Genomic DNA, 111,252 nt, shown 5'->3' with positions numbered 1-111,252 from the left:
GCTGTCATAGGCAGCGGCAACTTCTTCGGCGGCGGTGCCGTTTTCGGGGCTGGTCACCGACAGGGTGATCCGGTCCTTGTCGAGGCCGACCTTGACCGCGCGGGTCTTTTCGCTGGCGATCGTCGATACGCGGTCGACGCCCTGGAACAGGCTTTTCGGATCGACCTTGAGCAGTTTGTCGTTCGCGGTCGGGATGACGCGGCTGTAATCGGGGAAGGTCCCGTCGATCAGCTTCGACGTCAGGATCGCGTTGCCGAGCTGGAAGCGAATCTTGCTAGCCGACAGGCTGATTTCGACATTGCCTTCGGCCTCGTCGAGCAGCTTGCGGATTTCGGCGACGCATTTGCGCGGGACGATGACGTCGGGCATCGACGACGCGCCTTCGGGACGGGTGACGGTATAGCGGGCGAGGCGGTGGCCGTCGGTCGCCGCAGCCTTCAGCACCGGACCCGATGCGTCCTCGGCGACGTGCAGGAAGATTCCGTTGAGATAATAACGCGTTTCCTCGGTCGAGATGGCGAAGCGCGTCTTGTCGATGATCTGGATCAGTTCGGCGACCGGCAGTTCGAAATTGGTCGGCAGGTCGCCCTCGGCGATCACCGGGAAGTCGTCGCGCGGCAAGGTCGGCAGATTGAAGTTCGAGCGGCCCGCCTTGACCTGCATCTTGCCCTCGGCAGCGGCGAGGCTGACCTCGGCGCCCTCGGGCAGCTTGCGGGCGATTTCAAAAAGGGTGTGAGCGGACACGGTGGTCGTGCCCGGCGTTTCGACCTTGGCCGCGATGGTTTCGACGACCTGCAGGTCGAGATCGGTCGCCATCAATTTGAGCTGGCCCGATGCATCGGCTTCGATGAGGACGTTCGAGAGAATGGGAATGGTATTGCGCCGTTCGACCACCGACTGGACGTGGCCGAGGCTCTTCAACAACACTGCGCGTTCGATCGTCGCTTTCATTCTAATCCGCCATCCCTGTGTTTCGCGGGAGAAATCCCTGAGAGGGCAGGCATCGGAGGCGATTCGCGCCCCGATTCCCGGCCCCTGAAAATGTCCACCTTCCTTAACGTACACGTCGCGCCGTGCAAGCCATGCTTGCAAAGCATCCCCATTCGCGCGAACGAGGCGCGATGCGGCGCGCCCTGCCCTTTTTCGCCCTTTTGGCAGCCCTTCCGGTCGCGGCGCTTGCCGCATCGCCGACAGCGCTTGGCATTTTCGGCAGCTGGGGCGCTTTTCGCGATCCGGCGACCCCGCGCTGCTATGCGATCGCCGCCCCCGCCGCAACGATCGGGACGCCGCAGATCAAAGCCTATGCCAGCGTCGGAACCTGGCCCAAAGCGCGCATTCGCGGGCAGTTTTACGTCCGCCTGTCGAAGGCGCGCGCGCCGGATCGCGAATTGCGCCTGACGATCGGCGACCGCCGCTTCATCCTGACCGGCAATGGCGCGCACGGCTGGGCGAGCGACGCGCGGATGGACGCCGCAATCATCGCCGCGATGCGGTCGGCCCCGAGCATGAGCGTCCGGAGCGGCACGCCGACCGGCGGCGCGATCACCGACACCTATCGCCTGCGCGGCGCGGCGACGGCGATCGACGCGGCGGCGCTGGGGTGCGCTTCGATCCGCTGAGGCCGTTTCGAAAAGTGGCGGAATTCGGCGTAACTTCATTCATGAATCGCGATGCCACGCACCACGTTTCCCGGTCCGTCATCCCGGGCTTGACCCGGGACCCGCCTGCTCTTGCGGGCTGCATGCCACCAGAAAAGGCAGGCCCCGGGTCAAGCCCGGGGTGACGAGGAGGGAAATACACGACAAGCGACGGGAAACTGCGCAATTTCACTCTGGAATCGCATATTCCTTCCGCGCCGATGCCCGCCGTGTCCGTTGCGAGAGTGAGTGGAAAAGGGCCGCCGTGCGTCATCGCCGCGAAAGCTAAAACAGCCGAATAATGTAGGAAAGCGATTTCCGCCGGCCCTGCCCCGATCACCGCCGTTGTTACTTTTCCCGCGCGAGCTTCGTCAGTTCGGCCGCGAGGAAGTCGAGGACGAGGCGGACGCGGGGGACATGGCGCAGCCGTTCGTGGGTGAGGAGCCAGAGGCCGGTGGTGTCTTCGCTTTTGGGCGGAATGCAGCGGATGAGGTCTGGTTCGCGGTCGGCGATGAAGGCGGGCAGGATGGTGAGGCCCATCCCCGAGCGGACGCCCGCGAGAAGGCCGGTTCCGCTGTCATATTGCATCACCACCGATGCCTCGAGCCCATATTGCCGCAGCCACGCTTGGTACGGCTCCCAGACCCCGCCGCCGCCGCCGATAAAGGGGTGGGCGGCGAGTTCGGCGCGGCTGTGCGGGATGCCGTGCCGGTCGGCATAGTCGCGGCTGCAATAGAGGGTCCAGGGGTTGTCGGCGATACGCCGCCCGACGAGGCCCGCACCGGCGGGCTGCTTGCTGCTGCGGATCGCAATGTCGGCCGCGCCGGACGCGAGATCGCGCGGCTCGTCCGACGTGTCGAGGTGGATATGAATGCCCGGATGCGCAGCCCGCAAATCGCGCAGGATCGGCGGCAGGATCGTCACCGCGAAAATTTCCATCGCCGTCAGGCTGACCGTGCCGCCCGCGTCACGCGACCGCGCACCCGCCGCTTCGCCGAAGCGATCGGCGGCATCGCGAACCGCGACGGCGCTCGCCAGCATCGCCTCACCCACCGGGGTCAGCGCATAGCCTGCCTGTCGCCGTTCGAAGAGGTTGAGGCCGGTGGCTTGCTCGAGCGCGGCAACGCGGCGCGCGACCGTCGTCTGGCTGACGCGCAGGCTCTGCGCTGCGGACAGCGTGCTACCTGTCTCCGCCACCGCGAGAAAGGCTTTGAGGTCGTTCCAGTCGTACATGGCGTCTTGTGCGTCATAATCGCCCCCGGCTCATTCTGCAATTTTGCAGAATGGCCCGGCAACATCGTTGCTCCTTTCGCATCGGGCGATCGCTTATCTGCTGTGTCACCGGCTTCCTCCCCTCCTCATGAGCCGGCCGATGGAGACACAAGATGAAAAAGCTTCTGATCCTCGCCGCCCTGACTGCCGCGTCCTTTGGCCAGCCAGCATTTGCCCAGCCCGCTAATCCGAGCGTGATCGTACAGCATAAAGACCTCGACCTGCGGACCGAGGCCGGTGCCCGGACGCTCGACCGCCGGATATGGCGCGCCGCCGTCGCGGTGTGCGGAACGACGTCGGAATTCGATCTGGAAGGCAAGAATGATATTCGCCATTGCCGGAGCGAAACCCGGCGCATCGGATCGGCCCAGGCCCAATTGGTGATTGCCGATGCGACCCGCGATCAGCCGATCCGCGTCAGTTCGATCCAGAAATGACCACCCGGAATGCCGGGCAGGTGACCAGAACCGCGTCCCCGACCGGGGACGCGGCCTAGCGTCCGTCGAAGGCTGTCCGCGCCGCCTCCACCTTCTCCAGATTCGCCTCCGCCCAAAGCCATACGCCGCAGAACGCCTCGCCAAGCCCCTTCCCCAATTCGGTCAGCCGATATTCGACCTTGGGCGGGATGACCGGGTGGACGGTGCGATGGACAAGGCCGTCCCGCTCCATCGCTCTCAAAGTCTGCGTCAGCATCTTTTGACTGATGCCGGGGACGAGTTGCGCGAGGCGGGTGAAGCGGCATTCGCCATGTTCCTCCAGCACCTCCAGAAGAAGCATCGTCCATTTGTCGGCGACTCGGCCGATCAGCGCGTTGACCAGCGCCTCGACGCGCGGGTCGAGCGATTCTGCGGGATGGTGCGCATTTTTTTCGGCGGTCGGCATGGCGGAAAATCCAATTCTCTCCATTAGGTAATCATGGCACTTTTTGGTGCCTTCTTTCATTTGGAGAGTATTGGGATATCCAGGCCTTGTCATCAACCTTTCAAGGACGAAGAGCATGAAGACGACAGGCAACACTATCCTCGTCAGCGGCGGCGGATCGGGTATCGGACTCGCCCTTGCGCAGCGCTGGCACGACGCCGGCAACAGAGTCATCATCACCGGGCGCAATAGCGCGAAGCTGGAGGCAGCGATCGCGGGACGCGCCAACATGCACATGATGGTGCTCGACATCACCGATGCGGCGGCGATTACCGCCTTCTCGACGGCCGTCGTCGCGGTACATCCCGACCTGAATATCGTGGTCAACAATGCCGGCATCATGAGCAATGAGGATGCGAGTACGAAGCGCAACCTCGGTGACGCCGAAGCGACTGTTATCACGAATATATTGGGCCCGATCCGGTTGATCGACGCGCTGGTCGACCATCTGGCGGTGCAGCCGGACAGCGCGATCGTCAATGTGACGTCGGGGCTGGCGTTCGTGCCCTTCCCCAAGGCGCCAACCTATTCGGCAAGCAAGGCGGCGATGCACAGCTATACGGTCGCACTGCGCGTCCAGCTGGAAGGCAAGGTCGAGGTGATCGAGCTGGCGCCGCCCGCGGTGCGAACCGAACTGACCCCCGGCCAGTCGACGCGCGACGGTTATATGCCGCTCGATGATTTCGCCGACGAGGCCATGGCGCTGTTCGCGACGAAGCCGACGCCCCCGGAAATATTGGTGCCGAACGTCCTGCCGCTGCGCCATGCCGAAGCGAACGGGAATGTCGCCGCGGTGTTGGGGATGCTCGCGGCGCTCTGACAACTAAATTGACGATATAGCATGTCGGCACTTGCCGAGATGGTGGATATGGGCTCATGATCCCCGGCAAGCCGATGTGACGGACGACAGACCCGAAATGGGCGTGTCACTTCGGTTGGTACGGATGGAGAAGGAAGCCTGTCAGATGAATATTGTCAGCCAGAATGAACTATGCCCACGGGAGAAGCACCGGACGCTGGAGTTCATCGGTCTGCGATCGCACGCAACGACCGTCGGGTTGATCCAGCTGTGCGAAGAATTGCTGAACGCCGGAATATTGGACGGTGCGGCGCTGCAGCGGATCAAGGATGCGATCCGCATGGAATTGACCGTCGGCAATGCCCGCATTTCGAATCAGCCGACCTTTGACGCGACCCTGCGGCGCCGGCTCGATGCGATTTTCCCGCATGTCGCCGATGAGGACCGCACCCAGGTCGGAACGGTCGAGGAACTGGAAGACGCGCTGGAAACCTATCACGGCGCCTGAGGGCGCCGAAAAGGCCCGACCGGCTGAACGCAGCGCGCAATTGCGCTGAAGCCGCTTCGCGACTATATGGCCGGCATCATGCAGATCCCCGGCCATATCGACCCCGTTACGACGGGCACCGTTCCCCTGCGCGGGGGCAACCGCATCGACCTTGTCGGGCTGACCCGCGACGCTATCGGCGGCGTGCTGGTCGAGGCCGGCCTCGATGCCAAGGCCGCGAAGCTGCGCGCCAAACAGATCTGGCACTGGATATATCACCGCGGGGTCACCGATTTCGAGGCGATGACCGACATTGCCAAGACGATGCGCCCCTGGCTGACCGACCGTTTCATTATCGGCCGCCCGACGGTGCGCGAAGCACAGGTGTCGAACGACGGCACGCGCAAATGGCTGCTCGCCGCCGCCGACGGCCAGGAATATGAAATGGTCTTCATCCCCGACGCCGACCGGGGAACCTTGTGCGTGTCGAGCCAGGTCGGCTGCACGCTCAATTGCCGGTTCTGCCACACGGGCACGATGCGCCTTGTCCGCAACCTCGCAGCTGGCGAAATCGTCGGACAGGTGATGCTGGCGCGCGACGAGCTCGGCGAATGGCCCAAGGGCACGATGGCGGGCTTTGGCCCCGATCCCGAGGACGGCGATGATGAAGAAGAAGGCGGCAATTATACTGCCGACGGCCGCATCCTGACCAACATCGTGATGATGGGCATGGGCGAGCCGCTGTATAATTTCGACGAGGTCAAGGGCGCGCTGAAGATCGTCATGGACGGCGACGGGCTGGCGCTGTCGCGCCGCCGCATCACCCTGTCGACCAGCGGCGTTGTGCCGATGATGGCGCGCGCGGGCGAAGAGATTGGCGTCAACCTCGCCGTTTCGCTCCATGCTGTGTCGAAGGAAGTGCGCGACGAGATCGTGCCGCTGAACCGCAAATATGGCATCGACGAGTTGCTGAAGGCGTGCGCCGATTATCCGGGTGCCGGCAATTCGCGGCGCATCACCTTCGAATATGTGATGCTGAAGGACAAGAATGACAGCGACGACGATGCGCGTGAGCTTGTCCGGCTGATCCGCGAATATGGCCTGCACGCGAAGGTCAATCTGATCCCGTTCAACCCCTGGCCCGGTGCGATGTACGAATGTTCGACGCCGGAGCGGGTCAAGGCGTTCAGCAACCTGATTTTCAAGGCCGGAATTTCGGCGCCGGTGCGGACCCCGCGCGGGCGCGACATCATGGCTGCGTGCGGTCAGCTCAAGAGCGCGGCGACCAAGCCGACCCGCGCCGAACTCGACCGCATCGCCGAGGAAAAACAGGCAGCGCTCGGCTGATCCTTTGAGTCGCAAATCCGGCGAATAGCGGGACTGCATCACCCCATAGCCATGCCCCGGCGAGCCCCTGCCCCGCCGGAAGAGCCGTCGTATGCGCCGGTTATCCGGGCGATTTCCGCTGCGCATACCTATGCTGTGTTGTAAAATTAACACAGGTAAGAAAATTGTCACAATCTGAACAATCCATTCATTGAAGCGACAGGCGCAAACGCCATTTAGGGGCCGGACCGCGACCCAAAGGGCGTGGCCAAGTCAGAGTGAAGGAATAAAAAATGAAAAAATTCGCAGTTGCAGCCGCTCTCCTGTCGGCCATTGTTGCAACCCCGGCCTTGGCTGCCGATGGAGGCGAAGCTCGCGTCGAAGTGCGCGGCGGCTACATCACCGGCGGCGGTCTTGACGATGCCACGGCTGGTGTCGCAGCAGGTTATGATTTCGACCTCGGCTCGACCGCATTCGCGGGCGCCGAAATCGCTGGCGATAAGGTCCTCGCCGATGGTTACAAGGTTCAGTTCTCGTCGGGCGCCCGCCTCGGTGCCAAGGTCGGCGCCAACGGCAAGGCCTATGTCAACGGCGGCTACACCTTCGGCCAGATCGACGATCCCTATGTCGGTGCAGGCTACCAGCACAAGCTGGGCCAGAACCTTTACGCCAAGGCTGAATATCGCCACCAGTTCATCGAGAACTTCAGCGATTTCGACACCTTTGCTGTCGGCCTCGGCATGGCTTTCTGATCCTTCGGTCAGAAACTGAAACAGGAAGGGGCGGTCCGTTGGGCCGCCCCTTTTTGTTTGCGCTCGGCGCGCGCTGACGCCAACAGCGTGGCATGACAGCCTTTGCCTATATCGCCGCCGCGCTTGCCGAAATCGCCGGTTGCTTCGCTTTCTGGGCGTGGCTGCGGCTCGACAAACCCATGTGGTGGATCGCGCCGGGAATGGCTTCGCTGGCGCTGTTTGCCTGGTTGCTGACGCTGGTCGATGCCGAACATGCCGGGCGCACCTATGCTGCCTATGGCGGCGTCTATATCGTATCGGCGCTGATCTGGCTGTGGGCGGTCGAAGGCGCCAAGCCCGACCGTTGGGACCTGATCGGCGCAGCCGTCTGCCTGGGCGGCGCGGCGATCATCCTGTTCGGCCCGCGCGGGGGCTAGTCCGTATTCGGCAAAGCCTGCTCGACCAGCGGCGCCAGCCCCTCCACGACCACTGCAACCCCTTTCGCATTGGGGTGCATATTATCGCTCAGCATCAACGCCTTGTCGGTGACGACATTGTCGAGGATGAAGGGATAGAAGCTCACGCCATATTTCCCGGCAAGATCCGGGAAAATCGGATTGAACGCCCTGGCATAATCGCTGCCGAGGTTCGGCGCCGCGACCATGCCGGTGAGCAGCACCGGAATCTCGCGTTTCTTCAGTTCGGCCAGCATCGCGTCGAGATTGGCGCGCGTCTGGTCGGGGCCGATGCCGCGCAGCATGTCGTTGCCACCGAGCCCCAGCACGACAAGCGCGGGCTTTGCCTTCGCATTATCGAGAACATAGGTCAGTCGCTGACGACCGGCGGCCGTGGTGTCGCCCGACACGCCGGCATTCTGGACGCGCGCGACGACGCCGTCATCGGTCAAAGCCGCCTGCAATTGCGGAACAAGGCCTTCCTTCGGCCCAAGATTATATCCGGCATAAAGGCTGTCGCCGAAAGCGATGACGAGCGGCGCGTCGGCGGGGATCGCGGATACAGCCTTTGCCTCGGCCTTGTCATTGGTCGAAGCCGATGGCTTTTCCGCCGATCCGCACGCGGCTAGCGGTTGGCAAAGCAACGCCGCGCAACCATATAAAGCGTAAGAGCGCCATCCGGCCGTTCTCATTTCCAAAGGGTCCTTTTCTTGCCCGACACCCGACCTTCGCCAGAACTGGCGATCGCCGCCCATAATGTGACGCTGACTTTGGGGAGCGACAAGGCCCCCGTTGAAATATTGCGCGGCGTCGACCTGGAGGTTCCGGCCGGAACCTCGATCGCGCTGCTCGGCCCGTCGGGGTCCGGAAAAAGCTCGCTGATGGCTGTGCTCGCGGGGCTCGAACGCGCCAACGGCGGCAGCATCCGCGTCGCGGGGCTCGATTTCGCCGCGATGGATGAAGATGATCTGGCGCGCGCGCGGCGCGGCCGGATCGGCATCGTCCTGCAAGCCTTTCATTTGCTTCCGACGATGACCGCACTCGAAAATGTCGCGGTGCCGCTGGAACTGGCGGGGCTGTCCGATCCGTTCGGCCGCGCCGCCGCCGAGCTGGAGGCGGTGGGCCTTGGCCATCGCCTGACCCATTATCCCTCGCAACTGTCCGGCGGCGAGCAACAGCGCGTCGCGATTGCACGCGCGATGGCGAGCGAGCCCGCGATCATCTTTGCCGACGAACCGACGGGCAATCTCGACACCGCGACGGGACATGCAATCATCGAACTGATCTTCGCGCGCCGCGCCGCACTGGGTGCGACCTTGCTGATCATCACCCATGATCCCGAGCTTGCGGAGCATTGCGACCGCGTTGTCGTGATGCACGACGGGAAAATTGAAGAGCGCGCGGCATAATGCTTCCGCTCGCCACCCTCTGGCGGATCGCCCGGCGCGACCTTGCGACGCGCATCCGGGGCCTGCGCCTGCTTGCGGTTTGCCTGTTCCTGGGCGTCGCGACGCTCGCCGCAATCGGCAGCCTGACGCGCGGCATCACGTCCGAACTCGAGGTGCGTGGGCAGACGATCCTTGGCGGCGACGTCGAATTCAGCCTGCCGCAACGCGAAGCGACCGCAGAGGAAATGGCCGGCTTCCGCCGCGTTGGCACGCCCTCCGCCACGGTGCGGCTGCGCGCGATGGCGAACGATCCCGACGGCGAGGCTTTGCTGTCCGAACTGAAGGCGGTCGACGACGCCTACCCGCTCTATGGCACGATGCGGCTGGAAAGCGGCGTGCGCAAAGGTCCGCCGCCACCCGGCGCCATCTGGATCGGCAAGGACCTCGTCTCGCGGCTCGACCTGAAAGTCGGCGAGCGCGTGAAGTTTGGCGAGACAAGCTTCCTGATCGATGGCGTCATCGCCGAAGAACCCGACCGGCTGGGCGAAGGCTTCACGCTTGGCCCCGTCGCAATCATCGGCCTGCCCGATCTGCCCGCAACGAAGCTGATCCAGCCCGGCAGCCTGTATGAGAGCAAATATCGCGTCCGCCTGCCCGGCAGCGCCAATCCCGAAGCGGTCGGCAAGGCGCTGACCGCCGAATTCCCTGACGCGGGCTGGGACATCACCGACAGCAGCAACGGTGCGCCGGGAACGCGGCGCTTCATCGAACGCATGGGCCAGTTCCTGTCGCTCGTCGGGCTCGCCGCGCTGGTGATCGCGGGGATAGGCGTCGGCAACGGCGTCGCAAGCTATCTCGCGGGCAAGCGCCCGGGACTCGCGACATTGAAAGTGCTTGGCGCCGACAGCGGCGCGGTGCTGCGCATCTATGGCCTGCAGATATTGGCGGTTGCCACGGTCTCGATCGCCGCCGGCCTGATCGTCGGCGCGCTCGCCCCAGCAGCGATCGGCGCAATTGCCGGCGATGTGCTGCCGGTGCGTCCGGGGCTCGCCATCTATCCACTGCCGCTGATCGTCAGCGCGGCTTATGGCTTGCTGATCGCGATCGCCTTTGCCCTTCCCCCGCTCGCGGCGACAAAGCATGTCCCGGCGGCGGGCCTCTATCGCGCGACCGTCGACCGCGCTGCGCGTATCGACCGGCCGACGGTCGTCGCGGTCGGCGCGGCGCTGGCGGCGATCATCGCGCTCGCGGTCGGCACGGCGCGTGAGCCCTTGTTTGCGCTGAGCTTCATCGGCGCCGCCATCGGCTTGCTCGCCATCCTTGTCGGTCTGGGTTGGCTGGTGCGCCGCACTGCGAGCCGCCTGCCCCGCCCGCGCCGCCCGTTGTTCCGGCTCGCGCTCGCCAATCTGCACCGTCCCGGCGCGGCCACGGGCGCGCTGGTGGTGGCGCTGGGGCTCGGGCTGACGCTGTTCGTTACCCTTGCCGCGATCCAGACGAGCATCACCGCCGAAATTTCGCGCACCGTGCCGCAGCGCGCGCCGAGCTTCTTCGTCCTCGACGTGCCGCGCGACGCTGTCGCGCCGTTCCGCGCGCTGGTGCGCAAGGCCGACCCGCAAGCCGACGTCAATCTGATCCCCGCGCTGCGCGGCAGCGTCACCGAATTTCGCGGGCAGCGCGTCGACGAACTCGCCGAACTGCCTGAGGGCGCGTGGGTGCTGCGCGGCGACCGCGGACTGACCTATAGCCCCGTCCTTCCGAACGGTAGCACGCTGGTCGGCGGAAACTGGTGGGCCGCCGATTATAAAGGACCGCCGCTGGTCAGCGTCGAGCAGGAGGTTGCGACCTCGCTGGGGCTGAAAATCGGCGACACGCTGTCGGTCAATGTGCTGGGGGTCGAGGTACAGGCGAAGGTCGCATCGCTGCGCACCGTCGAATGGGATAATTTCGGGCTCAACTATGTGCTGGTCTTTTCGCCCGGCACTTTCGACGCCGCGCCGCATAATATGGTCGCGACGGTGGCGGTGTCGGCCAAGGCCGAAACCGAACTGGCGCGCAGCATCCCGCGCGCCTTCCCTTCAGCCTCGCTGATTGCGGTGCGCGATGTGGTGTCGCAGATTACGGTCCTGCTCACCCAGATGAGCCAGGCAATTGCGGCGGCGGCGAGCATCGCGATCCTTGCCGGGATTGCCGTGCTGATCGGCGCGATTGCGGCGAGCCGTGAGCGGCGCGTTTATGACAGCGTCATCCTGAAACTGCTCGGCGCAACGCGCGGTCAGATTTTGGGCGCGCAGGGGCTGGAATATGCCGTGCTGGCAGCCATCCTCGCCGTGCTGGCGCTCGGGCTCGGGCTCGCCGGGGCGTGGTATGTCGTCACGCAGCTGTTCGAATTCACCTTCGCCCCTGACCCGTTCATCGTCGGCGCGACCTTGCTGGGCGGTGCGGGGCTGTCGTTCCTGATCGGGATCGCGGGAAGCTGGCCGCTGCTGTCGGCGCGTCCGGCGCAGGCTTTGCGGAGTCTCTAAAAAAAGGGAATTTAGTTCAGCGCGCGGACGACCGCCGACACCGCCGCGATACCAAGCACGACCGCGACCATCGCCTGCCACACATGCGGCGGGACGCGGCCAAAATGGCGCGCGCCCACAAGGTTGCCGAGCCACATCGGCGGGAACAGCAGCACCGCGAGCAGGAACAGACGCCAGGTTGCGATGCCGACCCAAAGCGCCGCGAGCGAACCCGCGATCGCGGTCGCAAAGAAGATCAGCAGCATCGACGCCCGCGTCACCCGTGGCTCCAGATGGCGGCGAAAATAGAAAGGCACGACCGGCGGCCCCGGCATCGCGGCGAAGCCGGTTAAAATGCCAGCTGCGATCCCGGTTCCACCCACCGCGAGGCGGCCGGGCTGATGCCCCTCCGCCTGTTTCGGCAGCAGCACCGCGACAAAGGCCCCAACCGCAACCGTCGTGATCAATATCCGCGCGAGATCGGGTGTCGTGGCATTGAGCGCGAACATTCCGATCGGCGTCGTCGCCATCGCGAGCAGCGCGATCGGGACCGCGGTCGCGCGGTCGGCGTCGGCCATGATGACCTTGATCCCCACCGGCCCGATCAGCAGTTGCAGCAATATGCCGAGCACCACCGCCTCTCCCGGCGCCATGATCAGCCCGAGCAGCGGCACGAGGATGATCGCCATGCCGAAGCCGGTCAGCCCGCGCACATAGGCGGCGCCAAAGGTCATCGCCGCCGCGCCGACAAGGGTCAGCGGGGCGATGCCGACGAGATGCGACAAGTCGGTCATGGGCGAGCGGCCTTTGCTTTGAGAGTGACCAGCCACGCATCGGGCGGCGTGTTGAAGCGGAGCGGCAAAATGCTCGTCCCGAGCCCGGCGCCGACGAAGATGCGCTGGCCACCGTCGCTCATGTCTCCGCAGGCGAAGCGGTCGCCGTAGCGCGAGACATAGGAGATCGCCCCGATGAAGGGGAAGCGGATCTGGCCGCAATGGGTATGGCCGGCAAAGACGGCAGCGACGGGGCGCGGCAGGTCGGGGATGATGTCGGGGCTGTGGGTCAGGAGCAGCGGGACGGCCGGGCCAAGCCGGTCCATTGCCGCGAGCGTCGCGGGAAGATCGTCATGCCCCGAATAATCATCGTCGACCCCGCCGATGACCAGCGGGCCCAGTTTGACGGCTTCATTCTGGAGGACACGCAGTCCGTGTTTTTCCATCTCGCCGCGCAGCGCATCGGGCTTGAACCAATGGTCGTGATTGCCCGGCGCGACGACGACGCCCAGCGGCGCGCGGAGGTCGCCGAGCGGCGCCACCACTTCGGCAGGGGTATAGATGTGCGTCGCGCTACGCTTTTCGCTGACGAGGTCGCCCGCGATCAGCACAAGGTCGGGGCGCAGCGCGTTGAGCTTTGCGACGATATGCGTCAGCCGCGCGGGCGGCATATCGGGGCCCGCGACATGAATGTCCGACAAGAGCAGCACGCGCAGCGGCGGCTGGCCCGCTGGCCAGTCCGCCACCTCGACCGTCGCCGACCGGATCACCGGATCGCGCGTCGCGTTCCAATAGCCTTTGGCGAGAAGCGCGGCGCCGACGAGCGCCAGCAGCAACAGCCAGCGTAACCAGCGTCGCCGCGGCTTCACGCTCAATCGCGCAGATCCGGCGGGGTCGCTTCGCCCTTCAGCATCGCGATCGCTTCGGCGAGCGGCATGATGCGCTGGCCATCCTGACCGAGGGTGCGGATCGCGACGGTGCCCTCTTCGGCCTCGCGCTTGCCGACGACGAGCAAGTAAGGGACTTTTTGCAGGCTGTGTTCGCGGACCTTGTAATTGATCTTCTCGTTGCGAAGGTCGCTTTCGGCGCGGATGCCTGCGGCGGTCAGCTGAGCCACAGCATCGCTGGCATAATCGTCGGCGTCGGACACGATCGTCGCGACGACCGCCTGCACCGGCGCGAGCCAGGTCGGGAAGCGGCCGGCGAAATGCTCGATCAATATGCCGATGAAGCGTTCATAGGTGCCAAGGATCGCGCGGTGGAGCATCACCGGGCGGTGGCGCGCGCCATCCTCGCCGATATAGCTCGCATCGAGGCGTTCGGGCATCACGCGGTCGGACTGGATCGTCCCGCACTGCCAGGTCCGGCCGATTGCGTCGGTCAGGTGGAATTCGAGCTTGGGGGCATAGAAAGCGCCCTCGCCGGGCAGTTCTTCCCAGCCATAATCCTCGGTCGCCATGCCGGCGCGCGCGACGGCTTCGCGAAGTTCGGCCTCGGCCATGTCCCACATTTCTTCGGTGCCGAAGCGCTTTTCGGGACGCAGCGCGAGCTTCACGGCATATTTTTCGAAGCCGAGTTCGCGATAAACGCGGTCGAGGAGCTGGCAGAAAGCGCGCACTTCCTCGACGATCTGGTCTTCGCGGCAGAAGATATGGCCGTCGTCCTGTGTGAACTGGCGCACGCGCATGATGCCGTGGAGCGCGCCATGCGGTTCGTTGCGGTGGCAGCAGCCCATTTCGGCCATGCGCAGCGGCAGATCGCGGTACGACTTGGTCCCCTGACGGAAGATCAGGACGTGCGCGGGGCAGTTCATCGGCTTGAGCGCCATCCACTCGGCGTCGTCGGAGACGATCGGGCCCTCATCCTCGATATTCGGCACCTCGTCGGGGATGACGAACATATTCTCGCGATATTTGCCCCAGTGGCCCGATTGCTCCCACTGGCGCGCATCCATCACCTGCGGGGTCTTGACCTCGTCATAGGCCGCGCCGTCGATCGCGCGGCGCATATAGGCCTCCAGCTCGCGGTAGATGCGGTAACCCTTGGGGTGCCAGAAGACCGACCCGTGCGCCTCTTCCTGCAGATGAAACAGGTCCATCTCGCGGCCGATCTTGCGGTGGTCGCGCTTGGCGGCTTCCTCCAGGCGGACGAGATGCTCATTCAGCTGCTTCTTGTTGAGCCAGCCGGTGCCATAGATGCGGCTGAGCTGGGCGTTCTTCTGGTCGCCGCGCCAATAGGCGCCCGACACGCGCGTCAGCTTAAACGCCGCGGGGTCGAGCTTGCCGGTCGAGGCGAGGTGCGGGCCGCGGCACATGTCCATCCAGCCGTCACCGCTGCGATAGACGGTGAGCTCCTCGCCCTCGGGCAGTTCGGCGGCCCATTCGGCCTTGAAGCTCTCGCCGTCGGCCGCCCATTTGGCGATCAGCTTGTCGCGTTCCCACACTTCGCGGGTCAGCGGCAGATCGGCGGCGATGATGCGGCGCATCTCTTCCTCGATCAGCGGCAATTCGTCGTCGCGGAACGGACCGCGCTCGGCGGCGGGCGCAAAGTCATAGTAGAAGCCGTCGCCCGTCGACGGGCCGAAGGTGATCTGGGTGCCCGGAAACAGGTTCTGCACCGCCTCTGCCAGCACATGCGCAAAGTCGTGGCGGAAGAGTTCGAGCGCGTCGGCCTCGTCGCGGCTGGTGACCAGCGCGAGGTTGGTGTCTTCCTCCAGCGGGCGCATGATATCGCGCAGTTCGCCGTCGATTTTCGCGGCGAGCGCCGCCTTGGCAAGGCCGGGTCCGATGTCGGCCGCAATCTGCGCCGGGGTAGTTCCGCGCGCGACTTCTCGGGCAGAGCCATCGGGAAGGGTGACACGGATCATCTGGGACATCGAAAAAGGGGCCTTTCTGGCGGGATAAACACCCGCCCCTTTGCCAGCGCGCAACAGGGGCGGCAAGTGCCCGATTCACAATATGACTTGCAATGATACATTGTATCATTATCTGGGCATCACCCCGCCCTCCCGCGAAAGAAATCCCATGTGCATCCCCACCCCCCGCCCGCGCGCCGCCGACCTTGCGGGAGTCGGCCTGTCGCTGACCTGCCTGATCCATTGCCTCGCGCTGCCGCTCGCCATCCTGCTCGCCCCTGCGCTCAGCCACTGGCTTACCCTGCCCGAGGGCGTACATGCCGCGATCCTGCTGCTCGCGCTTCCCGCAGCCTTCATCGCGATGTCCGATGGATGGCGGCGGCATCGGCGGTTGGGTCCGGCGGTTTTGGCGATGCTGGGACTGGGCCTGCTGGCATTGGGGCTCGCCGCCCATGAAGGCTGGATCGCGGCGGCGGACCGCGAGCTGGTCGACCGGCTGCTGACGTCGGCGGGGGCGATCGGCCTTGCCGCCGCACATCTTCTCAACTGGCGACTCCGTCATCGCTTGGCCGGTCGGACGGCGCACGATAGTCTGCGCTCATGACGGACCAGCCACGACATAATATCACCGCCATCCTGCCGTGTAGCGATCTGGACGCCAGCACAGCCTTTTACGAACAGCTGGGACTGGCGGTTGAGGGTGACTATGGCAGCTATCGCATCCTGGGCGATGGCGCGGGCTGGCAGCTCCACCTGACCAGTGAGTCGCCCGAAGGCTGGCTGGTGCCGGGACAAAATCCCTTTGGCCTCTATTTCTACACCGCGCGCGTCGAGGAGATCGGAGCGCGGATGCGCGACCATATTCTCGAGCGTGAAAAGGCGCCGACGCACAAGCCGTGGGGAATGTATGAGTTCGCGATGTCGGACCCGGACGAAACGCTGGTCCGCATCGGCTGGCCGAGCGGGTTGACGGGTTAAGACTCAGGGTCGCGCACCTCCGCAACTGGCGAATGCACGGCCACCTGCCGGATCGGTTCGTCCATCATGACCGGTCGGCTGCGCCCCACATCGCCACCGCCCAGCCGCTGGATGCGGATCAGACGATCGTCACCGTCGGTGCAATGGTCAGGGTAAAATTGCTCAGGCTGCAATAGCCGACTGCCACCGCCGTCCGCTTGATTGTTGAACTTCCCCATGAAAAAAGTGTGTTGGACCGAATGCAGGTGGCAAACGTATTTATGACAAGATATTCAGCCTTCACCTCGGTAGATGAATTGGCGCGGAACACGATCGGATATTCCAGCGAATAGGCAACCCCGCCGGCATCCGCGGTATCGCAGTCCGACGTCCCGGCCGTGAATGTTATGGCATCCACGGCACTGACATAGCCGCTCATCGCAACCGTGCAGTCCCTTGCCGTAACCGGAAAGGATGATGCGTTGGCACGGAAAGATCCCGTTGCCGTTACCGGACTTCCGAGAGCCGGGGACACGATCGTTGCCGCATGAGCAGGCAGTACCGCCGCATTTGACACCGAAATTGCCAAAAAGCTGCTGAAAATAATCTTCATTGGACGCCTCCACCAATCCCGCAAAAATCGCGCGAAGCCTTCACCCGCAATTCAGCATATATACCAAATGAACAGAATTAAGTAGTTATAACTATAATTTGTGAAATAGCCTTTCAAGAAAGCCCCGCCGGTATGCGGCCCGTGCGATCCAAACCGCCCAATATGCCGCTTCGCTTCCTCCTGCCTTTCGCATTGCCGTCCTGTTTGGCCTGTCAGTTGAGGCGATTTCCGTGAGCGATTGCCCCTGTTCCGGCGGCCGCCCTTGCGAGCGATATGCGTTCCGGCTAGGGCGGCGGCAGCCGGAAAGGAGCCATTCCCCCCATGCTCAAGCTGTTCAACCGCCTGTTTGTCGACCACCCCAAGAGCGTCGATGAAAATTATGTCGAGCATTTCGGCGTCGCGTCGAAATTCGGCGTCACGATGATTTGGGGCGGGCTGGGCGCGCTGGTCCACGCCGTCGTTCCGGGCTGGTGCATCACGACCGGCAGCGACACGATCAAGCGGCTCAACCGCATAATGGTCGAACAAAGGCGCGCCAAGGGCCAAGCCGTCGCACAGATGAGCACGGTCGACTGGGTCATCTGAGCGGCGTGCGCTCCCTCGGCGTGGTGCTATCTCGACGCGTGTCTCGACTTCGCTCGACACGAACGGAAATGAAGGGCGGAACTTTGTGAGCGAAACCCCCGCACCCGAATATCTGGAACGGTCCGGCCGCCCTCGCCTTGCCTTTCGCCACGTCGCGGGGTCGGGGCCGACGATTGTCTTCCTGCCCGGCTATATGTCCGACATGGAAGGCGGCAAGGCGACCGCGCTTCATGCGTGGGCCGCCGCCGAAGGCCGCGCCTGCCTGCTGCTCGACTATGCCGGTTGCGGGCAATCGGACGGCTTGTTCGCCGACCAGAATCTGCTCGACTGGCGCGGCGATATCATCGACCTGATCGACGCCCGCGTCGAAGGCCCCGTGCTGATCGTGGGATCGTCGATGGGCGGCTGGCTGATGCTGCTCACCGCGCTTGCGCTTGCCGGTCGCGACGGGCCCGGCCGAATTGCGGGGCTGGTCGGCATCGCCGCTGCGCCCGATTTCACCGACTGGGGTTTCAGCGCCGCCGAAAAGGCGATCATCCTGGCCGAGGGCGAGCTGCGCGAGGAAACGCCCTATAGCGACCAGCCCTATGTGACGACGCGCGGTTTTTTCCAGTCGGGCGAGACCAACCGCCTGCTGGACACCGTCATCCCGCTCGCCTGCCCGGTCCGCCTGCTTCACGGGCAGGAGGATGGCGACGTCCCGCCCGGCATCAGCCTGCGCCTGTCCGCCGCCCTCGCGAGCGACGATGTGCAGGTCACGCTCATCAAGGGCGGCGACCACCGGCTGTCGCGCGATGGCGATATCGCGCTGCTGATCGACACCGTCGCACGGCTTGCGACCCACTAACCAAAGGATCATCATGGCACGCAGCGATTTTCGTTTTTCCGTCCGCAAGCGCGTCCGCTATGCCGAGATCGACGCGCAGGCGGTTGTGTTCAACAGCCGCTATCTCGAATATTTCGATATCGGCATCACCGAATATTGGCGCGCCGCCGGGGTTTATGATCGCTGGCCCGAGCGCGAGAGCCCCGAATTTCACGTCGCGCGCGCCGAGGTCGACTATAAGGTGCCGATCCTGCTCGACGAAGAAATCGACATTTGCGTGCGCTGTTCGCGCGTCGGCCGCAGTTCGATGACCTTTTTGTTCGAACTGCATGGCGCCGGTAAAGACGACCTGCGGGCGACAGGGTTGGAGGTCAGCGTCCATGTCGCCGAGGCACAGGGTTCTGCGACGCCGGTGCCCGATGAATTCGTATCCTTGTTCGAAGCCTTTGAAGAAACCTCGCTGCGCGCCTAGATAGAGCCATGGCAAAATATCTTCACACGATGATCCGGGTCACCGACCCCGATGCAACGATCGCCTTCTTCAACCTGATCGGTCTGGAGAAAACCCGCCGCTTCGACAGCGAACAGGGACGCTTCACCCTGATCTTCCTGGCCTGTCCCGGGCAGGACGGCATCGCCGAGGTCGAGCTGACCTATAATTGGCCCGCCGAGGATGGCAGCGCGCCCGAAACCTATGACGGCGGCCGCAATTTCGGCCACCTCGCCTATCGCGTCGACGATATTTACGCGACGTGCCAGCGGTTGATGGACGCCGGGGTGACGATCAACCGCCCGCCGCGCGACGGCCATATGGCGTTTGTCCGCTCGCCCGACGGCATTTCGGTCGAGCTGTTGCAGGACGGCCATTTGCCGCCGCAGGAACCCTGGGCCTCGATGCCCAACACAGGGGTCTGGTAAGCGGGGAGCCCGGGCATGTTGATCGAAATCGACCTGCCCGGCCTCGCTGAAAATGCCGTGCAAGAGGGGGAGACAGATAGCTTTCGCTATGGCAAACTCACCCCTGCTCGCCGATCTGGTTGGCCCAGGTCTGTTTAATACGAAAGGACAGGGTGCAATCGTGCATTGAAGATGTACGATCAAGGCGGATCACCACCGGTTCCGTCTGAATGGTTGAGAGGCTGGCGAGAAAGGAGACGTTCGTGACTGCACTCGACATCGTCCGTATCCCCGTCCTCAGCGACAATTATGTCTGGCTGGTTCACGAACCCCGGAGCAAAGCGACGATGGTCGTCGACCCTGCCGTCGCCGAACCGGTTCTGGCCGCAGCGGCGGAGCGCGGCTGGACGATCACCGACATCTGGAACACCCATTGGCACCCCGATCACACCGGCGGCAATGCCGCGATCAAGGAGGCCGCCACCGCATGGGGCGGCTGCACGATCACCGGCCCCGCCGCCGAATTTGAACGCATCCCCACGCTCGACGTGCAGGTGAAGGGCGGCGACCGCATCCGGCTGGGCGAACATGTCGCCGAGGTGTGGGATGTCCCCGCGCACACTGCGGGCCATATCGCCTATCACTTCGCCAGCGATGACGCGATTTTCGTCGGCGATACGATGTTCGCCATGGGCTGCGGCCGCCTGTTCGAGGGCACGGCCGAGCAGATGTTCGCCAATATGCAAAAGCTGGGGGCGCTGGACGATACGACGCGCGTCTATTGCGCGCACGAATATACACTGTCCAACGCGCGCTTCGCCATCACCGTCGATCCCGAAAATGATGCGCTTGCCGCGCGACTGGCCGCCGTCGAGTCGGCGCGTGCGGCGGGCGAAGCGACGGTGCCGACGAGCATCGGCGAGGAACGCGCGACCAACCCCTTTTTGCGCGCGCCGAGCGCCGCCGAACTCGGCCGCATCCGCGCTCTGAAAGATGCGGCATGACCGACAGTTTGAACCCGTCAAGGAGACAGAAAATGGCGAAGCCGAAGCTGATCTATGCCGCGGCACTGATGGCCGCGCCGTTCATCGCCAGTTGCGCCCCAGCGGGCAGCGCCGCTCCCGGTGCCGAGGCGCTTACGCCGAAACAGGCCGAACTGCTCAACAAGAATCTGGCCGGCAAGGTTCCGGGCGCGCCCGAAAAATGCCTGCCCAATTTCCGCACCACCGACACGATCCGCGTGTCGGACGATATCCTGCTGTATCGCGCCAGCGGCAAGCTGATCTATCGTAACGACCTGAAGGGCAGTTGTCCGGGGTTGGCCCGCGACAGCGACATCATGGTCACGCGCCAGTTCGGGTCATCGACCTGCGCCGGCGATTTCTTTCATCTGGTCGACCGGTCCAGCGGCATCCGCGGTCCGACCTGCGTTCTTGGCGAATTCGTCCCCTATCGCAAACCGGAAGGGGGCGCAGGCTGACCCCACAGGGTCAGCCATGGGCGGGGTCCGGTTTGCACCGAGCTCCTCGGGTCGCAGCCCCGCCTGTTACATAAAAGCCAGCGTCGCCCCCGCATAAGACAGGGGCGACGGCTTATGCCTTGTACAGCGCGGCGATCCGGTCCGCATAAACATCTCTCAGAACATGGCGCCGGATCTTCATCGACGGTGTCATCTGTTCATTCTCGATCGTGAAGGGTTCGTCGGCGAGATCGAATTTGCGAACCTTTTCAATCACGGACAGCTGGCCGTTGACGCGGTCCACCGCCGCCCGCAGCGCGGCGCGGAATTTCTCATGCTCGCGCAGGCGCGCAAGCTCCTTCGGCAGCCCCTCGGCCTCGGCCCATTCGGCCATCCATTCGGGATCGGGAACCAAGATGCCGACGAGATGCGGGCGCTTGTCGCCATAGACCATTGCCTGAAGAATTTCGGGCTGGAGGGTCAGCATGCCCTCGACGCGCTGCGGCGAGACATTGTCGCCCTTGTCGTTGACGATCAGATCCTTCTTGCGGTCGGTGATGACGATGCGGCCCTTTTCGTCGATATGGCCGATATCGCCGGTGTGAAGCCACGGCCCCTTGTCAGGTTCGGCAGCATCCATGACGAGCACGCGCTCGGTCTCCGCCTGATTTTGCCAATAGCCTTTCATCACCAGCTCGCCGCGCACCAGTATCTCGCCATCGTCGGCGATGCGGACTTCGGTGTTCATCAGCGGCGGGCCGACAGTGTCCATCTTGATCCCCGCGCTCGGGCGGTTGCAGCTGATCACCGGTCCCGCCTCGGTCTGGCCATAGCCCTGAAGCAAAGTCAGCCCGATCGAGTGGAAGAAAACCCCGATTTCGGGATTGAGCGGGGCGCCGCCCGACACCAGCGCCTTCATCCGGCCGCCGAAGCGCTTCTGGATCTTGGGCCGGAACAATCGGTCGAGGATGAGATCGACCGGCCGGTCGAGCACGCCCATGCGGCGCTCATAATCCTTTTCGCCGACGCGCAGCGCCTGGTTCAGCATCCAATTGGCGAGCTTGCCCTGTTTCTCGACCGACTTGATCATCCGCGCGCGGATCACCTCGAACAGGCGCGGGACGACGACCATGATCGTCGGGCGCGTTTCCTCGATGTTCGCCACCAGCTTTTCGAGGCCTTCGCTGTAATAAATCTGCGCGCCGACCATGATCGGCAGGAACTGGCCGCCCGAATGTTCATAGGCATGGCTGAGCGGGAGGAAGGACAGAAACACCTCTTCGTCGCCGATACCGAAGTCGTTGACCAGCACTTCCGCCGCGCCCGCAGCATTGTGCAGGATGGCGCCATGATGCTGCATCACCCCGCGCGGCGCACCGCCGGTGCCGCTGGTGTAGATAAGGCAGGCGGTGTCATCACGCGTCATCGCTGCGCCGCGCGCGCGCGCTTCGTCGAGATGCGCCTCACCGCTGGCGACCAGCGGGTCCCAGTCGTGCACCGTGACATCGCCCTGCTGACCGACGCGCAGGCTTTCCATGGTGATGACGATATGCGCGTTCGACCGCATCACTGCAGGCATCAGCGTCCGTGCGAGCTTCGCCGTCGACACGATCACCGCGCGGGCGCCGCTATTGTCCAGAATATGCTGATGGTCGCGTTCGGTGTTCGTCGTATAGGTCGGCACGGTGATGCAGCCCGCAGCCATGATGCCCAGATCGGCGATGCACCATTCGGGGCGGTTTTCGCTGACCAGCACCACCCGGTCGCCGTCCTTCAACCCCAGCGCGCGCAAATGATGCGCGAGCGCCGAGACCTGATGCGCGACCTGCCGCCAGCTTAGCGGCTGCCAAGAACGATCAGCCTTGCGCCACAGGAACGGATCGTCGCCGCCCCGTTCGGCGCGGTCGAAAAACATCGCGACCAGACTGGGAAACTGATCGAGATGCGGGTTTTTCAGCTTCATGCCTCTTGCTCTCCCAAAGAGGTGGTCCTTCATATTCTATTCGGGTCTTAGCCTTGCGGCGGCGCATCATCCACCGAAGAGCTGCCCGGGCCGCGCGGATCGGCGGCGCCGTGCCATACATCGCCGACGCGCTGCGCGGCGTTGAGTTTTGATCCCAGATCGGTGGGGTTGAAGTCATAGCCGAAGGGTTTCATCTGCGCGGCGATCGCCTTGCCCGCGTCATTGCCCTCGATCAGCACCCCCGACTGGCCAAAGAACAGGTTCGGAAGCGCGATCGCCTCTTCGGCGCTGAGTCCCCAGTCGAGCACGCCGACCAGCGTCTTTACCACATGCATGATGATCCGCTTTCCGCCCGCCGAACCGACCGCGAGCACGACCTTGCCGTCGGGACCATAGACGATCGTTGGCGCCATCGACGACAGCGGCCTCTTGCCCGCCTGCACCCGGTTTGCGCCGGGCGCCCCGCCCTTTTCAGGGTTCAGGTCGAAATCGGTCATCTGGTTGTTAAGGAAATAGCCGTTGGCGAGGAGGTTGCTGCCAAAGATGCTTTCGACCGTCGAGGTCATCGAGGCGACGCTGCCCGCACGATCGACGACGACGAAATGGGTCGTGCCCTGTTCGGGAACCGGAGCCGAGGTTGTGCGCGGCTTTGCGCCGGGCGGATTGCCCGCGGCATAGCTGTCCGCGCGGCCATAGGGCGAGATCAGCTGGCGGCGCTCGGCCAGATAGTTTTTGTCGATCAGCCCGGCCACCGGCACATCGACGAAATCGCCGTCGCCCAGATATTTGTCGCGGTCGGCATAAGCGAGCTGCATCGCCTCCGACAGCAAATGCCAGCTCATCGGATTGGCCGGCCCCATCGTCTTCATGTCCCAGCCCTCGATCATGCCGAGGATGCCGAAAACGGTGGTCGCGCCCGACGAGGGCGGGCCCATGCCGCACACCTTGTAGACGCGATAGCTGGTGCAAACCGCCGGGCGGTCCTTTGCCTTGTAGGATGCGAGATCCTTCGCGGTCAGTATCGCTGCGTTGCGCGGGGCGCTGGCCACCGCGTCGCTGATCGCGCGCGCGTTGGTTCCCGTGTAAAAGGCATCGGGGCCGCGCGCCGCAATATCGCGCAGGATAGCGGCGTAAGCAGGATTTTTCAGGCGCGTCCCGACCGGCGCAGGCTTGCCATCGATATAATAGATCGCGCGCGCGTCCGGAAAATCCTTCCACTGGGGCTGAAAACGGTCGAGCCAGTTGTAGAGCGCGGGAGTGACTTCATACCCCTCCTCGGCCAGCTTGATCGCGGGCTGGAACAGCGCCTTCCATTCGAGCTTGCCCCATTTTTTATGCGCCATTTCCATCAAGCGCATATTGCCCGGCACGCCGACCGACAGCCCGCCCGGGATCACATCCATATAAGGACGCGGCTTGCCGTCGGGGCCGAGGAAGCGGTCGGGCTTTGCGGCCGCAGGCGCGGTTTCGCGGCCGTCGATCGTCGCGATGCTGTTGTCGCTGCCGTTATTGTAGACGAGGAAACCGCCGCCGCCGATCCCGCTCGATTGCGGTTCGACCAGCGTCAGCACCGCGACCATCGCGACCGCGGCGTCGGCGGCCGAGCCGCCCTGATGCAAAATCTGGCGCCCCGCCTCGGTCGCGCGCGGGTCGGCGGACGAGGTCACGCCTTGCGCGATAGCAAGTGACGGGACAGCGATGACAAAAAGGCTGGTGACGGCGAAGAGTCGTTTGATCATGGCCGCGACATTGGCGCGGGGGGTGGTGTAGCGCAACCCTTGTTCCCCTCCCGCTTGTGGGAGGGGACTTAGCCCCCCTTCCCCACGGCGTCGGCGACCCGCGCAAACCCGTCTCGCACCGCAAGCTTCTCCAGCCCGCGCGCAATCCGCGCGGCAAGCCCCGGCCCGGCGAAGACCATCGCCGAATAGATTTGCACCAGACTGGCGCCGGCACGAATTCGGTCCCACGCCTGTTCGGCCGAGGCAATGCCGCCCGCCGCCACCAGCGGCACGCGGCCGCCGCTGGCCGTGTGGAAGTCCTTCACCCGCTGCAACGCCAATTCGGCGAGGGGCGCGCCCGACAGCCCGCCAGCTTCGTCCGCATGGCGCGAGGCCAGCGCGGGGCGTGTGATCGTCGTATTCGACACGATCACGGCGGCGAGCCCTTTGTCGATCGCCACCGCGACAATATCGTCGATGTCGGCGGGCTCGAGATCGGGAGCGACCTTCAGGAACACGGGCTTTGCCGCGCCTGCGGGCTGCGCCGCCGCGACCCCGTCGAGCAACGCCTCGAGCGCACCCCTGTCCTGCAAGGCGCGCAGCCCCGGCGTGTTCGGCGAGCTGATATTGACGGTCAGATAATCGGCGAGCGGCGCCATCGCCGCCGTGCCCTTGGCATAATCGGCGATGCGGTCGGCGCTATCCTTGTTGGCGCCAATGTTGATGCCGAGCGGCACCGCGAGCCCGCAACCGCGCAGCCGCGCGATCCGGTCGGCGGCGGCGGCCTGCCCGCCATTGTTGAAGCCCATGCGGTTGATCACCGCGCCATCCTCAACCAGCCGGAACAATCGCGGACGCGGATTGCCTTCTTGCGGCAGCGGGGTCAGCGTGCCGACCTCGACAAAGCCGAAGCCGAAATGCGGCATCACATGCGCGACGCGGGCATCCTTGTCGAAGCCGGGGGCGAGGCCCACCGGATTGGGAAAGGCGATCCCCGCCAGTTCGGTCGCCAGCACCGGACTGGTCAGCGCGCGATGCGCGCGGGGCAGCGGCAGGAGCGCGCTAAGCGTCAGATTATGCGCCGCCTCGCCGTCGCTGGCGTGGACGATCGGGCGGACGAGCGCATAAGCGGCATCGGTGGCGGAAGCAAAGAAGGACATGCCCCGCCCTTGCGCGTGCGAAGCCGCGATGGCAAGCCCTGCCCGCATCGGAAAAACCGGGAGAAAATCGTGTCGCATCGCCGCCTTGTCACTGTCATGTCCACCAGCATGTTGATGCTCGTCGCCGCAGGCTGTTCGGTGTCCCCCGACGTCGCCACCCCCGCGACCGTCGCAGCCCCCGCCGAGCCGCCAGCAGGCGCCAATCTCGCGCAATATTTCGACAATTATGACAAGGCACAATTGTCGCTCTCGCCGCAGGGCAAGGCCTATCGCGGCATTCGCGACGGCGATTACGGCCGCTGGGACGACGTCAGCGACGAAGCCGAAGTCGCGAGCCACAAGCTGCAGCAGGCGACCGCAGGGGCGATGCGCGGCAGCTTCGACCCCGCGGCGCTATCCGCCGATGACGCGCTGTCGTTCAAACTGTTCGGCGCACAGGCCGATCGCGCCGAGCGCCTGTTTCCGTTCCGCGAGCATGGTTATATTTTCGACCAGATGAACGGCGCGCAGAGCCAGTTTCCCGCCTTCCTCATCAATATTCACCGGGTTTCGAATGTCGCCGAAGCCGAAGCCTATATCGAGCGTATCCGCGGCCTCGGCCCGCTTCTCGACGCGCTGACCGCGCAGTCGGCGGAACGCGCGGCGGCCGGCATCCAGCCGCCCAAATGGGTTTATGCCTATGTCATCTCCGACATCGAGAATCTGCGCAAGCCCGGCAATGCGGTGATCGAGGATTTCACCGCCAAGGTCGATAAACTCGACATCGCTGCCACCGAAAAGGCGCGGCTTGGCGGGACCGCGAGCGCGGCATGGGCCGGAAGCGCCGGCCCCGCCTATGACCGGCTGCACACCGAGATGAAGCGCCAGCAGGCAAGCGCACCGACTGAGGACGGCATCTGGCGCCTGCCCGACGGCAAAGCCTATTATGAGGCGCTGCTCGCCAACTACACCACGACCGACATGACCGCAGCGCAGATCCACAACCTTGGCCTGTCCGAGGTTGCGCGCATCCACGGCGAGATGAAGGCGATCATGACCAAGGTCGGCTTCAAAGGCACATTGCCGCAATTTTTTGAGCATCTGCGCACCAGTCCGCAATATTATTACCAGACGCGCGAAGCCTATCTGGCCGATGTCGACGCCAGGACCAAGGCGATGGAGGCGCGGCTTCCCGCCTTTTTCAATACGCTGCCCAAAGCGCCGCTGGTGGTGAAGGCGGTCGAGGCGTTTCGCGAAAAATCGGCCGGAAAGGCATTCTACTCCTCACCCTCACCCGACGGGTCGCGGCCGGGCACCTATTATGTAAACCTCTATGACCTCAAGGACATGCCCAAGACCGAGTTGGAGGCGCTCGCCTATCATGAGGGCGTGCCGGGACATCATCTTCAGCGCGCGGTGCAGACCGAACTCACCGGCCTGCCCCCCTTCCGCCGCTTTGGCAGTTTCACCGCCTATACCGAAGGCTGGGGCCTTTATTCGGAGGAACTCGCCAAGGATATGGGATTTTACACCGATCCCTATAGCGATTTCGGGCGGCTGGGGATGGAGTTGTGGCGCGCCGCGCGGCTGGTCGTCGATACCGGCATCCACGACAAGCGCTGGAGCCGCGAGCAGGCGATCGCCTATCTGAAAGCCAACACCCCCAACCCCGATGGCGACATCGAAAAGGGGATCGAACGCTATATCGTCTACCCCGGACAGGCGACCGCCTATCTGATCGGCAAGCTGAAGATCATGGAGCTTCGGTCCCGCGCGCAGGCAAAGCTGGGCGGACGCTACGACATTCGTGCTTTTCACGACGTCGTTCTCAAATCGGGGCCGGTGCCGCTTAACATATTGGAACAGCAGGTGGACGCCTGGATCGCAGCCCAGGGGGGGTAGGTCCGGCGAAAATTTCCCGCTTGACGCGCGCCCGCGAAAGGCAAAAGGATTTGCGCGGGTTAACAAGAGGCAGCGCCAAAAGCTGCCGGGGTCGGTCTCGTCATGTCGGATACAATAGTCTTGCCAGCGGGCGCGGACGGCGATGCGCCGTTCGATCTGCAATATTTCCCGCCCGATCCCGATCTGGCGGAGCTGGTGTCGAGCTTCTATTTTGCGCGCGTCAACATGCCGCAGTTCGACGAATATGAGCGCGCCGACCGACCGCAATTCCGTTTCGTGACCGCCGCCGACGGCGAATATGTCTTTCCCGACGGTCACCGCGCCCCGGTGTGCAAGGCCAATATCGTCGGCCCGACCAGCGGCCCGGTGCGTGCGATCAGCCATTGCCCGACCCGCATGTTCGGTTTCGGCATGCTGCCCGCAGGCTGGGCGGCGTTGATGGGCAGCGATGCCGAAAAGCTGACCGACCGGTCGATGGACGCGGCGGATCATTTCGGACCGTGGATCGACGAGGTCGCGGCGGCGCTGGAAAAGGCGACCAGCGTCGAGGAACGGCTGGTGATCGGCAATAATTTCGCGCGCGAAGTGCTGATGCGGAATGAGCCCGCGCCCTTGTGGTTCATCCGCACCGTCGACGAATGGCTGACCGCATCGGCATCGCCGCAGGTCCCCGAACTGGTTGAGGCGACCGGCATGTCGATCCGCTCGGTCGAACGGATGACCAAGCGTTATTACGGGCTGTCGCCGCGAATGCTGGCGCGCAAATATCGCGCGGTGCGCGCGGCGTCGGCGCTGGCGCGCGGCGAAGCGCTCGACACCACCCAGCTGGGGGACGCCTTTTACGACCAGTCGCACCTGATCCGCGAGATCAAGCAGTTCGCGGGCGCGACTCCGGGACAATTGTCGCGGCCGTCGCTCTATACCGAGGCGACGTCCCAGGGCCGCAAACAGCTGGCCGGCAAGGTCAGCCGGATGGTGTCCGAGACCTAAGCGCGAAATTTGCCAAGGATTATCGCGCGCCATCACGTTTTGGCGTTTCCATCCAATCGCGAATCGCAGGCCGGACATATTTGACCCCTGCGACCCAGAAGAGCTCATCCTCTGACGAGGACCGAGACCTTCATCTTGGCACTCATTTGGCTTTGGCCGGATGGGTGCCTTTTTTTTTCTTGGCGCTAGCGTAGCGCCCCTTGGTTGCACCGCGCAAAAGCTTCGCCTATATAAGTGGAGTAATTTACTCCAGTTAAGAATCGTTCGCAACTGCGACGGAAAAGAACAATGCGCCTGTCCAACTTTGCCGATTATGCCGTGGTGCTGATGAGTGCCGCAGCCCGCCAGTGCGGGTCGGTGCCGATTCACGCCGCGATGCTGGCCGAACAAACGGGCATCCCGGGGCCGACCGCACAGAAGCTGGTGAGCGGCCTCGCGCGCGCCGGGCTGCTCGTCGCGTCGCGCGGCAGCGGCGGGGGTGTGCGGCTCGCGCGGCCCGCAGCGGCAATCAGCGTCGCCGACATCATCGAAGCGGTCGAGGGGCCGATCGCGCTGACCGCCTGCGTCGCCGAAGGGCGGCACGACTGCTCGCTCGAGGGCAGTTGCAAGGTGCAGCCGCATTGGGGCGTCGTGAACGGCGCGGTGCGCGGGGCGCTGGCAGAGATTAGTCTGGCGAGCCTGAGCGTCGCCCCCGTGAAGACGGGGGCCGCTGGACCCCCTGCCCCGACGCCGCAGAATGAAACGACAACGGCCCCCGCCTACGCGGGGGCGACGAGTTAGAGATATGACCGACAACACCGAACTTCCCGTCAAGGATCAGGCCGCGCATGATGCCGCGGCGAAGGTCGCCGATTATGAGCATGGCTGGTCGGCCGACATCGAGACCGACTTTGCGCCCAAGGGGCTGACCGAGGATACGGTCCGCTTCATCTCGGCGAAGAAGAACGAGCCCGAATGGATGCTCGACTGGCGGTTGAAGGCGTTCCGCCACTGGCAGACGATGGAGACGCCCGACTGGGCAAAGCTCAACGTGCCGCCGATCGATTATCAGGACGCTTATTATTACGCGGCGCCGAAGCCGAAGCCCAAGCTGAACAGCCTCGACGAGGTCGATCCCGAAATCCTCGAGGTCTATAAGAAGCTCGGCATCCCGATCGAGGAGCAGAAGGTGCTTGCGGGGGTCGAGGGCGCGCGCAAGGTCGCGGTCGATGCGGTGTTCGACAGCGTCAGCGTCGCGACGACCTTCCGCGAGGAGCTGAAGCGTGCGGGCGTGATCTTCCTGTCGATCTCCGAAGCGATCCGCGAATATCCCGAGCTGGTGAAGAAATGGCTCGGCAAGGTCGTGCCGATGCACGACAATTATTTTGCGACCTTGAACTGCGCCGTCTTCTCCGACGGCACCTTCGTTTACGTGCCCGAGGGCGTGCGCTGTCCGATGGAGCTGTCGACCTATTTCCGCATCAATGCCGAGAATACGGGGCAGTTCGAGCGGACGTTGATTATCGCCGACAAGGGGGCTTACGTCTCCTATCTCGAAGGCTGCACAGCGCCGATGCGCGACGAGAACCAGCTGCATGCCGCAGTGGTTGAACTGGTCGCACTCGACGATGCCGAGATCAAATATTCGACGGTGCAAAACTGGTATCCCGGCAACGCCGAGGGGCTCGGCGGCATCTATAATTTCGTGACCAAGCGCGCGCTTTGCCAGGGCAAGCGCAGCAAAGTGTCGTGGACGCAGGTCGAGACCGGCTCGGCGATCACCTGGAAATATCCAAGCTGCGTGCTGAACGGCGACGATAGCGTCGGCGAATTTTATTCGGTCGCGGTCACCAACAATTACCAGCAGGCCGACACCGGCACCAAGATGATCCACAATGGCAAGCGCACGCGCTCGACCATCGTTTCGAAGGGGATCAGCGCGGGCAAGTCGAACAACACCTATCGCGGCATCGTGCGGGTGGCGCCCAATGCCGAGGGGGTGCGCAACTTCACCCAGTGCGACAGCCTGCTTTTGGGCAGCACATGCGGCGCGCACACCGTCCCCTATATCGAGGTCCGCAACCCCACCGCGACCGTCGAGCATGAAGCGACGACGAGCAAGATCAGCGACGACCAGCTCTTCTACGCAATGCAGCGCGGGCTGGGGCAGGAAGAGGCGGTGGCGCTGATCGTCAACGGCTTTGCCAAGGAAGTGCTGCAGCAACTGCCGATGGAATTTGCCGTCGAGGCACAGAAGTTGCTCGGGATCAGTCTGGAAGGATCGGTTGGATAATGCAGAGGTTCGTCAAATCCGTCTTGCTCGGAGCAGGTCTGCTGGCTTTTACCGGCGGCGCTCACGCCGCGGCGCCGGCCAAAACCCTGCCCGAAGAGTTACAGGGCAATTGGTTTGAGGACGTCAATCACGCCATTCCCGTCTGTTCGAACGAAGATTCCGGCTTGCTTCAGGTCGAAGCGAAAGACTTCACCTTTCCCCTGCAAGTCGGCACGGTCATCGACGTTACCGAAGTCGAGATGAACCGCTACCGTGTCCACTTTTGGGAAGAATCCGCATCGGATGGACCAAAGCCGCCGTCGCCCGTCGAGCGCGTCCAGTTCTGGTCGCTCAGCCATGACGCGGAACATCTCTTTATTAGTGGCAATGGCATGTCGCTCGACCTTTTCCGCTGCCGCCCCCAGCCCACCGAATGAAGGCGCGCCCGCGCGCATTGAATTGATACGGACAAGACAGATCATGCTGACGATTGAAAACCTCCACGCTACCGTCGCCGACAAGCCGATCCTGAAAGGCCTGTCGCTCACGATCAATGCGGGCGAAATCCATGCGATCATGGGGCCGAATGGCGCGGGCAAGTCGACGCTCTCCTATGTCCTCGGCGGGCGGCCCGGCTATGAGGTCACCGACGGGTCGGCGACCTTCGACGGGCAGGATCTGCTCGAGATGGACCCGCACGAGCGCGCTGCGGCGGGCCTGTTCCTCGGTTTCCAATATCCGGTCGAGATTCCGGGCGTGTCGAACGTCCAGTTCCTGCGCGAAAGCCTCAACGCCCAGCGTAAGGCGCGCGGTGAGGAACCGCTGTCGGGCGGCGATTTCCTGAAGCTGGCACGCGAGAAGGCGGGGTTGCTGAAGATGGACATGGACATGCTCAAGCGCCCCGTGAACGTCGGCTTTTCGGGCGGCGAGAAAAAGCGCAACGAGATGGTGCAGATGGGCATCCTCGACCCCAAGCTCGCAATCCTCGACGAGACGGACTCGGGCCTCGACATCGATGCGCTGCGGATTGTCGGCGACGGGATCAATTCGATCATGCGGCGTCCCGACAAGGCGGTGCTGCTGATCACGCATTATCAGCGCCTGCTCGATTATGTGCAGCCCGATTTTGTGCATGTTCTGGCGGCAGGCCGGATCGTGAAGTCGGGCGGACCCGAACTCGCGCTTGAACTCGAACGCGAAGGCTATGCGGAGATCGCCGCGTGATTTTCGCCTTCGCCCTTTTCGCTGCTGCGCAGGCGCCCGAGCCGGTGCCCACCGACGAGGAAATCGTCGTGATTGCGCAGAAGCTGGACAGCCTCTCGGTTTATGTCGGCCGCGACGCCAAGGGGCGCTATCATTGCGATCTTAGCGAAAGCAGCGGCAATGCACGGCTCGACGCGCAGCTTTGCAAGACGAGCGCGGCCTGCGTGAAAAAGGGCGCATCGAGCCAGGCCGAGGTCAAGGCGTGCATCGACAAGCGCAAATTGACATTGCTCGCCGATTTCCGCCGCGAATGGGCGGAGCGCCGGCCATGACCGCCCTCCCCACCCGGCGCGACGAGGCGTGGCGCTATAGCGACATCGATGCGGTGACTGCGGCGTGGCCGCTGCCTGCGCCCGAGAGCATCATCGTGCCTGCGGGCGGCAGTTTTTCACGCGCGATCGTGCAGGATGCCGGTACGATCCATCAGATCGAAATGAGCGTCGGCAAGGGCGCTGCTGCCTCGCTGCATGTGCTCAACATCGGCGGCGCTTATGGCCGTATCGAGCTCGCGGTGACGCTGCACGAAGGCGCCGATTTCCATCTCGGCGCAGCGCAGATCGGCGGCGGCGAACAGAATCTCGAGATCGTCACCACCGTCACCCACGCCGAACCCGGCGCGACATCGCGGCAGGTGGTGCGGTCGGTGCTCGGCGGCACCGCGACCGGCACTTATCTCGGCAAGGTCGCCGTCGCACGCGATGCGCAGCAGACCGACAGCGCGCAGGATGTGAAGGCGATGCTGCTCGACCGCAGCGCGACCGCCAATGCCAAGCCCGAACTCGAAATCTTCGCCGACGATGTGAAGTGTGCGCATGGCTGCGCGATCGGCGAACTCGATGCGATGGCGCTTTATTACCTCCAGTCGCGCGGGCTGCCCCCGAGCGAGGCGAAGAAGCTGATGCTGCAGGCCTTCGTTGCCGGCGTGTTCGATGGTGCCGAGGATGCCGAACAGTTGCAGGCACTCGCGCTGGCGAAGCTGGGAGAATTGGTGTGACCACCGCGACCGCGCTCCGCGCCTTCCCCGACGTCCGCGCCGATTTTCCCGGCCTGACGCCCGGCTGGCACTATCTCGACACCGCAGCGACGGCGCAGAAGCCGCAGGCGGTGATCGACGCGACGGTGAACGCGATGGGCCGCGATTATGCGACGGTGCACCGCGGCGTCTATGCGCGCTCGGCCGATATGACGCTGGCCTATGAGGCGGCGCGGCGTCGGATTGCGGGCTTTATCGGCGCGAAGGAAGATCAGATCGCCTTTGTGCGCGGCGCGACCGAGGCGATCAATCTGGTTGCCTATTCGCACCCGAAGAAGGGCCGTGTGCTGCTGTCGGTGCTGGAGCATCACAGCAATATCGTGCCTTGGCAACTTGCCGGATGGCAGGTCGATGTGTGCCCGCTGACCGCCGATGGCCGCATCGACCTTGATGCCGCCGAAAAGCTGCTCACCCCCGAACATAATATGGTCGCCTTTGCACATGTCTCCAACGTACTCGGCAGCCCGCTCGACGTTGCGCGAGCGGCCGAGCTGGCGCACCGTGTCGGCGCCGAACTGCTGATCGACGGCTGTCAGGCGGTGCCGCGCCTGCCCGTCGACGTCGCGGCGCTCGGCTGCGACTATTATGTCTTCTCCGGCCACAAGCTTTACGGGCCAACGGGTATCGGCGTTTTGTGGAGCGACAAGCTCGACAGCCTGCCCCCGTGGCAGGGTGGCGGGTCGATGATCGACCGGGTGACGTTTGACAAAACAACCTATGCCCCCGCCCCCACGCGCTTCGAGGCGGGCACGCCCGCGATTATCGAGGCGATCGGGCTGGCGGCAGCGGTCGATTATGTCGAAGCGGTCGGTGTCGACGCGATCCACGCACATGAGGTCGCATTGGTCGGGACTTTGCGCGAAGCGCTGTCGCGCAAGAACAGCATCACCTTGTTCGGTCCTGAAAACAGCGCCGGAATCGTCAGTTTTGCGATAGCGGGGGTTCATCCACACGACATCGGCACTATCTTGGACGAAAGCGGGGTCGCGATCCGCGCCGGGCACCATTGCGCACAGCCGCTGATGGAGCATCTGGGCGTCGCCGCGACCGCGCGCGCGAGTTTTGGCGTTTACAGCAATGACGACGATGTCGCCGCCCTGATCGAGGGGCTGTCGCGCGTCGAGAGGATTTTCGGATGAGCGAGGACCGGATGATCAAGGTGGAGGAAGTCGAAAGCGTCGAAGCGCCGCCGAAGGCACGCGTCGCGGACGTGGAAACCGCGCCCGAAAAGCTGGAGCGCAAGCGCGATTATCTGGAAGGCTTCCTTGCGGCCAAGCCTGCGGCGGTCGAGCCCGGCGCAGTCGGCGGCGACCTGTATGAGGCGGTCATCAACGCGCTCAAGGATATTTTCGATCCGGAAATCCCGGTCAACATCTATGACCTTGGCCTGATCTATAATGTCGAGATCGACGAGGGCCATGTCGTCGTCACGATGACGCTGACGACCCCGCACTGCCCCGTCGCGGAATCGATGCCCGCCGAGGTTGAACTGCGCGTCGGCGCGGTTCCCGGGGTCGGCGATGCCGAGGTCAATCTGGTCTGGGATCCGCCGTGGTCGCCGGAGAATATGAGCGACGAAGCGCGGCTTGAGCTGGGGATGCTGTGAAACAGGCCCATATCAATTTTCCGTTCGCATCGAGCGAAGTCGAGATGCCCATCGGCTGTGCATGCCTTTGGGGTGTCTCGACTTCGCTCGACACGAACGGCGGAAGGAACGGATTGTGACTGAAACGAAGACCCGCACTCGCCCCGCTGCAGTCACGCTGACGCCCAATGCCGAGGCGCGCGTCGCGAAGCTGATGGCCGCCGCGCCCGAGGGCGCGATCGGCGTTCGGCTGTCCACCCCGCGCCGCGGCTGTTCGGGGCTCGCCTATTCGGTCGATTATGTCACCGAAGAGCAGAAGTTCGACGAGAAGATCGAGACCCCCGGCGGGGTTTTCTATATCGACGGCGCGTCGGTTCTCTATCTGATCGGCAGCATCATGGACTGGGTCGAGGATGATTTCGCCGCCGGCTTCGTGTTCGAAAATCCGAATGCCAAGGGCGCCTGCGGTTGCGGCGAAAGCTTCACCGTCTGAATCAGCGACAGACCGTCCAGCCGGCGGTCCGCGCCGCCATATCGAGGTGGAAATGGTCGGCGTGGGCAGCGTTATAATCGGGTGACAGCGTCGTACTAAACAGGCCGCACGCCCCGTCGCGGACCGCGTGCAGAAACTCTTCGCGTGCGCCGCCATCGTCCCAGTCGTTGCGCACCGAAACGCGCGTGCCGTCGGCCAATATGAAGGCCGATATGTCGATCGCATTGGCGGTCGAATGTTCGCTCTGTGTCTGCTGCCCCGCAATCCGGCGGCAGTTGTAACTGCCCAGATTTTCCAGCCGCACGACCTTTTTCCCGAAATAGCGTTCGGCGAGCGGCTGTACCGCATCGCGGTTCCACAGAGCCATGGCGGCAACGACCGCGCATCCGGGGGCTGCGCCTGCAGGCGCCATGGTGGGGACGAACTTGTTGCCGGTCAGCAGCATCCGCTGGCTCGCGCGGCACGTCCCCTGCCCCACCACGGGGCGGCGTATATAGCCGGCATCCGCGCGATCGAACGCCGCGAAACAGGCGGCATCGTCGCGCGCCAGCGCAGCGAGCTTGCGATGCGTCGCCCAGCCCTGTGGATGCGCGAGTTCGAACCGTGCGGTCGGGTTATGCTCGGGATGATCGCGCAGCCACAGCATCGTATAGACGGCGGCATAGCTCAGCAGCAGCGCGGCGACGAACCACAGCAAATAGGGACGGAGAGTCTTCATAGCTCCGCCATCGCCTGCCGCAATTTGCCGCCCGATGAAAGCCCCACGCGAAGCTGCGCGGGGCTGTTCGATCAGGATTGCAGAGGATTGCCCCTATTCTATCGCCGCTATTTTCCGGCCAATGGAACAAAACTCACCGTCAGTCCGTCCTTGGGGCGCGGGATCGGCAGGATCAGCCATTTGGGATCATAGCCCTCCGCCACGACGATGCGGTGGGTGGTGATGACATGGTGGAAGAAGATTTTCGCCTGCATATAGGCGAAATGCAGGCCCAGACACATGTGCGCGCCGCCGCCGAAGGGGACCCAGGCATATTTGTGGCGCGTACGCGCAACCTCGGGTGAGAAGCGCATCGGGTCGAACGTCTCCGGCTCTGGCCAATGTTCTTCCATCATATGGGTAAAGCCGGGGCTGACCCCGACGATCGTGCCAGCAGGAATGCGATAGCCGCCAAATTCGAAATCCTTGAGCGCGCGGCGCGGGAAACTCGGCACCGGGGGGACGAGCCGCAAGGCCTCCTTGAACGCCCATTCGGTCAGTTCGAGTTCGCCCAGACTATTATGCCCGACGCCCTCGCCCGCCGGCGCGACGGCCAGCATCTCTTCGCGCAGCTTGTCCTGCCATTCGGGGTGCTTCGCGAGTTGCCAGACAAGCGTGGTCACCGAACTGGTGATTGTGTCGTGGGCCGCCATCATCAGGAAGTTCATATGGTCGACGATGGCGCCAACACTCAGATATTCGCCATTCTCGTCGCGCGCGCGGCAGATCTGGCTGAAAATATCCTCGCCTTCGCCTTCGCGCCGTTCGGGCACCATGCGGCTGAAATATTCGACCAGATAGGCGCGCCCTTTGGCGCCGCGGCCCATAGCGGTGAAGGGCAAGGGCACGCGGACGATGCCGATCGACGCCTGCACCATGTCGACGAAGGCCTTGTTCACCTTGTCTGCCTCCGGCCCGAAGGGAATGCCGAGGAAGCTGGTCGCGGCAAGGTCGAGCGTCAGCTTTTTGATCGCGGGATAGAATTTGAAGGTCTTGCCGCTCCACGATGCGACGCGATCCTTGATTCCGGCGTTCAGTGATTCGGCATAGTGGCGCATCGGTTCGGGTTTGAACGCGACCGACAGCACCTTGCGGTCGGCACGATGTTTTTCGAAATCCATGAGCATCAGCCCGCGCGGGAAGAGCAGGTTGAGCACCGGCCCCCAACCCTGTTCGGACGAGAAAATCTTGTCGCGGTCGAACATCACCAGCTCGTTCGCGTCGGGTCCGTACATCCCGACGCTGCGCCCGCCCATGCTGTGATTGCGGAATACATGACCATATTTGGCCACCATGCGGCGCGAGAAGGCCGGGTAATCGCCCAATTGTTCCAGTGTGTTGCCGATCACCGGATAGCCATCCTCGCCCGGAATATGATCGAGCGCAGATTCGGGATTGAGCGGCAGCCAGTGCCCGGTCTCGGGACCGAAACGGGCTTCGGAAAAGGCAATCTTTGCAGGAGCGTTCATCGCGGCCAATCCTCTTTATCCTATGTCGACGACCAGCGTATCGAACTACTGACAGCGATGCAAGTAACGCATTTCACAGGTCGGCCCACCATTCACCGCAAATTCAACTCGACTCGGGCAATTTTACGCAATGATAAGCGGTCCGCTCCCGGACCGGATACAGGAGGGCTATGATGCCCAGTAATTTCAAACGTCCCCTCTCGATCGCGCTCGGCGCGCTGGCGACGACCGCGCTTGGCGGCTGTTATTATGGCGACGTCAATGGTGCGAGCTATGCCTCGGCTGGCGGTCGCTGCGGCGATTCCTATTATGATTATGATCCTTATGCCTATGACGACGGCTATGGCTATGACTGCTATGATGCGTCCGATTATGGCAGCGGCTTCATCCAGATCGGCTTTGGCGGCGGCTGGTACGATGATTATTACTACCCCGGTTACGGGACGTGGATGTATGATAATTATCGCAACCGCTATCCGTTGCGCGGCCAATATCTGAACTATTGGGGCGGCCGCCGCGCCTGGTGGAAACATCATGGCCATGACGGCAACCGCCCGGGCAATGGACGTCCCGACTACAACCGCCCGGGTCGCCCCGGACACGGGGGACAGCCGGGTGTTCGCCCGGAGCGTCCCGATCGCCCCGGCGCCGGAAACCCCGGCGGTGGCCGTCCACCTGTCGTCGGCCAGCCGGGTGTTCGCCCGGACCGGCCCAACCGTCCCGGCGCCGGAAATCCCGGCGGCGGCTGGCGGCCTCCCGTGGCTGGCGAGCCCGGTGCACGGCCCGACCGGCCGCATCGCCCCGGTGGCGGTCGCCCGCCAATTACCGGAAACCCCGGCGACGGTCGCCCACCCGTCGTCGGCCAACCCGGCGCGCGGCCCGACCGGCCCTATCGCCCCGGCGGCGGTCGCCCGCCGGTCACCGGAAACCCGGGTGGAGCCCGCCCGCCCGTCACCAGCCAGCCCGGCGCACGTCCGGACCGCCCCGCCCGTCCCGACCGTCCGGCAATCTCACGCCCCGAACGCAGCGATGGCACCAGAGCGATCTCGCGAACACCGCGTTCGAATGAGAGCAGACGGCCCGGTCAGGTTCGCAGCGACTAGGAAATGACGGCTCCGGACTGAATCGCGAGCAAAAGCGATTCAGTCCGGAGCGCCCGCTGCCAGCGGCTTGTCCTTGACGCCCGCCGATACCACGGTCGCGGCGACAAGATCGCCGATGACGTTCAGCACGGTCCGGCACATATCGAGGAAGCGGTCCACACCGAGCACCAGCCCGATGCCTGCTGGCGGCACACCCACCGATCCGAGAATCAGCGCGATCACCGGCAGCGAGCCCGCCGGGACCCCTGCGGTTCCGATGCCGCCGAGGATGCACACCAGCATCACGAAAATCTGCTGAGTCAGCGTCAGCTCGATGCCGAAAAATTGCGCGAGGAAGATGACCGTCACCCCCTCGAACATCGCGGTGCCATTCTGGTTTGCGGTGGCCCCGATGGTGAGCACGAAACGCGCGACGCGGTCGGGCAGGCGCAGCTGGTCGTGCGCGACGCGGAGCGAGGTCGGCAGCGTCGCGTTCGACGACGCGGTCGCAAAGGCCATCACAAACGCCTCCTGCGTCTCACGGAAAAAGGCGATGGGCGATTTTTTCGCGAGCGTCTTGAGGATGATCGGGAAGACCACGAACATCTGCAAACCGAGCGCGAGCAGGACAACGGCGACATAGGCCGACAAGCGGATGATCAAATCCCAGCCGAATTGCGCGGCGAGGTTGAACATGAAACAGAAGATCGCGATCGGTGCGAGCTGGATGACAAGGCCGATAAGCTTCATCGCGACCTCGAACACCCCTTCGACCACCGATTTCAGTGCGGCGGTCTGCGGCGTCTGGACGAGCATCAGCCCGATGCCGAAGAACAGCGCGAAAAACATGACGGCGAGCACGTCATTCTGGCTCATCGCGTTGAAGAAATTATCGGGGACGATTGCGACGAGCGCATCCATGCCGGTCTTCGCCTCGCCCGCCCGTTCGGTAATCGCCTTTGCGCCCTCAGCCCCCTCCGCGATCAGGGTGCGCGCGAGCGCGGGATCGACGCCCCCGCCCGGCCGGAGCAGGTTGACGACGAGCAGGCTGACCGCGACGGCGATCGACGACACGACGACCGTGTAGACGAGCGTGCGCAGCCCCACCGACTTGAGCGCCCGCATCTCGCCCATTTCGGCGACCCCGACGATCAGCGCCGACACCAGCAGCGGGATGACCAGCATGAACAGCAGGCGCAGGAAAATCTGGCCGATCGGCCCGGTGAGATAGGTGGTGACGCTTTCCACCCATCGCGCGTCGGCGGCGCCATAATGCACCGCCAACCCCGCGATCAGGCCAGCGAGAAAGCCGATCAGCATCCGCCATTGCAGCCGCTTCGCGCGCGCATCCTCGCCGCCCGCTATCGGCGTTATCATGCTCGCTTCGGCCATCGCACAGCTCCCTTGCTCGCCCCCAATGGGCGGCCGGAAAGCTGCGCCTTATGCTTTGTCGACCACCGGTTTTGTTTCATCCCCCGCCATATCATCACGAAGATCGAGCCCTCGGGTTCCATGATGCGGCGTATGGGCCGGGGCGTGCGGCCAGTCGGCGTCGGCGGCTTCGGGCACCTCGAGCATGCCTTCCCATTTGGCGATGACCGAGGTTGCGACCGCGTTGCCGACGACATTGGTCGCCGAACGCCCCATGTCGAGGAACTGGTCGATACCAAGGATCAACGCCACGCCTTCGACCGGAAGCCCGAATTGGGCCAGCGTTGCGGTGATGACCACAAGGCTTGCGCGCGGGACGCCCGCAATCCCCTTTGACGTCACCATCAGTGTCAGCAGGATCAATATCTGCGTCCCGATCGACAGATCGATGCCATAGGCCTGCGCGATGAAGAGCGTCGCGAAGCTCATATACATCATCGAGCCGTCGAGATTGAAGCTGTAGCCCAGCGGCAGGACGAAGCCCGAAACGCGGCGAGGGACGCCGAAGCGGTCGAGCTGTTCGAACAGCTTGGGCAGCGCAGCTTCGGACGAGGCGGTCGAAAAGGCGAGCAGCAGCGGTTCGACGATATAGCGCGCGAGCGTCAATATACGTTTGCCGAGGAAAAGCGCGCCAACGCCGAACAGGATCATCCACAGCAAGGCGAGGCCGAGGTAGAATTCGAGGATCAGGCGCAGGAAATCGAGCAGGATGCCAAGCCCGTTGACCGTGATCACCCCCGCGAGCGCGCCGAACACCGCGAAAGGCGCGAACAGCATCACATAGTTGGTGATCTGAAGCATCAATTCGCCGAGCAGATCGACGGCACGCACCAGCGGCGCGGCCCGCTCGCCCAGCGCCGACAGGCCGACCCCCGCGAAGATCGAGAAGATCAGGATCTGGAGGATATTGTTCGTCCCCATCGCCCCGAAGATCGATTCGGGAAAGATGTGGAGGACGAAGTCGCGCAGATTGAGCGCCGATGTCTTCACTTCGCCGATCTCCGCCATCGGCGTCAGCTCGAGCCCGATTCCCGGCTGAAGCAGGTTCACGAGCAGCAGACCCAGCGTGATCGACATGAAGCTGGCCCCGATGAACCAGAAAAGCGACTTCGCGCCGATCCGGCCGAGCGCCGCGCTGTCGCCCATATTGGCGATGCCCGCGACGATCGTCGCCAGCACCAGCGGCGCGATGATCATCTTGATCAGATGAAGAAAGACGTCGGGCAAAATCTTGAAATAGCCCGCGACCAACGTCGCAGCTTCCTTGTCCGCACCGAGCTGGGCGTGACCGATGGCTCCGGCGACGATGCCGAGCAACATGCCCACAAGAATGTATAAAGTCAGGCGTTTCGCCATGAAAAATGCTCCCCTGGTTCCGGGTTTCCCGGATCATATGCCGGGGGCGTAACAGCCACTCCCATCAGGAGCAATCGCGCGTTTCCATATGACGAGGGTCAGGGCGTCCAGAAGCTGAGCGCAAGAACCCCTGCGGTCCCGGTCAGAATATTGAGCGGGACGCCGATGCGGACGAAATCCATGAAGCGATAGTCACCGGCGGCATAGACCAGCGTATTGGTCTGGTAACCGACCGGGGTTGCGAAACAGGCCGAAGCCCCCAGCATCAGCGCGATGAGCAGAGGTTGCGGTGCGACGCCCGTGGCCTCGGCAATGCCGATGACCAGCGGCCCCATCAGCGCCGCGACCGCATTGTTGCTGAGCAGTTCGGAGAGGAGCAGTGCGGAGAAATAGACGATCGCAATCACCGCCCATCCCGGCGCATCCGTCAAGACCGGTTCGAGGGCGCCGACCATCAGTTCGACCGATCCCGCCTGTTCGAGCGCCGCACCGACAGCGAGCATCGCAAAGATCAGGATCAGCACGTCGCCGTCGATGCTGCCCCATGCCTCCGACGCATCGATACAGCGCGTGAGCAGCACGATCGATATACCGATAAAGGCCGCAACGCCGATCGACATGATGCCGGTTGCCGATGCCATAACCGCGCCGGCCATAACGAGCATCGCGATCCATGCCTTGCGGCGGCGGAAGGCGGTGACCGAAGCCATCGCCACACCGATCAGCCCGGTGTTCGCGCGCAAATGTCCGATATTGGCGTCGTCAGCCTCGACCAGCAGGCGGTCGGCGGCGCGGATGCGGTTTTCGGACAATGTCGGTCCCGGCAGGTGGCGGAACCGCGAGACCCCCAGGATGCGGACGCGCAGGCGTTGCAGGAACGGAATCTCGGCCAGCGGCCGGTCGATCGAACGATGATTGGGTGAAACCGTCACCTCGACCACCGTCGACTCACCCTCGGGACTTTCACCGAGGCCAATCCCGAAACGTCCCTCGCTGCGCAGCGTCATAAGCGCGGCACCGTCCAGCCGCGCAACAATCCGGTTTCCCGCCGCGAGACGATGATTTTGGGCCTCATTTCCGGAAAGCAGCCGCCCGCCCGCGATGACGCCGACGATTTGCGCTGGCGCGATCCCGATATTTGCGGCGTCGAGGGCCATGTCGATCGCGGCATCGCCTTCGAGAAGGCCAAGTTCGGTGAGGTAAAGCTGTTCCGCGCCGTCGGCCTTTTCGGCGATGCGCGGATAGTCGGACGGCAAGAATCGCGACATGATGAGGAGGCCGACGACGCCCGCCGCAGCGACCGCCAGTCCGTAAGGCGTGATATCGAACAGCCCGAAATGTTCGATCCCCGCCTGTTCGGCGATCCCCGCGACGACGAGATTGGTCGAAGTCCCGATCAGGGTCAGACAGCCACCGAGGACCGCGATCACCGACAGCGGCATCAACAGTTTCTTGGGCGATATGCCCAGCGCTTCGGCCAGCCGGAAACAGACGGGCATCATCACGACGACAAAGGGTGTGCTGTTGATAAAGCCGGAGACGAGCAACCCGCCCCCGAACACCTCAAGCACCGCAAGGCGCGGGTGCCGTTTGGCACGATCGACAACATAATTGCCGACCTTGTCGATCACCCCGGTACGGATCAGCGCGCCCGACAGGATGAACATCGCGCCCACCGTCAACGGCGCGCTGTTCGAAAAGACGCCATAAGCGCCCTTTTCGTCGAGCAGGCCGAGCGCGAGCATCGTGCCTGCCCCCGCAACCGCGACGACCGAGGGTGAGAAGCGTTCCCAGACAAAGGCCGCGAACATGCCCGCGAGCACGAACAGGCCGATAAACGCCTTTTGCTCCGCAATGAAAGCGGCGATGAACTCCACTAGGCCATCAACCGTTTTGCGCCCTGTGCAGCAGCTTGTGGTCGGCGAGCACCAGCGCCATCATCGCCTCGACCACCGGCGCGCCGCGAATACCCACGCACGGGTCGTGACGCCCCTTGGTAACGATGTCGGTCGCCTCGCCCGCCTTGTTGATCGTCGGGACGGGGGTCAGGATCGAACTGGTCGGTTTAAAGGCGACGCGGACGACGACGGGCTGGCCGGTCGAGATGCCGCCCGCAATGCCGCCCGCATTGTTCGACAGGAAATCGGGGCGGTTGCTGCCATCGGTCGCGGGGCGCATCGGGTCGGCATTTTCTTCACCACGAAGACGCGCGGCGGTGAAGCCGGCGCCGATTTCGACGCCCTTGACTGCGTTGATGCCCATCAACGCCGCCGCGAGGTCGGCGTCGAGCTTGGCATAGATGGGCGCGCCCCAGCCGGCGGGCACACCGCTGGCGGCGCATTCGATGACAGCGCCCAACGAGCTTCCCGATTTGCGCGCGGCGTCCATCAGCCCTTCCCAGCGTTGCGCCGCCGCAGGGTCGGGACAGAAAAAGGGATTGCGGTCGATTTCTTCGAGATCGAAATTCGCAGGGTCAATCGCATCGCCGCCGATTTCGGCGACCCAGGCGTGGATCTGCACCTCCGGGATCACCAGCCGCGCAACCCCGCCCGCAGCAACGCGCGCGGCAGTTTCGCGCGCGCTCGACCTGCCGCCGCCGCGATAGTCGCGGATGCCGTACTTGGCGTCATAGGCATAGTCGGCGTGGCCGGGGCGATAGGCCTGCGCGATTTCGCCATAATCTTTCGAACGCTGGTCGAGATTCTCGATCATCAGGCTGATCGGCGTCCCCGTCGTCTTGCCTTCGAAAGTGCCCGACAGAATGCGGACCTGATCGGGTTCCTGCCGCTGCGTCGTGTGACGCGACGTACCCGGACGGCGCTTGTCGAGGAACGGCTGAAGGTCGGCTTCGCTTAGCGAAAGGCGCGGCGGGCAACCGTCGACGACGGCACCGAGAGCGGGACCATGGCTTTCCCCCCAGGTGGTGAAGCGAAGAACGCGTCCGAAGCTGTTGAAACTCATATTCCTATCCCATCCGGCCGAACGCGGGTGCATAATCCGCGCGTCCGCCTAGCGGCCAGTCGGCTTCCTTGTCCAGCATCATGGCCATGAAATGCGGTCCGGCAAAGGGCGACGCGAAGCGCGCGCCCAGTTCGGGCGAATAGCCGAAGCGCGGATAATAGGCCTCGTGCCCCAGCACGAAGCTGATCGCCGTGCCCTCCTCGCGCAATTGGTCCAGCCCCGCGCGGATCAGGGCATCGCCGACGCCCTGCCCCTGACATTCGGGCACCACCGAGACCGGGGCGAGACCGGCGGCGGCAAGCGGCGCGCCATCGGCCTCGACGTTCATACGGCTGAACAGCACATGGCCGACGACTGCGCCGTCCTGTTCGGCAACCAGCGACACCAAAGCATCGCCGTCGGCATCGATCATCCGCACGAGTTCCGCCTCACCCTGATGGCCAAATTCCGTCCCGGCGAAGGCGGCACGAATGAGGGCGTCGATCGCATCAGCATCCCCCGCGCGTGCGGGTCGGATGACCAGTGCGTCAGACAAGCGCGATGTCCGGGGCGTCTTCCTGTTTCATGCCGACGGTGTGGTATCCGGCATCGACATGGTGGGTTTCGCCGGTGACGCCCGACGCGAGATCGCTGAGCAGATAGAGCGCCGAACCGCCGACATCGTCGATGGTGACGTTGCGGCGCAGCGGTGCATTATGCTCGTTCCATTTGAGGATCAGGCGGAAATCGCCGATGCCCGATGCCGCAAGCGTCTTGATCGGCCCCGCGGAAATCGCATTCACGCGGACGCCATCCGGGCCATAGTCGTTGGCGAGATATTTGACGCTGGTCTCGAGCGCCGACTTCGCCACGCCCATGACGTTATAATGCGGGATCACCTTTTCGGCGCCATAGTAGGACAGGGTCAGCATCGACCCGCCGCCCTTGCCAGTTTCGGGGTCGACCGGGGTCATCATCGCAGCCGCGCGCGCGGCGACGGCGGTGAAGCTGTAGACGCTGATGTTCATCGTCATCAGGAAGTCGTCGAGCGTGACGTCGGCATATTTGCCGCGCAGCGCTTCCTTGTTCGTATAGCCGATCGCATGGACGATGAAGTCGATCGTCGGCCAGCGCGCAGCGAGCGTCGCAAAGGCGGCGTCGAGATTGGCCATGTCGGACACGTCGCAATCGATCAGGAAATCGCAGCCAAGCTGGTCGGCGAGCGGCTTCACCCGCTTTTCCATCACCTCGCCCTGATAGCTGATTGCCAGTTCGGCGCCCGCACCATGCAAGGCTTTGGCAATCCCCCAAGCGAGCGATTTGTCATTGGCGAGGCCCATGATCAGCCCGCGCTTGCCCTGCATCAAACCTGTCATTCTAATTCTCCGGTATTCACGTCGTCGACGCGCCCAATAGCGTCATGGCCCAAATCCTCAACCTCGACGAGCGCGGCATTGAGTTCGGCGCCGATCACCATACCCAATCCGACGAGGTAGAAAAAGAACAGCGCGACCATCACACCCGCGAGGCTGCCATAGGTTGCGTCATAGCTGAGCAGGCTGGCGAGCAAGGGCGGCAACGCCAGCGTAACCCCGATCCACCACAGGGTGGTGAACAGCGCGCCCGGCCATTTCGGACAATTTTTGAGCTTGCGATATTTCGACGGCGTCAGCGAATAGAAGAGCAGGTAAATGGCGAGAAACAGCCCCAGCCCCGACACGGCGCGCGAAATCGCGACTGTCCACACCGCCTGAAATTGTTCGGGAAGCACCCGCCCGATAAATTGTTCGATCCCGACGATCAGCACCTGCATGCTGAACGACAGCAGCATCAGCACAACCGCGCCGGTGATGATCCCGATCGACAGCAGCCGGTAGTGGAAAAAGCCGCGACTGAAATGGGTGCCATAGGCGCGGCGCAAAATGTCGCGCACCGTTTCGATGAGACTGCCCACGGTCCACAGCGCAACGAAGGCGCCGAGCCACAGGAAAATCCCGGTGCGTGCGCTCATCACCTCGCGAATCGGCCCCGCCAGCGCCTTGGCGACGGTTGGCGGCATTGTCGAAAACACCGCCTCGATCGCGGCTTCGCCGCCAACGCTGCCACCCAGAAGGCTGAGGGCGGCCGCGAGCAGGATGAAGAAGGGAAAGAGCGCGATCAGCGCCAGATAGGCCAGATTGCCCGCGTGGATGAAGCCGTCGGTGTAGGTGCCGACGATGACCCGGCGGGCGACGTGAAAAATCCGCGTTCCGGGGCCGAGCCGCTCGCGGCTGCGATCGAGAACACCCTGCGCCCGCGCGCGCAAATGGATGCGCTTGGCGCGTTCGGCACGCGCCTCGGGCGAATGCGGCGAATGGCCCTCGGCCAGAAATTCCTGCCCGACTTCCTCGGTCACTTCGCGCGCCAGCGCGTCGGCCGCCGTTTTCCCGGCCGCCTTCGCTCTGGCATCGCTCCGTTCAGCCACGCATCACACGCCAAGGTCCGCGCGCACGGGGCGCACGTCGGTCCATTCGCCAACCAGCTTTGCGAGCGCGGCATCGTCGGCGGGCAGATCGACCATCAGGCGCACGAGCTGATCGCCGCGACCGCCGCTTTTCTGGCTGAAGCCCTTGCCCTTCAGGCGCATCACCTTGCCCGAGGTCGAGCCCGCAGAGATCGACAGCATCACCGGGCCATCAACGGTCGGTACCTTGACCTTCGCGCCCTGCACCGCTTCGTTCAGCGTCACGGGAAGGTCGAGGCGGATGTTCGCGCCTTCGCGGATGAAAAAGGGATGATCCTTGACCGAAATGGTGACGATGCCGTCGCCATGACCGCCCGGTCCCGGCTGCCCCTTGCCCGCAAGGCGCATCTGGGTGCCGGTTTCGACCCCGGCAGGAAGCTTGAGGTCGATCGTGCCGCCATCGGCGAGCGTGATGCGCTGCGGCGCCTGCGTCGCGGCGTCGATGAAGGACACGGCGAGGCGATAGGCGACATTGGCGCCCTTCTGCGGTGGCGCACTGCGCCCGCCAAAACCGCCGAAGCCGCTGGCTCCGGCACCGGCGGCACCACCACCACCCCGGCCGAACAGGCCTTCGAAAATATCGCCGAAGTCGGAACTTTCGTTACCGAAACCGCTGAATCCGCCGGGACCCGAACGCTGATCGCCGCGAAAACCGCCGCTGCCGCCATAGCCGAAGGGCATCGCCGGATTGCCGTCGCCGTCGATCTCGCCGCGGTCGAACTGCGCGCGCTTCGTCTTGTCGGACAAAATATCATAGGCCCGTGTGACTTCGGAGAATTTCTCCGACGCCTTGGGGTTGTCCTTGTTTTTGTCGGGATGCAATTGTTTGGCGAGTTTGCGATATGCGGTTTTGATTTCCGCTTCGCTTGCGCCTTTCGCGACGCCAAGAATGGAATAGGGATCTGCCATATTGTTCCTGTAGCCCGAATGTGACTGGACCGGGAAGGCCCGATTGCACGCGATGTGGGAATCGCCCCGCGACGGGTCAAGTTCAGGTGGCAATGGTGGCTCGACCGCGCCCGCTGCGCACGATATGACCGCGCATATGACAACCGATCCCTTTGCCCAGTTCGACAGCTGGTTCACCGAGGCCCGCGCCAGCGAACCCAATGATGCCAATGCGATGGCGCTCGCGACGACGACGGCGGACGGCCATCCGTCGCTGCGCATGGTATTGCTCAAGGGCCATGGCCCCGACGGTTTCATTTTCTATACCAACCTCGACAGCCGCAAGGGCGGCGAACTGGCGGCGAACCCGCATGTCGCGCTGCTCTTTCACTGGAAATCGCTGCGGCGGCAGGTCCGCATCGAAGGCCCGGTAACGCCGGTCGATGACGCCACCGCCGATGCCTATTTCGCGACGCGCAGCCGCGACAGCCAGCTTGGCGCCTGGGCGAGCGACCAGTCGCGCCCGCTGGACGCGCGCGCGACGTTCGAGGCGCGCTTTGCCGAGGTCGAGGCGCGCTTCGCGGGACAGGATGTGCCGCGCCCGCCGCGCTGGTCGGGCTGGCGCGTGACGCCCGCCGCGATCGAGTTTTGGCAAGACCGCGCGCATCGCCTTCACGAACGAACGCGTTTCGTCCGCGACGGCAATGGCTGGACCAGCGGGTTGCTTTACCCATGAGCGCGCAGCGCCGCCTGCCGATCAGCCGGGTCGACGCCTTTGCCGACCGTGCCTTCACCGGCAATCCTGCCGCGGTCATGCCGCTCGAAGAGTGGCTGAGCGATGGGGTGTTACAAGCGATCGCGGCAGAGAATAATCTGGCCGAAACCGCCTTTCTGATCCCCGACGAGAGCGACGACGCCGATTATGAGCTGCGCTGGTTCACGCCGACGGTCGAGGTCGCATTGTGCGGCCATGCGACGCTGGCGAGCGGGCATGTCCTGCTGACGGCGGCTCCCTGGCGGGGCGACATGCGCTTTCGTACCCGCAAGGCGGGCATATTGCGCGTCGCGCGAAACGGCGAAGAGCCGGGCTATCGCATGGAGCTGCCCGCCTATCCGCCATCCCCGAAAGCGCTTCCTGAAATCGTCGCCGCGCTTGGCGGCGATCCGGTCGAGACGCTGTGGCACGAGGGCGGCTATGCGCTGATCGTCTACCCGGACGCGGCGAGCGTGCGGGCGCTGGCGCCCGACATGCGCGCGTTGAAGAAGCAGGGCGACATGCTCGTCATCGCAACCGCACGCGGTGATGGAGATCCCTCGGGCGCGGATATCGTCAGCCGCGCCTTCGCGCCCGGTGCCGGGATCGACGAAGATCCGGTGACCGGATCGGCGCATAGCGTGCTGACACCCTATTGGGCGGGCAAATTGGGCCGCGATGGCTTCGCCGCCTATCAGGCGAGCATACGCGGCGGGCATGTCGGTTGCCGCCTTGTCGGCGATCGGGTCGAACTCGCCGGAACCTGCGTCACGACGCTGGTGGGCGACTTCCTGCTATAAAGCCTCGGTCAGATCGGCCAGATGCCGGCGCAGGGCCGGGAACTGGTCGTCCTTCGTGACCCCCAGCCGCACGATCGTCACCCGCTGCGACGGCGAGACGATGATATATTGCCCCTGATGGCCAATGCAGGCGAACAGGTCGTTCGGACCACGGTCGGGCCAGAGCGCGGGGATCGCGCCCGCCGGGCGCCGCCGGTTGAGCCAGATATGGCCGCCATAGCCCGCGTCATTGGCCGACGGCTTGAGCATGAAATCCATCCAGCTTTCGGGAAGCAGCCGCTGACCGTCGACGACGCCATGGTTGCGCAGAAACTCGCCGAACTTCGCATAGTCGCGCGCGGTCGCATGCATGATCGACCCGCCGATCATCGTCCCCTTTGCGTCGAACTCGGGGGTCAGGCTGGTCATGCCGAGCGGTTCGACCAGCCGCCCCTGAATAAACTCGCGCATCGCATCGCGCCGCGCCTCGGGGTTTTGCGACGGGGTCAGCGTGTCGGTGATGATGTCGGACAGGATGACGCTGGTCGCCGAGCTATAGTTGAACAGCTCATCGGGCTGCGCCGCGGCAGGCTTGGCCTCGGCAAAGCCCGCCATATCCTGCGCACCGCTGCCGAACAGCATCGCGACGGTATCGCCCTGCCACACCGGATCGCCATTTTCTGCATGCTCGATCCCCGAGGACATGTGGAGCAGATGCGCGAGGGTGATCGCGCCGCGTGGATCGCCGCTGCGCTGCCACGCCGCGACCGGCGCGGGGCCGTCGAGCGACAATTGTCCCCCGGCGACGAGGAAACCCGTCAGCACGGCGGTGATGCTCTTCGCCATCGACCAGCTGATCAGTTTCGTCTCGGGCCCGAAACCCGGCGCATAGCGCTCGTAGATCGGCTCCCCGCCGCGCAGCACATAAAGCGCGCGCGTCTGCCCGACTTCATCCTCATCGGCGAACAGCGCGTCGGCCTTCGCCTTGATCGCCGGGTCGAGCGCGGGCAGCGGCGGCAGCATGTCGCCCCGCATCGCATGATCGAGCGAAGCCCCCATTTTGGGTGCGGGAGACGCCGGTGCAATGCCGCCCTGCCCCGCCGCCTGGCTCAGCGACCAGCCCGCGAGCATCACGACCGCCGCACTTGCCAGCATGAGTTTTTTCGTGATCATGGTCCGGGTGAGTAACATCAACCCACCCGAAACGCCAATGGCGGTGGCACCGGATCCGACCGCCGCCGCGCCCTTGCAGCAAGGCGACGGCCCACCCCGGCGATCGCGGGGCTGGCTGCCATGGGTGATCGTCCTCGCTCTATTGATGACGGGCTTCCTGATCTGGAAATTCCCGTCATTCAAGGCGCAGGCCGAGCTTGGCTCCGCTTATGCGGCGCGCGTCGGCTGTTCGTGCCGCTATGTGCAGGGGCGCAGCCTCGACAGCTGTCAGAGCGATTTCGAGCCCGGCATGGAATTGGTTTCGCTGGCCGAAGACCCGGAAACAAAGACCGTAATCGGCAGCGTCCCGCTGCTAGCATCGCGTAGTGCGCGCTATGCCGGCGCCAGCGGCTGCCTGCTCAAGCCCGAGGATTGATCCCCGCGGTCGCGAGCGCGATCCCGGCGGGCGCACCGAAGACCAGCAGCCACACGACGGCTTCCGCCCCCCAGCCGTAGCCCGCGTAGAACACGCCGACGAGAAGGTTGGCGATCGAAACAGCCAGCCAGAGCAGCAGGAACAGTCGCGTCGCCCGCGCGCCGTCGCTTATTGTCAGGCGTATCGCGATCAGCAGGGCAATCCCTGCCATCAACATGATGGCGGTGTGCGACATGCTTCAGGCCTCCCTTGCCGTCATGATAAGAGAATCCGCGCGGCGGCGCCATTCGCCCGGCGACATGCCGAGCTTGGCACGAAAGGCCGAGCAAAGATGGGCATGGCTCGAAAAGCCCGTCGCAAGAGCAATCTCGGTCACAGAAACGGCAAGGCTGTCGAGATAGCCACACGCCCGCCGCAAACGCTGGTGCAGCACATACTGGGCGGGCGTCCGTCCCGTGGCACGGGCAAAATGCACGATCAGGCTGTTCACCGACATCCCCGCCTCGGCAGCCATGTCCTCGACCGTCAGGTGGGTGTCGAGGCGATCCTCGATGGCGTCGCGCAGCGCGTCGATACGCCGCACCGTAGCGGGCGGAGCCGGCCGGGACGGGCCGCGTTTTTCTAGGAGTTCGGCCAGCGCCGCAACCAGCGCGGACGCCGCGTCGGCATCTCCGGCAAGCAGACCGCGCACCAGCGCAGCCATGCCTCGGTCCCGATACCCCGCCAAAACGCCCGCACTGCGGCCGACGATCAGGCGGTCCCGAGGAATATCGACCGAGATATAGCCGACCGATCCGCCATGCGCCGCGCCGCGATATTGCTGCCCGGCCGGTGCGAACCATATTTCGCCCGTCAGCGGCGATCCAAGCGACGTGCGCCGGCCATCGAGCCATGTTTCCAGCCGTTGATAGCTTCCCGCCTCGTGCAGGATCAGCGCATGGTCATCGCGTTCAATCGTCCAGCTGGCCGGACCGTCGATACGCTCCTCGACATAGGCTGCCTTGAGTCCGCCCGTCTCCATCTTCGCACTATGCGAAACTCTGGGAGAATCTGAAAGCCTCAAATCGCGCGCCTTTCTAAACCGGCTTCTCTCTCCATCATTCAGGGACCAGCAGAATGAGCATTCATAATATCGAAGGCAAAAAAATCCTGATCGCCGGCGGCGCAAAGAATCTGGGCGGCCTGATCGCACGCGATTTCGCCGTGGAAGGCGCCCGTGCCGTGACCATTCACTATAACAGCGACGCCTCGCGCGCCGAGGCTGATGACACCGTCCATGCAATCCGGGCGGCGGGTACCGAGGCGCATGCGTTCCAGGCCGATCTGACGAGCGCAGCAGCGATGGAACAGTTGTTTGCCGACGCAAAGGCGGCGATGGGCGGCATCGACGTCGCGATCAACACCGTCGGCAAGGTGCTGAAAAAGCCGATGACCGAAATCAGCGAAGCCGAATTTGACGCGATGAGCGCGGTCAATTCGAAGACCGCCTTTTTCTTCCTGAAAGAGGCTGGCAAACATGTCAGCGACAATGGCAAGATCTGTACGCTCGTCACGTCGCTGCTTGGCGCATACACGCCCTTTTATTCGAGCTATGCCGGGACGAAGGCCCCGGTCGAACATTATACCCGCGCGGCGTCGAAGGAGTTTGGCGATCGCGGCATTTCGGTAACCGCGATCGGGCCGGGTCCGATGGACACGTCCTTCTTCTACCCCGCCGAAGGCGCCGACGCCGTCTCCTATCACAAGACCGCCGCCGCGCTGTCGCCCTTTTCCAAAACGGGTCTGACCGACATTGAAGACATCGTGCCGTGGATCCGTTTTCTGGTCAGTGACGGCTGGTGGATGACCGGCCAGACGATCCTCGTGAACGGCGGCTACACGACCAAATAGGCGCTCAGTCCGCCGCCCGTCCAAGGAAGGCGTCCATCGCGGTATTGACCGCGTCGGGCGCCTCCCACGGCACGAAATGGCCGCAACCCGGCACCTCGACGATCGTCACATCGGGCACCAGCTCGTCGATCCCGTCAAGGTTGCACGGCGGCAAAGCGACGTCGTCGAGCGCCCAGACGACCAGCGTCGGGATATTGAGCTTCGGGAACGGCATTGCGGGCGGCGCCTCATAAGGTTCGTCCATCGCCGGGACGTTCACCGGCGAACCGCGATACCAGTTGATCATCGCGCGGCAGGTGTCGCGATTCTCCCAGTCTTTCAGGAAACGGGCAATTTCGTCGGGCTCAGCGATGCCACCGCTCGGCACCCGGCCCGCAAAGGCGTGAGCGAGAATGCCCGCGATACCATGTTCCTCGATGATCGCGTCGCTCGCCGGATCGCGGAAGGTGCGGATATATTGGCTCGCCGCGCGCTGGTCGGCGTTGGTGACGAGCAGGCGCTGAAAGATCGCGGGATGCGGCGCATTGGCGATGACCGCCCGCGTCGCCCGCCCCGCCCACGCCGGATGCAGGCCGCCGGGCTGTCCGCCGAGCGCGACGCCCCACGCGATCGCACCGCCCCAGTCATGCCCGACGATGGTGAATTCACCGACGCCCAGCGCATCGGCCATCGCGAAAATATCGGCGATCAGCTTGTCGGGGGTGTAATTGTCCGCATCCTGCGGCTTTGACGAACCGCGATAGCCGCGCTGGTCCGGGGCGATGCAGCGAAAGCGTTTCGAAAAATGCGGGAGCTGGTGGCGCCAGGTGCGGTGCGATTCGGGAAAGCCGTGGAGGAAAATCAGCACCGGCGCGTCGCGCGGCCCCATATCGACGACGTCGAGTTCGACCCCCGTCGACAGCTTTAACCGCACCTGTTCGAAATCGCCCGCCATCGAAACCACTCCCTTTGGTTTTGTTTCGAAACGAGATTGGCGGGGTTCGCGGCGGCTGGCAAGGGGCCAACGCTGCAATTTGCCAATGGGCAACTAATCCAGTCGTTCCAGCGTACTGCGCGTCTTTTCGGTCCGGACATTTCCGGTATTCAGCGTCGAATTGGGTTCGAGCAGCAGCACTTGGCATTCGCCGTCCAGCGCCTCGGGACAATGTTCGGTGCCGTGGGGCACGATGATGAACTCGCCCGGCTCGACAATCACGTCGCGGTCGCGAAACGCCATTTTCATCCGCCCGGCAACGACGAGGAACAATTCGTCTTCGACGTCATGATGATGCCAGTCGAATTTGCCGGCAAGCTTGACCAGCTTGACCTGAAAATCATTGATGTCGCCCGCGACGCGCGGATTCCAGTGATCGTCGATGGTGGAAAAGGCTTTGGCGAGGTTCACCTTGTCGATCATCGTCATTCTCCCTCGCACGCCAGTATATCCTGCCACAGCGTCATCAGATTGTCGGGAAACCAGGCTTCCTCCTGTGCTTCCAATTCGCCCGGAGACCACCAACGGTGCGTCAGCATGACCTGCTGTTCCAGTTCGGTGTGCCCGTCCGAGTTAATCGCGTCGTTGTCGACGCGGATCGCAAAATATCGCTCCTCGGCATCGACCTCGACATTTTCCAGCGTGATGAAGCGGACGTGCCGCACCGCCACGACCGGGCCGGGATCGGCCTCGATGCCCGTTTCCTCATATAGTTCGCGGCGCGCCGCCGCGTCGAAGCTTTCACCCGGATCGAGGGCTCCGCCCGGCGTACACCAAAAGGGCGCGCGATCCGCGGGCGTGAAGCGGAACATCAGCAAGCGCCCCGCGGGGTCGGTGACCAGCAGGCGCGCGGCAGGGCGTTTCGGCCGGTCGCTCATTCGCCCGGCGCGGTGGCCTTGATCGCCAGCGCATGGACGCGCTGGCCCGGCAGATCGCCCAGCGCCTTGTTCACGGTACGCTGACGCGCGACGCGGTTCTGGCCGGCGAAGCCCGCCCATTCGATGGTCAGGCTGAAATGCGATTCACCGCTGCCATCGTCGCCCATATGGCCATGATGGCTGGCGCTGTCGTTGTTCAGGATGAAATTTGCGTCGGGAAAGGCTGCGGTGAGCAGGGTTTCCATTTCGGTTTGCACGGGGCCTTTGATCGTCATGACTTGACCATAAGCGTTCGATCGCCAAATGATAAGGGCTCCCCATCGTCCCGAAAGCGTCTTTTTTGCCCTCTTCCGCTCGTCCGAACCGTTTTCATGGCCGCGTTTTGCGCGAAGAACCTTGCGCCGCGCCGGGGTGCCGCGAACAGGGCGAATTTCGCGCGCCGATGTCGGCGTACCGGTCGCCCGACGGCCCCCCCGCCTATCGCTGGCTGTGCCTCGACCATGTGCGCGAATTCAACGCCGGCTATGATTATTTCAGCGGCATGAGCGCCGACCAGATCATCGCGGCACAATCGCCGACCGCGGGCTGGGAGACTGAAAGCCGGACCTTTCGCGCCGCGGGCAGCGCCGACCTGCCGCCGCGCTGGGCGGATTTCAAGGACCCGATCGACGCGCTGGGTGCGCGTTTCCGTCAGCGGATGGACGAAGCGCGGCGCGAGGCGGCCGACCCGCGCTTCACCCGCGAAGAACATCGCGCGATGCAGTTGATGGAGCTTTCGGCCGACGCCGACCGCGCGATGCTGCGAAAACGATACAGCGAGCTTGTTCGGCGCTATCATCCGGATCGCAATGGCGGCGATCGCAGCTTTGAGTCGCGGCTGAACGAGGTGGTGGGGGCCTATCAACTGCTGCGCAAGTCCAGGGCATTTGCATAGAAGACGCTCGCCTGACGGAGAAGGACCATGACCGAACTCGATGCGGCGCGGATCGAAATGGTTCGCCGCCATATGGCTCTGGAAATCGCGCAGGACTGGGACGCCGTTCTCGCGACCTTCGCGCACCCCCGATATGAATTGCTCGGGCCCGGGACGATCTTCGACGGCGAAGCGGCGGTGCGATCCTATTTCACCACATCGCGCGGGCCGTTCCCCGATCAGGCCAATGAGGTGATCGCGATCGCCGCCGATGCCGCGACCGACAGGGTGCTGGTCGAATTCTGGCTGAGCGGCACGCATCTGGGGCCGCTCAATATCGGGATGCGGCGGATCGAGCCGACCGGCAAAGCCTTTCGCATCCGCATGGCGGCGAGCTTTCAGTTCGCCCCCGGCAGCGACAAGATCGTCTGCGAACGCCCCTATTACGACCAGTCGGCGGTGCTGAAGGCGCTCGACCTGCTCTGAAATCGCCGCAAAAGGCGTTGCAAGCCGCAACCCATGGCTATACCGCGCTAGCCGATGCGCCGGCGCGCCGGCGAATCTCTCCCTGATTTTTTCGTTGGGCCTTTGACATGACCGATATTCCGAACAGCCTTCCCGACCATCATGGTTCGACGCTCCTCTCGGCGCCCGATACCGAAATCGATGCGCGCGAGGTGTTCGGCGTCAATATCGACATGAAGGTGCCGGCGTTCAGCGAGGCCGACGAGCGCGTTCCCGACCTCGACCCCGCCTATGTCTTCGACGGCGACACGACGCTCGCGATCCTTGCGGGCTTCAAATATAATCGCCGCGTGATGGTGCAGGGCTATCACGGCACCGGCAAATCGACCCATATCGAACAGGTCGCGGCGCGCCTCAAATGGCCGTGCATCCGCGTCAACCTCGACGCCCATATCAGCCGTATCGATCTGGTCGGCCGCGACGCGATCGTGCTGCGCGACGGGCAGCAGGTCACCGAATTCCGCGAAGGCCTGCTCCCTTGGGCACTACAGACCCCGACCGCGCTCGTCTTCGACGAATATGACGCGGGCCGCCCCGACGTGATGTTCGTGATCCAGCGCGTGCTGGAGACTGAGGGCAAGCTGACCCTGCTCGACCAGAACCGCGTGATCCGTCCGAACCCGCATTTCCGCCTCTTCTCGACCGCGAACACCGTCGGGCTGGGCGACACGAGCGGGCTGTATCACGGCACGCAGCAGATCAACCAGGGCCAGATGGACCGCTGGAACATCGTCGTCACGCTGAACTATCTGCCCGCGGCGACCGAAAGCGCGATCATCCTCGCCAAGGTGCCGGGCACCGACGACACGACCGTCGCCAATATGGTGAAGGTCGCCGACCTGACGCGGCAGGGTTTCATCAACGGCGACATCTCGACCGTCATGAGCCCGCGCACGGTGATCAGCTGGGCGCAGAACACCGCGATCTTCAACAATATCGGCTTCGCCTTCCGCCTGACCTTCCTCAACAAATGCGATGAGGCCGAGCGGATGATCGTCGCCGAATATTATCAGCGCGTGTTCGGCGAAGACCTGCCCGAAAGCGTCGTCGGGAAGTAAGATTCATTCCAATATGGTTGCGGCGTCGATCACCACGACGTCGTGCATCATATTGAGATAGGCTTCGAAATATCCCTTGTGCGAAGCGCCGACGATGGCGAGCGTCCTCGTGCCGGGCTGCGCCGCCATTGCGGCGCGGATATTGGCGACCATGCGGAGGTTCCGCGTCTCCCACCAGCCCGCATAGCGCCGCCCGTAATTTTGCGGTGTCGCATCGGCGAGCGCCGCGCCGAAATCGCTGTCGAAAGCCATGCGCATCGCCGCCGGGTCATTATAGGCGCGGTAGAGCGCCAATATGCCCTCCCCGTCGAGCTTCTTCTCCAGCTCCGCATCGGCAGCAATCCGTTCCTTTACCAGCGGGTTGTCCCAGATCCGCTGCATCGCCGCCCCGTAACCCGGATCCTTGTCGATCGATGCGGTGGTCGCATCGGCACTGTGATCGTCGGTCGCATGGACGCGCTCCAGCCCCAGCCGCGCGGCCAGCGCCGATCCGATCAGGTAATTTTCGTTGCGCTGCGTCACCAGCTTGTCGAGCTGAGCAACCAGCGTGGCGTCAAGACTGTCGCCTGCGCGCCGTTCATTCACCGGAAGCCTCAACCACTGGACAAGCGCCGACGCGGGTTCGCCGCCCGCGAGAAAAAGCGCGGCCAGTCGGCGACGCTCGCTAGGTGCCGGCTTCGCAGGCCATGCCGCCAGCAACCGATCGGCCTCGATCGTCGCCGCAACCATGTCGAGCCCGACCACCTTCTGCGCCGCGGCCGGATCCCGGCAATAGTCGGAAGCCCCCGGGTATAGCGGTTTATAGCGGATCAGCCGTTCGCAATCGGGGCCTGACACAGCTTCGATCGTGATGATTTCCGGCTTCCACGCCGCCAGACGGGCCAGCAGCGGCTCGAGATTTTCGGGTGCCAGATTGTCTGGCAGGCCCGACAGATGCGGGGAACCGAGTATGAGCGCCTCGCCGCGCGTTCCGGCCACCCTGTCCTTCAGTTCGCTCGGGTCGAACGCCGGAGTATAGGCCGGCGGCGCGCCGGCAGCGATGGTCAGCAACAGGGCAGTAAAGGCCGTCACGAAAGTCCCTCCTTGATTTTCCGATTCCGGGTCGATGCAGTGTATTATTACATCAATACGCCTTGGCAAAGCCCTATTCACCTCCTAAAGCCTGTGCCCCTGTGACGTGTCGGGGCTTTCAAAGGTAAAGACAGCCGTGCGAACGAAAATCCTGATCGCGGCCCTTGGCTCGCTCGCGCTCTCGGGCTGCATCACCCCGGTCAAATATGGCAAAGTCCGCCACGCCGACTATGTCGCCGATCCGCGCTGCACCGCGCAGCCCGGCGCTGCGGTCGATGGCGCGGCCCTACCCTTGTTCTTCGCGACAAGCCGCCTGCCCGATTGCCGGACCGACGATATCCGCCTGCTGCGCCATCGCGGAGACCGGATGCGCTATGGCCGCTTTGCCGCGCCGGTCGAGGTCAAGGTCGGGCGCGACAAGGCCTTGCGCACGCCACTGGCGTTTCAGGAAACGGCCGACTGGTGGCGCGCGCTGCAGGCCGAAACCGACCGCAAGCAGGGCCGCGTCCTCCTCTATGTCCATGGTTATCGCGAGACGTTCGAGACGACGTCGAAGGATGCGGCGCAGATTCAGCGTATGACGGGCTTCGACGGTCCGGTGATCGAATATAGCTGGCCGTCGCAGGGCGAGATACTGGGTTACGCGGTCGACGAGACCAATATGTACCACGACGTCCGCAATTTCCGCGACTTTCTGAAAACCCTCGCCGAGCGGCCGTGGGTCAAGGAAATCATCATCGTGTCGCATTCGCTGGGGGCACGGCTGGTCGTCCCCGCCATCGCCTATGTCGACCGCGCATCGCCGACCGCCGACAGCAGCAATATTTCGAACATCATCCTCGCCTCGCCCGACATCGACCGCGAGACGTTCGAGCGCGATATTGCCGGTGACGTTCTGGCCCCTGCCCGCGTCGCGCGCGGGCGGCACATCAACGTCTATGTTTCGCTGAAGGACAAGGCACTCGCCGCTTCGCGCGCGCTGCACGGCTATCCGCGTCTCGGTTCGCCCTATTGCTTCGATCCGTTCGAGGCGGCCGATCTTCAGGCCAAGGGGCTGCCCGCGCGCTGCTATCCGGTCGCGATTTCGGGCATGACCGTGATCGACACCACCGACGTGTCGCGCACATCGACGGGTCACAGCAATTTCCTGCGCAGCGCGGTCGCGTGCCGCGATTTCGTCGATGTCGTTGCGGGCAAGCGATCGCGGCCCGAGCGCGTCGCGACGCATCTCGCACATGTATTCCGACTGCTTCCCGATCCGTCGGTGCCGAAGGATGGCGACGACGCGATCTGCAACCGGGTGGCGACGGCGGAATTGCCCTAGCCAAATCCGCACATGATCGCGAAGTCGGCGAGCCACACCGCCGGCCCCTCGCCGCTCCACAACCACAGGCCGCCGACCGCAACGAGCCCGAATAGGCCGATCGCCACCCAGTCCTGCCGCGCTATCCTCATGCCGGTTGCAGCCGCTTGACCGGGCCGTCGGCGATCGGCAGGTGGACGAGCCCGGCGAACAACCCGAGCGCGATCGAAAAGCCCCAGGCGATATTATAGCTGCCGGTCGCGTCGAAGATCAGCCCCGCCATCCACGCGCCGAAAAAGCTGCCGAGCTGATGGCTCAGAAATACGATGCCATAGAGCATCGAGAGATAGCGGATGCCGAAGATACGCCCGACGATGCCGCTGGTCAGCGGCACGGTACCGAGCCACAGGAACCCCATCGCGCCCGCGAAGGCAAGCGCGCTCGCATGGCTGAGCGGGAGGAAGAGGAACAGCGCGATCACTGCCGAACGCGCGACATAGAGCCCCGACAGGACATATTTCTGGCGCAGCATGTCGCCCGCGCGGCCGAATACATAGGAGCCAAGGATATTGAACAGGCCGACGAGCGCGAGCACCTGTGCCCCGATTTCGATCCCCAGCCCCTTGTCGTCGAGATAGGCGGGCAGATGCGTCGCGATGAAGGCAATGTGGAAACCGCAGACGAAAAAGCCCGCGTTGAGCAGCCAGAAGCCCCGGTGCACAGCGGCCTCGCGCAAGGCTTCGCGCGCGGTTTGATCGACCTCGGCGTTCAGCCCCGGCCCGTCGGTTCGTCCCGCAACCCCGATCGCAAGCAGGCCGCAAAGCGCGACCATCCCGGCCATGATCCACAAGGTTTCGTGATAGCCCAGATCGCCGAGCAGTCGCGACGCAAGCGGGACGACGAGAAACTGGCCGAGCGAGCCGCCCGCAGTGACCATGCCAAAAGCGCCGCTGCGTTTTTCGGGGCTCACCACGCGGCCGACCGCGCCGAGCACGACGACGAAAGTCGTCGCCGACTGCGCCATCCCGATCAGCAAACCGAAGCTGATGTGCAACCCCAAGGCATCGGTCGCGAGCGCGGCGCCGATCAGCCCGACCGCGTAGAGCAACGCACCGCCGAGCACGACGCGTCCCGCTCCATGCTTGTCGGCGAGCGCGCCCACGAAGGGCTGAACCAGCCCGAAGAGCAGGTTTTGCAGCGCCATCGCGAGGCCGAAGTCCGACCGGCTGATGCCGATATCGACGCTCATCTGCGGCAGAAAAAGGCCGAACGACTGACGAACCCCCATCGCGAGCGTGACAATGAATGCCGCGCAGAGGATGACGATCCAGGGCCTTTTCATGGGCGAGGTTTGGGGGGAAGCCATAGGTTTCTGGATGCAACCCTTGCCGCGCCGGGTCAAGCGAGCATCGCTATATTCCCTCCGGGCCAAAAGCTGTTTACGGCCCCTTCCATCATGGCGCCATTTTGCTCTTGCGCGGCCGCGAGCCCCCATTTTCCCCTCCCCCTCGATGGGGGAGGCAGCGAGACTTGCCAGCTTGCTGGCCTAGTCGCAGCGGTGGGGGTGCGGGCGCGGCGCGAAACGGCGGTCGAAGGACGCAATGTCACCCCCATCCACCTCTGCCTAGCCCGCTATCGCGGGCAAGGCTTCATATCCTTCCTTCATCAAGGGGGAAGGCAGGCAGAGGGTTGCGAGGATGGCCGCTTAGGGCCTTGGTCGTGAAACGAACACCGCCGGATGGCTCGACCCTGCGGGCACGCAAGCTCCGCACCGAAATGACCGATGCAGAGCGGAAAGTCTGGGCGCTGTTGCGCGCGGCTTTTCCCGATCAACGCTTTCGTCGCCAGGTTCCCATTCGTCAGTATATTGTCGACTTCGCCAGCCATCGAGCGCGGCTGGTTGTCGAAATAGACGGCGGACAGCATAACGGCGAGATCGACGCGCCACGAACTGCGATCATCGAAGCCGACGGCTATCGCGTGATCCGGTTCTGGAACAATGACGTGCTTTCGAATATCGATGGCGTCGCTACACTTTTGGCGAACGCTTTGACCGAGAGTTCACCCCCACCCAACCCTCCCCCATCAAGGGGGAGGGCTTCAGAAGACCGCACCGCATCATGACCACCCAATCTCCTCTCGACGATTTCAAGGCCGCGCTGTCGAGTGTGGCGCGTGCGGTGACGCGCGATGCAGAGGTCGAGGTCGGCTTTACCGCCGACGCGCCCGCGCAGATTGGCAAGGCGATCAAGGTTCCGACGCCGTCGCGCACCCTGCCCGCCGATCAGGTCGCCGAAGCGCGCGGTTTTGCCGATGGCTATGCGCTGCGGATGAAGCATCACAGCGAGAAATTGCACGCCGCGGCGCGCCCATCCGAGCCGATCGCCGCCGCCGCGTTCGACGCGATGGAACGCGCGCGGGTCGAGGCGCTGGGCGCGCGTCACATGGACGGGATGCGCGGCAATCTGTCGGCCAGCCTTGCCATGCGGATGCGCAGCGACCCGATCAGCCGCGCGCAGGAACGCGGAGATGTGCCGATTTCGAGCGCGCTCGAACTGATGCTGCGTGAGGCGCTGACCGGCGATGCGCCGCCGCAGGGCACCGAAACCGGCCTGTCGCTCGTTCGCGAATGGATCGCAAAAGATGCCGGCGGCGACATCACCGCCCTGTCGATACTGCTCGACGATCAGGCCGCCTTTGCCGAAACCGCGAAGATCGCGCTGCGCCACCTCGACCTGATCCAGAGCGACGAGCCGCTGGAACAGGGCAGCGAGGACGGCGGCGAAGAAGATGAGACCGAGGCCGAGGAAAGCCAGGAAGAACAGGATAGCGAGGACGGCGGTGCCGGCGAATCGCAAGTTGACGCGCGCGCCGAAATGGCGGGCGATCAGGCCGACGACGGCGACAGCGACCCCGATGCGCAGGAAATGGACGCCGACGGCGAGCCCGAAATGGGCGGCGAAGGCGACGAAGGCATGTTGCCCGTGCGTCCCAACCGCCTGCCGACCGACGTCCCCGACTTCAACTATCAGCGCTTCACCGAAAAGCATGACGAGATCATCCTCGCGACCGAGCTGTGTGATGCCGACGAGCTGACGCGGCTGCGCGCCTATCTCGACCAGCAGATGGCGCATTTGCAGGGCGCGGTGACCAAGCTCGCCAACCGCCTCCAGCGCCGCCTGATGGCCCAGCAGAACCGCGCGTGGGATTTCGATCAGGAAGAAGGGCAGCTCGACGCTGCACGGCTTGCGCGCGTCATCGTCTCGCCCGGCCAGTCGCTGTCGTACAAGATCGAGCGCGACACCGATTTCCGCGACACCGTCGTCACGCTGTTGATCGACAACTCGGGGTCGATGCGCGGGCGCCCGATCAGCATCGCCGCGATCAGCGCCGACATTCTCGCGCGCACGCTCGAACGCTGCGGCGTAAAGACCGAGATATTGGGCTTTACGACACGGACGTGGAAGGGCGGACAAAGCCGCGAGGATTGGCTCGCCGCCGGGCGCCCGGCGCATCCCGGCCGCCTCAACGATTTGCGCCACATCATCTACAAGCCCGCCGACGAGCCGTATCGCCGCGCGCGCAAATCGCTTGGCCTGATGATGCGCGAAGGGTTGCTGAAAGAGAATATCGACGGCGAGGCGCTGACATGGGCGCACAGCCGCATCATCAACCGCCCCGAGGAACGCCGCATATTGATGGTGATTTCGGACGGCGCGCCGGTCGACGACAGCACCCTGTCGGTCAACCATGGCGCCTATCTGGACCAGCATCTGCGGCAGGTAATCGACTGGATCGAGAATCGCTCGCCGGTCGAGCTGTGCGCGATCGGCATCGGCCATGATGTGACACGCTATTACAGCCGCGCGGTCACGATCATGGACGCCGAACAGCTGGGCGGCACGATGGTCGAACAGCTCGCGAGCCTGTTCGACATCGACTGATGTCGCCCCGCCACCCCGCAGGGTGACAACCCCTTTCCCCCTCGTTACAAACCCTTCCGGGGCAGCAGGGACTCGCGACCGTATGACGGGACCGCTGTGCCGTCATTTGTGTCGAGGGTCGCCGGCACCGACTAGGGGCCGCATCATGTGATGCGGAACGGAGGGGCGACACTTGTGAAAAAAGCATCCGACCTGTTTATCGATTGTCTGGAAGAAGAAGGCGTCGAATATATTTTCGGCGTCCCGGGCGAAGAAAATCTCGACTTTCTCGACAGTCTTTCGCGATCGAAAAAGATCAAGCTGATCCTGACCCGCCACGAGCAGGGCGCAGGCTTTATGGCCGCCACTTACGGGCGCCACACGGGCAAGACCGGCGTGTGCCTCGCGACATTGGGGCCCGGCGCAACCAACTTCGTCACCGCCGCCGCCTATGCGCAGCTTGGCGGCATGCCGATGATGATGATCACCGGTCAGAAACCGATCAAGAAATCCAAACAGGGCCGTTTCCAGATCCTCGACGTTGTCGCGATGATGGGGCCGATCACCAAATATACGCACCAGATGGCGTCGTCGGACAATATCCCGAGCCGCGTGCGCGAAGCCTTTCGCCTGGCCGAAGAGGAAAAGCCCGGCGCGGTGCATATCGAGCTGCCGGAGGATATCGCCGACGAGCATACCGACAGCCTGCCGCTGAAGCGCAGCCACTCGCGCCGTCCGACCGCCGACGTGAAGTCGATCCGCGAAGCGGTGAAGGCGCTCGAGGAAGCCACCTCGCCCGTCCTCGTCATCGGCGCGGGCGCGAACCGCACGATGACCAGCCGCATGCTGCAGCAATTCATCGAAAAGACCGGCATTCCCTTCCTCACCACCCAGCTTGGCAAGGGCGTGATCGATGAGCGGCATCCGAAGTTCCTCGGTTGCGCCGCGCTGTCATCGGGCGATTTCGTCCACCGCGCGGTCGAGGCGTCAGACTGCATCGTCAACCTTGGCCATGACGTGATCGAAAAGCCGCCCTTCTTCATGAAGCAGGGCGGGCCGACGGTGATCCACATCTCGACCAAGACCGCCGAGGTCGATCCGGTCTATTTCCCCGACATCGAAGTGATCGGCGATATCGCCAATGCGATCTGGCAGATGAAGGAGGATATCGTCCCCAACGGCGGATGGAAATTCGACCATCTGCTCGCCTATCGTCAGGGCGAGGTCGCGCATACCGCGCCGCTGGCCGAGGATGCGCGTTTCCCGATCTTCCCGCCGCATCTGGTGCAACAGGTTCGCGACGCGATGCCCGACGACGGGATCATCTGTCTCGACAACGGCGTCTATAAAATCTGGTTCGCGCGCGGCTACACCGCTTATCGACCCAACACCGTGCTGCTGGACAATGCGCTGGCGACGATGGGCGCCGGGTTGCCGAGCGCGATGATGTCGGCGATGCTCTATCCGAAGCGCAAGGTGATGGCGATCTGCGGCGACGGCGGTTTCATGATGAACAGTCAGGAGATGGAAACCGCGGTTCGCCTCGGCCTCAATCTGACCGTGCTGATCCTCAACGACAACAGCTATGGCATGATCCGCTGGAAACAGGCGAATATGGGCTTCAAGGATTGGGGGCTGACCTATGGCAACCCCGATTTCGTCAAATATGCCGAAGCCTATGGCGCGCACGGCCACCGCGTCGAAAGCGCCGCGCACCTGAAGGAACTTCTCGCTCACACGCGCGATACGCCCGGCGTCCATCTGATCGACTGCCCGGTCGATTATTCGGAGAATGACCAGATTTTGAACATCGATATCAAGAAGCTATCGAAAGAATTGTAAGGACATCTCCCCTCCCGCTTGCGGGAGGGGCAGCGAGACTTGCGAGCTTGCTCGTCAGTCGCAGCGGGGTGGGCAAACCGCACCGCCCCCGGCCCACCCCCGGCCCCTCCCGCAAGCGGGAGGGGGGAGTAAGCGCATGAAACTCAAGGACGTCTATCCGCTCTATCTCAACAACAAGGCGGTGCAGCCGAACACCGATCTTGCGGTCACCGACAAATTCACCGGCGAGATCGCGTTTCGCACCGCGCTCGCGACCCCCGATGTGATCGACGAGGCGATCGCGGGAGCGGTACGCGCCGCCGAGCCGATGGCGCGGCTCGCGAGCTATGAGAAGCAGGATGTCCTCAACCATTGCGTCGGCCGCTTCAAGGAGCGGTTCGACGAGCTGGCCTATGCGCTCTGCGTCGAGGCTGGCAAGCCGATCAACGACGCCGAGGGCGAGGTCGGGCGCCTGATCGACACTTTCCGCATCGCCGCCGAGGAATCGGTGCGCAACTATGGCGAGGTCCAGCCGCTCGACATCAGCCCGCGCGCCAAGGGTTATATGGGGATGTGGAAGCGCGTGCCGATCGGCCCGTGCAGCTTCATCTCCCCCTTCAACTTCCCGCTCAACCTTGCCGCGCACAAGATCGCACCGGCGATCGCAATGGGCTGTCCGTTCGTGATGAAGCCCGCGTCGATGACCCCGCTGGGTGCGATCATCATGGGCGAAGTGCTCGCCGAGTGCGACATCCTGCCCGAAGGCGCGTTCAGCATATTGCCCGCGACCCGCGACGGCGCCGACCTGTTCACCACCGACGAGCGGCTGAAACTCCTGTCCTTCACCGGTTCGCCCGGTGTGGGCTGGGATCTGAAGGCCAAGGCCGGAAAGAAAAAGGTCGTGCTCGAACTGGGCGGCAACGCAGCGGTCATCGTCGACAAGGACGCCGACCTCGACCATGCCCTCGCGCGCATCATCTTCGGCGCTTTCTATCAGTCGGGCCAGTCGTGCATCGGGGTCCAGCGGATCATCATCCACGCCGACATCTACGACCAGTTCCGCGACATGCTGGTCGCGAAGACCAAGACGTTGATCGCCGGCGACCCGAAGGAACGCGACACCTTCATCGGCCCGATGATTTCGGAAAAGGAGGCCACGCGGCTCGACAATTGGATTCAGGCGGCGGTCGCGGGCGGCGCCAAACTGCTCGTCGGCGGCAAGCGCGACGGTGCGATGCTGCAGGCGACCTTGCTGGAGAATGTCGACCGCAGCGCCGACGCCTATCGCGAAGAAGCCTTCGGGCCGCTCGCGATCCTGTCGCGCTTCACCGACTGGGACGCCGCGCTCGCCGAGATCAACGACAGCAAATTCGGGCTGCAGGCCGGGCTGTTCACGCGCGACATCCACAAGGTGCTGGAGGCGTGGGACCATCTCGACGTCGGCGGCGTCGTCGTCAACGACGTGTCGTCATACCGCGTCGACAATATGCCCTATGGCGGCGTCAAGGACAGCGGCCTGGGTCGCGAGGGCATCCGCTTCGCGATGGAGGATATGAGCGAGATCCGAAATCTGGTGATCCGGCGGGTCTAGTTCGTCGCCCCCGCGAAGGCGGGGGCCGCCATCGACCGTGCGCAATACTGCCAGCGGCCCCCGCCTTCGCGGGGGCGACGGCTTTTGCCCAGCCCCGTCACACAACCGCCGCCAAAGAGTCTTCGAACTGACGCGGGTTCGAATCGCAGGCTGTAACAAAACTCCTGTCTAGGCCGATGGCAGCTAAGGCTGCTTTCGGAGTGTGACATGGCAACGATTTCGACCCTGCCCATCCCCGCCCGCTTTCCCGACCCCTTCACCACCGACCCGCATGTTCCCGAAAGGCTGATCGGCGAACGGCGCAGTTATCGTTCGGTATGGGTCAGCGACATTCACCTTGGCACGCGCGGCTGCAACGCCGCGATGCTGATCGACTTTTTCGACCATGTCGATTGCGAGACGCTCTATCTCGTCGGCGATATCATCGACGGCTGGCGCCTCAAGAAGCGCCATTTCTGGCCGCCCGAGCATAATGACGTCGTCTGGCGGGTGCTGAAGCGCGCGAAGCGCGGCACGCGCGTCGTCTATGTCCCCGGCAACCATGACGAGATGGTCAAGCCCTTCGACGGTTTCGATTTCGGCGGGGTCGAGATCCGGCGCGAGGCAATCCACGAAACCGCCGACGGGCGCAAATTGCTGGTCGTCCATGGCGACGAGTTCGACGCAGTGATGCTGGCGCATCGCTGGCTCGCCTTCGTCGGCGACGCCGCCTACACCGCGCTGATGCGGGCGAATGTCGTCGTGAACCGCATCCGCAGCAAATTGGGCCTGCCCTATTGGTCGCTGTCGATGGTCGCCAAGCATAAGGTCAAGAACGCCGTCCAGTTCATCGGTCGTTATGAGGAAGTCGTCGCCAACGCCGCGCGTTCGCGGGGGGTCGATGGCGTCGTATGTGGCCATATCCACAGCGCCGAGATGCGCGCGATCGACGGCGTCGATTATTATAATGACGGCGATTGGGTCGAGGGCTGCACGGCGCTGGTCGAGCATCATGACGGCACGATGGAAATATTGCATTGGGCCGCTGAAGTCGCAGCGCGCGTAGTGCCCGCGCAGCTCCAGCTGCCAGCCCCGGCGCGAGCCGCTTGAGGAATTGGGCATGAGGATCCTCATTGTCAGCGACGCGTGGGAACCCCAGGTCAACGGCGTCGTCCGCACCCTGCAGGCGACGATCGCCGAACTGCGCAAGGCGGGGCATGATGTCGGTGTCATCTCGCCCGACCTGTTCCGTTCGATCCCCTGCCCCTCCTATCCCGAAATCCGTCTCGCCTTTGCCGGCTGGCGCAGGGTCGGACGGCATATTCGCGCCTTCGCCCCGCAGGCGATCCATATTTCAACCGAAGGGCCGCTGGGACTTGCGGCGCGGCGCTGGTGCCTCAAGAAACATTTTCCCTTCACCACCGCCTATCACACGCGCTTTCCTGAATATGTCGCGGCGCGGATGCCGCTGTCGCCGGCCTTTGTGTGGCGTTTCATCCGCTGGTTCCACCGCCCGGCGCAGCATATCATGGTCGCGACGCGCAGCCTTGCGCGCGAACTCGCCGAACAGGGGCTGGACCAGACGATGATTTGGGAACGCGGGGTCGATCATGACCTGTTTCGCCCCGACCGCGCGCCGCATCCGCTGTTTGCCAAACTGCCGCGCCCGATTCAGCTTTATGTCGGGCGCGTCGCGGTCGAGAAGAATATCGATGCTTTTCTGGGCAGCGACAGCCCGGGAACCAAGGTGGTCATCGGCGACGGTCCTGCACTCGCCGAGTTGAAGACCCGGCATCCGACAGCGGTATTCCCCGGCAAAATGTCGGGCGAGGCGCTCGCCGCCGCTTATGCCGGTGCCGATGTCTTCGTCTTTCCCAGTCGCACCGACACCTTCGGGCTGGTTATCATCGAGGCGCTGAGCTGCGGCACCCCGGTCGCCGCCTTTCCGGTTCCGGGGCCCGCCGACATCGTCCGCGACAGCGCGGGCGCGCTCGACGAGGATCTGGACGCGGCGATTGCGGCGGCGTTGGCGTGCGAACGCCGCGATGCCGCCGCGCTCGGTGCGCGCTACAACTGGCCGGGATGCACCGCGCAGTTTATGAAGGCGCTGACCTTCATCCCCGCCGATTCATCATCCGGGACCAGCGTCGCCGCTCCGCGCCTCGCGGCCTAGAATGTCTTGCGCCACTCCAGCTCGATATAGCGGCCCAGCGGGTCGATATAGCCCGGCTGGTAATTGAGCGGCACCCGCCCGTTGCCGTCGGTGATCTTGCGCTGCGCGTCGAAGAGATTGTCGATCGACAGGCGCAGGCGCGATCCCTTCAGGAAGGGCGCAGCCTCGATCAGCTTGGGCTTCTGGTTAAAGTCCATGAAGAAGCGCAGGTTGAAGGTCGCGAGATCGCCGAAATCGAGATCGCCATTCGCCCCGCCGACCACCCGGCTGCCGCTGTCATATTTGGCGCTGAGGCGCGCCCCCATCCCCTGATAGAAGAGGCCGCCGTCGAGTTCGACGAGGTGGCGGTTGCTGCCGCCGTCGCCCGTCGCCGCCCCGTTTAGCAGGTCGAGTTCGGGCACGCCGGGGCCGATCGATATTTTGTCGGTCAGCTTGAGCGTGTGATAGAGTGAAACCTGCCAGCGACCGCCCTGTTGTTGGCCGCCCATCATTCCACCGGGGCCGCCCGGACCACGACCGCCGCGAAATCCACCACCGGGACCGCCACCAGGGCCCCCGCGCCGCCGCTCGCCCGCCGCTGCCGCAGGACGTTCGCCATCAGCTGCGGGCGCCGCACCTTCGCTGGCACCGCCGGGCGGCGGAGCCGCGCCTTCGCCGCCGCGCGCACCGCGCCGTTCGCCATCGGGACGGCCGCGACCGCGCTCACCGGCTTCGGCTTCCTTCTGGCCAAAGCTCTTGCCGAAGTTGAATCCCCAGCGGATCTGCGAATTGGTCGCGCGGTCGAAATTGATCGGCCGCTGATCGAGTGAGAGCAAAGTGCCGTCAGGCGCCCGCGTCACACGGTCCGGGAAGGCAGCCGCGATCGCATCGGTCAGCAACGGAAAGCCGTTCGCCGTGTCGTAACTCTGGTTGCGGTTATAATCGATCGAGAAGCGCAGCCCCTCGATCATCGGAACTTCCCAGTTGAGCCCGACTTTCAGGTCACGCCGCTGTTCGGCACGCAAAAAGGGATTGCCGCCGGTGATCGTCGTGATCTGGACCGTTTCGCCCGTCGTGAGGTCATAATAGGTCACGCCCTCGGTCTGCAGCGGCGCAGCGCCGAGCTGGGTCATGCTGGGTGCGGCTTCGTCATTCTTGTAGCTGGCGATCAGCGACAGATTGTCGGTCACGCCCCAGTTGAGCGTCGTCCCCCAGCTTTTCAGGGCAGAAAAATCGCTCGGCCGCTCGGCCTGCGCGTTCAGGGTCAGCGACACGCGGCCAAAATTGCCGACCTCATATTCGGGGTCAAACAACGGGATGGTCAGCGATCCGAAGACGCTGGGCGTGTCGCGCGACAAATGGGTGACGGCGCCGTCGGCCTCGCTGTCATAGCGCAGCCCGCTATAGCCGCCGGTGATCGATGCACGGATCGGTCCTGCCCATCCCTCCATGACGCTGCCAGAAATATTGGCATTGGCGCCGAAACTTTGCTGACTGCTGTCGAAACGGTCGCGGGTGCCACCCTCGCGGTCGGTGAAGGTGCGCGTATCGGAATCGGCATAATTGCCCGTTGTCGACCAGCGCCAGTCGCCCAACATCCCGTTGACGCTCGCCGACGTCGTCAGATTCTGCGCGCGATTGTCGCGGCGGCGCGGGTCGCCGGGACCGCCAAGACCGGGGCCGAGCAGGCTCAAACTGTCGGTCTGGTCGAACCGGACGCTCAGCGATGCCTCGGTCACCTTATCGATATTGCGAACGATCGTGCCGTCGATAACATATTCGTCGGTCGCCGAGAGCAGGCTGCGGGCGATGGCCTCCTCGGCGCGGAGCGGATCGTCATAGGCAATGTCGCGTTCGCTTTCGAGCAACAGCCCCTTATGCTCCCAGCCGGCATTGACGTTGATCCGGCCATCCTGTCCGATCGCCACAAAGGCGGGTTCGAGTTCGCTTTGCATACGGCCGCCCTTTGTCGGGATGCCGGCTTCGCCTTCGACCGAAATCTGACGGAAATTCGGCTTGAGCACGAAATTGACCACGCGCTCGGTTGCCGCATAGCCATATTGCAGCGCGACTTCTTCGGGGAACACCTCGACCTTCGCAATCGCTTCGGGTGGCAGGTTTCGGATCGCACCAAAGCCCGAAATGCGGCGCCCGTTGACCAGCATCACCGGGCGTCCACCCCCGCGTCCGCGCCCCGAGCGCGTCTGCGGTTCCAGCGCGTCGAGCAATTCCTCGATCGACGAGGCGCCATAGCTGGCGATCGCGGCTTCATCGAGTTCGACCTCGGCCGAGATATTGGTGTCGAGCTGTCCCGCCAGGCGCGGCGCGGTGACGACGATTTCCTCGCCGTCGATCTCGTCATAATCCTCATCGTCGTGGGGCGCGGCCGGCGCGCCGTCCGTCGGCTGGTCGGCAGCGGCCGAGACCGCCAGCGCGGCGATGCCGGCTTCGTCGGCCGCCAGCACCGGCGTCGCCGCCATGGCGGTCGCGGCAAGCAAAACGGCCCGGATCGAGAGAGTCTTATTCATTGGGAGAGGCGCCTTCTTCTATTCTTGTTATCGCTGTTTCTTACGGTCGGCCGGCTGAACCCGTCCTGACATTCTATTTGCCCCGCGGTTCATCTAGTCGCGATTTGTCGCAACAATGTGGCAGGGCGCGCGAAGTTCGACGGGCGTCGGGCATCGACTGCTGGACAGCATGGACGCATGCCCTTATCGGCCAGCCATGCCGACTCCAGACACGTCCTTCGCCCCTGAATCCATCCTGATCGTCGATTTCGGCAGTCAGGTAACCCAGCTCATCGCCCGCCGCGTCCGCGAGGCCGGCGTCTATAGCGAGATCGTTCCGTTCAACGCCGCCGAGGCTGCGCTCGAGCGGATGCAGCCCAAGGGCGTGATCCTGTCGGGGTCGCCCGCCTCGGTCCCCGCCGAAGGCAGCCCCCGCGCACCGCAATCGATCTTTGACAGCGGCCTGCCGATCCTCGGCATCTGCTATGGCCAGCAAGTCATGAGCCAGCAGCTGGGCGGCCAGGTCGAACCCGGTGGCAAGGATGGCGAGCGCGACGGCGAATTCGGCCGCGCCTTCCTGACCGTCACCGAACCCTGCGTCCTGTTCGACGGCCTGTGGGACGTCGGCGAACGCCATCAGGTCTGGATGAGCCACGGCGACAAGGTCACCGAATTCGCCCCCGGCTTCCGCATCGTCGCGGTCAGCGATGGCGCGCCCTTTGCGCTGATCGCCGACGACGAGCGCCGCTATTACGGCACCCAGTTCCACCCCGAGGTCGTCCACACCCCCGACGGCGCCAAGCTGATCGCGAACTTCGTCCGCCATGTCTGCGGCTGTTCGGGCGACTGGACGATGGCGGAATTTCGCGCCAGCAAGATCGCCGACATCCGCGCGCAGGTCGGCGACAAGCGCGTCTTGTGCGGCCTGTCCGGCGGCGTCGACAGTGCGGTCGCTGCGGTGCTGATCCACGAAGCGATCGGCGAGCAGCTGACCTGCGTGTTCGTCGACCATGGCCTGCTGCGCCTCAACGAACGCGAGCAGGTCGAGCGCCTGTTCCGCGACCATTATAATATTCCGCTCGTCGTCGTCGACGCCGAGGAGCGCTTCATGGCGGGCCTCGCCGGGGTCACCGACCCCGAGAAGAAGCGTAAGTTCATCGGCGGCGAGTTCATCAATGTGTTCGACGAGGAAGCGCAGAAGCTCGGCGGCGCCGACTTCCTAGCGCAAGGCACGCTCTATCCCGACGTGATCGAAAGCGTGTCGTTCACCGGCGGCCCGAGCGTGACGATCAAGAGCCACCACAATGTCGGCGGTCTGCCCGCGCGCATGAAGATGGCGCTGGTCGAACCGCTGCGCGAATTGTTCAAGGACGAGGTTCGCCTGCTCGGCAAGGAACTGGGGCTTCCCGACATCTTCGTCGGCCGCCACCCCTTCCCCGGCCCCGGCCTCGCGATCCGCATCCCCGGCGAAGTGACCAAGGGCGCGTGCGACACGCTGCGCAAGGCCGACGCCATCTATCTCGAAGAGATTCGGGGCGCGGGGCTCTACGATGCGATCTGGCAGGCTTTTGCAGTGCTGCTGCCGGTCAAGACCGTCGGCGTGATGGGCGACCATCGCACCTACGACAATGTCTGCGCGCTGCGCGCCGTCACCTCGACCGACGGCATGACAGCCGACATCTATCCGTTCGACGCAAGCTTCCTGAGCCGCTGCGCCACGCGCATCATCAATGAAGTGCAAGGGATCAACCGCGTGGTATATGACTATACGTCAAAGCCGCCCGGAACCATCGAGTGGGAGTGAAATTGGCCCCTCCAGAGGAGCCGAAACCACGCTCGGTTGCGACGTAACTCACTGATAAAAAATAATTTATCTCCAAGGACATTCACCGACAATCGGTGGGTGTCCTTCGGCGTTTGCGTCCTGCGTGACGGTATCGCCTCCCCTTGTTCACCGACGAAAAGCACGATACCGTCAGGGTCATAGCAGCCCTGACGGTATTTTTTTCTCCATAACATCTGGAAAAGCATAGCTTTTTCGGGCGGGAGAGGTGCGTTTTCGGGCTGACGGTAAAAATGGATCGGAGGCCCGGCAATGTTGACCGATACGGCGCTTAAGCACCTGAAACCAAAAGACAAAGCCTACAAGGTTTCTGACCGGGACGGCATGTATGTACGGGTCAGCCCGAATGGCACGATTTCCTTCCGGCTGGATTACCGTCTGAACGGCCGGAGGGAAACTGTAACCCTCGGAAAATATGGGGCTTCTGGTCTATCCCTCGCCCGTGCGAGGGAGAAGTGCATCGACGCCAGAAGGATGTTGCAGGAGGGCCTCTCTCCATCGATCGAGAAGCAGCGTGACAAGCGCCGCCTCAAGGAAGCCAAGAGTTTCGGCGAGTTCGGTGAGAAGTGGCTGAAGGACGCTCCGATGGCCGATAGCACGAGAGCCATGCGGCGCTCGATCTGGGAGCGCGAACTGCTGCCTGTGTGGCGCAACCGCCTGCTGACGGAGATCACGCCCGGCGACCTACGGGAGCATTGCCTGCGGATCGTCGATCGCGGTGCTCCGGCGACCGCCATCCATGTCCGCGACATCCTCAAGCAAATCTATGGCTTCGCCATCCTCCACGGCGAGAAGATCGCCAATCCCGCCGATGACGTTGGCCCTGCTTCGATCGCGACCTTCCGCCCCAAGGATCGCTCCCTTTCACCCTCCGAGATTCGCGTCCTGTTTCGCGTGATCGAGAAGGTCGCGACGCTCCCTACCATTCGTCTGGGCATGAAATTCTTCCTGCTATCCATGGTGCGGAAGAGCGAATTGCAGGATGCCGTCTGGGACGAGGTCGATTTCGAGAATGCCGTCTGGTCGATCCCGAAGGAGCGGATGAAGCGGTCTAAGGCCCACAACGTCTATCTTTCGACCCAGATGCTCGACATTCTGATTGCGCTGAAGACCTGCGCTGGCAATTCTAGGTATCTTCTCCCATCCCGCTATGACGCGGATGCGCCAATGTCGCGAGCGACCTTCAATCGAGTGACCTATTCCGTGGTAGAACAAGCCAAGCTGGAGGGGCTACCGCTCGAACCTTTCACGGTCCACGACCTGCGCCGTACTGGCTCGACCTTGCTCAACGAGCTTGGGTTCAACAGCGACTGGATCGAGAAATGCTTGGCGCACGAGGATGGCCGGTCGTCTCGCGGTGTCTACAACAAGGCGGAGTATGAGCAGCAGCGGCGTCATATGATGCAACAGTGGTCGAATACCGTCGAGGCATGGATTGCCGGGCAAAAATACGCGCCGGTCATCATGCCGCCGACCGCTCCGCTCCTCGAACTCGATCCAAGCCTGTGACGGTTCGGCTAGCCCCTGACCGGCCGGGTACGGCGGTCACGGACATCAACGACCTGGGCGCGGCGGATCGGCTTGGCTTGACGGTCAGCCAGCCACGCCTCCACTTCAGCAAGGTTCCAGACGACTGTGCGCGGCGAAAGGGCGTAGCGCCTAGGAAACTCGCCGCGCTGCTCCATTTCGAAGATGGTGCTGTCGGCGAGCGGAACCATCTCCTTCAGCTGCTGGCGACGAATTGTGCGAGTGTAGGAAATAGATGAATTCGCCATGAGATTTGCCTTTCGTTGCCGAATGTCAGCGCAGGAGACCGGATGTCTTCGTCCAACGGAAGAACTTTTCTCGGGTGGAGTGTTCTGGCGTAGAAAAACAAACATGGGGCTATCAGACGCGAGATTGCCGCTGACGGAATTGCCTCTAACCACTGCAATCCTTGGCATTCCAATGTGGCGCTCACGCTACTAGACCGAGATTGAAAAACATTTATGAAACGTTTCTGTAAACGTTGTTGAAAGGAGCTGAGAATCATGCCATCAGATGCTCAAGGAGAATCCGATGGCTACCGATCAAGAAGTTGGCGCATACCTGACCAGGCTGCGCAATGACGCTGGACTGAAGCAGGCTGCGCTCGCAAAGCAGCTTTCATGGAGCGGACCGCTCCTATCTCGCATAGAGAGCGGTGATCGTCCGATCAGCGCCGAAGAGCTCTCTATCATTCTGAATGGCATAGGCACCCCGGATGCCGTATCTGCGCTTGCTGCTCTTCAGCGAGAGTGGACGATTTTGCCCGCGCCGCCCTTGGGCGACCCAGATGGCGATCTTCTCTGGGAAACCGAAGAAGTGGCACGCGAGGTTCACGAACTCGCTGAGCGCCCAGACGTGAAGCAGTTCTTCGAGCGCCGTCTCGTTCGGTATGAGGAGGAGCTCGTGGCGGCAGCCGAGAAGGTGCGTGATAAGCGGTTTCGTGTAGCGCTGCTCGGCACCATCGCAGTCGGCAAATCCACAGCCATTTGCCGTGCGGAAGGCCTTGAGATGCCTAGCACCCGTGGGATGCCTAAAGCGGTCCTTGAAACGGGGGCTGGCGGCATCACCATTTGTGAGGTCCATGTCCGTCGCGGCCCCGGCTTCGGCGTGATAGTCGAGCCATGCAGCGAGGATGAACTGCGCCGTCAAGTCGCGGAATTTGCGGGTTTCCTCCTTAACCCTTCGCAGCCGGATGGTGACGATGGCGGCGCAGACGGCGGCACGCCCGGAATATCTCGTGAAGTCGAACGTGCGATCCGCAATATGGCTGGATTTAAGCGTCGCCGCGCTGAACGAAAGCCGGACGGATCGGTCGTCCCCGCCTGGGATGAAGCTCGAGAATTGGCTGGATTGCACAAGGAGGTGAAAGACCTCGCGGTCGAGATACTGGCGCGCATGGGGTTGCATCGCCGTGACCGGCGCGACGCTTGGTATTCCGACACTTCAGGGCGCCCTGCGCTCGAATGGCTTCAAGATATGTTCGAGCAGATCAATAACGGACGCCATGCGGAATTCGGCTTGCCTCGTCGCATCGAACTGGTCGCTCCCATGCCGATCCTTGGTGAGAGCGACATCGAAGTAACCTTGGTCGATACGCAGGGCATCGATGATATTGCGGAACGCGCCGATCTTGAGCAGCATTTCGATGATTCTCACACCGTCGCCATCCTTTGCACGGTTTTCAACGAAGCGCCGGCCACCGCAGTGCGGCAGCTCTTGATCCGCGCCAAGGAAGGTGGCGTCAGAACCCTTAAGAGCCACGCTTCCATTCTCGTTTTGCCGCGTCCTGGCGATGCTCTCGCCATGAAGGACAACGGCGCTCCAGTGCATTCCGCTGAAGAAGGGTACGACCTGAAAGCCGAAGAAGTTGCCCTTAAACTGCATCCTCTCGGACTTGATGGATTGCCTATCCAATTTTTCAACGCAGCTGAAGAAGCGCCAGAGGTGCTGCGCCGTTTCCTGCTGTTGCGCATTCGGGCGGTGCAGGAAGAGCATCGTCGTGAACTGCGCGAGATCATTGGCGGCGCCCGCGCACTTCTTGCTAATTATGAGAAAGAGCAGTCACGCGAAATCATGCGGATCGCGGCGAGGCAGCTCACCACTTGGCTGGAAAATAACACCACTCTTGCCCCACCGCGAAATCGGAGGGTGCGTGACAGTCTCGCGCGCGCCATCCGCGCTGCCCATGCCCAGACCATATATGCATCGGTGATCCGAGAAGGCGATTGGGGCAATCTCGATTATTCCCATCAGCTTAGCCACGGCGCACGGCGCGTCGCTGCATCGATGGCCGAACCTCGACTGAAGGGATTCCAGGAGGTTGCAATCAACATACTCAACGACCCCGAGTTCGCAGATGCTCATGATTTGGTCCGCCAGACGGTGCGTGCGCTTGAAGCCGGTTTTGATGCGTTGATCCGTAAAACCCAGCTTGTCGGACAAAGCGTATATGCTGATGAAATGCGGGTTGATGCAGATTTCTGGCGCGAATGCTATCGGGAGTGGGGGCGTGGACGCGGGTATCGCGAGCGTGTCGCGCAACGGAATGAAAGCTGGTTTGACGAAGATGACCATGACGATAGCGATACCCGGGTGATCGATGCGATCTCCACGGAGTGGACCGCTAGCGTTGCTTCCGTCGAAGCCTTGCTGGAGCAGAGCTAGGTTCCTTTGGCCGGCAGTCGTTCAAGGCGCATTCGGCTGCCGGCTTTCAGCACCGAAATTTCAGGGTAGGAAGGCCAGCCTTTCACGGCGCATCACTCGCCGCTGACCAGCGTGGCATAATGGTGGAAAATGGATACGCTTGAGCCTACGGCACGATCTGAGCGAATGCGGCGCGTGCGTGGAAAGGACACGCGGCCCGAAATGATCGTGCGGCGACTGGCGCATCGGCTCGGCTATCGCTTCCGCCTGCATCGTCGAGACTTGCCTGGCAGTCCCGACCTCGTGTTTCCAGCTCGCAGAGCAGCTATTTTCGTACATGGCTGCTTCTGGCATCAGCATGAGTGCCCGCGTGGGGCGCGCCGACCATCCAGCAACGCGACATACTGGCATGCTAAGCTGGACCGAAATGTCGAACGGGACAAGCAGGCCCGGCAACGGCTTGAGAACGACGGTTGGCGCGTCCTGGTGCTGTGGGAATGCGAGATGCGCGACACCGATCAGCTATCGCGGCGCTTGACCAGCTTTCTTGATGCTTAGACCCGCCGGATCGCAGTCATGTCGGACACTTTTTGCACGACGCCTGCGCGCCGGATCGTCGTGCGCCGCATGAGGTCAGGGCCGTTCTGCGACAGCTCGAAATCTACATGGTTCAATTCGGCATCTCCACCTTTGAAGCAGTCATGGAAGGCGGATAACAGCTCGACGGCTTCAATCGGTTGGGCCGCGACAGTCGGCATCGTGCTGGATGGAACGGTGCTGGGCAGCAGATAGATGCAAGCAGGGGGAACCCGAAACGGTCCAATATCGGTCAGTCGTGTTTCGTCATTGTCGGCGATCTTGGGGCATCGCCGGCCGATTGTTCCGCACACCATATCCCATACGATCAGGCCATCGACGCGCTGATTGCGGGAAATCATCTCTGCGCTCAAGCGCGTATGGATTCCCGACCAAGCATTGCGGCGGGGGTCGGCTCCGAGATTTGTGCAGATGCTCCAGATCACGAACTCATCGGCATCAGCCGGCCGCTCAAAGATATTGGTGTTGTTGCCGTCCAGGCAACCTTTGAGATCGATGACGGCGGTGCGGCCGGATCGAAGCCGCACCAAATAGTCATTGCGGCTCGCGTCCCCTGTAAGATCCCATCCGGCGATGAAGCCTTCATCCTCCATATGATTGAGGACATGCTGAACAAACTCGCGCTTGGCGCGCATCGTGGCGGAGAACTGGCCTCTTACCCGCTCGACGGCGCCTCGGAACAGGCCCGAGTTGTAAAAATCGCGTTCGTCCAGGCCATGATCGCCAAGCCGGTGCGCCTCGGTTTTTAAAACCTCGGCGAACCGCTCAATTTGCGCTCGGAGATCGCTGTTCTGCTCGCATGGTATGACGCTCATGCCGCAGCCCGTTCGGCGGCCTCCGCCATGCCTAAAAGCGGCTCCAAGATATGATGGGCAAGGTGCCGAACGACCGGCACCGCGACCCCGTCGCCGGTGAGATGGTACGCTTCATTATAGTTGCGCGGCAACTTGTAGTCGTCGCCCAAGCCCATAAGGCGCGCCGTCTCGCGCGCAGAAATCAGCCGCGATCGCACCTTGGAGCCATCGACGACGACGATCACTTGGCGACTAGAACCGCCAGCAGGCGTGCGCAGACAACCGGACACGTCATCAAACCGGATTTCGGCCCGCTGAACTTTCACGCCACCCTCGACCCGGGTGCGTTTGTAAACCCCTCCGACCATGCGATGCCCCGCTCGCTTGGCGGCGTTCACTTTGGCCAGGTTGATGGGCGACATCATGCCGAGAAGTTGCTGGGTTTCGGCCGGCGTGTGCCACGATACACTCGTCGGATTATCCTCGATCATGCTCACGAACGTCGTATTGCGCCGACTGGGCGTCGGCATGTTCCACCATAACATGGCTTGCCTTAGCTCGGCAGGAAGCCGTTCGACGGCGCTTTTCAGCCCGCGAGTGTGGAATGGCTCAATTGGTCCTGGCGCGAGCAACGCTGGTTCAATCGGCACGTCCGCACGGACTCCGACCACGAATAGCCGGGGGCGAGAATGTGGGAGGAAAAGGTCCGCATTGATGACTAAGGCGCCGCAGCGATAGCCCGCGTCCGCGAAGGTCTGGCAGATCGCCTCGAAATCTTTGCCTTCATGCGACGTCAACGTGCCGCAAACGTTTTCGAGCGCGATGACTCTGGGCGCCCGTCCATCCGCGATAAGGCTGCGGATCACGTCCCAGAAAGGATAGAATGTGCCGGAGCGTTCGCCGCGCAACCCGGCGCCTCCGCCGGCCAGGGACAAATCCTGACAAGGAAACGACCCCCAAACGAGATCGGCTGCGCCAGGTAGCTTGTCAGCGGTGATTTGCTTTACGTCGCCAACCATCAGTTCGCCGCCGGTGCCCCAGTTGGCTTGGTAGGTAAGTCCCTTCTTATGATCGAAGTCGTTGGCGAACAGGCACGTCCAGCCCGCGCCCAAGCCAGCGCGAGCCATGCCGCCGCCTGCAAAGAACTCGTAAAAATCAGCCATTGGCGATCTGACCTTTCCCGGTCTGATCAATGGCGCTTGTTTCGCGCGCCAGCTTCTCCGCAATGGCTTCGGTGATCCAGGTGTTGCGTGAGACGCTGCCGAGGCGATCGGCGCGCGCAGCATCAATCAAAGCGAACGTTTCAGCCGATAGGCGGAGATTGATGCGATCAAGGTCGCGGACGGTAGATGGCTTAGGAGATGCGGTCATGGCGCCATTGTGGCGCCATGACCGCATCTTGTCCATAGCGTTCTGCGTATGTTCTAATATTTTAGCAAGGGCTATTCTTCCCCAGGATCCGAGTCGCCAGCAAGGCCCAGCAATTCCGCGTGATAGCTGGCCAGCCGCTTGAAATGTGCGTCCATCGCGCGAGCGACCTGCGGAGAATTTTTGACCGCGAGGAAGTGGCCGACGATATTCGTGTAATGGCTGGCTTGGCGGGGGAGCCGCTGCACAGGGTCAATCTTATCGGCGATCTCTTCGTCCGACATGACCTGCACCACTTGCGCCGGATCCGGCGGCACGGCCCCTTCTGGCGGCGGAGCCGGAATGGACCCGTTCATCAACTGGGATTGCGGATTGAAGTGATGGAAGAGGAGATTTTCCAGCGGCGTGATCTCTTCCCTGGTTTCGACAGGATACGCCAAAACCCAGGCAATTTCCCAAACATCAATCTGGCGGTTGGCAATGATATCGGATCGAGCGGACGTGAGGTGTCGCGCCACTCGGCTCCTAATGCCATCTTTTGACTGACCAACGTAGATGGGAACCTTATCTAGATCGCAAAGTACGTAAACACCGATGCTGCTGGTAAGGGATCGTACCGCCCTTTTTCTGAAATTGAAATCAATCGCCACGGTATTTACTCACCCTTCTCGTCTTCACCCTCTTTGGTGTCGCGTTCTGCGACCTGCGCTTGACCGCCGGTCTCGAAAAAGCGAGCTTCAGACAGGGCTTGTAGTCTCATCGCCTGCACAACCAAAGCTCGTCGTAGCCCCGTTCCCTTCAGTTCCCGCTCTGATATAACCTGAGCCAAGCGGGATATCGTAAGAGCCCGACGGGCGATCCTGGTGTCCGGATGACCCCGGATGGATATCAAGATCTCAGGAAGTATCTGCGCGCTGAAGCATTCAGGAAGAGTGTCGATATCGTCGGACGACGGCGGGTCTTTTTCATTCAAGAGGATGGGATATTGCCCATCGCCCTTAAGGCTGTTGAACACCGCTCGTTCCAGCTTGTTGAGTTCGTCTATAACAACTGGACTGTTGGCGGGCTCATCCTGAAGATCAGGGAGAGGCCATACTGAAATATGGCAGACCTCAAAGGGATCTAGAACTGACATCGCAACCGCATCAGTGCGTTGGTTTGTAAGATGTCGTCCTATTCGTCCGCTTATTTTTTCACGAGTTTGGCCAACATAGATTGGACTATTTTCGTAATCAAAGAATGCGTAGACGCCCTTCTTGAAAGCGCCAAGTTGAACGGGCACCGATGAATGTCCGCCGTTTTTCCCACGAAGCTTCTTGAACTTGGTCAGGAGAGGAGCGCCATCTGCATCGGTAGGGACTATATCATAGAAGCTCTTCAAGCCTTGGCGCAGGCTTTCTGTCTCAAAAGAGGCTCCCGGTATCTTCACCTCTTCCGCGTGGCCATCTTGTCCTTTTTTCCCTTTAGCCACTCACATTTCTCCCTCATCGAATGAACTTTAGTATCCAAAGACGGGAGGCGCCAAGTCGCTGGCAAAATTATATCGATGGGGGGCGGGAGCGCCGAGGGGGCTTGCTCAGCTTTGCAGACAGCCTCGTTTACATGCCCATCGCAGAGATTGCGCGCCCCGGTGGTGTGGACGCAGGGACCACCGGGGGATACCTGACTGTAATAGCATATTTCAGCGAGGATTTCGAAGGGCTCCGCACTTTGGCGACCTTGAGAGATCGATGTTGGAATGGAAAAACACGCACGCTGAAACCATAGGCGCCTCCCTGCGGGACCGCCGCTCTATCGCCTGACGGCGACCGAACCCCGGACGGGTTTCGGCCCGGAAGGGTGACGATCGGACTGGCGGGCTGGCGCTCGCGCGCCGGATTGGAAATCCGAGAGCGGATTTGCAACTTTCATATCAATGGAGATCGGGCCGGGGCGTTGCCGCCCGATCACGCTGGTCTGTCGTTGCACTCCATGCATGGGGTGGGCGTCACTTCCCTCTAGGCCTGCCGCGCCAGGCCGCAACGCGCGGGTCCGCGCTTACCTCCTCTTCGTTTCGGCCCTGCGGGTGCGCCCCGGCTCTGCCGGCAGGCCAACCGGCAAGCTCTTTCGCCGCCCACCCCATTTCCGGGGTGCGTGTGGTTTTGAAGGAGTAGGCAAATGAACGCTGTTACCGAAACCCATACTGCGCAAGGACTGACCGGCGTGGAAATCTTCGTGCCCTTGAACAAGCTGCGCAAGTCTCCCAGCAATGCCCGCAAGGTGCCCCATGGCGAGGCCGCTATCGAGGCGCTGGCCGCATCAATCCATCACAAGGGCATGATCCAGAACCTTGTCGTGGAACCGGAAATAAAGAACGACCAGCCGACCGGCTATTATCTGGTGACGGCAGGCGAAGGGCGCAGGCAGGCGCAGCTTCTGCGGGCCAAGCGCAAGCAGATCGGCAAAGCCGAACCCGTGCGCTGCTGGCTCGATACCAGCAATGATCCGTCCGAGGTCAGTCTGGATGAGAATATCACCCGCACCAACATGCACCCGGCAGACCAGTTCGAGCGCTTCCATGAGCTTTCGGTCAATCGCGGCTGGGGCGCGGAGGAAATCGGGGCGCGCTTCGGTGTCTCGGCGGAGGTCGTGAAGCGGCGGTTGAGGCTGGGCGCGGTCAGTCCCCGCTTGATGGACATCTACCGGCAGGACGGCCTGACGCTGGACCAGTTGGCTGCCTTCGCCATCACCGACGACCATGCCCGGCAGGAACAGGTGTTCGACAATCTCTCCTTCAACAAGGAGCCATGGATTATTCGCCGCGACCTCACCGTCGACAAGGTGCCTGCCCATGATCGCCGTGCCATCTTCATCGGCGCGGATGCCTATGTCGAGGCGGGCGGCCATATCACCCGTGACCTCTTCACCGAGGATGATGGCGGCTATTTCGAGGATGGCGTGCTGCTGGAACTGCTGGTCGCTGAAAAGCTGCGCGAACTGGCGGCAGGCATGCTGGGCGAAGGCTGGAAATGGGCCGAGGGGCTTGCCGACTTCCCGCACCATCATGGGATGCGGCGCTATTACCCGCAGGGTGTTGCCCTGCCCGATGTGGACAAGGACCGACTGGATGAGGCCACTGCGGAATATGACGGCCTGATGGAGGGTTGCGACGATTATGACGCCATGCCCGGCGATGTGGTCGCGAAGGTGAAGGCGCTGGATGCCGAGATCGACGCCATCGAGGCGAAGCAATATGCCTATGAGGCCGATGTGATTGCGCGGGGCGGCGTGTTTGTCTGCCTTGGCTCCAACGGGATTGCGCGGATCGAGCGCGGTTTCGTGCGGCCCGAGGATGAGCCGCAGGCCGAAGCGGACAGCGAGGAACGGGATGAGAGCGGCTTGCCCGCCACCGATCCCGATGACGATCAGGATGACGAGGGCAGCGAGGAGGAAGAGGAAGCCGGATGTGCCAAGCCGATTTCCGACAGCCTTGTGCGCGACCTTACTGCCCATCGCACCCTCGCATTGCGGTTGGTGCTGGGCGACAATGTCGGCGTTGCCATGCTGGCCCTGACACATGCCATGGTGTCCGACCTCTTCTATCATGGCCGGGCAAAGTCTTGCCTTGAGGTTCGGGCAACAAGCGAGGCGCTTGGCACCCATGCCGATGGGATCGCGGACACAGGCGATGCCGAAGCCTTGGCCGCGCGGCATGATGGCTGGGGCACGCAGCTTCCGACCGATGCTGATGACCTCTGGCTGTTCATCGCCGAGATGGAGGATCGCAGCCGGGACGAATTGCTGGCCCATTGCGTGTCCCTGACCGTCAATGCGGTGAAGCTGCCATGGGAGCGCTCGGTCAGCCCGGTGGCGGCAGCGGACATCATGGCAAGCGCCGTCGATCTCGATATGGCCCGGCACTGGACGCCGACCGCCCGCAGCTATTTCGGGCGCGTAACCAAGGACCACATCGCACAGGCCGTCAGCGAGGCCGTGTCGGTGGAAGCGGCAGACCGCATCCGTCCGACGAAGAAGGCGGACATGGCCGATGCAGCCGAGCAGCTTGTGGCTGGCACAGAATGGCTACCCCAGCCGCTGCGCACCGCGAAGGTTGAGAGCGAGGCGGACATGGTCGCCAATGACGACCAGCAGGACCGTTACGCTATCGCAGCCGAATAAGGATGAGGCCGGAGCCGCCCGCAGCGGTTCCGGCTTTGCCCTGCTGGCAAAAATCGCGGCCGCGCCTCACCGGCGCGGCCATGTTTGTTGAAAGATGCCTTTTTCACCCATCCTGCCAGTTCGCCAGCACCGGGCCGCTCGTCGGAAGGCAAGCCCCGAAGCGCGGCACGGTCGCTGCGCAGCAGGATGCGGGGGGCAGGTCATTGCGAGGACGAGATTGGACGGCATTGCGATGCAATCGGTGGGAGCACCAGCGACTTGAATGCAAATGCCGCTGCCGAGGCATAGGGTCTATCCTCGTCGTTGACGCCACTCATCCGGCGCGCTCATTTTGCCAGTCCACCGCCATGATGTGCCGCAGCCATCGCTATCCTTATCGACCTGGCATCATCCCTGCGACGGCCATGAGGGCAGGCAGGTCACGATCCGGTCTCCACCCTCAAACCTCTCCCGGCCACGGCCCCGTTCCATGGTGCGCGCGGTGCGCCCCCACGGCCTCTCCCGTTGCTTGTTCTGGCCGAACCTGACCGCTTTCCCGCAACGGTGCCGGGCGGCTTTCTTCCGCCGCCGGATGAACCGGCTTTGCATCGCGAGACAAGAAAGCCGCCCGGCACCGTCCTCCACTCCGTTTCAGCCCTGGCAGGTGCAGGAGCGTCCAGCCCCGTCCGGACGACAAGCATCGAGGCCGCGAAGGGCGCAGCTCTCGAAACCAGGAAAGGAACGGACAATGGCCATCATCGGCACCTTCAGGACCAGCGACACCGGCTTCGTCGGCACGCTTCGCACCCTCAGCCTCAACGTCCCGCTCGAACTTCGCCGGGTCGAAAAGGACAGCGAAAAGGCACCCGATTTCCGCATCCATCGCGCCGAGGACGGCTATGAACTGGGCGCCGCCTGGCAGAAGATCAGCCGCGAGGATCGGCCCTATGCCTCGGTGAAGCTGGACGATCCGAGCTTCCCGGCCCCGATCTACGCCAGCCTGATCGAGAGCGATACGCCGGGCGATTTCAACCTCATCTGGTCGCGCTGACCGAAAGAGGCACCCCGCCAGCGAGGCGGGGTGCCTCTTTCGCCCGCAGGAAAGGCTTGCCCAACGGCGGGCCTTCGTCTATTTGCGAATTAATCGCAATAAGCGAAGCCGAAGCGCATGAGGGGTAGTTCAGAAAGGACCACAGATGACCCGCCATTTCACGCCGCCCGTCCACCAGACCACCGCGCCAGCGACCATGCTGGTCGATGCGATCCGGTGCTGGAGCGAGGCGCGAATGGCCGGGGAGCCGGTCCAGCCCTGTCTCTCCCGCGTGCTCGACGCGCATGATTGCACCATGCTGACGCCGGTGCTCGACAGCCTCATTCATCTCTATGAGATCGGCCTCGGACGCCCTGTTCTGGCGGGCGACGGTCCCGACATTTCCGAGGACGAGCATCTGCTACTCGACCTCATCGACGGGCGTTTCTCGCGCAAGGCTTGCCTTGCCTGCGACAAGGACATCGCCACCGCGCTCGACTGCGCCATCTGCTCCACCCGGATCATGATGGCACTGACGGTTCCGGCCCATGCAGCGGCTCCTGCACCGACCTATCGCCTGCAATGAGCGGGCATCCGCTCGGCACCGTCCATCCTGTCCGAACCCGCGACGGGCGCAGTCTGCATGCCATGACACGCGGCGAAAGCCCGCCCGGCACGCCAGTCGTGATATTCGAGGGCGGGCTGGCCGCGCCGCGATCCAATTGGGGGCTGGTGGTGCCGCTGGTCGCCGGGTTCGCGCAGGTTGTGGTCTATGACCGGGCGGGACTTGGCCAGAGCAAGCCGGACAGTCGTCCCCGGACCATGGCGCGCATGGCGGACGATCTTGGCGACCTGCTCGATACGCTGGGACCGGGGCCGTTCATTCTGGTCGGGCATAGCGCAGGAGCGCTGATCGTTCGGCTCGCCGCCGCCGACCGCCCGCAGCGGATCGCCGGGCTGCTGCTGGTCGATCCTTCCGACGAAGGCTGCGACACCGTCTTCAAGCCATGGTTCCGGCTGTTCGAGAAGGTGGTCCAGCATGCCAGCAGCCTCCTGGCGCGGCTGGGCCTGCTCGAACGGCTCTATCGCGGCCAGTTTAGGCAATTGCCGCCCGCGCTCGAAGCCGAGTTCAGCGCCGAAGCCTTCACGCCCGCCGCCATGCGGACGCGCGGGGCGGAACTTGCGGGCTTCGTGACGGCGATGAACGAGTTGCGCAGCGCGCCTGCCGTGCCGGTCGATTATCCGGTGACGGTCATATCCGGCGGGCTGGCCGATGCTGGCATGTCGTCGTCCCTGCGCGCCGAGGCGAATGCCGCCCATGCCCGGAGGGCGCAGCTTTCCCGCGCAGGCCGTCATGTAATTGCCGAGCGCTCAGGGCATTTCGTGCCGCTGACCGAGCCGGATGTGATCGTCGCGGCCATCAGAGAGATGCTGGCATGATGTCCTTGCAGGTCCGAAGCGCGCGATCATCCACGCAATAATCGATCGGGCGCTGCCCGCCGAGCTTAGGATTCGGAGATCTGCACCAAAGCTGGGCTCTCACCGGATCACGCGCCCGTTTGCCGGCGAGGTCCGCCAGCTCCTCCCGATTTTTCTCTAATGCGGCTTGCTGACGCACTTTCGCTGCTTCTCGGGCTTCGGCTTCACGCCGTTCGTTGTGTAATCGCGCAAGTTCCGACGTGGCACGAGCCAAACCTTCATCGGACTGGGTTGCAAGGTCGAGCGGTGCCTTACCATCAAGCTGAGTATTCGCTGCAAGCAGCCAATTTTGCGCCAACTCGCCCAGCACTGACGACGCCTTGTCCTCGATCGTCGAAATCCGCCTGTTGAGTTCCGCCTGCGCCAATCGGGCGACACGTTCCCGCTCCTTTTGGAGCCGGCGCTCCTCCTGCGCGATCTCCTGGCGCTCATATTCCGCCAGCAACGGCAGGCCCCGAAAATCATCGGCAAGGTGCCGTCCGCTCACCATACCAGAAATGGCTTCGTGGAATGCACGGGCCTCGTCCTCATCATATGAGGTCACGAACCAATCGACCCATTCGGCCCGATCAAAGCCGGTGGTCTCGTTCTCCGGGATGTCCGACAATATCATATCAAGCCAATCGGTGACTTCTTCCCTCCGCTCTCGTTCCTGCTGCCAGCTTGCTTCCTGCTTCTTGCGAAGGTGCACGGCACTGCTCGACGGTAGCCATTCTTTGCCGCCGACCCGCTTGGAAAACATCCAATGCTGGTCCTTCAGCCATTTGAGATAGCTGTGAACAGCATGCCAGGGATCCTGAAATGCAGGGAAATCCCGTTGCATCCGGGCCGATGTCTCCTTGGAGATATGGTTGTCGAGGCCCGGCCATATGAGATCTCTGACATAGGCGAGGGCATCACTGGTTTCGAACACGCCCGCTGACGCGGTCGCCTTATCCCAGAGAAAGCGGTTCACCAGCCGAGCTTGCCAATAGGCGGGCGGCACCCGGAAACATGCTGCCCCTTTCACTGCATGGCCGATTCTTTGAGAAAAGCCGCGCTTCAACGCCAGGCCATGTTGCTCGGTCAGATTCTCGTCTGGTTCTTCGCGGACTGTCTCGACCTTGTTCCAGATTGCCGCGATCTTCTCATATTCGGCATCCAGAACCTGCTGCTTCGCCTTGGCTTCTGATGCTGCCTTAACCTCCATGCCCTGCTGAACCTTGGCCGCTCTGGCATTATGCAGCCATTCGCGGGGTGCCGTTTCCAGGATGGCATCGTCCCATGCGCCGCGATCGTCCCAATCGAGCTTCGACAGGTCAATCTCGACCGAGGAAATGCCCCGCCCTCTGAGTTTCTCCAGCTTGATGGGGTCGACACGATGACGGACATAAATCTCGATATGCAGAACCTTGCCACGGTCCGCGATAAGAAGCAGGTCCGGCCGGACATTGCCGTCTGCCTTCTCGACCTTTACCCCCGAGAATCTATATTGCTGGCGGTCCGAAATGGGTTCCGTCCGTCCGGCTGCCTTTGCCTGAACGGCAGGAATCCACAGCCATAGCTTCTCCGCCAGCAAGGTCTTGGCGAAGAAATGCAACTCCGATTCCGGGGTCGGCCGACAATTTGTGGGAGCGTGGTGGGCAAAATGCCAGCGCACCTTAGGGCCTTGCTTGGCAAGGACCGGCTGCCCGCATTCGTAGCACATGCAGCGACAGCGCAAGCCGTTGGCGACATCCTTGACGTCAGCCCGTTTGCCGTCAGGCCCAACCGCCTGCGTGGGGTGCCAACCGTCCGTCATGAAAATTCAGTCTGATGAGATGTCCGCATAGCCGAGCGAGAGTAGCGCAAGAGCTGTCGGTCGCAATGCTGAGTGCTGCATCCGGTTGAACCGGACGCAGCACGTCATTCCGGTTGTTAGCCGTTCAGCTTGTCCTTCACCGCCTTGGCGGGCGTGAAGCTGAGCTTGCGCGATGCCTTGATGGTCATCGCCTCGCCGGTGGCCGGGTTGCGGCCTTCGCGCTCCGGGCTGTCCTTGACCTTGAACTTGCCGAAGCCGTTGAGCGAGATTTCCTCGCCCTTGGTGGCCGCATCGCCGATCGCGGCAAACACGGCATCGACCAGCTTCTTGGTGTCGGCCTTGGTCAGGCCGTGGTCGCCGGCCAGCTTTTCGGCGAGATCGCTGTTGTTCATGAAAATATCCTTCTTGTTGTTGAAACCTGGGCGGCCGCTCTAACCACAACCGCAGCCGGCGTCACCGCATGACCGCTCGCGCCAGAAAGCCGCGACCAGCAGCATCACGCCGACCAGCGCAAATGGCGCGCCATTGTCGATCGTATAGACAAAGGTGCCGACGATCGGGCCGAGGATGATGCCGAGCCCCTGGGCGGCAGCGATCGATCCGGCCGCCGCGCCCTGTTCGTGCGCCTCGACCGAATTGGCAGCGAGGGCCGACACTGATGGGAAGACCCAGCCCATGCCGAAGGCGGCTGTCGCATAGCAGACCCATAGCAGCGGTGCGCTGTTCGCCAGCGTGACGGCGACAAAGCCGATGCCGCCAATGACTGCCCCCACACGGATCAGCCGCATCGGCGACCAGCCAAGCTGGCGCAGCACGACCTGCGCCAGCACCAGCGCTACGCCGACCACGGCGAGCGCGATACCCGCCGCATTGGCCGCACCCGCCGGATCGAGATGCAGCCGGTCGAGCGCGAAGAAACCCACGGTGATTTGCGCGACGGCAACGCTGAACATCGCGACGAAGGCGATCGTCATCGGCTGGCGCAGCCGCTGGTCGGTCAGGCGGAGCGGATCGGCCTTGGGCGGGGCATGGTGTTCGTGGCGAGGCAACACGCGCCACAGCACCAGCAGCGCAACCGCCGGGAGCAGCGCGGTCAGATAGAGCGGCAGGCTGAGATTGATGGGGCCGACAAGGCCGGCGAAGCCGGGGCCGATCACCATGCCGGCCGCGCTTGACGCACCGATGGCCGCCATGGCTTTGCCTCGCTCCTGCGGCGGGACATGGTCCGCGACCAGCGCCGTGCTGGTGGCCGGCACGGCAGCATAGAAGACCCCGGCAATCCCGCGTCCCAGCACGAGGCCGACGAAGGCCAATGTCGGCGCCATCGCCGTGCGCAATGCCAGGTCGATAAACAGCGACAGCAGGAAATAGACGATGGCGAAACCGCTGAGGCCGAACAGCAGGATAGTGCGGCGTCCGCGTCGGTCGCTGGCCGCACCCCAGATGCGCGCCATCACCATCCAGGCGACCCCCGCCACCGTCATCGCCGCACCCACCTGCCATGGAGACAGCCCGATGACGCGGGCAATCGGTCCGGCCAGCGCCACGAAGGCCATCATCGCCATCGAGCAGACGAAGGTCTCGAACATAAGCGGCTTCAGGCTGAAGCCAGTAGCCGCTGGCGCGTGTGGGGCGGTCTCCGCAATTCCCGTCATGATATTCCTTTTGCGAGTCGTTCGCAAATACTGGACCGGGCTAACGCACGGATCAACCCTGTGGGCGCCGATTGATCTCGGCGCGGTGCTTGGGGCGCTGCCCCTGGCGCGCTGCGAAGCCGCTTCCGCCCAGCTTCCTTCGTGCAGCCGGTTCCCCGCGAAGCGGCTTGGCTCCGCTTGCACCCCCGGTCTCGCCGACGGGCAGGGTTTCAGCGCGGCATCGCCGCTGCGCTGCAAACCCAGACCCAAGGAAGGAATGACCGATGTTCCATCACCGTCTCGCCACCCGTTTCGGCCGCAATTCGCACCAGATCATGGGCCGCGAACCGCTCGACAATGAAGCCCTGTTCCGCAACGTGCCGTCCATCTTCGCCCGTGAGGCGCATGACAGCCGTTCCGCCCGCTATGTCTATGTCCCCACCATCGACATCGTGGAGGGCCTGCGCCGCGAAGGCTGGTTCCCGTTCTTCGCCGTCCAGTCGGTCCCGCGTGATGGCAGCCGCCTTGGTCATGCCAAGCATATGCTACGCCTGCGCCGCGACGAGGGTATCGGCAAGGCCGAGGCCGCTGAGGTCATTATCGTCAACAGCCATGACGGGACCAGCGCCTACCAGATGTTCGCCGGAATGCTGCGGTTCGTCTGCACCAACAGCCTTGTCGCGGGCGAGCGGTTCGAGGAGGTCCGCGTGCCGCACAAGGGCAATATCCAGCATGACATCATCGAGGGCGTCTATACCGTTGCGGAGGACTTCCCGCGCCTGATCGATGCGAGCGCGGCCATGAAGGATTTGCAGCTATCGACCGATGAGCAGCGTGTGCTCGCCGAGGCCAGCCTTGTCGCCCGCTATGGCGAGGAGGAAAGCCCGGTGATGCCTGAACAGATCATCAATCCGCGCCGCCGCGAGGATGTCGGGGCGAGCCTGTGGACCACCTACAATGTGATTCAGGAGAATGTGATCCGTGGCGGGTTGCATGGTCGCAAGCGTAACGCTGAAGGCCGCATCCGTCGCAGCCAGACCCGGTCCATCAACGGCATCGACCAGAATGTAACGCTGAACCGCGCCCTCTGGACCTTGGCCGAAGGTATGCAGCGCATCAAGGCGGGGTGACGACCGGCATCGGGCCGTATGGCGATGCCATGCGGCCCGCTCGTTATCCTAACGCGGAAATGGGCAAAATCGGCTCGCCGGGCGATGCCCGGCTCGCGGGTATAGCCGGGAAGAATCAGGCCTCGTCGTCGGGTGCCATGAGATCGACATGGCTGACGCCCAATGCCTGCGACAATTCATAGAGCGTGATGACGGTCGGGTTCCGACGCCCACGTTCGAGACTGCTGAGATACTGCTGACTGAATCCAGACCTCGCCTCGACCTCCTCCTGCGTCAGGCCTTTCTCCCGACGCAGGCGGGCAAAGTTTCGGCCGACCAGTTTACGCATGTCCATGCGTTTGAGGATCGGGATTTACATACTTTGAGTTTATCAACTATAGTATGTAAATGCATCGCATTGCGCGGTGCTTTCGACCTTGCCGTCTTGGCGACACCTGCTTGGTGCTCGCCGACCTCTCCGCCGAGGCAGACTGGATCATAGCCGCCAAGGCAGGATCACCTCACTCAAATATGGTGCTATAGGCTGGTCGAAATCGGACATCTTGCAATGCTGGGAAGCGCATAGCCATGACGGTCGCCGCCTTTGAGGATCACGCACCGGACGGCCCGACCGTTACGGATTACGATAAGCGCCACCATCGGACCTACTGGCGTTTGCTCGATGCAGCGGAGGAAAAGGCCGACTGGCGTGAGGCCGTCGAGATCATTTTCGGCATCAACCCCGCTGCCGAACCCGAGCGAGCACGGATCGTTCACGACACGCACCTGGCGCGGGCACGATGGATGAGCAAGGCTGGATACCGGCAACTTCTCTGACGATTTTCGGCGCCACTCCGCTCAGGCACGAGCACTTCGACACGTCTCATGCCGCTATGCCTGACCTTCACGAACGGCAGTGGACAGCGCGCGAATCGGCAGCAAGCATTTAGCACGCCGCGATTGTTCATCGACCTGGGAGGGGAGAATGCCGCCGCAAAGCGACTGGCGCTGCCCTGCCGATTGGACTGAGGACAGCCTCCCCGGATATTCTGATGTTGCGATCGGCTATGCCTCGCGCAACCCGGACTATCGCAAGGATTACCGGCGCGCGCTGCGGCGCGTGGCGAAAGGTCGGGCAAGTGGGGGCGAAGCGACCGCCGCTTTGCTGCGACGCTGGGGCGCGACATTCCATGTCGATCCGGCATCGCCTTGCGATCCCGCACTTGTCGTGACCCGTCCGGGGCTTTCACCCGATGTTATCATGCTGGGTCGCCCTCCACCCGAAGCACCTTCATCCACATCACTGGATATGGCGGCCCTCGGCCCGGCGCGGGCGTCACTCGAAATCGGCCAGCACCGGCACATCATCCTTGCCGATCGTGACGGTGATGCGCGTATTTGGTTGCTGGCCTCATCTGACGGGCCTCTTTCAATCCTGCTGCCGCTCGGTCCTGAGCTGGGAGTAGCAATAGCGGCGGCGGAACGGTTGCGGCGCCTTATTCGGGGCTTGTGCGCGGGTCCGCCCGCGCTACGCCTCCCGCCATCGCGACGGTCACATCATCTGAATTTGTTACGCGCTTTGGACGGACGCGAAGAAGGCGCCAGCAGGCGTGAACTGGCAGCCATTCTGATTGACGCTGCCGTGCGCGGCTATAGCGCTGCGGCATGGGTGGAAAGCAACGAACGCAAACGGATCGGCCGATGGCTGGCCGAGGCAATCGAACTTCGCGATGGCGGCTATCTTCGTTTGCTTCGAGGTGGGTGAGCTGACAATGGACACATTTGACGCTGATCGACATCAAACAGCGTGCGCATAACGGACCTAACGCATCAAAATCCATAAGACTGGAGAAGAAACTGAAGGCTCGTCATCGTTGGATCAAATAGGTGCCGTGAAACCAACGCACCATCAGGGTGACGATGGACAGATGTTTTTTCTTCAATATCGTAAAAATTATGCGTGATCTCTGCGGGGAAGAAAATTTCGGGATTGAAAGGAATTTGCGCATAGGGGTTATAGTAAATGTGCAAACCGTCGAAATGCGTTTCCCGATGCAGATCGGAATGACGAATATGCACATCGGAACCAGCAATCTGAGATCCATAATCAAATCTGCTCTGAACCAGAAATTCCAGGCCTTTCCCGACAAAACGCCTTTCCCCTACGTTCCAGCTACGGTCTCCAACCGGCAATAGGTCTTTGTCGATTTCGCGATAATGTGTGGATCTAACGATCCGCTTTATTCCGCTCTCGACGACAGCCTTTCCAAATGTTCCAACCGTGGAAAATATGACTGCGCTGAATTCTTTGAATGAATCGTTTGTGAAAATTCCGACATCGACTTCAGCGCCAGATGTCGTTTTGAGCTTTTCCACTCTTCCGTCCTGCCCAAATTCTTCTCCTGGAAGCGCAGGCGGATCTATTCCGAACAAAACGAGATTAATCAGTTCGTTGTTCTGCATAAGAGATTGATCGCTGTCGAAAGGCGCAATCGCGACCACAAACGGAATGTCCCGAACATGGTCTAGGGACGAATATGGGAATTTCTTCCCATTACCTCCCCGATATATGGCAAGTTTGTCCTTCATCTTGCCCATAAGTTTCAACGCGCTGCGACGCTTGAATTCCTGGCTGTCGGAGACGCTCGTGAGGGTGGCTTTGCCGTTCCTGTCCGAGATGACAGCCTCGATGTTGAACTTGTCTCCATCTGGCGTCGTAATGCAGAAATCGGGAGCCGATTTTGAGTAATCCACGCTGAAATTCAAATCCTTCAACGTCTTATTTAAATACATTTCCCACATAGAAGAATTAAATGTCGACTGAAATTCCTTTATGAATTTCTGACCTTCACCTTTTCGCCCGAGCAGCCCATCGGCCCACCCCTGGATGATCGGCATGACCGGCGCATATATCGGGTCACCAAGAACTGCGCGAAAGCTTGCGTGAAGCTTCTTCTCCGGCATTAGCGGTTTGAACAGATCCATAGTTTTCCTGCGAGATAGAGCATTATCGATTCTTTGAATTTGTTCTCAAATCGCGGCGAAAATTGTCAACGGCAAGTAGCAGAGGATTTCCTGCGATATCTTACGCCATGAGGGGACATGGATTGCACCTGAAAACCATGTCCCTTCTTAAGCCCATGCCTCCCACTCCATTCTGACCTCCTGTTGGCCGATACCATCCAAACGGTGTCGGTGCTCCTCAGGAGATGCCAAAATGAGCGAGATCGTCGCCGCTATCACTCCACGCTATCTCAAGACGCCCGACGCAGCCGTGCATCTTGGCTTGTCGGCTCGGACCCTCGAAAAGCATCGTTGCTATGGAACCGGGCCGGTTTATCGCAAGCTCGGTGGTCGCATCGTCTACGCCATTGACGACCTCGACGCCTGGGCGACGATCGGCACGCGGTCGTCCACGTCCGACCCCGGCAACGGCATCGTCCATCCCGCCAAGCGCGTGCCGAACCATTGCGTGCGCCGCTGACGATCATGACCATGACCCGATCCGTGTCCGGTCAGAAGGGCGTTGAACGACGCCAGCTCGACCTGTTCCGCTCGATACCGGGCGATTTTGCGGCCCGCGACGCTCAGGACATCATGTCCTGGCCCTTCTTCAGCCTCGCCAAGACCAAGCGTATCGCCCCGATCGACTTCCGCATGGGAGCGACCTGGATTTCGGTCGAAGCTGTGCCCGAACACGGCATGGCGACCATCTGGGACGCCGACGTGCTGATCTGGGCGGCAAGCCAACTGGTCGAAGCGCGCGATGCCGGCCGCCCGACATCGCGGCTGATGATGACCACCCCGCACGAAATCCTCGCCTTCACCGGGCGCGGCGTTGGCAAGGCAAGCTATGAGCGGCTGAAGGCAGCGCTCGACCGGCTGCAATCCACCACCGTCGCCACATCGATCCGCCAGCAGCATCAGGGTCGGCGTCACCGCTTCTCGTGGATCAACGAATGGCGGGAACTGACCGACGAAAAGGGCCGCGCGCGGGGCATCGAACTGATCGTGCCGGACTGGTTCTATGCCGGCGTGCTCGATCGTGCCCTCGTCCTCACGATCGACCGGTCCTATTTCGACCTGACCGGGGGACTGGAACGCTGGCTTTACCGGATCGTGCGCAAGCATGGCGGGCGTCAGGCCAATGGCTGGAGCTTCGATGTTCCGCACCTTTACCTCAAGTCAGGCGTGCTCTCGCCGCTTCGGCGCTTTGCGTTCGAGCTGCGGGCCATCGTCCAGCGCCAGTCGCTGCCGGGATATGTCCTGACTCTGGAACAGGCGCTCGGCCGTCAGCGGCTGAACTTCGTACCGATCCCCGAAGATCCTCTCGACGCGGCCATGCGCCGCACCGGACTTCGGCTTGTGGATAAGTTGCCATGACATTCGGACTATCAGGAACAGCCCGGTTCGGACGATCGGGAACGCGCGGCACGGACGATCAGGAACGCAGATGGCTCGCAAACCCGCAGAAATCCTCGCTAAATCGGCCGCCCTCTAACCATGCTAATAGAGAAGAATATTTCATATTCTTCCTAACCGTTTTTCGCCCTGTGGACAGACCGGCCTGCGCGACGGTGCGGCGCCATGCATGAGCCGCCGCCCAATGCCGACACGACACGCTCGGCTCAGTCGCCTGGTGGCAGGACGCTCACCCATGTCGAACTGACCTGGATCGAGGGGAAGTTCGAGCATTGGATTCGCTTCGGCAGGATCGCCCATGACCAGATTCTGACGCGGCGAACGCGCGTGGTCGGCTTCCGGCCGGGCGCCATATTCGCTTTCGTCCGCTGGGTCGCCAACGACTATGGGACGATTGGATCACGTATCGACATCCTGCGCGCCGTGGACAGTGGCCAGCCGCATTCGACGCTTCCCTTCGTGCGACCGGGAGGGGAATTGCTGCTCCATCTGGAGGGGTGGCCCAGGGTTTCGCAGGTGCTCGGCGTCATTGATGCGACCGAGGCGGCCGATGTCGATCCCTGCGATGCGGCGCCCGATCACTGGCGGCATGTCCACAACCGGATTGCAGCCGGACTGCAACCGCGCGCCTACACGCCCGAGCGCCATCGCGCATGGCTACGCCGCCGGGAGATCGAGGGATGACCCGGCGCAGCTATCTTCTTGCGACCACGCTGACAGCCATGCTGTTCGCGGCATCCTCGGCGGCGATTGTCCTGCTCGATCCGCGCCCTTGGCTAATCTGGAATGCCAGCGCGAGCGCACCAATCGGGCTGTATCGTATCGAAGACGATCGCCACCCGAAGGTGGGTGAACTGGTTGCGGTGCTACCGCCCGACCACCTGGCAGCATGGCTCGCACGACGCGATTACCTGCCTCGTGGCCTGCCATTGCTCAAGCATGTGGCCGCACTGCCCGGACAGCAGGTCTGCCGCTTCGGTGATGAACTGCATGTCGATGGACGGTTCGCAGTGCGCGCGAGGAGCCATGATAGCGCAGCGCGCCCGTTGCCCGTCTGGCAGGGCTGCCGAACATTGGCGCAGGGTGAAGTGGTGCTGCTCAATCCCGCTGCGCCCGACAGCATGGACAGCCGCTATTTCGGCCCGCTTCCGACATCGACGCTGATCGGCCGCGCACAGCCGATCCTCACGCGCGCGACACCTCAGGCGCCGCTCCTATGGGGAGGATCAAACCCATGAAGCCTGTTATCCTGATGCTGGGTCTGGCACTGGTCGCGCAGCCGATCAGCGAGCGAGCACACGCCGAGCCGGCAGCAATGCCACATCAAGCGGCCCATCCGTTCGCCCGTCATATTGCAGAGGCCGCGCAACGCTTCGACATTCCCGAGGCGTGGATCAAGGCCGTGATGCGGGCAGAAAGCAGCAATGATCCCGCTGCCCTGTCGAGCGCCGGAGCCATGGGACTGATGCAGGTCATGCCGGCCACATGGCAAATGCTGACCGCGCGCTTCGGCCTCGGTCAGAATCCCTATGAACCGCGCGCCAATATCCATGCGGGCGCGGCCTATCTGCGAATGATGTGGAACCGATATGGCGATGTCAGCGCGATGCTGGCTGCCTACAATGCCGGGCCAAAGCGTGCAGACGCCTGGGTCGCCCGCAAGCAATCCCTGCCTGCTGAAACGGTCGCCTATGTCGCGAAGATCGCGACGGCCATTGGCCCCGGTCCATCATCCATGCGCACGATCGACATCATGCCGGACCCGTTCGCCTGGCGCCGCGCAACGCTGTTCGCGGCGCCACCCGCACCGGCGTCGGACGGGGACAAGGCAGAGGCATCGGATGCCAAACGTCAGGACGACGGCGCGCGTCAGGACAGTGTCTTTGTCACACTGTCCAGGACACCCCGGCGATGACCGCCACCATCATGCCGAAGTGGCCAGCGACCCCTGAAAACTGGCGGATTTCCGTAGAAAGAGCCGCACAGAAATCGAGGAAGGTGCGAGGGCAAGATAAAGGGCTGCGATGTGCTGAGCCATCGAGCCTCGGTCGGAGCCTTGTTTCCCAAGGCTTATGGGCGCGTAACCGCGAGGTGCGCCTGAGCGGTGCACAGTATGGCGAAATCGGAAATCCAGCATTTGTGCGCCTTTGCCGCACCTCGCGGGCATATTGGCCATGATCGGCGAGGATCATTTCCGCCTGCGGCCTGGCCGTATCCGCTCACGGGGCGGGCAACGGGCGCGCCCTTTCATCGCGCAGGCATTGACGGCAGCCCAACATGCCGGTGGGCATGTATCGCGGACAGGCCGGATCATCTCGCCGGGCCGCTCGACCTTCGGGCGCGGCCGGGCCTCTAGCCTCCGTGCGATCCACAGGCTTGGCGGCAATGCACGCCAGATCGTCATCAAGGCCCGCGTCGTTCGTCATGGCGGGCGGTCATCGCTCGCCGCCCATCTCAATTATCTGCAACGCGACGGCGTCACGCGCGATGGGGAACGGGGCCAGCTTTTCGGCTCCGAAGGCGACGGGCTGGACCGAACCGAGTTCGCATCGCGCTGCGAGGATGATCGTCATCATTTCCGGTTCATCGTCTCGCCCGAGGATGCCCATGACTTGGGCGACCTCAAAGGCTTCACCCGCGAGCTGATGGGGCGGATGGAAGCGGATCTCGGCACCCGGCTCGACTGGCGTGCCGTCGAGCACTGGAACACCGACAATCCGCATGTCCATGTCATCGTGCGCGGGATCGCGGAGGATGGCGGCAATCTCGTCATCGCCCGAGACTATATCCGCGAAGGAATGCGGGCGCAGGCCTGCGACATCGCCACCCGTGACCTCGGCCCACGAACCGAGCGCGAGATCATCGCCTCGCTCGAACGGGAGGTCGAAGCAGAGCGCTGGACCCGCATCGATCGCGGTCTGGCGAACACCATGCGCCGCGACGGCCATGTCGACATGGCTCCCGCATCCGGCGAAGCGCCCGATGCCCTGCATGGTCTGCGCATCGCCCGGCTCAGGAAACTGGAAGGCCTGGGCCTTTCCATTGAGGTCGGCGCCGGCCAATGGACCCTCGCCGAAGATGCCGAGGCCCGGCTACGCGAACTGGGCGAGCGCGGCGACATCATCACGCGGATGCACAAGGCGATGGCGGATCGCGGCATCGATCGCGGGGCTGGCAGCTATGCGCTCGACGCAGACGGTGGCCAGATCGTCATTGGTCGGCTCGTCGATCGCGGCCTGCATGATGAACTGGCCGGCACGGCCTATGCGATCGTCGATGGGATCGATGGCCGTACCCACCATGTCAGCTTCCCCGATCTCGAAGCGACAGGGGATGCCCGGCCCGGCGCGATCGTGGAATTGCGCCGGTTCGAGGATCGGCGCGGGCGGCAGCGCTCTGCACTGGCGGTTCGATCGGACCTCGACCTTCAGGCTCAGATAAGCGCGCCGGGCGCAACATGGCTCGATCGCCGCAACATCGCCGGCGACAGCCAGGATCTGGGCGGCGGCTTCGGCATGGAAGTGCGCGCCGCAATGGAGGCCCGCAGCGACCATCTGGTCGGGGAAGGATTGGCCCGGCGTCAGGGACAGCGCATCATCTTCGCCCGCAATCTCCTCGACACGCTGCAACGGCGCGACCTTGAAGTCGCCGCAGCACGTCTGTCAGCGGAGACTGGCCTGCCGCATGCCGGTTCCGCCACGGGTGAATATGTCGCCGGTACGGTGCGACAGCGCCTGACCCTGGCTTCCGGGCGCTTCGCGATGATCGACGATGGCCTGGGATTCCAGCTCGTGCCGTGGACGCCGTCACTGGATCGTCAACTCGGCAAGCATGTCTCGGGCGTCATGCGCGGCGATGGCGGTGTCGACTGGTCGCTGGGACGCGGCCGTAATCTCGGCTTGTAGGGAGAGAACAGCCATGTCCGCCACCCGTATCCTCTGGGGCCAGCTCATCACCATATTCCTGATCGTGCTCACCTCCATCTGGAGCGCGACGCAATGGACCGCCGCGGCTTTGGGCTGGCAGCCCGAACTGGGCGAGCCCTGGCTGCGGATCGGCGACTGGCCGATCTATCCGCCACCAGCCTTCTTCTGGTGGTGGTTCTCCTTCGACGCATACGCCCCGCAGATTTTCGAGACTGGCGCCTTCATCGCGGTATCGGGGGGCTTCCTCGCCATCATCGTGGCGATCGGCATGTCGGTATGGCGTGCGCGGGAACTGAAACACGCGGAAACCTATGGTTCCGCGCGGTGGGCGACGCCGCCAGAGGTTCGCTCAGCGGGCTTGCTGGGCGATGACGGTGTCGTCCTGGGCAAACACGGCCTCCACTATCTGCGCCATGACGGTCCCGAGCATGTGCTGTGCTTTGCACCGACACGCAGCGGCAAGGGTGTCGGGCTGGTGGTGCCGACGCTCCTGACCTGGCCGGGATCGGCCATCGTCCATGATATCAAGGGCGAGAACTGGACCCTGACTGCCGGTTTCCGGGGGAGCCATGGGCGCGTACTGCTGTTCGATCCCACCAATGCTGCGTCGGCCGCATACAACCCGCTGCTGGAAGTGCGGCGCGGCCAATGGGAAGTGCGCGACGTGCAGAATGTCGCCGACGTGCTGGTCGACCCCGAAGGCAGCCTCGAAAAGCGCAATCACTGGGAGAAAACCAGTCACGCCCTGCTGGTCGGCGCAATCCTTCACACCCTCTACGCCGGGTCCGACAAGACGCTGGCGGGGGTTGCGGCTTTCCTCTCCGATCCGCGCCAGCCGATCGAGACGACGCTTCACGCCATGATGACGACGCCGCATCTGGGCGAAGCGGGCGTTCACCCCGTCGTCGCATCGGCGGCGCGAGAACTGCTCAACAAATCGGCCAACGAGCGTTCCGGCGTGCTGTCGACCGCCATGTCGTTCCTCGGCCTCTACCGCGATCCGGTGGTGGCGCAGGTGACGCGGCGCTGCGACTGGCGGATTGCGGACCTCGTGGAGGGAACCGCGCCGGTCACGCTCTATCTGGTCGTGCCGCCTAGCGACATATCGCGGACCAAGCCGCTGATCCGCCTGATCCTCAACCAGATCGGCAGGCGGCTTACCGAGGAACTGAATCCGTCGCTCGCGCGTCACCGCATGCTGCTCATGCTCGACGAGTTTCCCGCGCTGGGCCGTCTGGACTTCTTCGAGAGCGCGCTGGCCTTCATGGCGGGCTATGGTCTCAAGGCCTTCCTGATCGCCCAGTCGCTCAACCAGATCGAGAAGGCCTATGGCCCCAACAACGCCATTCTCGACAATTGCCATGTCCGCGTGTCCTTCGCGACCAATGATGAGCGCACCGCCAAGCGTGTGTCGGATGCACTCGGGACCGCCACCGAAATGCGGGCTATGAAGAATTATGCCGGGCATCGCCTGTCGCCCTGGCTCGGCCATCTGATGGTCTCGCGATCGGAAACAGCCCGTCAATTGCTGACGCCCGGCGAGATCATGCAGCTTCCGCCCGACGATGAAATCGTCATGGTCGCTGGCGTACAGCCGATCCGGGCGAAGAAGGCCCGCTATTATGCTGACCAGCGCTTTGCCGCCCGTGTGCTGCCACCGCCTGAACTGGCAGGACCGGACACATCAGCCCGGCCTGATGACTGGAGCCAGCTTGCTCCGGTCACGGCGCCGCCGCCTGCCGTCGCGGCCGATGCCAGTGGCGAAGATGCTGCCGACAGTTCCGAAGACAATGCCGGAATACGCCGCGAACCTGAGATCGAACGTCATGTCGATGTCGCGCCAGTCATTCCGCCCGCGCCTGCGCCCGCCAATGAGTTTGATCCTGACGAACCGGATGACGAACAGGACGCAGCCCGACAGGCAGCGGTCCGCCGCCAGATGCAAGAAATTGCACGGCAGGCCTCGCTCGATCCTGATGATGGGATCGAGCTATGAGCAACAAGGCCCGGCTATCGGTCTATCTGGACCCGCCTCTCATGGATGCGCTGGCAGCCTATGCCGCCCGGCGCGGCAAATCCCTGTCGCTGGTGGCCGAGGCCGCCATCGCTTCCTTCCTGTCACCGGATGCCAGCGAACAGATGGAAGCGGCGCTGACCAGACGCATCGATCGGCTCGACCGGCGGACTGACCGGATCGAACGCGATCTTGGCATCAGCGTCGAGATGGTGGCGCAGTTCATCCGCTTCTGGCTGAACTCCACGCCGCCGCCGCCCGAATCCGAGCGGGCCATCCTTCGCCGTCAGGGCGGGGAGCGCTACGATGCCTTCATGGAGGCCTTGGGGCGCCGACTCGCGAAAGGACCGAAGGTGCGCCAGGAGATCATCGAGGATCGGGCCGCAACACCGGACTGACGCGGCCGCCTACGCCATAGCCTTTCTTTCTGCGCCATGCTGCGCTCGCCGCGATTGCCTGTTGAAACCAGCCATTTTCCGGCTCTCTTGCTGAGCCCCTGACGCCGGGCGATCGATCGCCCGGCCCATCGCAAGGGGTCTGTTCGATGGTCGATCCGGTTCAATCCCAGGCACGCAGCCGTGGCGCGCGCATGTTGCGCACGGCGCTTGGGACCGCGATCGGCGGCTGGCTGGAAGACCCGTGCGTCATCGAGGTCATGCTGAACCCCGATGGGCGGCTATGGGTCGATCGCCTCGGACAGGGCATCAGCGATACCGGCGAGATGCTCGACCCGGCAGACGGGGAACGGATCGTCCGTCTGGTTGCCCATCATGTCGGTGTCGAGGTCCATGCCCGAAACCCGCGTGTATCAGCCGAACTTCCCGAGACCGGAGAGCGGTTTGAGGGCCTGCTGCCACCCGTGGTCGCGGCACCGGCATTTGCCATTCGCAAGCCGGCCGTCGCGCTGTTCACCATCGACGATTATGCCCGTGCCGGGACCATGTCGGCAGACCATGCCGCCGCGCTGCGTCAGGCGGTTTCGGCTCGGGCCAATATCCTCGTCGCAGGCGGTACCGGCAGCGGCAAGACCACGTTGGTCAATGCATTGCTGGCCGAGGTGGCCAAGACCGGCGACCGTATCGTCCTGATCGAGGATACCCGCGAACTCCAATGCGCCGCGCCCAATCTCGTGGCCATGCGGACCAAGGACGGCGTTGCTTCGCTCTCCGATCTGGTGCGCTCCTCGCTGCGCCTGCGGCCCGACCGCATCCCCATCGGTGAAGTACGCGGCGCCGAGGCGCTCGACCTCCTGAAGGCATGGGGCACCGGCCACCCAGGCGGGATCGGCACCATTCATGCCGGGACGGCGATGGGCGCGCTGCGCCGGATGGAACAGCTCATCCAGGAAGCGGTCGTCACCGTGCCGCGTGCGCTGCTCGCCGAGACGATCGACCTTATCGCCGTGCTTGTGCGGGATGGCCATGGCCGCCGCCTTGCCGAACTGGCCCGCGTCGAGGGCCTCGACCCCGGCACCGGCGACTACCGCCTCATCAGCTTCACCCCCGACAATCAAGGAGATCCATCATGATCCGTGCCTTCGCGTCCGGCACCCGCCGCACCATGCTTGCCGCCACCGCCAGCGTCATCGCCCTGACCATGGCCGTGCCTGCCCATGCGTCGGGATCGTCCATGCCGTGGGAAGCGCCTTTGCAGAGCATTCTCGAAAGCATCGAGGGGCCGGTCGCCAAGATCGTCGCGGTCATCATCATTATCGTGACCGGCCTGACGCTGGCCTTTGGCGATACCTCCGGTGGTTTTCGCCGGCTCATCCAGATCGTCTTCGGCCTGTCGATTGCCTTCGCGGCATCCAGCTTCTTCCTGTCTTTCTTCAGCTTCGGCGGCGGGGCGCTGGTCTGATGCTGGAAGGCATCGAACCTGTCCCCGGCTATCACGCGCCAGTTCACCGCGCGTTGACCGAGCCGATCCTGCTGGGCGGCGCACCGCGTGCGCTCGCCATCGTCAATGGGACGCTGGCAGGCGCGATCGGCCTCGGCCTGCGTCTATGGCTGGCCGGCATCGTCATCTGGGCGATCGGCCATGCCCTGTCGGTCTGGGCCGCACGCCGCGATCCCCAGTTCGTGGATGTCGCCCGGCGGCACCTCAAATATCCCGTCTGGATGCAGCCATGATGTCCCTGCGCGAATATCGCGGCCACGCCGCCCACCTGTCCGATTTCCTGCCCTGGGCCGCGCTGGTCGGACATGGCGTCGTCCTCAACAAGGATGGCTCGTTCCAGCGCAGCGCACGCTTTCGCGGCCCCGACCTCGACAGCGCGACGCCGTCCGAACTGGTCGCCACCACGGCCCGCCTGAACAACGCGCTGCGCCGGCTGGGTTCGGGCTGGGCCATCTTCGTCGAGGCCCAGCGTTCACCGGCACTGGACTATCCGGCCGGCACCTTTCCCGACCCTGTCTCTGCACTGGTCGATCGGGAGCGGCGCGAGCAGTTCCATGAGGAAGGCACCCATTTCGAGAGCCGCTATTATCTCACCCTGCTGTGGATGCCCCCGGCCGAGGACGCCGCCCGCGCCGAAAGCTGGCTCTATGAGGGGCGCACCGGCAGCGGGGTCGATGCCCATGAACTGCTCAAGGGGTTCGTCGATCGCACCGATCGCGTCCTCAATCTCGTCGAGGGCTTCGTACCCGAAGTCGCCTGGCTCGATGATGGTGACACGCTGACCTATCTGCACAGCACGGTGTCGAGCCGGCGACAGCGGGTGCGTGTGCCAGAGACGTCGATGCATCTGGATGCCCTCCTGGCTGACGAGCCCTTGGCGGGCGGACTGGAACCCCGGCTGGGCGAGCATCACCTGCGGACGCTGACGGTCATCGGATTCCCGACCGTCACCTTTCCCGGCCTGCTCGACGAGCTGAACCGGCTCGCCTTCGACTATCGCTGGTCCACTCGCGCGATCATGCTCGACAAGACCGACGCAACCAAAGTGCTGTCCCGGATCAGGCGGCAATGGTTCGCCAAGCGCAAGTCCGTCGCCGCCATCCTGAAGGAGGTGATGACCAACGAGGCATCCGCGCTGCTGGACAGCGATGCCTCCAACAAGGCTGCCGATGCCGATCTCGCCCTTCAGGAGCTGGGTGCCGATCATGCTGGCCTTGCCTATGTCACGGCGACGGTGACGGTCTGGGATCGCGACCCCGCTATCGCTGCCGAAAAACTGCGACTGGCCGAGAAGGTCATTCAGGGGCGCGACTTCACCGTGATCCCCGAGGGCATGAACGCGATCGAGGCATGGCTGGGAAGCCTGCCGGGCCATGTCTACGCCAATGTTCGGCAACCGCCGGTCTCCACTCTCAATCTCGCCCACCTGATCCCGCTATCGGCGGTGTGGGCGGGGCCGGAACGGGACGAGCATTTCGGAGCGCCCCCCTTGCTCTACGGCAAGACCGAAGGCTCGACCCCGTTCCGGTTTTCCCTTCATGCAGGCGACGTCGGCCATAGCCTCGTGGTCGGCCCCACCGGCGCGGGCAAATCGGTCCTGCTCGCGCTGATGGCGATGCAGTTCCGCCGCTACGACGGGGCGCAGGTCTTCGCGTTCGACTTCGGCGGATCGATCCGCGCCGCGTCGCTGGCCATGGGCGGCGACTGGCAGGATCTGGGCGGCGGCCTGTCCGAAGATGGCGACGCGGTCCAGTTGCAGCCGCTCGCCCGAATCGACGATCCTGCCGAACGCGCCTGGGCGGCTGAATGGCTGGCGGCGATGCTTGCCAGCGAAGGCGTGGGCGTCGATCCACAGGTAAAAGAGCATATCTGGTCGGCGCTCGGTTCGCTGGCCAGCGCACCACATGGGGAGCGCACGCTGACCGGACTAGCGGTGCTGCTCCAGTCCCAGCACCTCAAGACCGCGCTCGCACCCTATTGTCTGGGTGGACCATGGGGCCGGCTGCTCGACGCCGAAGCCGAGCGGCTGGGCGATGCCGATGTGCAGGCGTTCGAGACCGAGGGGCTGGCAGGCGCAGGATCGGCGGCTGCGGTGCTGTCCTACCTGTTCCACCGTATCGGCGCACGCCTCGATGGTTCGCCGACGCTCATCATCATCGACGAAGGCTGGCTTGTCCTCGACAGTCTGGCCTTCGCCAACCAGTTGCGCGAATGGCTCAAGACCCTGCGCAAGAAGAATGCGAGCGTCATCTTTGCGACCCAGAGCCTCGCCGACATCGAGACGAGCAGCATAGCACCAGCGATCATCGAAAGCTGTCCCACCCGCATCTTCCTGCCCAATGAGCGGGCTTCGGAGCCTCAAATCGCGGCGATCTATGCCCGTTTCGGGCTCAATGGCCGCCAGATCGAGATCCTTGGCCGGGCAACGCCCAAGCGGGACTATTACTGCCAGTCTCGCGGCGGCAATCGCCTGTTCGAACTGGGGCTGGGCGAGGTCGCGCTGGCATTTACCGCCGCATCCTCGCGATCCGACCAGACGGCAATATCTGCGATCACCGATACCCATGGCCGCACCAATTTCGCCGCGCACTGGCTGCGGCATCGCGGGCTCGATTGGGCGGCCGATCTTCTTCCCCCACCAGTCGAGGAGACCAAGCCATGAACCGATCCATCGCCCGGCTCGCATTGACGATCGCCGTTCCTGCTCTCGTCGCAACCATGGCAGTCCAGCCTGCATCGGCGCTGATCGTCTATGATCCCAGCAACTATGCCCAGAATGTTCTGACGGCGGCGCGAATGCTGCAACAGATCAACAACCAGATCCAGTCGATCCAGCATCAGGCGACCAGCCTGCTCAACGAGGCGAGGAATCTCACCAGCCTGCCGCTCTCGACGCTCAATGCCCTTCAGCAACAGGTCCGCCAGACCCAGCAACTGCTGGGGCAGGCGCAGCGGATCGCCTATGACGTACAGAACGTCCAGCAGGCCTTCACCGCGCGGTACAAGGGAACGGCGCTGGCGGGCACGCATGCGCAGATGGTCGCCAACGCCAATGAGCGGTGGGAAGACAGTGTCGGCGCCTTCGAGGATTCGCTCAAGACCCAGGCCAGCGTCATCGGCAATATCGACGGCACGCGCGGTTCGATGGACAGCCTTGTATCCGCCAGCCAGTCCGCGACCGGCGCTCTTCAGGCAGCACAGGCCGGCAACCAGTTGCTGGCGCTCCAGTCCCAGCAGATCGCCGACCTTACGGCCGTCGTCTCCGCCCAGAGCCGTGCCCAGACGCTCGATGCCGCCCGGCATTCGGCCGAGGAAGCCGAGGGCCGTGAACGCTTTCGCCGGTTCATGGGCAACTGAGGCTCCATGGCGTACCTATCCTCGCGCACCGGCCGGATCGCCGTCATCGCCGCGCTGTCGGGCATCATGATGGCGGTTGCGATCATGGCAGCCTTTGCCGACCGTGCGCCTGCTCCCATCGATGCTCCGCCGTCACCAGTCATGCTGGAAGAACGACTGCAACGAGAGATGGCGCGCTGCGCGACCATCACCATGCCTGACGCGGGCTGCGAGGAAGCATGGGCAGCCAATCGTCGCCGTTTCTTCGGCCGCGACCGCACAAAGGCTGATCGGCCATGAACGACACCGGCGTCATCGACACGTTCCTGGGCGTATTCACCGGCTATATCGACAGCGGCTTTGGTCTGCTCGGCGGCGAGGTCGGCTTCCTGTCCTCTACGCTGATCGCAATCGACGTGACGATCGCCGGCCTGTTCTGGGCATGGGGTGCGGACGAGGATGTCCTGCAACGGCTCATCAAGAAGACCCTCTATATCGGCGTCTTCGCCTTCATCATCGGCAATTTCTCGACGCTCGCGACCATCCTGTTCGAGAGCTTTGCGGGCCTTGGCCTGAAGGCTGCGGGCAATTCCATGGCTCTGGCAGATTTCATGAAGCCCGGCAGCGTGGCCGCGACGGGCCTGACGGCGGCAGAACCGATGATGGACGCCATCGGCCAGTTCAACAGCCTCTGGTCGGTGTTCGCCAATCTCGCCCTCATCATTGTCCTGCTGCTGGCCTGGCTGATCGTCGTGCTCGCCTTCTTCGTCATCGCGGTCCAGGTCTTCATCACCCTGATCGAGTTCAAGCTGGTGACGCTGGCGGGCTTCGTGCTTCTGCCATTCGCCTTCTGGGGCCGCACCGCCTTCATGGCCGAGAAAGTGCTGGGCCATATCGTGTCCACCGGCATCAAGGTGCTGGTCCTGGCCGTCATTACCGGCATCGGCACGACCCTGTTCAGCCAGTTCACCGGCGCGAATCTGGGCACCGAGCCTGATTTCCAGCAAGTCATGGCCATCGCGCTTGCAGCCCTGTCGCTGCTTGGCCTCGCCATCTTCGGCCCCGGCATCGCCAATGGCATCGTCGCTGGCGGCCCGCAGCTTGGCGCTGGCGCCGCAGCCGGCACGGCCCTTGGGGCAAGCGCCGCACTGGTCGGCGGTGCCGCCGCTGCCCGGCTTGGCGGCGGCGCCATCGCCGGAGCGGTGGGTGGAACCGCCAAAGGCGCAGCATTTGCGTCGGGCGGCGCGGCCAGCGGCTATGTCCTGGGTTCGGCAGGCAAGAGCGGCGCTTCGGCGGTAGCTGGCGGCGTGGGCGGTGTCGCCCGCGCTGCCGGTGGCGCAGCCATGTCCCCGCTACGCAAGGCCGCTGCCTCGGTGAAAGCCAGCTATCAGGCAGGCAGTCGCTCCGTGCTGAGCGACGGCGCGACACCCTCCGCCAGCCAGCCATCGCCCAATGGGCCGCCAGCATGGGCGGCGGCAATGAAGCATCGCCAGGCCATGTCCCACGGCGCCAGCGTCGCTGCCCACACGGTAAAGGCCGGGGACAGCCATGGCGGCGGTGGCGGACCCGACATCTCCCAGAAGGACTGATCCATCATGTTCCGACGACCATCCATTCGCTACGGGCAAGCCCCCGAGCCCGTCACCCCTTATCAACGTGCGTCGCAGGCTTGGGACGACCGCATCGGCTCGGCCCGTGTGCAGGCCCGCAACTGGCGTCTGGCCTTTTTCGGCTGCCTTGCCCTGTCGGGCGGCCTTGCCGCCGGGCTGGTCTGGCAATCGGCGCACGGCACCATCGTCCCTTGGGTCGTACAGGTCGATCGATTCGGTGAGGCACAGGCCGTTGCGCCGGCGGATGCCGGCTATCGTCCGACCGATCCGCAGATTGCCTTTCATCTCGCCCGGTTCATGGAGCAGGTCCGTTCGATCCCGGCTGATCCGGTCATCGTGCGGCAGAACTGGCTGCACGCCTATGACTTCGCCACCGACAAGGGGGCGCTGGCGCTCAATGATTATGCGCGGGCCAACGACCCGTTCGCCAATGTCGGCAAGTTACAGGTTGCCGTCGATGTTTCGAGCGTCATCCGTGCGTCGGGTGACAGCTTCCGCGTGGCATGGACGGAGCGCCGTTATCAGGATGGGAGCCTTGTGGCGACCGAGCGCTGGTCCGCCATCCTGACCATCGTGATCCAGCAGCCGCGCACGCCCGACGCTCTGCGCAAGAATCCGCTCGGGGTGTTCGTCAACGCCCTCAACTGGTCGAAGGAGCTATCGCAATGATGCGCCCCCATATCCATCGTGCCGCCGTCGCGATGCTCATATCCGTCTCCACTATCGGCATGGCATCAGTCGGGAACGCCCGGCCGGCTTCAAAGCCGGTAGATGTGCCGATCGCCATTGCAGCCGACCGTCTGGCGCCCGAACGCCAGGTCGAGATCGTGTCCGTGCCTCAGCCGCTGCCATTGCCGGGCCAGTTGAAGCCGATGCCATCGAGCTTGCCGCTACCCGAGCCGACCGATCCCGGTCGGCGGGTCAACGCCGCCAATGCCGCAGCCCGCGTGGAGCCGAGCCAGGACGGCTATCTCAATGCCATCCAGCAATATCCCTATGCCGATGGCGCTCTCTATCAGCTCTATGCTGCGCCGGGTCAGGTAACGGACATCGCCTTGCAGGAGGGCGAGCAACTCGTGGGTGCGGGGCCGGTCGCGGCGGGCGACACCGCACGCTGGATCATCGGCGATACGATCAGCGGCACCGGGGCAAGCCAGCGGGTGCATATCCTGGTGAAGCCCACCCGACCGGGCATTTTCACCAATCTCGTCATCAATACGGATCGTCGGACCTATCATGTCGAACTGCGTGCGACGCCCTCGACCTATATGGCCTCGCTGAGTTGGACCTATCCGCAGGACCAGCTCATCGCCTTGCGCAAGGCGGCCGCGACCAATGCGGCGATCGCCCCGGTAGCGGACGCCATCGACGTTGCCGCGCTCGATTTTCGCTATCGTATCGAGGGGGACAGGGTGGCGTGGAAACCGCTCCGCGCCTTCAATGATGGCCGCCAGGCGTTCATCGAGTTTCCGGCCACGATTGCTCAGGACGAGATGCCGCCCCTGTTTCTGGTCGGCACCAAGGGCGACGCCGAGCTGGTGAATTACCGGGTGCAAGGGCGCTTCATGATCGTCGACCGGCTCTTTTCCATCGCCGAACTGCGACTGGGCGGCAAGCGAAGCGAGCAGCGGGTTCGCATCATCCGCGAGGATGGTGGGAGGACGCGGCGATGACCACGGAACCAGCCGCACACGCGCCAGAACCGACTTCGCCACAGGCGCCGTCGCCTAACCCGGAGCCGTTTCGCCTGCGCACGCCGGTCCCCACGGTCATGCGTCTGTCCCGCAAGACGCTGGCCATCCTGGGCGTGGTCGCCGGCCTGGGGATTGGCGGATCGCTGATCTATGCCCTGAAGCCTGCGGCGCCCCGCGAGGCGAAAGAGCTCTACAGCACGGAAGGCCGCGCAACGGCCGAGACGATCAGCGCTGGACCGAAGGATTACAGCCAGGTGCCCAAGCTGGGGCCGCCTTTGCCCGGCGATCTTGGCCGCCCCATATTGTCAGCACAGCAGCGTGGTACGGATGTGCCGGTTCCGCAGATGGGAGCCACGTTGAATCGCCCGGACGCTGCCGAGGCCGCGCGGCAGCGAGCAATGCAGGAGCGTGACGCCGCCCGGACCGCCAGTCTGTTCCTTGGTGGAGGGCAGGCAAATGCCGGCATGGCAGGCACAGTTGAGGCCATGCCAGCTCCCCCGATCGCTTCGGGCGCGGCAGTTGGGGAAGCATCCCAGGCTGCTCCGTCCGACCAGACGACCAAGCGGGCTTTCATGACGCAGGCGGCGCGTCAGCAAACCGCCAGCGTCGAGCGGCTCACATCGCCGGTCTCGCCGTATATGTTGCAGTCCGGCACTGTCATCCCGGCGGCGCTCATCACTGGCATCCGCTCGGATCTTCCCGGCCAGATCACCGCGCAGGTGACGCAGTCGGTCTATGATAGCCAGACCGGACGCATCCTGCTGATCCCGCAAGGGTCACGGCTGATCGGTGAGTATGACAGCGAAATCACCGCCGGTCAGTCGCGGGTTTTGCTGGCATGGGATCGGCTGATACTGCCCGACGGCAGATCGATCACGCTGGAGCGCCAGCCGGGGGCCGATGCCTCGGGCTTTGCCGGGTTGCAGGACAGTGTGAATCGCCATTGGGGCAATCTTTTCAAGGCGGCCGCCATCTCGACCATTCTTGGCATTGGCACAGAGCTGGTCGCAGAAGGCGATGACCCGCTGGTCCGGGCCTTGCGGCGTGGCACGCAGGATACCGTCAACCAGACCGGCCAGCAGCTCGTCCGCCAGCAACTCAACGTGCAGCCGACACTGACGATACGACCCGGCCATCCGATGCGGATCATCATCACCCGCGATCTTGTGCTTGAACCTGTGGGAGCGTCCCGATGACAAAACTGAAACTCGGCCCGATCGCCGATGAAAGGCCGGTCAGGATCAGCGTGGAATTGCCCGCTGCGGTCCATCGCGACCTCGTCGCCTATGCCAAGGTGCTGGCGTCGGAGAGCGAGCAGGCGGTGTCGCCCGACAAGCTGGTAGCTCCCATGCTGGCCCGGTTCATGGCAACAGACCGGGCTTTCGCGCGCCAGCGCCGTTCGGATCGATAGCAGTCCCGGCGCTCAGTGCCCCATGAACCGCTTGAACCGCGCTTTCCCATCGA

The 111,252-nt window shown here is 63.4% G+C and carries 116 protein-coding genes (1 of these 116 only partly in view); 73 read left to right on the top strand and 43 right to left on the bottom strand.

Features of this window, described 5'->3' with window-relative positions; translation table 11 throughout:
- On the bottom strand, window positions 1-951 hold the 5' portion of the coding sequence (dnaN, locus tag ACSYDV_RS10610) for a DNA polymerase III subunit beta (RefSeq protein ID WP_438323779.1). It extends 165 nt beyond the left edge of the window; only the first 951 of its 1,116 coding nucleotides appear in the window; its start codon is at window positions 949-951; its stop codon lies off the left edge, out of view.
- 170 nt (window positions 952-1,121) lie between these two features.
- On the opposite strand from dnaN, the gene ACSYDV_RS10605 reads away from it, so the two are divergent.
- Complete coding sequence (locus ACSYDV_RS10605) at window positions 1,122-1,619, top strand: hypothetical protein (protein WP_438323778.1); 498 nt, start codon at window positions 1,122-1,124, stop codon at window positions 1,617-1,619.
- 366 nt (window positions 1,620-1,985) lie between these two features.
- Here ACSYDV_RS10605 and ACSYDV_RS10600 read toward each other — a convergent pair whose 3' ends face one another.
- A complete protein-coding gene (locus ACSYDV_RS10600; protein WP_438323777.1) occupies window positions 1,986-2,870 on the bottom strand; it encodes a LysR family transcriptional regulator in 885 nt (294 codons plus the stop codon).
- Between the two features lie 152 nt (window positions 2,871-3,022).
- Here ACSYDV_RS10600 and ACSYDV_RS10595 point away from each other — a divergent pair, with 152 nt between their 5' ends.
- Entirely contained in the window at window positions 3,023-3,346 is a 324-nt protein-coding gene (locus ACSYDV_RS10595; RefSeq protein ID WP_438323776.1) for a UrcA family protein, read from the top strand.
- Window positions 3,347-3,401: 55 nt separating this feature from the next.
- Here ACSYDV_RS10595 and ACSYDV_RS10590 read toward each other — a convergent pair whose 3' ends face one another.
- Complete coding sequence (locus tag ACSYDV_RS10590) at window positions 3,402-3,791, bottom strand: winged helix-turn-helix transcriptional regulator (RefSeq protein WP_438323775.1); 390 nt, start codon at window positions 3,789-3,791, stop codon at window positions 3,402-3,404.
- Between the two features lie 115 nt (window positions 3,792-3,906).
- On the opposite strand from ACSYDV_RS10590, the gene ACSYDV_RS10585 reads away from it, so the two are divergent.
- From ACSYDV_RS10585 to ACSYDV_RS10565, 5 genes are all read left to right on the top strand, one after another.
- Window positions 3,907-4,650, top strand: a complete 744-nt coding sequence (locus ACSYDV_RS10585; RefSeq protein ID WP_438323774.1) for an SDR family oxidoreductase — start codon at window positions 3,907-3,909, stop codon at window positions 4,648-4,650.
- Between the two features lie 145 nt (window positions 4,651-4,795).
- A complete protein-coding gene (locus ACSYDV_RS10580) occupies window positions 4,796-5,137 on the top strand; it encodes a hypothetical protein (protein WP_438323773.1) in 342 nt (113 codons plus the stop codon).
- Window positions 5,138-5,215: 78 nt separating this feature from the next.
- The gene (gene rlmN, locus ACSYDV_RS10575) at window positions 5,216-6,463 is read left to right on the top strand and encodes a 23S rRNA (adenine(2503)-C(2))-methyltransferase RlmN (protein WP_497198772.1); all 1,248 of its coding nucleotides are present in this window, start codon (window positions 5,216-5,218) and stop codon (window positions 6,461-6,463) included.
- 272 nt (window positions 6,464-6,735) lie between these two features.
- Window positions 6,736-7,194: an outer membrane protein gene (locus tag ACSYDV_RS10570; protein WP_438323771.1), complete on the top strand. Its 459-nt coding sequence runs from the start codon at window positions 6,736-6,738 to the stop codon at window positions 7,192-7,194.
- A 92-nt stretch (window positions 7,195-7,286) separates the two neighbouring features.
- On the top strand, window positions 7,287-7,610 hold the full coding sequence (locus ACSYDV_RS10565) for a YnfA family protein (protein WP_438323770.1): 324 nt from the start codon (window positions 7,287-7,289) through the stop codon (window positions 7,608-7,610).
- Here the strand turns inward: ACSYDV_RS10565 and ACSYDV_RS10560 are convergent.
- Complete coding sequence (locus tag ACSYDV_RS10560) at window positions 7,607-8,320, bottom strand: arylesterase (protein WP_438323769.1); 714 nt, start codon at window positions 8,318-8,320, stop codon at window positions 7,607-7,609. The genes ACSYDV_RS10565 and ACSYDV_RS10560 overlap by 4 nt on opposite strands.
- Before the next feature lie 18 nt (window positions 8,321-8,338).
- Between ACSYDV_RS10560 and ACSYDV_RS10555 the strand changes: the two genes are divergently transcribed.
- Complete coding sequence (locus tag ACSYDV_RS10555) at window positions 8,339-9,037, top strand: ABC transporter ATP-binding protein (protein ID WP_438323768.1); 699 nt, start codon at window positions 8,339-8,341, stop codon at window positions 9,035-9,037.
- Window positions 9,037-11,538, top strand: a complete 2,502-nt coding sequence (locus ACSYDV_RS10550) for an ABC transporter permease (protein WP_438323767.1) — start codon at window positions 9,037-9,039, stop codon at window positions 11,536-11,538. The genes ACSYDV_RS10555 and ACSYDV_RS10550 overlap by 1 nt, the downstream gene beginning before the upstream one ends.
- 11 nt (window positions 11,539-11,549) lie before the next feature.
- Here the strand turns inward: ACSYDV_RS10550 and ACSYDV_RS10545 are convergent, their stop codons facing one another.
- From ACSYDV_RS10545 to thrS, 3 genes are read right to left on the bottom strand one after another with little or no spacing between them, the layout of a single operon-like run.
- Window positions 11,550-12,311, bottom strand: coding sequence for a TSUP family transporter (locus ACSYDV_RS10545; protein ID WP_438323766.1), 762 nt, complete (start codon window positions 12,309-12,311; stop codon window positions 11,550-11,552).
- On the bottom strand, window positions 12,308-13,159 hold the full coding sequence (locus ACSYDV_RS10540; protein WP_438324283.1) for a metallophosphoesterase: 852 nt from the start codon (window positions 13,157-13,159) through the stop codon (window positions 12,308-12,310). Before ACSYDV_RS10540 ends, ACSYDV_RS10545 begins: the two co-directional genes overlap by 4 nt.
- 2 nt (window positions 13,160-13,161) lie before the next feature.
- Window positions 13,162-15,165 (bottom strand): threonine--tRNA ligase, encoded by a 2,004-nt coding sequence (gene thrS, locus ACSYDV_RS10535; RefSeq protein WP_438323765.1) that lies wholly within the window; start codon window positions 15,163-15,165, stop codon window positions 13,162-13,164.
- A gap of 148 nt (window positions 15,166-15,313) precedes the next feature.
- Between thrS and ACSYDV_RS10530 the strand changes: the two genes are divergently transcribed.
- A complete protein-coding gene (locus tag ACSYDV_RS10530; RefSeq protein ID WP_438323764.1) occupies window positions 15,314-15,748 on the top strand; it encodes a MerC domain-containing protein in 435 nt (144 codons plus the stop codon).
- On the top strand, window positions 15,745-16,122 hold the full coding sequence (locus ACSYDV_RS10525) for a VOC family protein (protein ID WP_438323763.1): 378 nt from the start codon (window positions 15,745-15,747) through the stop codon (window positions 16,120-16,122). Before ACSYDV_RS10530 ends, ACSYDV_RS10525 begins: the two co-directional genes overlap by 4 nt.
- 118 nt (window positions 16,123-16,240) lie before the next feature.
- Here the strand turns inward: ACSYDV_RS10525 and ACSYDV_RS10520 are convergent, their stop codons facing one another.
- Entirely contained in the window at window positions 16,241-16,714 is a 474-nt protein-coding gene (locus ACSYDV_RS10520; protein ID WP_438323762.1) for a hypothetical protein, read from the bottom strand.
- A 321-nt stretch (window positions 16,715-17,035) separates the two neighbouring features.
- Between ACSYDV_RS10520 and ACSYDV_RS10515 the strand changes: the two genes are divergently transcribed.
- The 6 genes from ACSYDV_RS10515 to ACSYDV_RS10490 all read left to right on the top strand — a co-directional run bounded on the left by ACSYDV_RS10515 (window position 17,036) and on the right by ACSYDV_RS10490 (window position 20,502).
- The gene (locus tag ACSYDV_RS10515; protein WP_438323761.1) at window positions 17,036-17,299 is read left to right on the top strand and encodes a DUF6356 family protein; all 264 of its coding nucleotides are present in this window, start codon (window positions 17,036-17,038) and stop codon (window positions 17,297-17,299) included.
- An 85-nt stretch (window positions 17,300-17,384) separates the two neighbouring features.
- Window positions 17,385-18,146, top strand: a complete 762-nt coding sequence (locus tag ACSYDV_RS10510; RefSeq protein ID WP_438323760.1) for an alpha/beta fold hydrolase — start codon at window positions 17,385-17,387, stop codon at window positions 18,144-18,146.
- 13 nt (window positions 18,147-18,159) lie between these two features.
- Entirely contained in the window at window positions 18,160-18,597 is a 438-nt protein-coding gene (locus tag ACSYDV_RS10505; protein ID WP_438323759.1) for an acyl-CoA thioesterase, read from the top strand.
- An 8-nt stretch (window positions 18,598-18,605) separates the two neighbouring features.
- The gene (locus ACSYDV_RS10500) at window positions 18,606-19,043 is read left to right on the top strand and encodes a VOC family protein (protein WP_438323758.1); all 438 of its coding nucleotides are present in this window, start codon (window positions 18,606-18,608) and stop codon (window positions 19,041-19,043) included.
- Between the two features lie 242 nt (window positions 19,044-19,285).
- Window positions 19,286-20,026 carry a hydroxyacylglutathione hydrolase gene (gene gloB / locus ACSYDV_RS10495; protein ID WP_438323757.1) on the top strand — a complete coding sequence of 247 codons (741 nt, stop codon included), beginning with the start codon at window positions 19,286-19,288 and terminating at the stop codon, window positions 20,024-20,026.
- Window positions 20,027-20,058: 32 nt separating this feature from the next.
- Entirely contained in the window at window positions 20,059-20,502 is a 444-nt protein-coding gene (locus ACSYDV_RS10490) for a hypothetical protein (RefSeq protein ID WP_438323756.1), read from the top strand.
- A 112-nt stretch (window positions 20,503-20,614) separates the two neighbouring features.
- Here ACSYDV_RS10490 and ACSYDV_RS10485 read toward each other — a convergent pair whose 3' ends face one another.
- The 3 genes from ACSYDV_RS10485 to ACSYDV_RS10475 form a co-directional block, all read right to left on the bottom strand.
- Window positions 20,615-22,444, bottom strand: a complete 1,830-nt coding sequence (locus ACSYDV_RS10485; RefSeq protein ID WP_438323755.1) for an AMP-dependent synthetase/ligase — start codon at window positions 22,442-22,444, stop codon at window positions 20,615-20,617.
- A gap of 47 nt (window positions 22,445-22,491) precedes the next feature.
- Window positions 22,492-24,183: a gamma-glutamyltransferase gene (gene ggt, locus ACSYDV_RS10480; RefSeq protein ID WP_438324282.1), complete on the bottom strand. Its 1,692-nt coding sequence runs from the start codon at window positions 24,181-24,183 to the stop codon at window positions 22,492-22,494.
- A 68-nt stretch (window positions 24,184-24,251) separates the two neighbouring features.
- Window positions 24,252-25,322, bottom strand: coding sequence for a quinone-dependent dihydroorotate dehydrogenase (locus ACSYDV_RS10475; RefSeq protein WP_438323754.1), 1,071 nt, complete (start codon window positions 25,320-25,322; stop codon window positions 24,252-24,254).
- Between the two features lie 114 nt (window positions 25,323-25,436).
- On the opposite strand from ACSYDV_RS10475, the gene ACSYDV_RS10470 reads away from it, so the two are divergent.
- The 11 genes from ACSYDV_RS10470 (at window position 25,437) to ACSYDV_RS10420 (ending at window position 34,818) form a co-directional block, all read left to right on the top strand.
- Window positions 25,437-27,203: a DUF885 domain-containing protein gene (locus tag ACSYDV_RS10470; RefSeq protein WP_438324281.1), complete on the top strand. Its 1,767-nt coding sequence runs from the start codon at window positions 25,437-25,439 to the stop codon at window positions 27,201-27,203.
- A gap of 102 nt (window positions 27,204-27,305) precedes the next feature.
- Window positions 27,306-28,193: an AraC family transcriptional regulator gene (locus tag ACSYDV_RS10465; protein ID WP_438323753.1), complete on the top strand. Its 888-nt coding sequence runs from the start codon at window positions 27,306-27,308 to the stop codon at window positions 28,191-28,193.
- 288 nt (window positions 28,194-28,481) lie between these two features.
- A complete protein-coding gene (locus ACSYDV_RS10460; protein ID WP_438323752.1) occupies window positions 28,482-28,973 on the top strand; it encodes an RrF2 family transcriptional regulator in 492 nt (163 codons plus the stop codon).
- Between the two features lie 4 nt (window positions 28,974-28,977).
- Window positions 28,978-30,465: a Fe-S cluster assembly protein SufB gene (gene sufB, locus ACSYDV_RS10455; RefSeq protein ID WP_438323751.1), complete on the top strand. Its 1,488-nt coding sequence runs from the start codon at window positions 28,978-28,980 to the stop codon at window positions 30,463-30,465.
- On the top strand, window positions 30,465-30,881 hold the full coding sequence (locus tag ACSYDV_RS10450; protein ID WP_438323750.1) for a hypothetical protein: 417 nt from the start codon (window positions 30,465-30,467) through the stop codon (window positions 30,879-30,881). The genes sufB and ACSYDV_RS10450 overlap by 1 nt, the downstream gene beginning before the upstream one ends.
- Before the next feature lie 43 nt (window positions 30,882-30,924).
- Window positions 30,925-31,668, top strand: a complete 744-nt coding sequence (gene sufC / locus ACSYDV_RS10445; protein WP_438323749.1) for a Fe-S cluster assembly ATPase SufC — start codon at window positions 30,925-30,927, stop codon at window positions 31,666-31,668.
- The gene (locus ACSYDV_RS10440) at window positions 31,665-31,979 is read left to right on the top strand and encodes a hypothetical protein (RefSeq protein ID WP_438323748.1); all 315 of its coding nucleotides are present in this window, start codon (window positions 31,665-31,667) and stop codon (window positions 31,977-31,979) included. Before sufC ends, ACSYDV_RS10440 begins: the two co-directional genes overlap by 4 nt.
- On the top strand, window positions 31,976-32,701 hold the full coding sequence (locus ACSYDV_RS10435) for a SufD family Fe-S cluster assembly protein (protein ID WP_438323747.1): 726 nt from the start codon (window positions 31,976-31,978) through the stop codon (window positions 32,699-32,701). Before ACSYDV_RS10440 ends, ACSYDV_RS10435 begins: the two co-directional genes overlap by 4 nt.
- The gene (locus ACSYDV_RS10430; protein WP_438323746.1) at window positions 32,698-33,879 is read left to right on the top strand and encodes an aminotransferase class V-fold PLP-dependent enzyme; all 1,182 of its coding nucleotides are present in this window, start codon (window positions 32,698-32,700) and stop codon (window positions 33,877-33,879) included. Before ACSYDV_RS10435 ends, ACSYDV_RS10430 begins: the two co-directional genes overlap by 4 nt.
- On the top strand, window positions 33,876-34,346 hold the full coding sequence (locus ACSYDV_RS10425; RefSeq protein ID WP_438323745.1) for an SUF system Fe-S cluster assembly protein: 471 nt from the start codon (window positions 33,876-33,878) through the stop codon (window positions 34,344-34,346). Before ACSYDV_RS10430 ends, ACSYDV_RS10425 begins: the two co-directional genes overlap by 4 nt.
- 61 nt (window positions 34,347-34,407) lie before the next feature.
- On the top strand, window positions 34,408-34,818 hold the full coding sequence (locus ACSYDV_RS10420) for a HesB/IscA family protein (RefSeq protein ID WP_438323744.1): 411 nt from the start codon (window positions 34,408-34,410) through the stop codon (window positions 34,816-34,818).
- A 1-nt stretch (window position 34,819) separates the two neighbouring features.
- On the opposite strand, the gene ACSYDV_RS10415 is transcribed toward ACSYDV_RS10420, so the two are convergent.
- Entirely contained in the window at window positions 34,820-35,536 is a 717-nt protein-coding gene (locus tag ACSYDV_RS10415) for an extensin-like domain-containing protein (protein WP_438323743.1), read from the bottom strand.
- 107 nt (window positions 35,537-35,643) lie between these two features.
- Window positions 35,644-37,044 (bottom strand): cytochrome P450, encoded by a 1,401-nt coding sequence (locus ACSYDV_RS10410; RefSeq protein WP_438323742.1) that lies wholly within the window; start codon window positions 37,042-37,044, stop codon window positions 35,644-35,646.
- A 173-nt stretch (window positions 37,045-37,217) separates the two neighbouring features.
- On the opposite strand from ACSYDV_RS10410, the gene ACSYDV_RS10405 reads away from it, so the two are divergent.
- A complete protein-coding gene (locus tag ACSYDV_RS10405) occupies window positions 37,218-38,147 on the top strand; it encodes a hypothetical protein (RefSeq protein WP_438323741.1) in 930 nt (309 codons plus the stop codon).
- A 39-nt stretch (window positions 38,148-38,186) separates the two neighbouring features.
- Here the strand turns inward: ACSYDV_RS10405 and ACSYDV_RS10400 are convergent, their stop codons facing one another.
- The 8 genes from ACSYDV_RS10400 to ACSYDV_RS10365 form a co-directional block, all read right to left on the bottom strand.
- A complete protein-coding gene (locus tag ACSYDV_RS10400; protein WP_438323740.1) occupies window positions 38,187-39,518 on the bottom strand; it encodes a dicarboxylate/amino acid:cation symporter in 1,332 nt (443 codons plus the stop codon).
- 48 nt (window positions 39,519-39,566) lie between these two features.
- Window positions 39,567-40,913 carry a dicarboxylate/amino acid:cation symporter gene (locus ACSYDV_RS10395; RefSeq protein WP_438323739.1) on the bottom strand — a complete coding sequence of 449 codons (1,347 nt, stop codon included), beginning with the start codon at window positions 40,911-40,913 and terminating at the stop codon, window positions 39,567-39,569.
- A gap of 98 nt (window positions 40,914-41,011) precedes the next feature.
- The gene (locus tag ACSYDV_RS10390) at window positions 41,012-42,790 is read right to left on the bottom strand and encodes an SLC13 family permease (protein ID WP_438323738.1); all 1,779 of its coding nucleotides are present in this window, start codon (window positions 42,788-42,790) and stop codon (window positions 41,012-41,014) included.
- A 7-nt stretch (window positions 42,791-42,797) separates the two neighbouring features.
- Entirely contained in the window at window positions 42,798-43,874 is a 1,077-nt protein-coding gene (gene aroC / locus ACSYDV_RS10385) for a chorismate synthase (RefSeq protein WP_438323737.1), read from the bottom strand.
- 4 nt (window positions 43,875-43,878) lie between these two features.
- Window positions 43,879-44,409: a GNAT family N-acetyltransferase gene (locus tag ACSYDV_RS10380; protein ID WP_438323736.1), complete on the bottom strand. Its 531-nt coding sequence runs from the start codon at window positions 44,407-44,409 to the stop codon at window positions 43,879-43,881.
- Entirely contained in the window at window positions 44,402-45,229 is an 828-nt protein-coding gene (gene fabI, locus ACSYDV_RS10375; protein ID WP_438323735.1) for an enoyl-ACP reductase FabI, read from the bottom strand. The genes ACSYDV_RS10380 and fabI overlap by 8 nt, the downstream gene beginning before the upstream one ends.
- Window positions 45,226-46,317 (bottom strand): YihY/virulence factor BrkB family protein, encoded by a 1,092-nt coding sequence (locus ACSYDV_RS10370; protein WP_438323734.1) that lies wholly within the window; start codon window positions 46,315-46,317, stop codon window positions 45,226-45,228. Before ACSYDV_RS10370 ends, fabI begins: the two co-directional genes overlap by 4 nt.
- A 3-nt stretch (window positions 46,318-46,320) precedes the next feature.
- Window positions 46,321-47,265, bottom strand: coding sequence for a DnaJ C-terminal domain-containing protein (locus ACSYDV_RS10365; RefSeq protein WP_438323733.1), 945 nt, complete (start codon window positions 47,263-47,265; stop codon window positions 46,321-46,323).
- Between the two features lie 136 nt (window positions 47,266-47,401).
- Between ACSYDV_RS10365 and pdxH the strand changes: the two genes are divergently transcribed.
- Together pdxH and ACSYDV_RS10355 are read left to right on the top strand one after the other, a co-directional pair.
- A complete protein-coding gene (gene pdxH, locus ACSYDV_RS10360; RefSeq protein WP_438323732.1) occupies window positions 47,402-47,980 on the top strand; it encodes a pyridoxamine 5'-phosphate oxidase in 579 nt (192 codons plus the stop codon).
- Window positions 47,977-48,798: a PhzF family phenazine biosynthesis protein gene (locus ACSYDV_RS10355; RefSeq protein WP_438323731.1), complete on the top strand. Its 822-nt coding sequence runs from the start codon at window positions 47,977-47,979 to the stop codon at window positions 48,796-48,798. The genes pdxH and ACSYDV_RS10355 overlap by 4 nt, the downstream gene beginning before the upstream one ends.
- Here ACSYDV_RS10355 and ACSYDV_RS10350 read toward each other — a convergent pair.
- Complete coding sequence (locus ACSYDV_RS10350) at window positions 48,793-49,968, bottom strand: serine hydrolase domain-containing protein (protein WP_438323730.1); 1,176 nt, start codon at window positions 49,966-49,968, stop codon at window positions 48,793-48,795. The two genes, ACSYDV_RS10355 and ACSYDV_RS10350, sit on opposite strands and share 6 nt — an antisense overlap.
- Window positions 49,969-49,987: 19 nt before the next feature.
- On the opposite strand from ACSYDV_RS10350, the gene ACSYDV_RS10345 reads away from it, so the two are divergent.
- Entirely contained in the window at window positions 49,988-50,365 is a 378-nt protein-coding gene (locus ACSYDV_RS10345) for a hypothetical protein (RefSeq protein WP_438323729.1), read from the top strand.
- Here ACSYDV_RS10345 and ACSYDV_RS10340 read toward each other — a convergent pair.
- Together ACSYDV_RS10340 and ACSYDV_RS10335 are read right to left on the bottom strand one after the other, a co-directional pair.
- Window positions 50,349-50,600 carry a hypothetical protein gene (locus ACSYDV_RS10340; protein WP_438323728.1) on the bottom strand — a complete coding sequence of 84 codons (252 nt, stop codon included), beginning with the start codon at window positions 50,598-50,600 and terminating at the stop codon, window positions 50,349-50,351. The genes ACSYDV_RS10345 and ACSYDV_RS10340 overlap by 17 nt on opposite strands.
- Before the next feature lie 3 nt (window positions 50,601-50,603).
- Complete coding sequence (locus tag ACSYDV_RS10335) at window positions 50,604-51,386, bottom strand: AraC family transcriptional regulator (RefSeq protein ID WP_438323727.1); 783 nt, start codon at window positions 51,384-51,386, stop codon at window positions 50,604-50,606.
- 95 nt (window positions 51,387-51,481) lie between these two features.
- On the opposite strand from ACSYDV_RS10335, the gene ACSYDV_RS10330 reads away from it, so the two are divergent.
- Window positions 51,482-52,255, top strand: coding sequence for an SDR family oxidoreductase (locus ACSYDV_RS10330; protein WP_438323726.1), 774 nt, complete (start codon window positions 51,482-51,484; stop codon window positions 52,253-52,255).
- Between the two features lie 4 nt (window positions 52,256-52,259).
- On the opposite strand, the gene ACSYDV_RS10325 is transcribed toward ACSYDV_RS10330, so the two are convergent.
- The 4 genes from ACSYDV_RS10325 to ACSYDV_RS10310 all read right to left on the bottom strand — a co-directional run bounded on the left by ACSYDV_RS10325 (window position 52,260) and on the right by ACSYDV_RS10310 (window position 54,381).
- Window positions 52,260-53,189: an alpha/beta fold hydrolase gene (locus ACSYDV_RS10325; RefSeq protein WP_438323725.1), complete on the bottom strand. Its 930-nt coding sequence runs from the start codon at window positions 53,187-53,189 to the stop codon at window positions 52,260-52,262.
- 93 nt (window positions 53,190-53,282) lie between these two features.
- Window positions 53,283-53,651, bottom strand: coding sequence for a cupin domain-containing protein (locus ACSYDV_RS10320; protein ID WP_438323724.1), 369 nt, complete (start codon window positions 53,649-53,651; stop codon window positions 53,283-53,285).
- 2 nt (window positions 53,652-53,653) lie between these two features.
- Window positions 53,654-54,106 carry an NUDIX hydrolase gene (locus ACSYDV_RS10315; protein WP_438323723.1) on the bottom strand — a complete coding sequence of 151 codons (453 nt, stop codon included), beginning with the start codon at window positions 54,104-54,106 and terminating at the stop codon, window positions 53,654-53,656.
- Complete coding sequence (locus ACSYDV_RS10310) at window positions 54,103-54,381, bottom strand: BolA family protein (protein WP_438323722.1); 279 nt, start codon at window positions 54,379-54,381, stop codon at window positions 54,103-54,105. The genes ACSYDV_RS10315 and ACSYDV_RS10310 overlap by 4 nt, the downstream gene beginning before the upstream one ends.
- 107 nt (window positions 54,382-54,488) lie before the next feature.
- Here ACSYDV_RS10310 and ACSYDV_RS10305 point away from each other — a divergent pair, with 107 nt between their 5' ends.
- From ACSYDV_RS10305 to cobS, 3 genes are all read left to right on the top strand, one after another.
- Window positions 54,489-55,040 carry a J domain-containing protein gene (locus ACSYDV_RS10305; protein WP_438323721.1) on the top strand — a complete coding sequence of 184 codons (552 nt, stop codon included), beginning with the start codon at window positions 54,489-54,491 and terminating at the stop codon, window positions 55,038-55,040.
- Between the two features lie 27 nt (window positions 55,041-55,067).
- Window positions 55,068-55,505, top strand: coding sequence for a nuclear transport factor 2 family protein (locus ACSYDV_RS10300; protein WP_438323720.1), 438 nt, complete (start codon window positions 55,068-55,070; stop codon window positions 55,503-55,505).
- 107 nt (window positions 55,506-55,612) lie between these two features.
- On the top strand, window positions 55,613-56,602 hold the full coding sequence (gene cobS / locus ACSYDV_RS10295) for a cobaltochelatase subunit CobS (protein ID WP_438323719.1): 990 nt from the start codon (window positions 55,613-55,615) through the stop codon (window positions 56,600-56,602).
- A 3-nt stretch (window positions 56,603-56,605) separates the two neighbouring features.
- Here the strand turns inward: cobS and ACSYDV_RS10290 are convergent, their stop codons facing one another.
- Window positions 56,606-57,673, bottom strand: a complete 1,068-nt coding sequence (locus ACSYDV_RS10290) for a DUF5694 domain-containing protein (protein WP_438323718.1) — start codon at window positions 57,671-57,673, stop codon at window positions 56,606-56,608.
- A gap of 136 nt (window positions 57,674-57,809) precedes the next feature.
- Here ACSYDV_RS10290 and ACSYDV_RS10285 point away from each other — a divergent pair, with 136 nt between their 5' ends.
- The gene (locus ACSYDV_RS10285) at window positions 57,810-58,997 is read left to right on the top strand and encodes an alpha/beta hydrolase (RefSeq protein ID WP_438323717.1); all 1,188 of its coding nucleotides are present in this window, start codon (window positions 57,810-57,812) and stop codon (window positions 58,995-58,997) included.
- Here the strand turns inward: ACSYDV_RS10285 and ACSYDV_RS10280 are convergent.
- Both ACSYDV_RS10280 and ACSYDV_RS10275 read right to left on the bottom strand, forming a co-directional pair.
- The gene (locus tag ACSYDV_RS10280) at window positions 58,994-59,128 is read right to left on the bottom strand and encodes a hypothetical protein (RefSeq protein ID WP_438323716.1); all 135 of its coding nucleotides are present in this window, start codon (window positions 59,126-59,128) and stop codon (window positions 58,994-58,996) included. The two genes, ACSYDV_RS10285 and ACSYDV_RS10280, sit on opposite strands and share 4 nt — an antisense overlap.
- Window positions 59,125-60,318: an MFS transporter gene (locus tag ACSYDV_RS10275; protein ID WP_438323715.1), complete on the bottom strand. Its 1,194-nt coding sequence runs from the start codon at window positions 60,316-60,318 to the stop codon at window positions 59,125-59,127. The genes ACSYDV_RS10280 and ACSYDV_RS10275 overlap by 4 nt, the downstream gene beginning before the upstream one ends.
- Before the next feature lie 377 nt (window positions 60,319-60,695).
- On the opposite strand from ACSYDV_RS10275, the gene ACSYDV_RS10270 reads away from it, so the two are divergent.
- From ACSYDV_RS10270 to ACSYDV_RS10245, 6 genes are all read left to right on the top strand, one after another.
- On the top strand, window positions 60,696-61,100 hold the full coding sequence (locus tag ACSYDV_RS10270) for an endonuclease domain-containing protein (RefSeq protein WP_438323714.1): 405 nt from the start codon (window positions 60,696-60,698) through the stop codon (window positions 61,098-61,100).
- Window positions 61,097-62,920: a cobaltochelatase subunit CobT gene (gene cobT / locus ACSYDV_RS10265; protein ID WP_438323713.1), complete on the top strand. Its 1,824-nt coding sequence runs from the start codon at window positions 61,097-61,099 to the stop codon at window positions 62,918-62,920. The genes ACSYDV_RS10270 and cobT overlap by 4 nt, the downstream gene beginning before the upstream one ends.
- Before the next feature lie 150 nt (window positions 62,921-63,070).
- A complete protein-coding gene (locus ACSYDV_RS10260; RefSeq protein ID WP_438324280.1) occupies window positions 63,071-64,741 on the top strand; it encodes an acetolactate synthase large subunit in 1,671 nt (556 codons plus the stop codon).
- A 136-nt stretch (window positions 64,742-64,877) separates the two neighbouring features.
- Window positions 64,878-66,311: an aldehyde dehydrogenase family protein gene (locus tag ACSYDV_RS10255; protein ID WP_438323712.1), complete on the top strand. Its 1,434-nt coding sequence runs from the start codon at window positions 64,878-64,880 to the stop codon at window positions 66,309-66,311.
- A gap of 207 nt (window positions 66,312-66,518) precedes the next feature.
- The gene (locus ACSYDV_RS10250; protein WP_438323711.1) at window positions 66,519-67,400 is read left to right on the top strand and encodes a UDP-2,3-diacylglucosamine diphosphatase; all 882 of its coding nucleotides are present in this window, start codon (window positions 66,519-66,521) and stop codon (window positions 67,398-67,400) included.
- Between the two features lie 10 nt (window positions 67,401-67,410).
- Window positions 67,411-68,463, top strand: a complete 1,053-nt coding sequence (locus ACSYDV_RS10245) for a glycosyltransferase family 4 protein (protein ID WP_438323710.1) — start codon at window positions 67,411-67,413, stop codon at window positions 68,461-68,463.
- On the opposite strand, the gene ACSYDV_RS10240 is transcribed toward ACSYDV_RS10245, so the two are convergent.
- On the bottom strand, window positions 68,460-70,970 hold the full coding sequence (locus ACSYDV_RS10240; RefSeq protein ID WP_438323709.1) for a TonB-dependent receptor plug domain-containing protein: 2,511 nt from the start codon (window positions 70,968-70,970) through the stop codon (window positions 68,460-68,462). The two genes, ACSYDV_RS10245 and ACSYDV_RS10240, sit on opposite strands and share 4 nt — an antisense overlap.
- 196 nt (window positions 70,971-71,166) lie before the next feature.
- Between ACSYDV_RS10240 and guaA the strand changes: the two genes are divergently transcribed.
- Together guaA and ACSYDV_RS10230 are read left to right on the top strand one after the other, a co-directional pair.
- A complete protein-coding gene (gene guaA, locus ACSYDV_RS10235; protein ID WP_438323708.1) occupies window positions 71,167-72,753 on the top strand; it encodes a glutamine-hydrolyzing GMP synthase in 1,587 nt (528 codons plus the stop codon).
- A 291-nt stretch (window positions 72,754-73,044) separates the two neighbouring features.
- Window positions 73,045-74,301 (top strand): tyrosine-type recombinase/integrase, encoded by a 1,257-nt coding sequence (locus tag ACSYDV_RS10230; RefSeq protein WP_438323707.1) that lies wholly within the window; start codon window positions 73,045-73,047, stop codon window positions 74,299-74,301.
- Window positions 74,302-74,309: 8 nt separating this feature from the next.
- Here ACSYDV_RS10230 and ACSYDV_RS10225 read toward each other — a convergent pair whose 3' ends face one another.
- Window positions 74,310-74,567 carry a helix-turn-helix transcriptional regulator gene (locus ACSYDV_RS10225; RefSeq protein WP_438323706.1) on the bottom strand — a complete coding sequence of 86 codons (258 nt, stop codon included), beginning with the start codon at window positions 74,565-74,567 and terminating at the stop codon, window positions 74,310-74,312.
- A 283-nt stretch (window positions 74,568-74,850) separates the two neighbouring features.
- On the opposite strand from ACSYDV_RS10225, the gene ACSYDV_RS10220 reads away from it, so the two are divergent.
- On the top strand, window positions 74,851-76,983 hold the full coding sequence (locus ACSYDV_RS10220) for a helix-turn-helix domain-containing protein (protein WP_438323705.1): 2,133 nt from the start codon (window positions 74,851-74,853) through the stop codon (window positions 76,981-76,983).
- 129 nt (window positions 76,984-77,112) lie between these two features.
- A complete protein-coding gene (locus tag ACSYDV_RS10215) occupies window positions 77,113-77,520 on the top strand; it encodes a very short patch repair endonuclease (protein ID WP_438323704.1) in 408 nt (135 codons plus the stop codon).
- On the opposite strand, the gene ACSYDV_RS10210 is transcribed toward ACSYDV_RS10215, so the two are convergent.
- From ACSYDV_RS10210 to ACSYDV_RS10190, 5 genes are read right to left on the bottom strand one after another with little or no spacing between them, the layout of a single operon-like run.
- Window positions 77,517-78,374 carry a hypothetical protein gene (locus tag ACSYDV_RS10210; RefSeq protein WP_438323703.1) on the bottom strand — a complete coding sequence of 286 codons (858 nt, stop codon included), beginning with the start codon at window positions 78,372-78,374 and terminating at the stop codon, window positions 77,517-77,519. The genes ACSYDV_RS10215 and ACSYDV_RS10210 overlap by 4 nt on opposite strands.
- The gene (locus ACSYDV_RS10205; RefSeq protein ID WP_438323702.1) at window positions 78,371-79,516 is read right to left on the bottom strand and encodes a DNA cytosine methyltransferase; all 1,146 of its coding nucleotides are present in this window, start codon (window positions 79,514-79,516) and stop codon (window positions 78,371-78,373) included. The genes ACSYDV_RS10210 and ACSYDV_RS10205 overlap by 4 nt, the downstream gene beginning before the upstream one ends.
- Complete coding sequence (locus tag ACSYDV_RS10200; RefSeq protein WP_438323701.1) at window positions 79,509-79,760, bottom strand: hypothetical protein; 252 nt, start codon at window positions 79,758-79,760, stop codon at window positions 79,509-79,511. The genes ACSYDV_RS10205 and ACSYDV_RS10200 overlap by 8 nt, the downstream gene beginning before the upstream one ends.
- 35 nt (window positions 79,761-79,795) lie before the next feature.
- Entirely contained in the window at window positions 79,796-80,371 is a 576-nt protein-coding gene (locus ACSYDV_RS10195; RefSeq protein ID WP_438323700.1) for a GIY-YIG nuclease family protein, read from the bottom strand.
- A 5-nt stretch (window positions 80,372-80,376) separates the two neighbouring features.
- Window positions 80,377-81,192, bottom strand: a complete 816-nt coding sequence (locus ACSYDV_RS10190) for a GIY-YIG nuclease family protein (RefSeq protein ID WP_438323699.1) — start codon at window positions 81,190-81,192, stop codon at window positions 80,377-80,379.
- A gap of 686 nt (window positions 81,193-81,878) precedes the next feature.
- On the opposite strand from ACSYDV_RS10190, the gene ACSYDV_RS10185 reads away from it, so the two are divergent.
- The 4 genes from ACSYDV_RS10185 (at window position 81,879) to ACSYDV_RS10170 (ending at window position 86,328) form a co-directional block, all read left to right on the top strand.
- Complete coding sequence (locus tag ACSYDV_RS10185) at window positions 81,879-83,879, top strand: ParB/RepB/Spo0J family partition protein (protein ID WP_438323698.1); 2,001 nt, start codon at window positions 81,879-81,881, stop codon at window positions 83,877-83,879.
- 727 nt (window positions 83,880-84,606) lie between these two features.
- The gene (locus tag ACSYDV_RS10180) at window positions 84,607-84,909 is read left to right on the top strand and encodes a DUF736 domain-containing protein (RefSeq protein WP_438323697.1); all 303 of its coding nucleotides are present in this window, start codon (window positions 84,607-84,609) and stop codon (window positions 84,907-84,909) included.
- A gap of 145 nt (window positions 84,910-85,054) precedes the next feature.
- Entirely contained in the window at window positions 85,055-85,474 is a 420-nt protein-coding gene (locus ACSYDV_RS10175; protein WP_438323696.1) for a hypothetical protein, read from the top strand.
- 62 nt (window positions 85,475-85,536) lie between these two features.
- Window positions 85,537-86,328, top strand: coding sequence for an alpha/beta fold hydrolase (locus ACSYDV_RS10170; RefSeq protein WP_438323695.1), 792 nt, complete (start codon window positions 85,537-85,539; stop codon window positions 86,326-86,328).
- On the opposite strand, the gene ACSYDV_RS10165 is transcribed toward ACSYDV_RS10170, so the two are convergent.
- The 3 genes from ACSYDV_RS10165 to ACSYDV_RS10155 all read right to left on the bottom strand — a co-directional run bounded on the left by ACSYDV_RS10165 (window position 86,309) and on the right by ACSYDV_RS10155 (window position 89,802).
- Window positions 86,309-88,147 carry a competence protein CoiA family protein gene (locus ACSYDV_RS10165; RefSeq protein ID WP_438323694.1) on the bottom strand — a complete coding sequence of 613 codons (1,839 nt, stop codon included), beginning with the start codon at window positions 88,145-88,147 and terminating at the stop codon, window positions 86,309-86,311. The two genes, ACSYDV_RS10170 and ACSYDV_RS10165, sit on opposite strands and share 20 nt — an antisense overlap.
- A 116-nt stretch (window positions 88,148-88,263) precedes the next feature.
- Window positions 88,264-88,539, bottom strand: a complete 276-nt coding sequence (locus ACSYDV_RS10160; protein WP_438323693.1) for an HU family DNA-binding protein — start codon at window positions 88,537-88,539, stop codon at window positions 88,264-88,266.
- A gap of 39 nt (window positions 88,540-88,578) precedes the next feature.
- Window positions 88,579-89,802, bottom strand: coding sequence for an MFS transporter (locus ACSYDV_RS10155; protein WP_438323692.1), 1,224 nt, complete (start codon window positions 89,800-89,802; stop codon window positions 88,579-88,581).
- A 263-nt stretch (window positions 89,803-90,065) separates the two neighbouring features.
- Here ACSYDV_RS10155 and ACSYDV_RS10150 point away from each other — a divergent pair, with 263 nt between their 5' ends.
- Window positions 90,066-90,911 (top strand): DUF932 domain-containing protein, encoded by an 846-nt coding sequence (locus tag ACSYDV_RS10150; RefSeq protein WP_438323691.1) that lies wholly within the window; start codon window positions 90,066-90,068, stop codon window positions 90,909-90,911.
- 115 nt (window positions 90,912-91,026) lie between these two features.
- Here ACSYDV_RS10150 and ACSYDV_RS10145 read toward each other — a convergent pair whose 3' ends face one another.
- Entirely contained in the window at window positions 91,027-91,245 is a 219-nt protein-coding gene (locus ACSYDV_RS10145) for a helix-turn-helix domain-containing protein (protein ID WP_438323690.1), read from the bottom strand.
- A gap of 233 nt (window positions 91,246-91,478) precedes the next feature.
- Between ACSYDV_RS10145 and ACSYDV_RS10140 the strand changes: the two genes are divergently transcribed.
- Together ACSYDV_RS10140 and ACSYDV_RS10135 are read left to right on the top strand one after the other, a co-directional pair.
- On the top strand, window positions 91,479-91,727 hold the full coding sequence (locus tag ACSYDV_RS10140; RefSeq protein WP_438323689.1) for a DUF2285 domain-containing protein: 249 nt from the start codon (window positions 91,479-91,481) through the stop codon (window positions 91,725-91,727).
- Between the two features lie 148 nt (window positions 91,728-91,875).
- Window positions 91,876-92,655 (top strand): DUF2285 domain-containing protein, encoded by a 780-nt coding sequence (locus ACSYDV_RS10135; RefSeq protein ID WP_438323688.1) that lies wholly within the window; start codon window positions 91,876-91,878, stop codon window positions 92,653-92,655.
- A 65-nt stretch (window positions 92,656-92,720) separates the two neighbouring features.
- Here the strand turns inward: ACSYDV_RS10135 and ACSYDV_RS10130 are convergent, their stop codons facing one another.
- Window positions 92,721-93,875: a hypothetical protein gene (locus ACSYDV_RS10130; RefSeq protein WP_438323687.1), complete on the bottom strand. Its 1,155-nt coding sequence runs from the start codon at window positions 93,873-93,875 to the stop codon at window positions 92,721-92,723.
- A 232-nt stretch (window positions 93,876-94,107) separates the two neighbouring features.
- Here ACSYDV_RS10130 and ACSYDV_RS10125 point away from each other — a divergent pair, with 232 nt between their 5' ends.
- The 19 genes from ACSYDV_RS10125 to ACSYDV_RS10035 all read left to right on the top strand — a co-directional run bounded on the left by ACSYDV_RS10125 (window position 94,108) and on the right by ACSYDV_RS10035 (window position 111,199).
- Entirely contained in the window at window positions 94,108-94,374 is a 267-nt protein-coding gene (locus ACSYDV_RS10125) for a helix-turn-helix transcriptional regulator (protein ID WP_438323686.1), read from the top strand.
- A 5-nt stretch (window positions 94,375-94,379) separates the two neighbouring features.
- The gene (locus ACSYDV_RS10120) at window positions 94,380-95,273 is read left to right on the top strand and encodes a replication initiator protein A (RefSeq protein ID WP_438323685.1); all 894 of its coding nucleotides are present in this window, start codon (window positions 94,380-94,382) and stop codon (window positions 95,271-95,273) included.
- A 204-nt stretch (window positions 95,274-95,477) separates the two neighbouring features.
- A complete protein-coding gene (locus ACSYDV_RS10115) occupies window positions 95,478-95,996 on the top strand; it encodes a DUF2840 domain-containing protein (RefSeq protein WP_438323684.1) in 519 nt (172 codons plus the stop codon).
- Entirely contained in the window at window positions 95,993-96,550 is a 558-nt protein-coding gene (locus ACSYDV_RS10110; protein ID WP_438323683.1) for a S26 family signal peptidase, read from the top strand. The genes ACSYDV_RS10115 and ACSYDV_RS10110 overlap by 4 nt, the downstream gene beginning before the upstream one ends.
- Window positions 96,547-97,227, top strand: a complete 681-nt coding sequence (locus ACSYDV_RS10105) for a lytic transglycosylase domain-containing protein (protein ID WP_438323682.1) — start codon at window positions 96,547-96,549, stop codon at window positions 97,225-97,227. The genes ACSYDV_RS10110 and ACSYDV_RS10105 overlap by 4 nt, the downstream gene beginning before the upstream one ends.
- 259 nt (window positions 97,228-97,486) lie before the next feature.
- Entirely contained in the window at window positions 97,487-99,217 is a 1,731-nt protein-coding gene (locus tag ACSYDV_RS10100) for a relaxase/mobilization nuclease domain-containing protein (RefSeq protein ID WP_438323681.1), read from the top strand.
- Window positions 99,218-99,230: 13 nt separating this feature from the next.
- Window positions 99,231-101,234 (top strand): conjugal transfer protein TraG, encoded by a 2,004-nt coding sequence (locus ACSYDV_RS10095; RefSeq protein WP_438323680.1) that lies wholly within the window; start codon window positions 99,231-99,233, stop codon window positions 101,232-101,234.
- Window positions 101,231-101,650, top strand: a complete 420-nt coding sequence (locus tag ACSYDV_RS10090; RefSeq protein WP_438323679.1) for a CopG family transcriptional regulator — start codon at window positions 101,231-101,233, stop codon at window positions 101,648-101,650. Before ACSYDV_RS10095 ends, ACSYDV_RS10090 begins: the two co-directional genes overlap by 4 nt.
- Window positions 101,651-101,796: 146 nt before the next feature.
- Window positions 101,797-102,780: a P-type conjugative transfer ATPase TrbB gene (gene trbB / locus ACSYDV_RS10085; RefSeq protein WP_438323678.1), complete on the top strand. Its 984-nt coding sequence runs from the start codon at window positions 101,797-101,799 to the stop codon at window positions 102,778-102,780.
- Window positions 102,777-103,109: a TrbC/VirB2 family type IV secretion system protein gene (locus tag ACSYDV_RS10080; protein ID WP_438323677.1), complete on the top strand. Its 333-nt coding sequence runs from the start codon at window positions 102,777-102,779 to the stop codon at window positions 103,107-103,109. Before trbB ends, ACSYDV_RS10080 begins: the two co-directional genes overlap by 4 nt.
- Entirely contained in the window at window positions 103,109-103,381 is a 273-nt protein-coding gene (locus ACSYDV_RS10075) for a VirB3 family type IV secretion system protein (protein ID WP_438323676.1), read from the top strand. Before ACSYDV_RS10080 ends, ACSYDV_RS10075 begins: the two co-directional genes overlap by 1 nt.
- On the top strand, window positions 103,378-105,810 hold the full coding sequence (gene trbE / locus ACSYDV_RS10070; RefSeq protein ID WP_438323675.1) for a conjugal transfer protein TrbE: 2,433 nt from the start codon (window positions 103,378-103,380) through the stop codon (window positions 105,808-105,810). Before ACSYDV_RS10075 ends, trbE begins: the two co-directional genes overlap by 4 nt.
- Window positions 105,807-106,505, top strand: a complete 699-nt coding sequence (gene trbJ, locus ACSYDV_RS10065; RefSeq protein WP_438323674.1) for a P-type conjugative transfer protein TrbJ — start codon at window positions 105,807-105,809, stop codon at window positions 106,503-106,505. The genes trbE and trbJ overlap by 4 nt, the downstream gene beginning before the upstream one ends.
- 6 nt (window positions 106,506-106,511) lie before the next feature.
- A complete protein-coding gene (gene trbK-alt, locus ACSYDV_RS10060; protein WP_438323673.1) occupies window positions 106,512-106,784 on the top strand; it encodes a putative entry exclusion protein TrbK-alt in 273 nt (90 codons plus the stop codon).
- Window positions 106,781-108,073, top strand: coding sequence for a P-type conjugative transfer protein TrbL (trbL, locus tag ACSYDV_RS10055; protein WP_438323672.1), 1,293 nt, complete (start codon window positions 106,781-106,783; stop codon window positions 108,071-108,073). Before trbK-alt ends, trbL begins: the two co-directional genes overlap by 4 nt.
- A gap of 6 nt (window positions 108,074-108,079) precedes the next feature.
- Window positions 108,080-108,763, top strand: a complete 684-nt coding sequence (gene trbF, locus ACSYDV_RS10050; protein ID WP_438323671.1) for a conjugal transfer protein TrbF — start codon at window positions 108,080-108,082, stop codon at window positions 108,761-108,763.
- A complete protein-coding gene (trbG, locus tag ACSYDV_RS10045; RefSeq protein ID WP_438323670.1) occupies window positions 108,760-109,767 on the top strand; it encodes a P-type conjugative transfer protein TrbG in 1,008 nt (335 codons plus the stop codon). The genes trbF and trbG overlap by 4 nt, the downstream gene beginning before the upstream one ends.
- Window positions 109,764-110,984 (top strand): TraB/TrbI/VirB10 family type IV secretion system protein, encoded by a 1,221-nt coding sequence (locus ACSYDV_RS10040; RefSeq protein ID WP_438323669.1) that lies wholly within the window; start codon window positions 109,764-109,766, stop codon window positions 110,982-110,984. Before trbG ends, ACSYDV_RS10040 begins: the two co-directional genes overlap by 4 nt.
- On the top strand, window positions 110,981-111,199 hold the full coding sequence (locus tag ACSYDV_RS10035; RefSeq protein WP_438323668.1) for a DUF2274 domain-containing protein: 219 nt from the start codon (window positions 110,981-110,983) through the stop codon (window positions 111,197-111,199). Before ACSYDV_RS10040 ends, ACSYDV_RS10035 begins: the two co-directional genes overlap by 4 nt.
- Window positions 111,200-111,252: the final 53 nt, after the last annotated feature.

It is taken from the genome of Sphingopyxis selenitireducens (assembly GCF_051550705.1).
Lineage (GTDB): Bacteria > Pseudomonadota > Alphaproteobacteria > Sphingomonadales > Sphingomonadaceae > Sphingopyxis.
Note: the sequence above shows the minus strand (reverse complement) of the source record. Positions and strands in the feature narration are given on the sequence as shown.

Coding starts and splice junctions, on each gene's coding strand:
- ACSYDV_RS10605 (WP_438323778.1), top strand. CDS start 1,122: ATGCGGCGCGCCCTGCCCTTTTTCGCCCTTTTGGCAGCCCTTCCGGTC.
- ACSYDV_RS10600 (WP_438323777.1), bottom strand. CDS start 2,870: ATGTACGACTGGAACGACCTCAAAGCCTTTCTCGCGGTGGCGGAGACA.
- ACSYDV_RS10595 (WP_438323776.1), top strand. CDS start 3,023: ATGAAAAAGCTTCTGATCCTCGCCGCCCTGACTGCCGCGTCCTTTGGC.
- ACSYDV_RS10590 (WP_438323775.1), bottom strand. CDS start 3,791: ATGCCGACCGCCGAAAAAAATGCGCACCATCCCGCAGAATCGCTCGAC.
- ACSYDV_RS10585 (WP_438323774.1), top strand. CDS start 3,907: ATGAAGACGACAGGCAACACTATCCTCGTCAGCGGCGGCGGATCGGGT.
- ACSYDV_RS10580 (WP_438323773.1), top strand. CDS start 4,796: ATGAATATTGTCAGCCAGAATGAACTATGCCCACGGGAGAAGCACCGG.
- rlmN (WP_497198772.1), top strand. CDS start 5,216: ATGCAGATCCCCGGCCATATCGACCCCGTTACGACGGGCACCGTTCCC.
- ACSYDV_RS10570 (WP_438323771.1), top strand. CDS start 6,736: ATGAAAAAATTCGCAGTTGCAGCCGCTCTCCTGTCGGCCATTGTTGCA.
- ACSYDV_RS10565 (WP_438323770.1), top strand. CDS start 7,287: ATGACAGCCTTTGCCTATATCGCCGCCGCGCTTGCCGAAATCGCCGGT.
- ACSYDV_RS10560 (WP_438323769.1), bottom strand. CDS start 8,320: ATGAGAACGGCCGGATGGCGCTCTTACGCTTTATATGGTTGCGCGGCG.
- ACSYDV_RS10550 (WP_438323767.1), top strand. CDS start 9,037: ATGCTTCCGCTCGCCACCCTCTGGCGGATCGCCCGGCGCGACCTTGCG.
- ACSYDV_RS10545 (WP_438323766.1), bottom strand. CDS start 12,311: ATGACCGACTTGTCGCATCTCGTCGGCATCGCCCCGCTGACCCTTGTC.
- thrS (WP_438323765.1), bottom strand. CDS start 15,165: ATGTCCCAGATGATCCGTGTCACCCTTCCCGATGGCTCTGCCCGAGAA.
- ACSYDV_RS10530 (WP_438323764.1), top strand. CDS start 15,314: ATGTGCATCCCCACCCCCCGCCCGCGCGCCGCCGACCTTGCGGGAGTC.
- ACSYDV_RS10525 (WP_438323763.1), top strand. CDS start 15,745: ATGACGGACCAGCCACGACATAATATCACCGCCATCCTGCCGTGTAGC.
- ACSYDV_RS10520 (WP_438323762.1), bottom strand. CDS start 16,714: ATGAAGATTATTTTCAGCAGCTTTTTGGCAATTTCGGTGTCAAATGCG.
- ACSYDV_RS10515 (WP_438323761.1), top strand. CDS start 17,036: ATGCTCAAGCTGTTCAACCGCCTGTTTGTCGACCACCCCAAGAGCGTC.
- ACSYDV_RS10505 (WP_438323759.1), top strand. CDS start 18,160: ATGGCACGCAGCGATTTTCGTTTTTCCGTCCGCAAGCGCGTCCGCTAT.
- ACSYDV_RS10500 (WP_438323758.1), top strand. CDS start 18,606: ATGGCAAAATATCTTCACACGATGATCCGGGTCACCGACCCCGATGCA.
- ACSYDV_RS10490 (WP_438323756.1), top strand. CDS start 20,059: ATGGCGAAGCCGAAGCTGATCTATGCCGCGGCACTGATGGCCGCGCCG.
- ACSYDV_RS10485 (WP_438323755.1), bottom strand. CDS start 22,444: ATGAAGCTGAAAAACCCGCATCTCGATCAGTTTCCCAGTCTGGTCGCG.
- ggt (WP_438324282.1), bottom strand. CDS start 24,183: ATGATCAAACGACTCTTCGCCGTCACCAGCCTTTTTGTCATCGCTGTC.
- ACSYDV_RS10475 (WP_438323754.1), bottom strand. CDS start 25,322: ATGTCCTTCTTTGCTTCCGCCACCGATGCCGCTTATGCGCTCGTCCGC.
- ACSYDV_RS10470 (WP_438324281.1), top strand. CDS start 25,437: ATGCTCGTCGCCGCAGGCTGTTCGGTGTCCCCCGACGTCGCCACCCCC.
- ACSYDV_RS10465 (WP_438323753.1), top strand. CDS start 27,306: ATGTCGGATACAATAGTCTTGCCAGCGGGCGCGGACGGCGATGCGCCG.
- ACSYDV_RS10460 (WP_438323752.1), top strand. CDS start 28,482: ATGCGCCTGTCCAACTTTGCCGATTATGCCGTGGTGCTGATGAGTGCC.
- sufB (WP_438323751.1), top strand. CDS start 28,978: ATGACCGACAACACCGAACTTCCCGTCAAGGATCAGGCCGCGCATGAT.
- ACSYDV_RS10450 (WP_438323750.1), top strand. CDS start 30,465: ATGCAGAGGTTCGTCAAATCCGTCTTGCTCGGAGCAGGTCTGCTGGCT.
- sufC (WP_438323749.1), top strand. CDS start 30,925: ATGCTGACGATTGAAAACCTCCACGCTACCGTCGCCGACAAGCCGATC.
- ACSYDV_RS10435 (WP_438323747.1), top strand. CDS start 31,976: ATGACCGCCCTCCCCACCCGGCGCGACGAGGCGTGGCGCTATAGCGAC.
- ACSYDV_RS10425 (WP_438323745.1), top strand. CDS start 33,876: ATGAGCGAGGACCGGATGATCAAGGTGGAGGAAGTCGAAAGCGTCGAA.
- ACSYDV_RS10420 (WP_438323744.1), top strand. CDS start 34,408: ATGCCTTTGGGGTGTCTCGACTTCGCTCGACACGAACGGCGGAAGGAA.
- ACSYDV_RS10415 (WP_438323743.1), bottom strand. CDS start 35,536: ATGAAGACTCTCCGTCCCTATTTGCTGTGGTTCGTCGCCGCGCTGCTG.
- ACSYDV_RS10410 (WP_438323742.1), bottom strand. CDS start 37,044: ATGAACGCTCCTGCAAAGATTGCCTTTTCCGAAGCCCGTTTCGGTCCC.
- ACSYDV_RS10405 (WP_438323741.1), top strand. CDS start 37,218: ATGCCCAGTAATTTCAAACGTCCCCTCTCGATCGCGCTCGGCGCGCTG.
- ACSYDV_RS10400 (WP_438323740.1), bottom strand. CDS start 39,518: ATGGCCGAAGCGAGCATGATAACGCCGATAGCGGGCGGCGAGGATGCG.
- ACSYDV_RS10395 (WP_438323739.1), bottom strand. CDS start 40,913: ATGGCGAAACGCCTGACTTTATACATTCTTGTGGGCATGTTGCTCGGC.
- aroC (WP_438323737.1), bottom strand. CDS start 43,874: ATGAGTTTCAACAGCTTCGGACGCGTTCTTCGCTTCACCACCTGGGGG.
- fabI (WP_438323735.1), bottom strand. CDS start 45,229: ATGACAGGTTTGATGCAGGGCAAGCGCGGGCTGATCATGGGCCTCGCC.
- ACSYDV_RS10365 (WP_438323733.1), bottom strand. CDS start 47,265: ATGGCAGATCCCTATTCCATTCTTGGCGTCGCGAAAGGCGCAAGCGAA.
- pdxH (WP_438323732.1), top strand. CDS start 47,402: ATGACAACCGATCCCTTTGCCCAGTTCGACAGCTGGTTCACCGAGGCC.
- ACSYDV_RS10355 (WP_438323731.1), top strand. CDS start 47,977: ATGAGCGCGCAGCGCCGCCTGCCGATCAGCCGGGTCGACGCCTTTGCC.
- ACSYDV_RS10350 (WP_438323730.1), bottom strand. CDS start 49,968: ATGTTACTCACCCGGACCATGATCACGAAAAAACTCATGCTGGCAAGT.
- ACSYDV_RS10345 (WP_438323729.1), top strand. CDS start 49,988: ATGGCGGTGGCACCGGATCCGACCGCCGCCGCGCCCTTGCAGCAAGGC.
- ACSYDV_RS10340 (WP_438323728.1), bottom strand. CDS start 50,600: ATGTCGCACACCGCCATCATGTTGATGGCAGGGATTGCCCTGCTGATC.
- ACSYDV_RS10335 (WP_438323727.1), bottom strand. CDS start 51,386: ATGGAGACGGGCGGACTCAAGGCAGCCTATGTCGAGGAGCGTATCGAC.
- ACSYDV_RS10330 (WP_438323726.1), top strand. CDS start 51,482: ATGAGCATTCATAATATCGAAGGCAAAAAAATCCTGATCGCCGGCGGC.
- ACSYDV_RS10325 (WP_438323725.1), bottom strand. CDS start 53,189: ATGGCGGGCGATTTCGAACAGGTGCGGTTAAAGCTGTCGACGGGGGTC.
- ACSYDV_RS10320 (WP_438323724.1), bottom strand. CDS start 53,651: ATGATCGACAAGGTGAACCTCGCCAAAGCCTTTTCCACCATCGACGAT.
- ACSYDV_RS10315 (WP_438323723.1), bottom strand. CDS start 54,106: ATGAGCGACCGGCCGAAACGCCCTGCCGCGCGCCTGCTGGTCACCGAC.
- ACSYDV_RS10310 (WP_438323722.1), bottom strand. CDS start 54,381: ATGACGATCAAAGGCCCCGTGCAAACCGAAATGGAAACCCTGCTCACC.
- ACSYDV_RS10300 (WP_438323720.1), top strand. CDS start 55,068: ATGACCGAACTCGATGCGGCGCGGATCGAAATGGTTCGCCGCCATATG.
- cobS (WP_438323719.1), top strand. CDS start 55,613: ATGACCGATATTCCGAACAGCCTTCCCGACCATCATGGTTCGACGCTC.
- ACSYDV_RS10280 (WP_438323716.1), bottom strand. CDS start 59,128: ATGAGGATAGCGCGGCAGGACTGGGTGGCGATCGGCCTATTCGGGCTC.
- ACSYDV_RS10275 (WP_438323715.1), bottom strand. CDS start 60,318: ATGAAAAGGCCCTGGATCGTCATCCTCTGCGCGGCATTCATTGTCACG.
- cobT (WP_438323713.1), top strand. CDS start 61,097: ATGACCACCCAATCTCCTCTCGACGATTTCAAGGCCGCGCTGTCGAGT.
- ACSYDV_RS10260 (WP_438324280.1), top strand. CDS start 63,071: ATGCGGAACGGAGGGGCGACACTTGTGAAAAAAGCATCCGACCTGTTT.
- ACSYDV_RS10255 (WP_438323712.1), top strand. CDS start 64,878: ATGAAACTCAAGGACGTCTATCCGCTCTATCTCAACAACAAGGCGGTG.
- ACSYDV_RS10250 (WP_438323711.1), top strand. CDS start 66,519: ATGGCAACGATTTCGACCCTGCCCATCCCCGCCCGCTTTCCCGACCCC.
- ACSYDV_RS10245 (WP_438323710.1), top strand. CDS start 67,411: ATGAGGATCCTCATTGTCAGCGACGCGTGGGAACCCCAGGTCAACGGC.
- ACSYDV_RS10240 (WP_438323709.1), bottom strand. CDS start 70,970: ATGAATAAGACTCTCTCGATCCGGGCCGTTTTGCTTGCCGCGACCGCC.
- guaA (WP_438323708.1), top strand. CDS start 71,167: ATGCCGACTCCAGACACGTCCTTCGCCCCTGAATCCATCCTGATCGTC.
- ACSYDV_RS10230 (WP_438323707.1), top strand. CDS start 73,045: ATGTTGACCGATACGGCGCTTAAGCACCTGAAACCAAAAGACAAAGCC.
- ACSYDV_RS10225 (WP_438323706.1), bottom strand. CDS start 74,567: ATGGCGAATTCATCTATTTCCTACACTCGCACAATTCGTCGCCAGCAG.
- ACSYDV_RS10220 (WP_438323705.1), top strand. CDS start 74,851: ATGGCTACCGATCAAGAAGTTGGCGCATACCTGACCAGGCTGCGCAAT.
- ACSYDV_RS10215 (WP_438323704.1), top strand. CDS start 77,113: ATGGATACGCTTGAGCCTACGGCACGATCTGAGCGAATGCGGCGCGTG.
- ACSYDV_RS10210 (WP_438323703.1), bottom strand. CDS start 78,374: ATGAGCGTCATACCATGCGAGCAGAACAGCGATCTCCGAGCGCAAATT.
- ACSYDV_RS10205 (WP_438323702.1), bottom strand. CDS start 79,516: ATGGCTGATTTTTACGAGTTCTTTGCAGGCGGCGGCATGGCTCGCGCT.
- ACSYDV_RS10200 (WP_438323701.1), bottom strand. CDS start 79,760: ATGGACAAGATGCGGTCATGGCGCCACAATGGCGCCATGACCGCATCT.
- ACSYDV_RS10185 (WP_438323698.1), top strand. CDS start 81,879: ATGAACGCTGTTACCGAAACCCATACTGCGCAAGGACTGACCGGCGTG.
- ACSYDV_RS10180 (WP_438323697.1), top strand. CDS start 84,607: ATGGCCATCATCGGCACCTTCAGGACCAGCGACACCGGCTTCGTCGGC.
- ACSYDV_RS10175 (WP_438323696.1), top strand. CDS start 85,055: ATGACCCGCCATTTCACGCCGCCCGTCCACCAGACCACCGCGCCAGCG.
- ACSYDV_RS10170 (WP_438323695.1), top strand. CDS start 85,537: ATGACACGCGGCGAAAGCCCGCCCGGCACGCCAGTCGTGATATTCGAG.
- ACSYDV_RS10165 (WP_438323694.1), bottom strand. CDS start 88,147: ATGACGGACGGTTGGCACCCCACGCAGGCGGTTGGGCCTGACGGCAAA.
- ACSYDV_RS10160 (WP_438323693.1), bottom strand. CDS start 88,539: ATGAACAACAGCGATCTCGCCGAAAAGCTGGCCGGCGACCACGGCCTG.
- ACSYDV_RS10155 (WP_438323692.1), bottom strand. CDS start 89,802: ATGACGGGAATTGCGGAGACCGCCCCACACGCGCCAGCGGCTACTGGC.
- ACSYDV_RS10150 (WP_438323691.1), top strand. CDS start 90,066: ATGTTCCATCACCGTCTCGCCACCCGTTTCGGCCGCAATTCGCACCAG.
- ACSYDV_RS10145 (WP_438323690.1), bottom strand. CDS start 91,245: ATGGACATGCGTAAACTGGTCGGCCGAAACTTTGCCCGCCTGCGTCGG.
- ACSYDV_RS10140 (WP_438323689.1), top strand. CDS start 91,479: ATGACGGTCGCCGCCTTTGAGGATCACGCACCGGACGGCCCGACCGTT.
- ACSYDV_RS10135 (WP_438323688.1), top strand. CDS start 91,876: ATGCCGCCGCAAAGCGACTGGCGCTGCCCTGCCGATTGGACTGAGGAC.
- ACSYDV_RS10130 (WP_438323687.1), bottom strand. CDS start 93,875: ATGGATCTGTTCAAACCGCTAATGCCGGAGAAGAAGCTTCACGCAAGC.
- ACSYDV_RS10125 (WP_438323686.1), top strand. CDS start 94,108: ATGAGCGAGATCGTCGCCGCTATCACTCCACGCTATCTCAAGACGCCC.
- ACSYDV_RS10120 (WP_438323685.1), top strand. CDS start 94,380: ATGACCATGACCCGATCCGTGTCCGGTCAGAAGGGCGTTGAACGACGC.
- ACSYDV_RS10115 (WP_438323684.1), top strand. CDS start 95,478: ATGCATGAGCCGCCGCCCAATGCCGACACGACACGCTCGGCTCAGTCG.
- ACSYDV_RS10110 (WP_438323683.1), top strand. CDS start 95,993: ATGACCCGGCGCAGCTATCTTCTTGCGACCACGCTGACAGCCATGCTG.
- ACSYDV_RS10105 (WP_438323682.1), top strand. CDS start 96,547: ATGAAGCCTGTTATCCTGATGCTGGGTCTGGCACTGGTCGCGCAGCCG.
- ACSYDV_RS10100 (WP_438323681.1), top strand. CDS start 97,487: ATGATCGGCGAGGATCATTTCCGCCTGCGGCCTGGCCGTATCCGCTCA.
- ACSYDV_RS10095 (WP_438323680.1), top strand. CDS start 99,231: ATGTCCGCCACCCGTATCCTCTGGGGCCAGCTCATCACCATATTCCTG.
- ACSYDV_RS10090 (WP_438323679.1), top strand. CDS start 101,231: ATGAGCAACAAGGCCCGGCTATCGGTCTATCTGGACCCGCCTCTCATG.
- trbB (WP_438323678.1), top strand. CDS start 101,797: ATGGTCGATCCGGTTCAATCCCAGGCACGCAGCCGTGGCGCGCGCATG.
- ACSYDV_RS10080 (WP_438323677.1), top strand. CDS start 102,777: ATGATCCGTGCCTTCGCGTCCGGCACCCGCCGCACCATGCTTGCCGCC.
- ACSYDV_RS10075 (WP_438323676.1), top strand. CDS start 103,109: ATGCTGGAAGGCATCGAACCTGTCCCCGGCTATCACGCGCCAGTTCAC.
- trbE (WP_438323675.1), top strand. CDS start 103,378: ATGATGTCCCTGCGCGAATATCGCGGCCACGCCGCCCACCTGTCCGAT.
- trbJ (WP_438323674.1), top strand. CDS start 105,807: ATGAACCGATCCATCGCCCGGCTCGCATTGACGATCGCCGTTCCTGCT.
- trbK-alt (WP_438323673.1), top strand. CDS start 106,512: ATGGCGTACCTATCCTCGCGCACCGGCCGGATCGCCGTCATCGCCGCG.
- trbL (WP_438323672.1), top strand. CDS start 106,781: ATGAACGACACCGGCGTCATCGACACGTTCCTGGGCGTATTCACCGGC.
- trbF (WP_438323671.1), top strand. CDS start 108,080: ATGTTCCGACGACCATCCATTCGCTACGGGCAAGCCCCCGAGCCCGTC.
- trbG (WP_438323670.1), top strand. CDS start 108,760: ATGATGCGCCCCCATATCCATCGTGCCGCCGTCGCGATGCTCATATCC.
- ACSYDV_RS10040 (WP_438323669.1), top strand. CDS start 109,764: ATGACCACGGAACCAGCCGCACACGCGCCAGAACCGACTTCGCCACAG.
- ACSYDV_RS10035 (WP_438323668.1), top strand. CDS start 110,981: ATGACAAAACTGAAACTCGGCCCGATCGCCGATGAAAGGCCGGTCAGG.